The organism is Duganella sp. Root336D2 (genome assembly GCF_001425005.1).
Classification (GTDB): Bacteria; Pseudomonadota; Gammaproteobacteria; order Burkholderiales; family Burkholderiaceae_D; genus Rugamonas.
This window is the reverse complement of the sequence record NZ_LMDB01000036.1, coordinates 278,941-393,283: the sequence shown is the minus strand read 5'-3', so window position 1 is coordinate 393,283 and position 114,343 is coordinate 278,941. Positions and strand designations below refer to the sequence as shown.

General features: G+C 61.5%; 97 protein-coding genes and 14 tRNA genes (1 of these 111 cut by a window edge). 27 read left to right on the top strand and 84 right to left on the bottom strand.

All coding sequences use genetic code 11. The features are described 5' to 3' along the window. Positions 1-8: 8 nt before the first annotated feature. The 3 genes from ASD07_RS24360 to ASD07_RS24350 are packed head-to-tail and all read right to left on the bottom strand — an operon-like array spanning position 9 to position 4,304. Positions 9-266, bottom strand: a complete 258-nt coding sequence (locus ASD07_RS24360; RefSeq protein WP_055936351.1) for a hypothetical protein — start codon at positions 264-266, stop codon at positions 9-11. Further along, positions 263-1,396: a site-specific tyrosine recombinase XerC gene (gene xerC / locus ASD07_RS24355; RefSeq protein ID WP_055936348.1), complete on the bottom strand. Its 1,134-nt coding sequence runs from the start codon at positions 1,394-1,396 to the stop codon at positions 263-265. Before xerC ends, ASD07_RS24360 begins: the two co-directional genes overlap by 4 nt. A gap of 1 nt (position 1,397) precedes the next feature. Further along, positions 1,398-4,304: a CHC2 zinc finger domain-containing protein gene (locus tag ASD07_RS24350; protein WP_055936345.1), complete on the bottom strand. Its 2,907-nt coding sequence runs from the start codon at positions 4,302-4,304 to the stop codon at positions 1,398-1,400. A gap of 115 nt (positions 4,305-4,419) precedes the next feature. Here ASD07_RS24350 and ASD07_RS24345 point away from each other — a divergent pair, with 115 nt between their 5' ends. Continuing rightward, positions 4,420-4,815, top strand: coding sequence for a helix-turn-helix domain-containing protein (locus ASD07_RS24345; RefSeq protein ID WP_055936342.1), 396 nt, complete (start codon positions 4,420-4,422; stop codon positions 4,813-4,815). A 91-nt stretch (positions 4,816-4,906) separates the two neighbouring features. Here ASD07_RS24345 and ASD07_RS24340 read toward each other — a convergent pair whose 3' ends face one another. From ASD07_RS24340 to ASD07_RS24180, 34 genes are all read right to left on the bottom strand, one after another. Next, the gene (locus tag ASD07_RS24340; protein WP_055936339.1) at positions 4,907-5,149 is read right to left on the bottom strand and encodes a hypothetical protein; all 243 of its coding nucleotides are present in this window, start codon (positions 5,147-5,149) and stop codon (positions 4,907-4,909) included. Between the two features lie 13 nt (positions 5,150-5,162). Continuing rightward, on the bottom strand, positions 5,163-6,404 hold the full coding sequence (locus ASD07_RS24335) for a hypothetical protein (RefSeq protein WP_055936337.1): 1,242 nt from the start codon (positions 6,402-6,404) through the stop codon (positions 5,163-5,165). 141 nt (positions 6,405-6,545) lie between these two features. Beyond that, positions 6,546-6,956 (bottom strand): hypothetical protein, encoded by a 411-nt coding sequence (locus ASD07_RS24330; RefSeq protein ID WP_057246802.1) that lies wholly within the window; start codon positions 6,954-6,956, stop codon positions 6,546-6,548. 33 nt (positions 6,957-6,989) lie between these two features. Further along, the gene (locus ASD07_RS24325) at positions 6,990-23,396 is read right to left on the bottom strand and encodes a LysM peptidoglycan-binding domain-containing protein (protein ID WP_055936330.1); all 16,407 of its coding nucleotides are present in this window, start codon (positions 23,394-23,396) and stop codon (positions 6,990-6,992) included. A 431-nt stretch (positions 23,397-23,827) separates the two neighbouring features. Beyond that, on the bottom strand, positions 23,828-24,106 hold the full coding sequence (locus ASD07_RS24320) for a hypothetical protein (protein ID WP_055936326.1): 279 nt from the start codon (positions 24,104-24,106) through the stop codon (positions 23,828-23,830). 249 nt (positions 24,107-24,355) lie between these two features. Beyond that, positions 24,356-24,823, bottom strand: coding sequence for a hypothetical protein (locus ASD07_RS31125; protein WP_156398163.1), 468 nt, complete (start codon positions 24,821-24,823; stop codon positions 24,356-24,358). Between the two features lie 362 nt (positions 24,824-25,185). After that, positions 25,186-25,259 (bottom strand) — tRNA-Cys (locus ASD07_RS24315). Between the two features lie 48 nt (positions 25,260-25,307). After that, positions 25,308-25,383: transfer RNA gene (locus ASD07_RS24310), tRNA-Gly, on the bottom strand. A 16-nt stretch (positions 25,384-25,399) separates the two neighbouring features. Beyond that, positions 25,400-25,475 (bottom strand) — tRNA-Gly (locus ASD07_RS24305). Between the two features lie 41 nt (positions 25,476-25,516). Next, positions 25,517-25,592 (bottom strand) — tRNA-Gly (locus tag ASD07_RS24300). Between the two features lie 90 nt (positions 25,593-25,682). Further along, positions 25,683-25,758 (bottom strand) — tRNA-Gly (locus ASD07_RS24295). An 80-nt stretch (positions 25,759-25,838) separates the two neighbouring features. Beyond that, positions 25,839-26,429, bottom strand: coding sequence for a CDP-diacylglycerol--glycerol-3-phosphate 3-phosphatidyltransferase (gene pgsA / locus ASD07_RS24290; protein ID WP_055936323.1), 591 nt, complete (start codon positions 26,427-26,429; stop codon positions 25,839-25,841). 65 nt (positions 26,430-26,494) lie between these two features. After that, complete coding sequence (uvrC, locus tag ASD07_RS24285) at positions 26,495-28,348, bottom strand: excinuclease ABC subunit UvrC (protein WP_055936320.1); 1,854 nt, start codon at positions 28,346-28,348, stop codon at positions 26,495-26,497. Then, positions 28,341-28,739, bottom strand: coding sequence for a holo-ACP synthase (gene acpS / locus ASD07_RS24280; protein ID WP_055936317.1), 399 nt, complete (start codon positions 28,737-28,739; stop codon positions 28,341-28,343). Before acpS ends, uvrC begins: the two co-directional genes overlap by 8 nt. Next, positions 28,736-29,494 (bottom strand): pyridoxine 5'-phosphate synthase, encoded by a 759-nt coding sequence (pdxJ, locus tag ASD07_RS24275; RefSeq protein ID WP_055936313.1) that lies wholly within the window; start codon positions 29,492-29,494, stop codon positions 28,736-28,738. Before pdxJ ends, acpS begins: the two co-directional genes overlap by 4 nt. 9 nt (positions 29,495-29,503) lie before the next feature. Beyond that, entirely contained in the window at positions 29,504-30,280 is a 777-nt protein-coding gene (gene recO / locus ASD07_RS24270; RefSeq protein WP_082507541.1) for a DNA repair protein RecO, read from the bottom strand. Beyond that, positions 30,280-31,182, bottom strand: a complete 903-nt coding sequence (era, locus tag ASD07_RS24265; RefSeq protein ID WP_055936306.1) for a GTPase Era — start codon at positions 31,180-31,182, stop codon at positions 30,280-30,282. The genes recO and era overlap by 1 nt, the downstream gene beginning before the upstream one ends. Before the next feature lie 18 nt (positions 31,183-31,200). Then, positions 31,201-31,989, bottom strand: a complete 789-nt coding sequence (gene rnc / locus ASD07_RS24260; RefSeq protein WP_055936303.1) for a ribonuclease III — start codon at positions 31,987-31,989, stop codon at positions 31,201-31,203. 6 nt (positions 31,990-31,995) lie between these two features. After that, entirely contained in the window at positions 31,996-32,373 is a 378-nt protein-coding gene (locus tag ASD07_RS24255; protein ID WP_229207272.1) for a DUF4845 domain-containing protein, read from the bottom strand. 21 nt (positions 32,374-32,394) lie between these two features. After that, entirely contained in the window at positions 32,395-33,324 is a 930-nt protein-coding gene (gene lepB, locus ASD07_RS24250) for a signal peptidase I (protein WP_055936300.1), read from the bottom strand. Further along, complete coding sequence (lepA, locus tag ASD07_RS24245; RefSeq protein WP_055936297.1) at positions 33,321-35,114, bottom strand: translation elongation factor 4; 1,794 nt, start codon at positions 35,112-35,114, stop codon at positions 33,321-33,323. Before lepA ends, lepB begins: the two co-directional genes overlap by 4 nt. Positions 35,115-35,251: 137 nt before the next feature. After that, entirely contained in the window at positions 35,252-35,494 is a 243-nt protein-coding gene (locus tag ASD07_RS24240; protein WP_055936294.1) for a glutaredoxin family protein, read from the bottom strand. Between the two features lie 146 nt (positions 35,495-35,640). After that, positions 35,641-37,125, bottom strand: coding sequence for a DegQ family serine endoprotease (locus tag ASD07_RS24235; protein WP_055936291.1), 1,485 nt, complete (start codon positions 37,123-37,125; stop codon positions 35,641-35,643). A 106-nt stretch (positions 37,126-37,231) separates the two neighbouring features. Beyond that, complete coding sequence (locus ASD07_RS24230; protein ID WP_055936287.1) at positions 37,232-37,489, bottom strand: hypothetical protein; 258 nt, start codon at positions 37,487-37,489, stop codon at positions 37,232-37,234. 9 nt (positions 37,490-37,498) lie between these two features. Next, the gene (locus ASD07_RS24225; RefSeq protein ID WP_055936284.1) at positions 37,499-38,077 is read right to left on the bottom strand and encodes a sigma-70 family RNA polymerase sigma factor; all 579 of its coding nucleotides are present in this window, start codon (positions 38,075-38,077) and stop codon (positions 37,499-37,501) included. Positions 38,078-38,101: 24 nt separating this feature from the next. Continuing rightward, positions 38,102-38,485: a protein YgfX gene (locus ASD07_RS24220; RefSeq protein ID WP_057247411.1), complete on the bottom strand. Its 384-nt coding sequence runs from the start codon at positions 38,483-38,485 to the stop codon at positions 38,102-38,104. 77 nt (positions 38,486-38,562) lie between these two features. Next, positions 38,563-39,807 carry a beta-ketoacyl-ACP synthase II gene (gene fabF, locus ASD07_RS24215; protein ID WP_055936277.1) on the bottom strand — a complete coding sequence of 415 codons (1,245 nt, stop codon included), beginning with the start codon at positions 39,805-39,807 and terminating at the stop codon, positions 38,563-38,565. A 39-nt stretch (positions 39,808-39,846) separates the two neighbouring features. Continuing rightward, complete coding sequence (acpP, locus tag ASD07_RS24210) at positions 39,847-40,086, bottom strand: acyl carrier protein (protein ID WP_055936274.1); 240 nt, start codon at positions 40,084-40,086, stop codon at positions 39,847-39,849. 143 nt (positions 40,087-40,229) lie between these two features. Next, positions 40,230-40,976, bottom strand: coding sequence for a 3-oxoacyl-ACP reductase FabG (fabG, locus tag ASD07_RS24205; protein ID WP_055936268.1), 747 nt, complete (start codon positions 40,974-40,976; stop codon positions 40,230-40,232). 12 nt (positions 40,977-40,988) lie between these two features. Next, the gene (gene fabD / locus ASD07_RS24200; protein ID WP_055936265.1) at positions 40,989-41,930 is read right to left on the bottom strand and encodes an ACP S-malonyltransferase; all 942 of its coding nucleotides are present in this window, start codon (positions 41,928-41,930) and stop codon (positions 40,989-40,991) included. A gap of 41 nt (positions 41,931-41,971) precedes the next feature. Beyond that, positions 41,972-42,961, bottom strand: coding sequence for a beta-ketoacyl-ACP synthase III (locus ASD07_RS24195; protein ID WP_055936262.1), 990 nt, complete (start codon positions 42,959-42,961; stop codon positions 41,972-41,974). Next, the gene (gene plsX / locus ASD07_RS24190; protein WP_082507540.1) at positions 42,915-44,015 is read right to left on the bottom strand and encodes a phosphate acyltransferase PlsX; all 1,101 of its coding nucleotides are present in this window, start codon (positions 44,013-44,015) and stop codon (positions 42,915-42,917) included. Before plsX ends, ASD07_RS24195 begins: the two co-directional genes overlap by 47 nt. Positions 44,016-44,100: 85 nt before the next feature. Then, positions 44,101-44,283 (bottom strand): 50S ribosomal protein L32, encoded by a 183-nt coding sequence (rpmF, locus tag ASD07_RS24185; protein WP_055936259.1) that lies wholly within the window; start codon positions 44,281-44,283, stop codon positions 44,101-44,103. 133 nt (positions 44,284-44,416) lie between these two features. Beyond that, positions 44,417-44,914: a DUF177 domain-containing protein gene (locus tag ASD07_RS24180; RefSeq protein ID WP_055936256.1), complete on the bottom strand. Its 498-nt coding sequence runs from the start codon at positions 44,912-44,914 to the stop codon at positions 44,417-44,419. A 117-nt stretch (positions 44,915-45,031) separates the two neighbouring features. Here ASD07_RS24180 and ASD07_RS24175 point away from each other — a divergent pair, with 117 nt between their 5' ends. Continuing rightward, on the top strand, positions 45,032-45,622 hold the full coding sequence (locus tag ASD07_RS24175; RefSeq protein WP_055936253.1) for a Maf-like protein: 591 nt from the start codon (positions 45,032-45,034) through the stop codon (positions 45,620-45,622). 1 nt (position 45,623) lies between these two features. Further along, a complete protein-coding gene (locus ASD07_RS24170) occupies positions 45,624-46,349 on the top strand; it encodes an SAM-dependent methyltransferase (RefSeq protein ID WP_055936250.1) in 726 nt (241 codons plus the stop codon). 1 nt (position 46,350) lies between these two features. On the opposite strand, the gene ASD07_RS24165 is transcribed toward ASD07_RS24170, so the two are convergent. Both ASD07_RS24165 and ASD07_RS24160 read right to left on the bottom strand, forming a co-directional pair. Continuing rightward, complete coding sequence (locus tag ASD07_RS24165) at positions 46,351-47,619, bottom strand: EAL and HDOD domain-containing protein (RefSeq protein WP_055936248.1); 1,269 nt, start codon at positions 47,617-47,619, stop codon at positions 46,351-46,353. 67 nt (positions 47,620-47,686) lie between these two features. Further along, on the bottom strand, positions 47,687-48,607 hold the full coding sequence (locus ASD07_RS24160) for a 23S rRNA (adenine(2030)-N(6))-methyltransferase RlmJ (protein WP_055936245.1): 921 nt from the start codon (positions 48,605-48,607) through the stop codon (positions 47,687-47,689). A 72-nt stretch (positions 48,608-48,679) separates the two neighbouring features. Between ASD07_RS24160 and ASD07_RS24155 the strand changes: the two genes are divergently transcribed. Further along, on the top strand, positions 48,680-49,138 hold the full coding sequence (locus ASD07_RS24155; RefSeq protein ID WP_055936242.1) for a GNAT family N-acetyltransferase: 459 nt from the start codon (positions 48,680-48,682) through the stop codon (positions 49,136-49,138). On the opposite strand, the gene aceA is transcribed toward ASD07_RS24155, so the two are convergent. The 3 genes from aceA to ASD07_RS24140 all read right to left on the bottom strand — a co-directional run bounded on the left by aceA (position 49,135) and on the right by ASD07_RS24140 (position 52,555). Continuing rightward, positions 49,135-50,436, bottom strand: coding sequence for an isocitrate lyase (aceA, locus tag ASD07_RS24150; protein ID WP_055936239.1), 1,302 nt, complete (start codon positions 50,434-50,436; stop codon positions 49,135-49,137). The genes ASD07_RS24155 and aceA overlap by 4 nt on opposite strands. A gap of 248 nt (positions 50,437-50,684) precedes the next feature. Further along, complete coding sequence (gene rraA, locus ASD07_RS24145; protein ID WP_055936236.1) at positions 50,685-51,179, bottom strand: ribonuclease E activity regulator RraA; 495 nt, start codon at positions 51,177-51,179, stop codon at positions 50,685-50,687. A gap of 167 nt (positions 51,180-51,346) precedes the next feature. Beyond that, positions 51,347-52,555: an MFS transporter gene (locus ASD07_RS24140; RefSeq protein WP_055936233.1), complete on the bottom strand. Its 1,209-nt coding sequence runs from the start codon at positions 52,553-52,555 to the stop codon at positions 51,347-51,349. 99 nt (positions 52,556-52,654) lie between these two features. Here ASD07_RS24140 and ASD07_RS24135 point away from each other — a divergent pair, with 99 nt between their 5' ends. Continuing rightward, positions 52,655-53,449, top strand: coding sequence for a helix-turn-helix domain-containing protein (locus ASD07_RS24135; protein WP_055936230.1), 795 nt, complete (start codon positions 52,655-52,657; stop codon positions 53,447-53,449). On the opposite strand, the gene ASD07_RS24130 is transcribed toward ASD07_RS24135, so the two are convergent. The 8 genes from ASD07_RS24130 to ASD07_RS24095 form a co-directional block, all read right to left on the bottom strand. Then, entirely contained in the window at positions 53,433-54,023 is a 591-nt protein-coding gene (locus ASD07_RS24130) for an HD family hydrolase (protein ID WP_055936227.1), read from the bottom strand. The genes ASD07_RS24135 and ASD07_RS24130 overlap by 17 nt on opposite strands. Positions 54,024-54,131: 108 nt before the next feature. Beyond that, positions 54,132-56,714 (bottom strand): ATP-dependent chaperone ClpB, encoded by a 2,583-nt coding sequence (gene clpB, locus ASD07_RS24125; RefSeq protein ID WP_055936224.1) that lies wholly within the window; start codon positions 56,712-56,714, stop codon positions 54,132-54,134. Between the two features lie 54 nt (positions 56,715-56,768). Beyond that, complete coding sequence (gene moaE, locus ASD07_RS24120; protein WP_200953852.1) at positions 56,769-57,221, bottom strand: molybdopterin synthase catalytic subunit MoaE; 453 nt, start codon at positions 57,219-57,221, stop codon at positions 56,769-56,771. After that, positions 57,218-59,785, bottom strand: a complete 2,568-nt coding sequence (locus ASD07_RS24115; protein ID WP_055936221.1) for a DUF349 domain-containing protein — start codon at positions 59,783-59,785, stop codon at positions 57,218-57,220. The genes moaE and ASD07_RS24115 overlap by 4 nt, the downstream gene beginning before the upstream one ends. A gap of 80 nt (positions 59,786-59,865) precedes the next feature. Continuing rightward, the gene (locus ASD07_RS24110; protein ID WP_156398162.1) at positions 59,866-60,537 is read right to left on the bottom strand and encodes a hemerythrin domain-containing protein; all 672 of its coding nucleotides are present in this window, start codon (positions 60,535-60,537) and stop codon (positions 59,866-59,868) included. A gap of 105 nt (positions 60,538-60,642) precedes the next feature. Continuing rightward, complete coding sequence (locus ASD07_RS24105) at positions 60,643-63,006, bottom strand: bifunctional acetate--CoA ligase family protein/GNAT family N-acetyltransferase (RefSeq protein ID WP_055936215.1); 2,364 nt, start codon at positions 63,004-63,006, stop codon at positions 60,643-60,645. A gap of 12 nt (positions 63,007-63,018) precedes the next feature. Further along, positions 63,019-64,011 carry a DUF2804 domain-containing protein gene (locus ASD07_RS24100; RefSeq protein WP_055936213.1) on the bottom strand — a complete coding sequence of 331 codons (993 nt, stop codon included), beginning with the start codon at positions 64,009-64,011 and terminating at the stop codon, positions 63,019-63,021. Continuing rightward, on the bottom strand, positions 64,008-65,240 hold the full coding sequence (locus ASD07_RS24095) for a winged helix-turn-helix domain-containing protein (protein ID WP_055936210.1): 1,233 nt from the start codon (positions 65,238-65,240) through the stop codon (positions 64,008-64,010). Before ASD07_RS24095 ends, ASD07_RS24100 begins: the two co-directional genes overlap by 4 nt. 144 nt (positions 65,241-65,384) lie before the next feature. Here ASD07_RS24095 and ASD07_RS24090 point away from each other — a divergent pair, with 144 nt between their 5' ends. From ASD07_RS24090 to ASD07_RS24080, 3 genes are all read left to right on the top strand, one after another. Continuing rightward, entirely contained in the window at positions 65,385-68,030 is a 2,646-nt protein-coding gene (locus tag ASD07_RS24090) for a diguanylate cyclase domain-containing protein (RefSeq protein WP_229207271.1), read from the top strand. 67 nt (positions 68,031-68,097) lie between these two features. Next, positions 68,098-69,348 carry an exonuclease SbcCD subunit D C-terminal domain-containing protein gene (locus ASD07_RS24085; protein ID WP_055936204.1) on the top strand — a complete coding sequence of 417 codons (1,251 nt, stop codon included), beginning with the start codon at positions 68,098-68,100 and terminating at the stop codon, positions 69,346-69,348. After that, on the top strand, positions 69,345-73,082 hold the full coding sequence (locus ASD07_RS24080) for an AAA family ATPase (RefSeq protein ID WP_055936201.1): 3,738 nt from the start codon (positions 69,345-69,347) through the stop codon (positions 73,080-73,082). The genes ASD07_RS24085 and ASD07_RS24080 overlap by 4 nt, the downstream gene beginning before the upstream one ends. Here the strand turns inward: ASD07_RS24080 and ASD07_RS31490 are convergent. Then, positions 73,071-73,235, bottom strand: a complete 165-nt coding sequence (locus ASD07_RS31490; protein WP_200953851.1) for a hypothetical protein — start codon at positions 73,233-73,235, stop codon at positions 73,071-73,073. The genes ASD07_RS24080 and ASD07_RS31490 overlap by 12 nt on opposite strands. Before the next feature lie 93 nt (positions 73,236-73,328). Between ASD07_RS31490 and ASD07_RS24075 the strand changes: the two genes are divergently transcribed. The 9 genes from ASD07_RS24075 (at position 73,329) to dbpA (ending at position 80,496) form a co-directional block, all read left to right on the top strand. After that, complete coding sequence (locus ASD07_RS24075) at positions 73,329-73,835, top strand: putative metalloprotease CJM1_0395 family protein (RefSeq protein WP_055936198.1); 507 nt, start codon at positions 73,329-73,331, stop codon at positions 73,833-73,835. Positions 73,836-73,866: 31 nt separating this feature from the next. Further along, positions 73,867-74,079 (top strand): hypothetical protein, encoded by a 213-nt coding sequence (locus ASD07_RS30425; protein WP_200953850.1) that lies wholly within the window; start codon positions 73,867-73,869, stop codon positions 74,077-74,079. Between the two features lie 62 nt (positions 74,080-74,141). Beyond that, complete coding sequence (locus ASD07_RS24070; RefSeq protein WP_055936195.1) at positions 74,142-75,065, top strand: hypothetical protein; 924 nt, start codon at positions 74,142-74,144, stop codon at positions 75,063-75,065. Between the two features lie 115 nt (positions 75,066-75,180). Further along, positions 75,181-76,332, top strand: coding sequence for a class I SAM-dependent methyltransferase (locus ASD07_RS24065; RefSeq protein ID WP_055936447.1), 1,152 nt, complete (start codon positions 75,181-75,183; stop codon positions 76,330-76,332). A 48-nt stretch (positions 76,333-76,380) separates the two neighbouring features. Beyond that, a tRNA-Met gene (locus ASD07_RS24060) sits at positions 76,381-76,457 on the top strand. A gap of 53 nt (positions 76,458-76,510) precedes the next feature. Next, a complete protein-coding gene (locus ASD07_RS24055) occupies positions 76,511-77,059 on the top strand; it encodes a hypothetical protein (RefSeq protein WP_055936191.1) in 549 nt (182 codons plus the stop codon). 45 nt (positions 77,060-77,104) lie between these two features. Next, the gene (locus ASD07_RS24050; RefSeq protein WP_055936186.1) at positions 77,105-78,766 is read left to right on the top strand and encodes an acid phosphatase; all 1,662 of its coding nucleotides are present in this window, start codon (positions 77,105-77,107) and stop codon (positions 78,764-78,766) included. Between the two features lie 83 nt (positions 78,767-78,849). Then, on the top strand, positions 78,850-79,083 hold the full coding sequence (locus ASD07_RS24045; protein WP_055936184.1) for a hypothetical protein: 234 nt from the start codon (positions 78,850-78,852) through the stop codon (positions 79,081-79,083). A gap of 3 nt (positions 79,084-79,086) precedes the next feature. Beyond that, positions 79,087-80,496: an ATP-dependent RNA helicase DbpA gene (gene dbpA / locus ASD07_RS24040; RefSeq protein WP_055936181.1), complete on the top strand. Its 1,410-nt coding sequence runs from the start codon at positions 79,087-79,089 to the stop codon at positions 80,494-80,496. 83 nt (positions 80,497-80,579) lie between these two features. Here dbpA and ASD07_RS24035 read toward each other — a convergent pair whose 3' ends face one another. From ASD07_RS24035 to apbC, 21 genes are all read right to left on the bottom strand, one after another. After that, complete coding sequence (locus ASD07_RS24035; protein ID WP_055936177.1) at positions 80,580-82,157, bottom strand: amidase; 1,578 nt, start codon at positions 82,155-82,157, stop codon at positions 80,580-80,582. A 133-nt stretch (positions 82,158-82,290) separates the two neighbouring features. Then, on the bottom strand, positions 82,291-82,866 hold the full coding sequence (locus tag ASD07_RS24030; protein WP_055936174.1) for an elongation factor P: 576 nt from the start codon (positions 82,864-82,866) through the stop codon (positions 82,291-82,293). 65 nt (positions 82,867-82,931) lie between these two features. After that, positions 82,932-84,077: an elongation factor P maturation arginine rhamnosyltransferase EarP gene (gene earP / locus ASD07_RS24025; protein WP_055936171.1), complete on the bottom strand. Its 1,146-nt coding sequence runs from the start codon at positions 84,075-84,077 to the stop codon at positions 82,932-82,934. Positions 84,078-84,124: 47 nt separating this feature from the next. After that, positions 84,125-84,200, bottom strand: a tRNA-Glu gene (locus ASD07_RS24020). 31 nt (positions 84,201-84,231) lie between these two features. Then, positions 84,232-84,307 (bottom strand) — tRNA-Glu (locus ASD07_RS24015). Positions 84,308-84,346: 39 nt separating this feature from the next. Then, complete coding sequence (locus ASD07_RS24010) at positions 84,347-84,682, bottom strand: cytochrome C oxidase subunit IV family protein (RefSeq protein WP_055936168.1); 336 nt, start codon at positions 84,680-84,682, stop codon at positions 84,347-84,349. A gap of 9 nt (positions 84,683-84,691) precedes the next feature. Beyond that, complete coding sequence (locus tag ASD07_RS24005) at positions 84,692-85,348, bottom strand: heme-copper oxidase subunit III family protein (protein WP_055936165.1); 657 nt, start codon at positions 85,346-85,348, stop codon at positions 84,692-84,694. Positions 85,349-85,351: 3 nt separating this feature from the next. Continuing rightward, positions 85,352-85,987 carry a cytochrome c oxidase subunit 3 gene (locus tag ASD07_RS24000; protein ID WP_156398161.1) on the bottom strand — a complete coding sequence of 212 codons (636 nt, stop codon included), beginning with the start codon at positions 85,985-85,987 and terminating at the stop codon, positions 85,352-85,354. Then, a complete protein-coding gene (gene ctaD / locus ASD07_RS23995; protein WP_055936162.1) occupies positions 85,984-87,798 on the bottom strand; it encodes a cytochrome c oxidase subunit I in 1,815 nt (604 codons plus the stop codon). The genes ASD07_RS24000 and ctaD overlap by 4 nt, the downstream gene beginning before the upstream one ends. Before the next feature lie 11 nt (positions 87,799-87,809). Beyond that, a complete protein-coding gene (locus ASD07_RS23990; protein WP_055936159.1) occupies positions 87,810-88,907 on the bottom strand; it encodes a cytochrome c oxidase subunit II in 1,098 nt (365 codons plus the stop codon). An 80-nt stretch (positions 88,908-88,987) separates the two neighbouring features. Next, complete coding sequence (locus ASD07_RS23985; protein ID WP_055936156.1) at positions 88,988-89,491, bottom strand: hypothetical protein; 504 nt, start codon at positions 89,489-89,491, stop codon at positions 88,988-88,990. A 113-nt stretch (positions 89,492-89,604) separates the two neighbouring features. Continuing rightward, a tRNA-Glu gene (locus tag ASD07_RS23980) sits at positions 89,605-89,680 on the bottom strand. A 30-nt stretch (positions 89,681-89,710) separates the two neighbouring features. Continuing rightward, positions 89,711-89,786 (bottom strand) — tRNA-Ala (locus ASD07_RS23975). Positions 89,787-89,811: 25 nt separating this feature from the next. Continuing rightward, positions 89,812-89,887, bottom strand: a tRNA-Glu gene (locus ASD07_RS23970). Positions 89,888-89,925: 38 nt separating this feature from the next. Further along, positions 89,926-90,001 (bottom strand) — tRNA-Ala (locus ASD07_RS23965). Positions 90,002-90,027: 26 nt separating this feature from the next. Further along, positions 90,028-90,103: transfer RNA gene (locus ASD07_RS23960), tRNA-Glu, on the bottom strand. Between the two features lie 35 nt (positions 90,104-90,138). Then, positions 90,139-90,214: transfer RNA gene (locus tag ASD07_RS23955), tRNA-Ala, on the bottom strand. 75 nt (positions 90,215-90,289) lie between these two features. Next, a complete protein-coding gene (gene gltX, locus ASD07_RS23950) occupies positions 90,290-91,684 on the bottom strand; it encodes a glutamate--tRNA ligase (protein ID WP_055936154.1) in 1,395 nt (464 codons plus the stop codon). Between the two features lie 110 nt (positions 91,685-91,794). After that, positions 91,795-92,181 carry a DUF4399 domain-containing protein gene (locus ASD07_RS23945; protein WP_055936151.1) on the bottom strand — a complete coding sequence of 129 codons (387 nt, stop codon included), beginning with the start codon at positions 92,179-92,181 and terminating at the stop codon, positions 91,795-91,797. Positions 92,182-92,191: 10 nt separating this feature from the next. Beyond that, positions 92,192-93,271 carry a hypothetical protein gene (locus ASD07_RS23940; RefSeq protein WP_055936148.1) on the bottom strand — a complete coding sequence of 360 codons (1,080 nt, stop codon included), beginning with the start codon at positions 93,269-93,271 and terminating at the stop codon, positions 92,192-92,194. After that, positions 93,271-94,353, bottom strand: coding sequence for an iron-sulfur cluster carrier protein ApbC (gene apbC / locus ASD07_RS23935; RefSeq protein ID WP_055936146.1), 1,083 nt, complete (start codon positions 94,351-94,353; stop codon positions 93,271-93,273). The genes ASD07_RS23940 and apbC overlap by 1 nt, the downstream gene beginning before the upstream one ends. Positions 94,354-94,435: 82 nt before the next feature. Here apbC and metG point away from each other — a divergent pair, with 82 nt between their 5' ends. Next, the gene (metG, locus tag ASD07_RS23930; protein ID WP_055936143.1) at positions 94,436-96,589 is read left to right on the top strand and encodes a methionine--tRNA ligase; all 2,154 of its coding nucleotides are present in this window, start codon (positions 94,436-94,438) and stop codon (positions 96,587-96,589) included. 2 nt (positions 96,590-96,591) lie between these two features. Next, on the top strand, positions 96,592-97,071 hold the full coding sequence (locus tag ASD07_RS23925) for a GNAT family N-acetyltransferase (protein WP_055936140.1): 480 nt from the start codon (positions 96,592-96,594) through the stop codon (positions 97,069-97,071). Positions 97,072-97,265: 194 nt separating this feature from the next. Here the strand turns inward: ASD07_RS23925 and ASD07_RS23920 are convergent, their stop codons facing one another. The 4 genes from ASD07_RS23920 to ASD07_RS23905 all read right to left on the bottom strand — a co-directional run bounded on the left by ASD07_RS23920 (position 97,266) and on the right by ASD07_RS23905 (position 99,593). Next, entirely contained in the window at positions 97,266-97,580 is a 315-nt protein-coding gene (locus ASD07_RS23920) for a hypothetical protein (protein ID WP_055936138.1), read from the bottom strand. Between the two features lie 34 nt (positions 97,581-97,614). Further along, the gene (locus tag ASD07_RS23915; RefSeq protein ID WP_373922098.1) at positions 97,615-98,124 is read right to left on the bottom strand and encodes a hypothetical protein; all 510 of its coding nucleotides are present in this window, start codon (positions 98,122-98,124) and stop codon (positions 97,615-97,617) included. A gap of 357 nt (positions 98,125-98,481) precedes the next feature. After that, positions 98,482-99,384: a DMT family transporter gene (locus ASD07_RS23910; protein WP_055936135.1), complete on the bottom strand. Its 903-nt coding sequence runs from the start codon at positions 99,382-99,384 to the stop codon at positions 98,482-98,484. Between the two features lie 29 nt (positions 99,385-99,413). Next, positions 99,414-99,593: a hypothetical protein gene (locus tag ASD07_RS23905; RefSeq protein WP_055936132.1), complete on the bottom strand. Its 180-nt coding sequence runs from the start codon at positions 99,591-99,593 to the stop codon at positions 99,414-99,416. A 183-nt stretch (positions 99,594-99,776) separates the two neighbouring features. Between ASD07_RS23905 and ASD07_RS23900 the strand changes: the two genes are divergently transcribed. From ASD07_RS23900 to panC, 4 genes are read left to right on the top strand one after another with little or no spacing between them, the layout of a single operon-like run. Next, positions 99,777-100,784 (top strand): porin, encoded by a 1,008-nt coding sequence (locus ASD07_RS23900; RefSeq protein ID WP_055936129.1) that lies wholly within the window; start codon positions 99,777-99,779, stop codon positions 100,782-100,784. Positions 100,785-100,834: 50 nt separating this feature from the next. Beyond that, entirely contained in the window at positions 100,835-101,044 is a 210-nt protein-coding gene (locus tag ASD07_RS23895; RefSeq protein WP_055936126.1) for a DUF3460 family protein, read from the top strand. A 20-nt stretch (positions 101,045-101,064) separates the two neighbouring features. Beyond that, positions 101,065-101,985 (top strand): ScpA family protein, encoded by a 921-nt coding sequence (locus tag ASD07_RS23890; RefSeq protein WP_055936123.1) that lies wholly within the window; start codon positions 101,065-101,067, stop codon positions 101,983-101,985. 9 nt (positions 101,986-101,994) lie between these two features. After that, positions 101,995-102,834, top strand: a complete 840-nt coding sequence (panC, locus tag ASD07_RS23885) for a pantoate--beta-alanine ligase (RefSeq protein WP_055936121.1) — start codon at positions 101,995-101,997, stop codon at positions 102,832-102,834. Positions 102,835-102,841: 7 nt separating this feature from the next. On the opposite strand, the gene ASD07_RS23880 is transcribed toward panC, so the two are convergent. Continuing rightward, a complete protein-coding gene (locus ASD07_RS23880) occupies positions 102,842-103,096 on the bottom strand; it encodes a hypothetical protein (RefSeq protein ID WP_055936118.1) in 255 nt (84 codons plus the stop codon). 206 nt (positions 103,097-103,302) lie between these two features. Between ASD07_RS23880 and ASD07_RS23875 the strand changes: the two genes are divergently transcribed. Genes ASD07_RS23875 through ASD07_RS23860 form a run of 4 tightly spaced genes read left to right on the top strand, consistent with a single transcriptional unit; the run spans position 103,303 to position 107,911 of the window. Continuing rightward, positions 103,303-104,502, top strand: a complete 1,200-nt coding sequence (locus ASD07_RS23875; protein ID WP_082507539.1) for an exo-alpha-sialidase — start codon at positions 103,303-103,305, stop codon at positions 104,500-104,502. Then, positions 104,499-105,152 (top strand): hypothetical protein, encoded by a 654-nt coding sequence (locus tag ASD07_RS23870; RefSeq protein ID WP_055936115.1) that lies wholly within the window; start codon positions 104,499-104,501, stop codon positions 105,150-105,152. Before ASD07_RS23875 ends, ASD07_RS23870 begins: the two co-directional genes overlap by 4 nt. Next, positions 105,139-105,942, top strand: coding sequence for a hypothetical protein (locus ASD07_RS23865; RefSeq protein ID WP_055936113.1), 804 nt, complete (start codon positions 105,139-105,141; stop codon positions 105,940-105,942). Before ASD07_RS23870 ends, ASD07_RS23865 begins: the two co-directional genes overlap by 14 nt. A gap of 4 nt (positions 105,943-105,946) precedes the next feature. Next, the gene (locus tag ASD07_RS23860; RefSeq protein WP_055936110.1) at positions 105,947-107,911 is read left to right on the top strand and encodes an LTA synthase family protein; all 1,965 of its coding nucleotides are present in this window, start codon (positions 105,947-105,949) and stop codon (positions 107,909-107,911) included. 49 nt (positions 107,912-107,960) lie between these two features. On the opposite strand, the gene ASD07_RS23855 is transcribed toward ASD07_RS23860, so the two are convergent. From ASD07_RS23855 to ASD07_RS23825, 7 genes are all read right to left on the bottom strand, one after another. Next, positions 107,961-109,172 carry an EAL and HDOD domain-containing protein gene (locus tag ASD07_RS23855; RefSeq protein ID WP_055936107.1) on the bottom strand — a complete coding sequence of 404 codons (1,212 nt, stop codon included), beginning with the start codon at positions 109,170-109,172 and terminating at the stop codon, positions 107,961-107,963. A gap of 76 nt (positions 109,173-109,248) precedes the next feature. Then, a complete protein-coding gene (gene cheY, locus ASD07_RS23850) occupies positions 109,249-109,638 on the bottom strand; it encodes a chemotaxis response regulator CheY (protein WP_028104141.1) in 390 nt (129 codons plus the stop codon). Positions 109,639-109,759: 121 nt separating this feature from the next. Then, complete coding sequence (locus tag ASD07_RS23845) at positions 109,760-110,839, bottom strand: chemotaxis response regulator protein-glutamate methylesterase (protein WP_055936098.1); 1,080 nt, start codon at positions 110,837-110,839, stop codon at positions 109,760-109,762. Positions 110,840-110,856: 17 nt separating this feature from the next. Continuing rightward, positions 110,857-111,477, bottom strand: coding sequence for a chemoreceptor glutamine deamidase CheD (gene cheD, locus ASD07_RS23840; protein ID WP_200953849.1), 621 nt, complete (start codon positions 111,475-111,477; stop codon positions 110,857-110,859). Further along, the gene (locus ASD07_RS23835; protein ID WP_055936092.1) at positions 111,458-112,306 is read right to left on the bottom strand and encodes a CheR family methyltransferase; all 849 of its coding nucleotides are present in this window, start codon (positions 112,304-112,306) and stop codon (positions 111,458-111,460) included. The genes cheD and ASD07_RS23835 overlap by 20 nt, the downstream gene beginning before the upstream one ends. 29 nt (positions 112,307-112,335) lie before the next feature. Then, positions 112,336-114,036: a methyl-accepting chemotaxis protein gene (locus tag ASD07_RS23830; protein ID WP_055936089.1), complete on the bottom strand. Its 1,701-nt coding sequence runs from the start codon at positions 114,034-114,036 to the stop codon at positions 112,336-112,338. A 46-nt stretch (positions 114,037-114,082) separates the two neighbouring features. Then, positions 114,083-114,343, bottom strand: partial view of a chemotaxis protein CheW gene (locus tag ASD07_RS23825; protein ID WP_055936085.1) — the 3' portion only. The gene runs 219 nt beyond the window's last position; only the last 261 of its 480 coding nucleotides appear in the window; the start codon falls outside the window, past its right edge — the gene reads right to left on this strand; it ends in the stop codon at positions 114,083-114,085.

Here is a 114,343-nt window from a genome sequence, read left to right as displayed (position 1 = left end):
TAGCGCACTCACCGGCGCTGGAAGTAAGCGTCCCATTCAGGCGAATCAGGCTTCATCGTGGCCAGAATGCGGTCGTCCTCGGCGGTGATGAAGCGCTCCAGGATCTCACGTTGCGTTACTTTGTTCCGGCGGGCCAGCCTGGCCAAGGCCAGCGAAGCCTCCGTGGTCAGCCAGGTGTTGAGGCGTCGTTCGCCGTTGCCGGCGGGGCCGGCGTTGTGGCGGCGGGCGCGGTACGCGGCCTGCCGCTGGGCAGAAGTAGTGCTCATGGTCGTGTCCTTGTCGTGTCGTTACTGCGTAACGCTTCCTCGCTGGCCTCGGCGTCCAGCGCGGCCCAGAGTGCGTCTGTGGCGTCGCCGGCAGCGGTTTGAGGGGTGGGGTCATCCGGCGCCGCCGGTGTGCTCCTGCGGCGCCTCTGCGCCCCTGGATGGGACGTCGCATGCACCAGCTGCAGCTGGCGGATCGCCACTTGGGCGTAGATCTGCGTGGTCGACAGCTCGGCATGCCCCAGCATGGCCTGGATGAAGCGGATATCAGCGCCGCCTTCCAGCATCAGGGTTGCCATCGTGTGCCGGAACAAGTGGCAGCCGCCATGCTTACCCACTTGCGCCTTGTCCACGTAACGGGCAATGATGGACGACAGCCACAGCGGCGACAGCGCCTTGCCCTCGGCGCCCAGGAACAGCGTCGGGTCGGCATGATTCCACACCAGCTGCGAGCGGGAGATATCCAGGTAGCGCAGGACCCAGTGCATGGCGCGCTCACCGAGCGGAATCAGGCGGTCCTTGCGTCCTTTGCCTTGCCGGATCAGCACCACGGCGCGCTCACCGTCGATGTCGCCGATCTCCAACTGGGCAATCTCCATGCGCCGCATGCCGGTGGCGTACAGTACCTCCATCATGGCCCGGTCGCGCAGCCCGATGGTGGTGCCCACGTCGGCGCCGGCCAGCACCCGCTCCACCTCGTCGATCGTCAGCACATGGCGCGGCAGGCGCTTGATCTGGCGCGGCAGCTCCAGCTCCGATGCCGGGTTGGCAGGCAGCTCGCCAGTCTTGGTCAGCCATTTGAAAAACACCCGTAACGGCACCAGCTTGCCGCGCTGGCTGGCGATCGACAGCGGCGCCCCGTTGGCCTTGCGGTAGTGGTACAGCCAGCGCTGGTAGCGTTCCAGGACGGCCTGGCTCACGTGCTGCGGGTGGGTGACGGCGCGCTCCTCGGCCCACACGATGAAGTCGCGAATATAGCGCTCCAGGGCATAGAGACTAGAATCGGTGGCGCCCAGCATGCCCCGATGTTCGATGAAGCGGCGCATGGCCGCGTACAGGCCGCGCGCGTCGCGCGGGTCGCCCACCGGCTTGAGAAAGCGCGGGCGGCGCGTGGTGACGACCCTCGGTTGCATGTCAGCCTGCGCTTATGACATGACCGGCGCCATTGGCATAGATATGCGCTGGCGCCTCGAAACCGGTGAAATCAGCCACCGCGCCCTCAACCACGGGCGTTTCGCCGGCCTGACTTGGGGCCAACTTGGGGCTAACTTGACCCTGACTTGAGGGTAACTTGCGCTCCTTTACCCCTGACTTGCGCCCGTCGTATCCGTCCAGATCCTCCGGATCGAGCAGGCCGGCCAGGCGCTTGCCCTCGTCGCCGCCGTCATACAGCAGCTCGTACTGCAGGTGGTGGCCACGGCCGCCCCCATGCACCAGCAGGTATTCCATTTCGCTCAAGCGGGTGCAATGGATCTTTAACTGGCCGTCGCTCCAGTGGGTGTGGGCGCGAATGTCGCGGCGGGTAAAGCGCACCTCACGCGGGCTGATCCCGCAGCGCTGCGCCATGTCCCGCACCATGCCGAACACCAGCGAGAGCAGGCGCCGAGTCTGGGGCGGCAGTTCGTCCAGCGTGCGGCCCAACACGTCATGCGCAATCTGGTTGGCCAGGGCGATGTCGTCGCGGGTGGCCTCGATGTAGGCCAATCGCTGGCCCCGGTGCTCCACCGTCCTGACCGGCCGTTGGTGCTGGTGCAGCAGGGTAATGGCCCGGATCAGAGTCAGATACTTGACGTGGTCGCGCCGCATGCGCGTCTTGTCGTCCATGAAGGTCAACTGGTCGGCATACGGGTTCACCACCAGCACCGGTTTTAAGAGGCGCTGGGCGTTCTGGTGCAGCGCCGTGATCGCCTCCTTGTCGTTGGCCGCCAGCAGACCCTCCAGGGTTTGCTTCATGCGCTGGCGGGCGTGGATGGCGCGGGTCTGCTCGCGCGACTCGTTCACCGTCAGCACCAGGCAGCGGTTCATCAGCTCCTCGTCCACGTCGATGGCCGTGGTGGTGAGCATCAACATCACCGGCCCCTTGACCCGATATTGCTTGGTCACCAGGTTGCCGCTGGCCTCGTCCTTGCCGGTGCTGGCCATGGTCAGTTCGCCATCGCTTTGCAAGAGCTTCAAGGCATACGCCGCCTGGCGCACGCCTTCCTCCTCGGCGATCGCCAGGATCTTGTGCTGCATGTCCGTCTCGCCCAGGTAGAACAGGCTCTGGCCCGTCATGGCGCTGTACTGCACCTTTTCCTCCGGCGGCACCATGGCCAGCACCGCGTCCATCAGGCTCGATTTGCCGGCCGCGCTGGACGACTGGATCAGGATCGCCAGCGGTGTGTCCAGCTTGCGCGACACAGCGGCCAGGTAGCCGGCCAGCAGGTTGTTGGTTTCGCCCACCACGCCGCAGCGCTCCATATCCAGGGCGATGCGCGCCACCAGGTCCGGCGCGCGCAGCAACTTCAGGGCGGTCGCTTCCTCCTCGGCGCCCAGCACCGGCATCGCGCTCTTCGGCTGCAGCTCCTGCCGGATCACCTCGTCCTGCAGCATTTCCAATTTTAAGAGCACGTGGCCAATATCCGTCTTGACCGCCTCGTCCGTCATACCCAGCTCGATGGCGGCCTGCCGGATGTAGGCGGCGCGCGCCCGCGCCGAGTACAGGTCCAGCGTGTCGACGTGGTAGGCGCCATCGGGCTCGCGGCGCACCTGCAGGTTGACCCGCATCTGCTCCGGCGACAGGTTCTTCTTCCAGCCGCGCACACGCCACTGGCGGTCGCCGTGCGGCAGCAACAGCTCGTCCGGTGCCGGCTCAAGCAAAGGCTCGGCGGCTAAAGGAAAAGACTCCACGGCAGCGGCCACCGGCTGCGGCGCAAGCTCCACCTGCTGGCCGGCCACACCGCGCCCGATCCATTCCGCCTGACGCAGCACCAGGGCCAGGCTTTGCCGGACCGGCTGCAGCTTGAGGGCATAGGTGTTGGCGTCCATCCCCTTGGGGAACAGCACCCGCAGACACTCGATGCCCTCGGCCATCAGCTCCCCGGCCAGCTTTTCGGCGGCGCGCTCGCCGGCATCGTCGCGGTCGTAGGCGATGAACACCCGCGTTACGCCGTAACACTTGAAGGCGGCCAGGATGTCCGGCGTAAAACCCTCGATGCCGTAGGCGGCCGTCACGTTGGTAAAACCGGCGCACCAGAAGGTCATGGCGTCGATCAGGGCTTCGCACAGAATCACTTCCTTGGTTTCGGCCAGCGCTTGCTCGTTCCACACGCCGCGGTGCGGGCCGGGCAGGTACAGGTGGGCCGGCGTGCCTTTGCGCAGGTTGTCGAGGATCTTGCGGCCGTAGATCTCCGTCACGTGGCCGTCCAGGTCGAACACCGGCACCACCAGCGAGCCGTTGAAGTGTTCATGCCCGCTCTCGCGGTAGATGCCCACCTTTTGCAGGCGGGAGCGGATCTGCTCCCCGGCCTGGCGGTTCTTCTCCGGCAGGCGCAGGCCCAGCGTGCGGTTGGCGTAGCCCAGTTTGAAGTGCGTGACCAGGCCGGGATGGTCCAGTCCGCGCGAACGCAGGTAGTCCAGCGCCTCCGGCGACGCCAGCAGGGTGTCGTGGTAGTAGCCCACCGTCTGGTCCAGCAAGGCTTGCTCGTCGGCGTCGAACGCCACCGGCGGCGGCAGGCTGCGCACCGTGTTGCGTTTGAGCGGCGCTTCGCCAGCGGCTAAAGAAGAATCCTCCTTCAGCAACTCCACGGCATGGCGGAACGACACGCCCCGGTGCTTCATCACCCAGTCGATCGGCCCGCCTCCGATCTGGCAGCCGAAGCAGTGCCACAGGTTCTTGGCCGGGGTCACCACCAGCGACGGCTCACCGTCGGAGTGGAACGGGCAGGTGCCGATGCGGTCTTTTCCGCTCTTGCGCAGGGCGATGCCGGCGGCCTCCACCAGGCGCTCGACCGACACCTCGCTCTTGAGCTGGTCGATCTCACTATCTGAAAAACGTGCCATGGAGTCGCCTTTGCGCCAAAAACCTGTCAAGGGGGTAAAGAGGAAAATAACTAAGTTGATTATTACTCTCAATACGAGTACAGTCAACTCTTGTTCTGAAAACGGGAGATAAGCTATGCACTCGGCACACCATCATTGGTTCGAGAACATGGCAGCAGACGACAAGGATTTTTTCGTGGCGCTGGGGCAGCGCATTGCGCAGCTTCGGAAGGAGCGCGGCTGGACGCAGCAGGAGCTGGCCGACAAGTTGGGCGTGGCCCAGCAAACCCTGGCCCACTACGAAGTGGCGCGCATCCGCATGCCGGCGTCGGTACTACCGCAGTTGGCCACCTTGTTCGCCACCAGCATTGATGAACTGGTGGGACTCGCCCACCAGCAGCAGCGCGGAGGCAAGCGCGGACCTGCCTCCCAGCTGGAACGCAATATCGAGCGCATCAGCGAACTCCCCAAGAGCAAGCAGCGCTTTGTCAATGAGATGCTGGAGACGGTGCTGGCCCAGGCTGGCGCCTAGGTCCTCCGTTAGCAGCTAAAGAAAAACCCCGCGCAAGGCGGGGTTTGGGGAAGCTATTTCTCTACAGAGAATAAGCAACGCTTGAGCACATCTATAAATACCCTGCCTCTTGAAAGACGGGGAAAAGCAACGCGTCAAGATTCTCATCTGCTATTCCCTGCGTCTTCCCTGGGCCTTTCCAGTGCCATACCAGTTGCACAGCCTCACCACTTAATTCCTCAAATTCCTCCATGAGGATTTCAGCAAGACGCCTGTTATTTATTGTGGGGTCAGCCGCAATGATCTGACGAAAGACCTCGCTTGGTTTCGCCCCAGTCAAAATTTCCTGCATCATGACAATACCTCTTCTATTTCGTGAAAATTACCGTTGTCGTTCCCAACCACGTTTTTGGTTCGCCGACCTTGGTGTACCCATATTTCGCAGCCATCTGACCAGTCCAAGTGTTCCTTGCTGCATCTTGAGCCGACATGGTCTTCAAATTATGCAGGTATTGCGCGGTATTGACACTATCCGTACCCTCTACCCAGGTTCCGCGAATAGCGTTTACAGTTACCTTTTCTTGCTCAAGGCGAATCATGGCACTCGCAAACATGTCAGTCCCAGATGCGTTCGACCATGATGTACCACCTTTAGCCGACCGAATATCAAATCCGAGCACTCCACCTTTATCGATAAAGACCTCAAGACCGTGAGTCTCAGGGTTACCGTACGACAGGAAGGCGCTGCCATTTTTCTGCGGCTTAAACACAAACTCGTCCGATACATCAATACGCGGTACTGGTCGCACTGGAGGGGTAGTTTGAGTCAGCGATGGACTGAGCCCATCAAAACTTGCGCGATAAGGCAAATCGGCATCAAGAGCAAAACGCATCTCTTGCTGCAAAAGTGTCAAGTCGGAGCGTGCACTGAGATTGATGTACTTCGAACCTGCTTGCGCCAAACCAGCCAGCCCCTTTGCAACCACATACTCAGTCGCCATCACCTGCATGCCTTCGTTCAAGCTCTTCGCCTGGACGGTCTCAAAGGAGTTCTCCCATCCGGGGAGCTTATCAACTGCGTAGGCAACGCCCGTTGGTCGATATACACATACGAGACCATTGTCGATCCAGCCATTTGCTGCATTATCTGCAGCGAGATTGAACCTAAATCGTTCCAGCTCACGTTGTGAAGCCATCGCTTCCTTAGCCCCCAACATATCTGGACTCAGCGCATCGCGCACCCGGAACTTAGCGTCAGATGCAAAGTCCGAAACTGCAGAAGACATTCGGCCAAGTGCGGATCTTGTCGAAGTCACGAGCGAATCGAATGGGCCTGCGGCAAGCAACCCGCCGTCCAAACCGCGTTCAAGTTCGGCTCGAATCCGTGCCTCTTCCTGACCCTTCGCCCAAGTGTACTTTTCGATCTCTGCGTCCTCACGCCCAGAGCGTTGCTGATCGGCTTCAATTTGCGCACGTCGAGAAGCATCCTTTCCAGCTTCAGCCAGGCTGCTACCCAGCGCATTGCCGAATGCATCTGCCGCGGTCTGGATCGCATTAAGCAGCGCAAGGCCTGAGCTGGCGGCAGCGGCTAAAGAAAAAAGCTCTCCCACCCCATCACTGGGGCTTAAGGAAGCTTTTTTTATTTCTAGCTACAACAATTGCCAGCTAGCCGGGGCTTATCGAAAAGAGAGCGGGCTACTTGTCGTGGCCAATCGGAGCCCTCCGCGTCCGGCAGGAGGCGCCAAATGCGATTAGCGCGATGTGCGAGTGAATGCATCAAATCCCACGTTCTCGAACCAAGTACGAATTACGCCGTCCGATAAATCGAACCGCCCAACGACCTCCATCGACCATTTCCCGCGTTCTCGGTCGAAGGTGCCGACATACTTACTAATATTGAGCTCCTCTTCAAAAGTAGAATGCCAAGCCACACTGATCTTCCCTTTGCGCCAACCAAAGCAGTCTAAGACTGGCGGCCATGCAAAATTTCCCATTGCCGCAAAGATCCGAATTTTTAGGCTCGGGGTCCAAGGAATTTGCTGCCACAGCTTGCCACCATCATCTGAATACATTAAGTGTTGGCTCTCAAATTTGACTATTCGTTCCTCACTAAGCGAACAATATGGGGGATTCTGCTCATGTTGGTTTTGACTCTCTTCCATGTTCCACTCCGGAGATAAATTCGTGCAGTATTATCAGTTAGGCCCCAGTATACGATCAGCCACAACTCCGCCAAACATGCCGCCAGCAATACCACCACCAAACGACGCTGCGAGATAAGTAATGCCAGCATAGGCTCCCAGCGCGGCACCAAATGGTGATGCCAAGAGCAAGCCAGCTCCTGCCACACCAGCAACAGAACCGAGCGCTCCGTAAAGCAGGTTCGAACTTAACTTGAATCCTTCACGCCCGGCGACATGCAGCCGCTCGTCTGGTGCTGCCTGATATACCTGCGATCCAATCATGCCAATCTGGCCGACTGTCATTACGGGCCCTAAAATTCGTGCTCCACTTGCAAAACGAGAAACCCATTTATTCGAGTAACCGGCACCAGCTGCAACTCCTTTCAGCAACTCGAATTCAGCTGGCGCTCGACCAAGCTGCTTGGTCAGCTTTGCTTCCCGATGAGCCATTCGATCTTCAAACGGCACATTGGCATTCCCCTCGATACGCTTCGACATAAACTCGCCCCAAGGCGTCAACGTCTTCTGAGTCGCCGTCCTAGCGGCATCACGGAACGCTGACGCGGAACGAGCGACGGACGCCACCTCTGGAATGCGCGTAGGTCCTAATGCATCAATCTGCTGCACGGCAGCGCGTGCATTAGCCTTAATTGCTTGCATGTAGCCGCCGCGCTGATTGGAGTCATAGGTCATAGCGACAGAGTTCAGAGCGCTCGACCGAGTCCAATCAAAGAATCTCAAGGCATAATCCCCAGCAGTTTGCAAAACTGGTATGCCCGCCTTAACAGGTTCCGGCTCATCTATCGCCCCAACCTGCACTTCATGCCTGCTTTCGCCCACAATATTAGTAGGTGAAATGCCATGCAATTCCCCAACAATGCGTGCCATTTCAGCGCTTCGCAGCGCCGAAACTTCGGGATTACCATTCTCGGCCCGATAGATAAAGCTCGCTTCGTCCGACGTTAACCGCTCAATGGACTGGACAGAGTATCCCTCGATCAGAGGAATTTGGTTAGGAGACGTTAGGACCAACAACCGATTGTCACCGGAATATATGCTCTTGTTAATCAACGTCCCATCAGCAAGGGTTCTTCCTGAATCAGTCCATGGTGTCCCAGAAATCGTGACAGAAGACGAATTCTGCTGCGCGCTCCCAACAGGATCCAAATTAACAAACCTCTCGCCATTCTGGATCTGATCCCGAACGTCCCGATCAAACTTGTCTTTGTCGACGCCAGCCCACAGCCGCTCCTCTGCCGCAGACGGGGTACGCAGTTGCTGCGCTAGGCTGCTACCCAGTGCATTGCCGACCGCATCGATTGCGACCGCCTCCCACGAGACGCGCCCGCCAACTACTGCAACGCGCGTTGCCACCGACACGACAGCGGATGCAGTACTTGTTGCCAGGATGCCCAAATGTTGGTTGGTGCTGGCCCAGTCCGATTTCCCGATTTTTTCACTGATTTGCGACGTGATCGGCGCAGAGATTGCGCTGACAGCAACGCTGCTCCAATTGAAACCCTTCTGCAAACCAACCACGTTCGCAGCTGCCTGCGTAGTGACATTTGCTAACACTGCGCGACCTGCAACTGCCGACCAGTTAGTGCCCGATAACAGTCCGCTTGATCCTGCGGCATTGAACTCGGCTCCAACACCAAGGGTGACTGCGCCGCTAAGCGCGCCCATGGCAACACCTTTCCAACTGATGCTACTCTGAACACCCATTGCCACGCCGGCTGCTTGGCTCGCAAGCGAGCCTGCCGCACCAGAAACCGCACCCACGATCAGCGCTTGAGTGAGGCCCATTTGAGCCAGCGTTGTGCCAAGTGCCGCTGCTGCAGCACCCGCAGTAATCACTGTTGCCACCACTGCGACGACGATCATCACGATCTGGGCAATACCGCCGCAGCCATGCTTCCTCGGCGGCGGCGCCGGCATCGGCGCGTCCGGCAAGGTCGGGCTCGTGTCACCAATGATGGTGCCCGGCTCATACGGCCGGAACGTGCCGCTGTTGTTGTGGATGTTGGTGACCTTGTTCGGAATCGTCAGCGTCTGGCCGGCCTGCAGCTCGGTTTCCGCACTCAGGCCATTAGCGTCGGCAATCAGGTACCACATGCTGACGTCGCCCCACACTGCACCCGCAATCGCGTACAGCGAATCACCTGCCTTGACGGTATAGCTGCTACCTGTCGCAGCCGGATAGCTGCGGTTGATCGGCTGGTAATTCTGGTCGAAGTCCGCGCTGCTTACTGGACGCCAGTTTTTGTACATCTGCTCGCGGCTCTGGTTCTGGGTGGCGAGCGTCTGCGCATAGTCCAGGTGGGAATCCCCATCATTGCCCACATCACCCACCATGACGCCATTCAGGTACATGTACCGGTGCATCATGCCGACGGTATTGCCCTTGAACTGCTCGCGGCGCAAGATCAGGCCCTGGCCATTGGTGATGAACCTGAACGAAACGTCGTCAGCCGTGTCCATCTTGCCATCGACGCCGGCATCGACCGACTTTACCAGATGCCCATTGATGTCGTATTCAAACCAGGAAACCCCCGGACGCCACTGCGTATCAGTCTTATACGGGGCTTCGCCAGCGACAGTCTGGCTGCGCTGCTTGGCGTCGTCCCAGTAGTCGTACGACGTGACGTTGGTCACCGTGGCGGCACCTGCTTTTACGGTCTGCACCTTTGCCAGCTCACCCACACCATCGGAACTCAGGTCGGTAACGCTGTCGTAGCCGTTCGCCTGGCGCGAGTTGTAGTAGTAATAGGTGGTTGTGCCATCGGTGCCTGTCTGGCTCTTCTGGCGGCCATCGGCCGTGTACACCGTGCTGCGCTGGTAACTGATGTTGCCGCCGCTGTATTCGGTATAAGCGACGGTGCGTCCCAGCCTGTCATTCACGCGCATCGACGCCAGCGAACCACGTGCGCTGGCATTTGCGTTGATGTACGTGAACTCGAGATAACCTTCCACTCCATAGGTGTAGTCTTCGCGATGGCCGTCGCGGGCGGCGACCGTCATGACGCGCTGGCTGGCTTTGTTATAGTGGACTTCCACACCTTCCCCGCCGCCCAGCACGACGCGCACACTGGTATCGGTGGCGCTGGTGCCGCGTGCGCCATTGGCCGACGACAATTTGCCCATCGTAAGGATGAAGCGGTTCATATTGTCGTAGTCGTACCAGTAATCCTGGATCTGCACGGAGCCGTTCACGCCATCGTGGTACATGCTGTGCACCCGGCGCCGGTTGCCGACTGCATCATATTCGTACTGGATGTCGGCACGCGGGTCGCGAATACGAACGACTCGGTTGCTTGCGTCGTAGTCGATCGTGGAGTTTTCCAGGTATTCGACTTGGCCATTCACCGTGCGCTGGTAGGCCTCGTACACTCGGTTGCCCGCCGCGTCGTACTCGTAGGAAGATTCGGTCTGGAGCGCGTTGTCTCGGATGCTCTTGACGTAGCCGTTGGCGTAGTAGGTGTATGAGATATTCTGGCCAGTGCTGCCAGTTTGACTGCTTAACCAGCCTGCGAAGTTGAAGTTGTAGTAGAACTTGTGCCCACCAAGGTCGGTGTGCACTGTTGTCCGACCGTACGCATCGATTTCGTCGATCACGGTGCGGCCCATCGGGTCAGACACCGTCTGACGCCAGCCACCCACAACGCGGCCACCCGTGCTCTTGATCGCTGCATCCCACACGTAGGTATAGTTGCTGCCTCGTCCGGCTGGCGTGAGCACTTTCGACACGCGTCCCAGGCTGTCGTAGTAAGTCTTGCTGGTGTACGAGGCAAGCGAGCTGCTGGCGTCCGGGGTGGCGGCATGCGTAATGCGGTTACCTGCCTCGTCGTACGTCATATACACTTCCGCGCGCGTGGCGTCAGTACGTACCGGGCGCTGGATCAGCGTAAGGCGACCATTCTTGTCGTAAGAGTAGTCGGTGCGCAAGCCGATTTCGTCCTTGCCATAGCGCAGGTCGCCAAACAGGTCGTAGCCACTCTCTTTGCGGCCGCCATCCGCGTGCAATTCGGTCGCGACTGCCCCGCTGCCGGCCAACAGGATCTGGCTGGTCAGGTTGCCGTTCGCATCGCGCGATGCCAGCATGCGGCCCGCGCGGTCATAGTAGTAGTACGTGCGCGGCGTCATGCCGTACTGGTAGCCATTGGACAAGGTGACGTTGACGTTCGGGTCTTCCTTGCGTACCAGCTTGCCCAGTACGTTATATACGCTGACCGTTGTAAAGTCGCGCGCATTGGTTTCCGACACCACTTCACCGAACGCATTGGTCTTCTGGGCGTGGTGGATCAGGGCGACGTTATTGACCGTGCCGGACTGCAGCCACTTGAGTTGTGCATCGCCATCCGTCGGGCCAAGATACAAGGTGCCGTCCACCCGGATGTCAGCGCCGTCATCACGCTTCAAGACGGTGCTGCCGTTCTTGAGGGTGTAGCTGTAGTCGACGGCTCCGCTCGTCCCGGGCGGAACGATGGAACTCGCGTCCCACACGAACGCATTGTTGGCGCCTTTGGGCAGATCAACCGTCAGGAACGGACCATTACTTCCCAGTAAGCGATACTGCAAGACCATTGTGGTCGCCGTCGCCGCCACGGGATTGCCACTCGGGACGTTGAAGCTGGCCATGGTCGGCGTCGAATCGCTGACATGCGACACGACGCGCGGATCCCGGCCCAAGGTCATCAGGCCGTGCGCCTTATTGACCAGCACGCCGTTGCTGTCCAGGGTTTCGTAAATGTAGTCGTAGTTGCGGTTCTCAGTATCCGATCCAAAGATGCCTCCGCTGGCCCAGTCGAATACGCCCGTCGCGACCTTGGTCAAGTTCACCGTGGTGTAGGCACCGCTACCGCTTGGACGGTAGGACAGGCGCATCGCCGCCGCACTTGCCGGCTGCGATTTGAAGTGCGTCACGGCTGGCGGCTCCGTGTATCCCTGCAGCGCTGAGACCGAGTTGGCATTCAACTTCGTAAAGGTTCCGGCAACCTTGTTCAGCAGTTGGCCTCCCCTGCGCGCCTCAAGAACGTACTCCAAATCAGAAGGCGCATCCGCCGGCGGCGTGAAAACAAACCAGCCCGGCACCGACGTGCGAGGCAAGTCCGCACGGGTGCTCCACAGTTCATCCGTGCCTTTTTTCCGATAGCGGATCGTCAGCGTTTCAGTGGCAGTGCTTTGCTCGGTGAAAACAAGGTTGCCGGCACGATCCATGTAGACACGCCCAGCGCCGCCTATCAAGTCCTGTGTTGGCGGCGATACGCTCACCGGATGACCCAAGTTCATCGTGCCCGAGCCGGTCTGCAAGGTGTTACCAACCGCATCAATGACGAGCGTTCGGTAGTCATACGCGCCAGCTGGCCAAGTAGTCCAATCGGTCGCAAAGCGTCCAGGCACGGTCTGGCCATTGATGACCTGCGGGGGGATCGTCACCAGATCCCAAGGGCCTGGATCTCCCTGGCGCCGGAATTCCAGCAGCAACTGCGCGCCCTGCACAGCCGGCTGCACGCTGAATGTAACCCAATTCAAGTTGTATTGAACTGTCGAATTCGTGTACGTGCCGACGTCGTCGTGGTACTCGTCCTTCGACCATCCCCCATAGGCACCGATTTGCACGTCGCCATAAGGGGTTTCCTTGACCACTCGGTAGGAATAGTAGGTGGAGAAATTTCCGCCCCACCCGGAAACGGTTTCCCAAATACTCAGGTGTGCCGAACCCTGGTTATATGCTACCGTGGTGCTCGCAAAGCCTCCCGAGAAGCTCCCGTCTCCGTAACTAGGCTCAACCTTAAACTCAATGCGGATGTTTCCGGTCCCCAACGAACTTGTATCCGGCAACGGCACGTAGAGACTATTGTAGGGTTCGTCGGGCACATCATGGCCCTCGGTATCGTACCGGTTATAGTAGACCGTATGCCAGCCGTTCTTGCGATACAACGAAGCTTCGAGGCTCGGCGAACTCGTTGCAACCACGGCGACACTCGCGGCCGGCGTGGTCTGGACCGATACGCCAGACGGATCGCTGATAGTACTTGGCGAACCAATTGTGAAGCTGCTGCTTGATTTGTTAATCGTGACGTTCGAGGCATTCTTGGCTTCGATCGTATATTCGTAATTGCCTACTCCAAAGCCCCCTGCCGGCAGAGTGAACCATCCAGGCAAGGAAGTACCGCCGACGTTGGAAGGCCACAGCTGCACGCTGGTCCAATTGCCACCCTGGGGGCGATAGCTCACAGTCAGGGTGGCCGCCTGGCCACCCAACTCGTTGAACACAATGGAGCCGTTTGCATCGAAGAACGCCCGGCCTGGGCCGCCCATCGTATGGCTCACCTGGGAAATCGATGGGTTCGAATCATTCAGCACCATCGTGCCCTGCTGCGAATTGACGACGTCGTTGCTGCCATTGAAGCAAACGTAGCGGAATTCGTAGCTGTTGCGAGGCCAGCCAGTCCAATCGAAACTGAAACTCCCGGCTTCAACGCCGCCATTCACCACGGCCTTCGGCACCTCGGTGATAGTCCAGCCTGCGGTGCTGCCGCTTGGACGCGTCATCAGAATCAATCGTTGCGTATCTGATCGCTGGCCCGTGAATTTGAGAGCGTTACCGCTGGTAGTGATCGTCGTGTTGACAGTAGACGAGCCGCTCCACGGAGCCGGGCGCGATAAAACACGCGTTCCGAGAACGACCAGTCCGTTCGCGCTCTCTTTGTAAAGCGTGATCGAGAAGTCACGCCCGCCCGGCATCTGGTCAAATTCCCAGTCCACCGGCTCGTTAAACGTAACGGAAGGAGCGCCGGCAGTTGGATAGAACGAGCCCTCGTAACCTCCCAATGATCCGCTTTCAGGGACCGAAAAATCCACCCGGACCGGGCCAGGGCCCAGGTAGCTGGTATCCGGCAGGCTGACGGTCAGCGTATGCGAAGCCCCGCGCATTGTCCCCCCACCGTAGTATTTGCTTGAGACGGAATACTGATCGGTCAAGGTCAACGCGGCGGATAGTGCGCGCACCACCGTTACCGCCCCTGTTGCACTTGGCATGACTGCCGAGTCAGCGCTGGTCAGTCCGCTCGCCACGCCCATCGAAATGAAACTGCCTACACCGGCGAAACTGGTGCCCTGCTTCTGGGTCAGCGACTCCTCTACGGTGATGAGGTTGTGCTGGCCATTCATCGGCGGCTGGTAGGTGTCGCTCAGCTGGTTGCGCGCATCGTAGACGCTGTAGAACTGGTTGCTGTCAGCAATGTTTAATGCACTCAGCAGCGCATAGTTGCGCAGGTCGGTCGTCGCGTGGTCAAGCTTGAGGGTCCCGTTGCCGTTCGCATCATGCAAATAGATGTGGGTGATGCCGTCGCCAGAGTTGCTGCGCCATGCGCGGCCGGTCTGGTCGTAGTCGGTGAATTCGGCCCATTCCGTGCTGCCTGCAACCGGGTTGGTGCGCTTGCCGGTGATTTCGCCAAAGGCGTTATAGCGGGTCTCGACCGTGGTGTTGGTGGCGCCGTCAGCATGGCGGACCTCGCGGCCTTGCGCGTCGTACCAGTAGTAAGTCACGTCGTCTGCGCGCACGCCATCAGCATTGACCCGGCCCACCAGGGTCTTGCGGGTGATATTGCCGGCCGCGTCCAGGCGGTAGTCGATGCGCGCATTGCCCGCGTCGGTCTGGCTGATCAGGTAACCGCCCACGCCATAGAAGTAGCGCGTGATGCGGTCGTCCGTTTCGACCGTGCTGTCCTCGCCGCGCACAATTTCGCGGCGCACCTGGTTCAGGCCATCGTATTCGAGGTCGGTGGTGGTCCGTACTGTTACACCCCGATAGTCGACGAAGGCCGCTTGCAGTTCTTCGGTCTTGCGGCCCAGGCTGTCGTACTTCCACTCCGTGACAGCGCCGTTCGCGTCGATACGCTTGGTGACGTTCGACAGTCCGTCGTATTCATAAGTGCTGGTTGCGGCACCGGTCGTTTCGCCCACTGCGCCAGTCGTTGCATCGACCGATGCGTAGGACAAGTTCAGGCGTGATTCCGTCCTGGTCCGGCCCATGCGATCGTATGTCATCGCGGTCACACGATCATCCGCGCTTGCGACAACGGTCAACAGCGACTGCGTCGTGCTGTCGTCGACCAACACGTTTGCGGCCAGGGAATTGGCATAGCTGGTCTGGGTCTTGACGTTGCCGAATGCATCGCGCTCATAGAGCGTCAGGTAGCGCATCGCGTCCAGTGTAGCAGTCAGCTGGCCAGCCTTGTTGTAGTAGCTGCGCGCGACATTGCCGTTGGCATCGATGGTCTTGGTGACGTTGCCCGCCGCGTCGTAGAAGACTTGGGTGCGGACAGTCCCACTGCCGACGACGTAGCGGTTCGTCGCCTTGCTGAATATGCCCGTCGTGATGCCATCGTTGAAGGTGGTCTTCAGCCTGCCAACGCCGTCGTAGGTGAAGTTGGCGGTGCGGTCGTTCGCGGCATCGAGCTGCAGGTAGGCGCCGCTGGCGGGCACCGCCGAGCCGGGCGCCAGCAGGACCGGCGCGCTTGTATTGGAAATGGAGCTCCCACCTGCCACCTGCACTGCATTGGCGTAGATCGTCTGGCTCGCCTTTTGGCCGGCGATATCGTAGGTGAACCGGGTGTAGGTTCCCAGGGAGTCGATACGGCCCGTCTCACGGTTGGCGTTGTCGTAGAAATGCAGCGTGCGGCCGCCGCGTGCATCGGCTTCCTCGATTAGGTTGCCACGCAGGTCGTATTTTTGCTCCTTGGTCGGAGCCACCACCTGATCCTGGCGGGTGGCGGGGTCGAAGGTGGTGATCGGCTCGCCGATCTCTTTCACCTGGCGGTTCAGCTTATCGAAGACATAGGTCGTCACGCGCTGTTCTGGCAGGCCGTAGGCTTCGATCTTCTTGACGACGTTGCCCCGCGCATCATATTCGAGACGGTTTTGCACCGCCACGCTCGCATTGGCAGCGTCCTTGCTGGTGACCGGCAAGGTTTCAACGATCAGGCGGTTGTTCTTGTCGTATTCATAGGTGGTCACAGCGCCGTTGCGCGAAGTCATGACCTTCTTGTTGCCATTGCCGTCGTATTCAAACGATTCGGTGTAGTACGACGAGCCGTCGTACCAGGTACGCGTTTCCTTCGTACGGCCCAGGGCGTCGAAGAAATTCTCCTGATACTGGTCAGATGGCGATTGCACGACGAACACGCCGCTGCCTGCCATCGACAGTACCTGCGGCCGCGCATTCTCGTTGACAGGTCCCTGGACCTTGTTCGCGTAGCGGATAACGCTGGCGACATTACCCTGCAGGTCGTAACGGGTTTCACTGACCGCCCCTTCCGGGTCAACCTGCATCGTTACACGGCCCAACAAGTCCGTGAAGAAATAGCCGGAGTTGTTGCGCGCGTCGGTGACTTTGACGATGTCGCCGAATGCGTTGTATGCGGTCGTGGTCAGGGCCTGGTTGGCGTCTTTCACGCCAGTCTTGCGGCCAAGCGCATCGAAGTATTGGGTCGTCGTGAGCCCGCCCGCGGTGATGGTGGTCTGGTTGCCCCAGGTGTCGTAGCCATACTGCGTAGTGAACGCGTCAACCGTTCCGTACGCACGGGTTTCCGTCGACAAGCGGGAAGCGCGGTCGTAGTTGCGGTGTACGGTGGAGGCTGCGGCCGTACCATACGCCACGGTTGTATCGGTCAGGTTGCCCAGGCCATCGTAGGCGTAGAACGTCACGACGTTCGCCGCGTCAGTCGACGTTTGCATGCGGCCGGCGCTATCGTAGGTCCACGAAGTCGTCTGATCGCCGGTGACCGGATTGGTATTGGCGACCGGATTGGTCGCTGCATCGTATGCCCAGGCGTCATTCGCTCCCTGCGGCAAAGCAACCGCGTTGGCGTAGCGGGTTTCGGCCTTCAGGCGGCCATCGGCAAAATAGCTGCGGGTGGTCACATAACCTGCGGCGTCGATATGACGCACCAGGCGGTTGGATGCGTCGTAGGCCGACCAGGACGTGTTGCCACACCCATCGGTATGGCGGATCGCGTTGCCGGCACCGTCGTATGCCCAGCTTTGGGTCGTGGCCACTGCGGTGCCAACAGCGTCGGTCTGGCTGACCAGGCGGCCCTTCGCGTCATAGACGTAGTCCGTCACGCGGTCCAGCGCATTGCTCAATACGTAGCCGCCGCTGCCTGGTGCCGTGGCAATCACCTGCGGAACAGCGCCGTCGGCCAGCGCACCTGCCAAGCCGCTGGCATAGACGATGGTCCTGCTCAAATTGCCGTTCGCATCGTAACGGCGCTCCGTTACGCCGCCCAGCGCGTCAATACTCCAGGTGAGGCGGCCGTTGCTGTCGTACCGGTTGCGCTGGTGGATGTCCTTCACAGCGTCGGCCTGCAGCATCTGCCGGACCTTCGCTACGCTCAGCGTATTGAACGTATCGTTCTTTATGCTCCAGGCCGCAGCGCCGGTATCCATCTGGCTGTTTTCGTTCAGCACCTGTCCGGTGGCGACGTCAATCAGCTCAATATAATCGACCTCCACACCTGCGTTGCCGTCAGCGCCGACCTGGCCGCTGATGTTGGTGAAGACCAGCGGCTGTGCGAATTTGGTGCCCTGGAAGAATTTGTGCGGGTCATATGAATTCGGGCTGATCAGCTGTTCACCCGTGATGGTTCCTTCGAACTCCTGCCAACCCATTTCAGGCGTCAACAGGACGCCATTCGCGCCCGGATATGGGTTGCCAGGCGCATTCACCTGGGTCAGCCAATTCTTGTTGGCGTCAAGGGCGACAACACCCAGATAGAAGCTGCCGGAGCCTGTCACCTGGCGCACGCGCGCACGCACCGCATAGGTCTTGTTGGTATCGATAGCGACAGTGGTGCCGGAGTGGGCACCATTCAGGCCCCACTGCGTGACCGTCTTACCATCCAGGCTCTTGTTCAGACGGGGATCAACCGCTTTGGCGTAGCGTACCGTTTCGATCACGTTGCCGCTTGCGTCATAGCGGTTTTCGCTGACAGCGCCGAGCGGATCGATAGTAAATACCAGGCGGTTATCGTCGTCGTAGACGTAGTTGGTGACAGCTTCGCCATTGCCGGGCATCGGCATGGAAGAAGGATCTGCCGCCAGCTTGGCCATGGCGGCCGTACTCAGTGCGGCCGTATAGGCAACGCGGCTTACCACATTACCCTTCGCGTCATAGAAGAGACGCGATACCGCGCCGGCGGCGTCGACGCTCCAGGTCAGGCGGCTTTCTTTGTCAAAGCGCTGGAACTGGTGAATGTCTTTCGACGCGTCAGCACGCAGCAACGCCCGCACCGACGACAACGTCAGCGCGGGGGTGTTGATCGCTTCAGAGCTGCCAGAGTAATTGGTCCAATTACTGGTCCCTTCTGCCATACTGCTATTGGCATTGAGGACATTGCCAGCAGCATCAATGAACTCGAGGTAGTCGACCTCGACGCCCATACTGCCGTCGGCAGCTGGGGTGCCGTAATAGTTATACAGGAACAGAGGCGCCGCATACTTGCTGCCAGCGATAAATTTGTGGGCGTCGTAGGCGTCCGGGCCAGGAATGAATTCGCCGGATATGGTGCCCTCGAATACCTGCCAGCCCATTTCGGGCTTGAGCCGGATGGCCTTTCCGGCCGGATAGGAATAATATCCGCCAGGATAACTGGATGTGGCGCCCGGAGCGATATTCTGCAGGATCTTCCCGTTCGCATCCGTCGTCCTCACGCCGACAGTGACTTCGGCCTCGCCACTAGTTTGCCGTACGCGTGCGCGCACTTTGTACGTCTTCGTGGTGTCGACCGCTGCGGCTGCCCCAACGATAGCTGGGAAGGACCCGCCAGCGAGGCTGAGTGTTTTTCCATCCGTCGCACTTACCGCCGTCAGCGCGATGGGCGTCGCATAGTGCACTGTTTCGACCAGGTTGCCCAGGGCATCGTAGCGGCTTTCAGCGACCGCGCCCATCGCATCGATCGTAAATACCAGGCGGTTGTCGGCATCGTAGACGTACTGGGTCATAGTCGATGCGCCAGTTATCGCCGGAATTGCACTCGCGTCGGCACTCAAGGAGGCCAGCGCCGATGCCGTAAGGCCTCCAGCGTATGCCAGGCGTTTGACCAGGTTGCCCTGGGTGTCGTAGATGAGCTGCGTGACGGCGCCGGTGCCGTCCACGCTCCAGGCCAGGCGGCCGTCCTTGTCGTAGCGCTGGAATTGATGCACGTCCTTCGCCGCGTCGGCCTGCACCAGGGCCTTGATCGCCGCTGCGCTCAGCTGCTGCGTGCTGTCGCCCACTGCAACTGGAGTTGCATAGCGCACCGTCTCAACGGCCTTGCCATTCACATCGTAGCGATTCTCGGTGACGATGCCCAGCGCATCGACGGTAAAGACCAGGCGATTGTCGGCGTCGTAGGCGTACTGGGTCATTGCCGACGCACCGGTTGGCGCCGGCAGCTCACTCGCGTTGCCGGCCAGCGATGCCATGGCTGCTGGCGTCAGGCGTTCAGTGAACGCCAGGCGCTTGATCAGGTTGCCGCTGTTGTCGTAGAAGAGCTGCGTTGCGGCACCCGTGCCGTCGACACTCCAGGCCAGGCGGCCAAGCGCGTCATAACGCTGGAATTGATGTACGTCTTTCGCGTCCGCCAGCAGCAGCGGCTTGATGGACGCTACGGTCAATTGGGCGTCATTGGCCAGCGTAATCGGCACGGCATAGCGCACGGTCTCGACAACGTTGCCGCGCACATCGTAGCGGTTCTCGCTCACGATGCCCAGCGGATCGACCGTAAAGACCAGGCGGTTGTCGCCATCGTACGCGAACTGGGTCATGCTCGATGCGCCAGCCGGGGCGGGAAGCGCACACGCGTCAGCCGCCAGCGATGCCAGGGCCGCCGCCGTCAGCGGGTCGGTATATGCCAAGCGCTTCACTACATTACCATTAGCATCGTAGATGAACTGCGTCGCAGCACCAGCAGCATCGACGCTCCATGTCAGGTGCCCTTCTTTGTCATAGCGCCGGAATTCGTGCACGTCCTTCGCGGCGTCCACGCGCAGCAGCGCCCTGACCGCCAATACTGCCGGCGTTTGCGTATTACTGGTATCGATAGGCGTGGCATAACGCACCGTCTCGATGACGTTGCCTTGGGCATCATAGCGACTTTCCGCGACCGCGCCCATGGCGTCGATCGTGAACACCAGTCGGTCATTTTCGTCATAGATGTAACTGGTGGCAGTGAACTCATTGGCAGGCACAGGCACTGCACCGGGATTTGCTGCCAGGCTTGCCAACTCATCTGTGCCAAGCGCATTCTTGTAGGCGATCCGCCTGACTACATTGCCCTTTGCGTCGTAGACCAACTGCGTGGCGGCGCCCGTCGCATCCACGGTCCAGGTCAGGCGGCCATCCCGGTCGTAACGCTGGTGCACGACCGATTCGATATCGGCACTGAGCACCGCTCGCACATCGGAAGCGCCCAGCACCTGCTCAGCGCTGACTACATTGATCGCCTTGGAATAGCGGATTGTCGCTACTGCATTGCCGTTGGCGTTGTACCTGGTCTCGGTAACGATGCCCAACGGGTCAATGCTGAAGACCTGACGGTTGCTGGCGTCATAAACAAGACGAGTCGTATTGCCCATCGCATCAGTGACCGCAACCTTGTTGCCTTGCGCATCGTAGGCGACTTTGCTGGTGACGTTGCTGGCATTGGCGTCTGCATGGCTCTCGATCAGGCGGTTAAGCTTGTCGTAGACGAAGCACGTTGCCACACCCGCCGTAGTTGAAGTCAGGACGTTGCCCTGGCCATCGTAGGTGAATGTAGTCGTGTTGCCTGCGCCATCCGTTTGCGATACCACCTGGCCCCGGCCATCATAAGTGGTGCTGGCAGTGATCCCAACCGAGCTGGCCGCGGCCGTCATCCAGCCGCTACCCGAACGGGCGGCTGGGTCGACTGCGGCGGCGTAACGCACGGTACCGGTATGGCGTCCCGCCAGGTCATACTGGAATTCGGAAAGGTAGCCCTCACCGTCCATCGTGAAGCGCAGCTTGCCGTCTTTGTCGTAGCTGTTGCGCGCGACGCGGTCGTTGGCATGCGGCGCGGGGCTCGCGTTGGCGACGTTCGGATTAGCGGCAAATGCCGTCAAATCGATCACCGTCGCACGCCGGATTGTATCAAGCAGGCGCGATGCACCGTCGTAGCTGTAATCGGTCACGTAGCCAAGTGCATCGACCGTTTTGAGCAGGCGATTGGCATTGTCGTACAGGCGCCATTCGCGCTGGTCTGCCGCTGTAGCTGCCGGACGCAGGCCTGCCGTTTCCAGCGTCGCAGTCACTGGCTTGCCGTCGGTGCCGATCAGGGCAGCCAACGAAGCTTGGCTGACCGAAGTTGCGTAGGCGATGGTCAGCGCGAGCTGGTTGTTGGCATCATAGCGGTACTCGGTCAGGCTACCGGCCGCCGTAACCGTTGCGGCCTTGCGGCCTGCCTCGTCGTAGAGGATGTGGCTACGGCCGCCATTGGGATCAATGACTGTGCGCAGTTTGCCTGCGTTATCGTACAAATAGCTGCTAGTGCCCACCACCGTGCCATTCGCTTCTGCCAGCACGGTAGCCAACAGCTGGCCTGATTTATCGTAGGTCGAAGTGCTGGTAACGCCGTCCGCGCGACGGGTGACGATACGGTTACCTGCATCGTCATAGGTGTGCAGCACTACGTTCTGTTGCGGGTCAGTAGCGGAGAGCTGGCGGCCGAGGCCATCGTAAGCATAGGTCGTCGTGTTGCCGTTGCCGTCGATCGATTGCAGCAACTGGCCGGCATGATCGTACACATATTGCACGATCGCCGTGTCAGGGCCGATTGCAGGCGCGGCATTTGAGGCACCGGCAGTTGCGGCGTACGAAGTGCTTTGCATGACCAGGCCGCGTCCATCGTAAGCGTAGTCGACCCGGGTTGCCGCCGCGGCCTTGACCGCGGTGCTCTGCGACCACGTCACCATGGCGTTGTAAGCGTAGGCCGATTCCGCACTGTTCTCGGCAAATTTGATGCCGATATACGCCAGGTCCACCAGGAGCTGATGCTGGGCGTTGTAGCGGTATTCCCGCACCCGGCCTTCCGGGCTGATGATGAAGCGTACGACATTGTAAGTGTCGTAGACATAACGCGTCGTCAGCTTCTGGGTCGGCAACAGGCCGCCTGCGCCATCAGGATCGAGATCGATATACCGCGTTTCGCTGAGCACCTTGTTGGCGCTGGAAAAGGTACGGGTAATCGTCGCGCCGGTGGAGTCGCGCTCCAGGATGCGGTTGCCGTTGCCATCGTAGCCATAAGTGGTCGCCAGGCCGCGCGCGTCGACAGTGCGCGAGATATTACCCGCAGCGTCATATTCGAATTGGGTAATTTGCGATACACCCGCCACCGCAGGCGCCGTTACGCTGAGCAGTTGGCCGTTCGCGTCGTAGGCGTAGGCGGTCTTGAAGCCAAGACTGTCGGTGACAATCGTCTTGCCGGGTTGCGTATAGTCGAATGAGGTGCTTCGGCCAAGGGCGTCGGTGACGCTGGCTACTTTATTTTTACCGTCGTGGAGCACATAAGTGAAGTTCAGTCGCGTGCCGTCACTTTGAGTCACCGTTTCTACTTGGGAGGTATTCGAAAGGTAGGTGTAGTTGACGGTGTAGGTCTTGGCGTCAGCCTTGTTTTCCGGCGTCAGGTCGGTGATAACGCCGGTAAGGCGATTCAAGGCATCGTACTGATAGCTGACCCGGCTGAAATCCCCCGTCACGCCAGCCATCACCGTACGGACCTTGCTCACATTACCGTTCACGTAATCAAAGTAGGTGGTGTCGCCATGTGCATTGGTGAGCTTGGTCAGCCGATTGGAACTGTCGTGGGTAAAGTAAAAAATTGCTCCATACCTGTAGTCGGTCGCGGAGTAAATCAGGCCTGTGGTACCGTTGTAGACTTCATGCTCACCGTACAGATCATTGTGATCCGCCTGCCAGGTCCATTGATTGTTGGCGGCACTGAACGTAATGGTTTGGTAGGCGCCCCCGCCCTCGGTAGTGAAGTATGCCGCGCGCGCGACATCGTAAGTAAACACTGTCGCGCTGCCGTCGCCGACGATGCGGGTGATGGTGCTGCCGGCGGTATTGACGGTGCCCGTCAGGCCGGTCAATTGCCTGCGTGTGGCCTGCCGCCAGCCGACACCGTCGCCAGTATTCAGCTGGCCCTGTGAATTGTAGGTCCGCACGATTTCCGAATCGACACCTCGCGCAACGATGCAGTCATCCTGGTCTTGCAACAAAAGGTTACCGTTGGCAATATTGATGTAGACGGAGTCTTTTGAGTTTCCATTTGCTGCATTGCCAAACACTCCGCCTTGGCCGAGCGTGCCAGCCGAGGTGTTCAAGATGCCTGCGCCATTACCGCTAACGATCGCTACCATTTGTAGTCCCTGATTTTTCGGCGCGCGGGGCGCCTGCGTAACCCATGCGTACGATCAAGACACGTCAATTCGTGTTGTGACCCCTCTAGCAAGGTATCCAGAGATTTGTGTGAAAGTTTAGGGGGCCGTGAGGAAAATTTTCACGAGCAAGCGAATTGCCATAGAGCAATCATTGCGCAGACTAGCCCTACAGAAATGGCCAACTGAGGATGCCTTTGGCATGCAACACGGGGCGCAGCACGAGATATCCGACAGCAATGCCAATTGCCAGCAGCGCGGGCATCTCCCATCGCAGCAAGGAACACGCGACCCACCGTGGCTGCGGCCACCAGCATCATCAGTCAGACTTCGATGCTGGCAAAAAATGGCGCGGCCAGGCGCCAGGTGTCGACGGTCACCTTTCTAGGTCTTCGGGTCGAGAAATTCAAATATCAAACAATGACAAATGCACCGTCGATATAGGAGAGCGTCTGACCGTACAACGCCGCCGACATGGATGGATCAATGTAGAACTCAAGTCCACCCACGAGGATCGTCTCTTCGGCGCCCAGGTTCTTCTTGTCGTAAATGCCCATGGCCCACCTTTTTTTCTCGGCATCCCTTGCATCCTGAACCGGCGCAAAAACAGCAAATTCGACTTCTGGAATTTCCTTTAAGAAGCTAAGTAGCGCTGCCACGGCTTCCTTGGTGAGATCAAAACGAAAGTTCATTTCCCATTCCCTCAATAGGCTGGGCAATTCGGCTGCTTCCAATTGCTCAGATTTATATAAAACGAGGTCCCGTCATCACATATATATGTGCAGGTCGTTTCATACCCGTTCTCCGCAAATAGAATAGACAGACTTCGCTAGCGTTCTTTTATCCGTAGATCGCAGTCACCTCCATAATAGAAGGTCGTTTGAACCGGTGGCCAATCGTATGGATCATTGCAACCATCGACATTCCCAACGCTGTATTGATCATTTCCCAGTATCCCTAGCGTAATTTTCAATCGAGTATGCATGCTGCAAAGTATGCTCAGGAAACTCCCTCCGCATTTTTCCCATCTCAGCAGGACTATTTACTGTTCCACTGCCTCGACCTACTTTGCTGTAGCCATCAGTTGAATAGCCAATGTCATCAAAATGGGTCAATTCATGAACTATTAGCGCACCAATTTCAACTGCACCTTTTTCCCTTATTACATTCCAAAGCCCACCCAAATAAATCGTATGTGAGACGTCTTCCGTCTTTACAAATGCATTTACCCCCGATGGGTCGTGCTTGCCCTTTGGATCACGATAATTGTAATCGGCCCACGTGGCATGTCTGAAGTCTTCAGTGCTCAGCGCCAGACCCGCCTGTAGCTCCCGCCGAGCAATCTCTTTAATAAAGTTACGGGACGCCATCAGCGCGTCCAAACACACTTTTGAAGATCTTTTGGTCATTATCATTCCAACGTTTGAGTGATTGCTGCATTGTCAGCGCAGCCGCGTTCCCCGATCCAGGGCGTGCCCACCAGTGACAAGACTCCTTCAAAAGCTCATCCGTCGAAACTTGAGGAACTGTTCCACGATTTGCCGTTTGCCTCGAGGTCGCCTCTCAACAGTTCGTCAACAAATCATTTCGGATTTCGCCGACTAAATGCTGTGGCTCAGCTTGATAGAGCGTGGTCTAAACATCTATGCTGAAAACACCAAGTATGCAGGAGACGTATCGAACCAGTGCGATTCGCGAAGCAAAAAAAATCCCCGATTTCTCGGGGACTTTTATCAGATTTGCCACTCACAGCAGCAAACCCTTGACGTTTTGGAGGCGAGGGCCGGAATCGAACCGGCGTACACGGCTTTGCAGGCCGCTGCATAACCATTTTGCTACCCCGCCGAAGGGGTCACACAAGAGCCGCGGCAGGTCGCGTGTCTCTTCGAATTCTGGAGCGGGAAAAGAGTCTCGAACTCTCGACCTCAACCTTGGCAAGGTTGCGCTCTACCAACTGAGCTATTCCCGCATGGGTTTGAAAAACTTGGAGCGGGAGAAGAGTCTCGAACTCTCGACCTCAACCTTGGCAAGGTTGCGCTCTACCAACTGAGCTACTCCCGCATGGAGTTATTTCATTTACTACTACTGCTGCTCCAGTGAACTGGAGCGGGAGAAGAGTCTCGAACTCTCGACCTCAACCTTGGCAAGGTTGCGCTCTACCAACTGAGCTACTCCCGCATTTCAGAGGAACCGCATTATCGCAGAAACATTCTCATATTTCCAGTGCGATTATTACTGCTTGCTTACCGCTTTGTTGCTGATGACTTTTGGAGCGGGAGAAGAGTCTCGAACTCTCGACCTCAACCTTGGCAAGGTTGCGCTCTACCAACTGAGCTACTCCCGCTTCGCATCACTGCGCCGTCATCAACAGCAGGCCAGCATTATAGATGAACTATGGGCGCTGTCAAGGGGCAATATTGTTATTTAGGATAAGTTGCCCGAACGTTCCTTAATCATGGGCCATGCCTTCTTCAGGTAATAGAACATGGACCACACAGTCAGCACACTGGCCAGCCACAGCAGCAGGTCGCCCCAGAAGCGCGTGTCGATGGCACCCCACAGCACGTCGTAGTAGAGCAGCATTGGGATGGCACTCATTTGCGCGGCGGTCTTGATCTTGCCGATCGAACTGACCGCCACCGATTTGGAGGCGCCGATCTGCGCCATCCACTCCCGCAGGGCGGAAATCGTGATCTCGCGGCCAATGATAATGAAGGCGACGATCGGATGGCATCTGCCGCCGTCCAGGTTAAGCAGTACCAGCAAGGCGCCTGCCACCATCAGCTTGTCGGCTACGGGGTCGAGGAAGGCGCCAAATGCCGAAGTCTGGTTCCAGCGGCGTGCCAGGAAGCCGTCGAACCAATCGGTAACGGCGGCGACGATGAAGATCAGCGTGGCGGCCAGATTGCGTTCGTGCGGAGTGAGCCAGGTGACAGGAAGGTAAAACACGCCAACGACCAGGGGAATCAGCGCGACGCGCAACCAGGTCAGAAGGATCGGGATGTTGAAAGGCATATGCGGTGTATAAGAATTGTAATGACGCGCCGCTAGTGTATAACGGCGGCGCATTCAAAGCCACTCTAGTGCAACTGCCGGTAGATTTCTTCTGCCAGGGTGTGGGAAATACCCTCCACCGACTTCAGGTCCTCGATACTGGCGTTCATCACGCCTTTCAGGCCGCCAAAGCGGGACAGCAGCTTTTGCCGGCGCTTGGCACCGATGCCTTCGATCTCCTCCAGGCGCGAGGTCTGGCGCGCCTTTGCGCGCTTTGCCCGCATGCCGGTGATGGCGAAGCGGTGCGCCTCGTCGCGAATCATGGCCACCAGCATCAGGGCGGCGGATTCCTTGCCCAGTTCCTGCGGCTCGCGGCCATCGACGAAGACCAGCGTCTCGAGGCCGACACGCCTGCCCTCGCCTTTCGCCACGCCGACGATCAGGCTGATGTCCAGCCCCAGTTCGACAAACACCTGGCGCGCCATCTCAACCTGGCCCTTGCCACCGTCGATCAGCACCACGTCCGGCATCACGCCGTCGCCGCCGGCCACTTTCTCGTAGCGGCGCGTCAGCACCTGGCGCATGGCGGCGTAATCGTCGCCCGGCGTGATGTCGTTGATGTTGTAGCGGCGGTATTCGCCGTTCTGCATCTGATGATGGTGGAATACCACGCACGAAGCCTGGGTCGCTTCGCCTGCCGTATGCGAAATGTCGAAGCACTCCACGCGCAGAGTGTCGAGGTCTTCATTTTCCAGTCCCAGCACTTCGGCCAGCGCGCGGGTGCGGGCCTGCTGCGAGCCTTGTTCGGACAGCAGTCGTGCCAGCGAGATCTCGGCGCCCTTTTGCGCCAGGTCCTGCCATTGGCGGCGCTGGCCTTGCGGCTGGAAGATCAGGTGAATGCGGTGTCCGCACTGCTCCTGCAGCGCCAGGATCAGCTCCGGCTGGTCGAATTCGATATTCAGGATCAGCGTGCCGGGGATGCTCTTTTCCGTGTAATGCTGCACCAGGAAGGCTGACAGCACTTCCTGCTCGATCGGGCGCTCGGCTACGACCTCGGCGTCCATCACATGGGTCGGGAAGTAGGCGCGGTCGCCCAGATGGCGGCCGCCGCGCACCATGGCCAGGTTGACGCAGGCGCGTCCGCCCTGCACCACCACGGCCAGGATATCCACGTCCTGGTCGCCGGTGGTTTCCATCGACTGCTGGTGCAGCACTTTGGACAGCGACTGGATGCGGTTGCGCACCACCGCCGCCTGCTCGAATTTGAGCTCGGTGGCATAGGCCAGCATTTTCTGCTCCAGTTCCTGCATCACCTCGGTCTGCCGGCCGCGCAGGAAACGCGCTGCGTTATTGACGTCGTTGCGGTAGTCCTCGGGGGCTATCAGGCCCACGCAAGGGCCGCTGCAACGGCCGATCTGGTGCAGCAGGCAGGGGCGCGTGCGGTTCATGTAGACGCTGTCTTCACAGGTGCGCAACATGAAAACCTTTTGCAGGATCTGCATCGATTCCTTCACCGCCCACGATGAAGGGAACGGGCCGAAATACTGGTGCTTGCGATCCACCGCACCGCGGTAGTACACCATGCGCGGCACGTCGCCGCCCGTGATCTTCAGGTAGGGATAGCTCTTATCGTCGCGGAACAGGATGTTGTAGCGCGGCTGCAGCGCCTTGATCAGGTTGTTTTCCAGGATCAGCGCTTCGGCCTCGCTGCGCGTTACCGTGGTCTCCAGGCGCGCGATGCGCTCGACCATCAGCGCAATGCGCGGGCTCGACAGGTTCTTCTGGAAGTAGCTCGACACGCGCTTCTTCAGATCGCGCGCCTTGCCCACGTAAAGCACCTTGTCTTCGGCATCGAAGTAGCGGTATACGCCGGGCAGGTTGGGCAGCTTGGCAACGGTGGCCAGCACCTGTTCGCGTGGGTCTAAGGTTTCTTCAGTCATTCGCTCGCTCGACGATCGCATAGGCAACCGCGTAATCCTCTTCATCGCTCACGGAGATATGGGCGACCAGCGCGTTCTGCAACATGAATTCGCCCAGTGCACCGCTGCAGGCCATATAGGGCTTGCCCAAGTCGTCATTGAGCAACTGCGCCGTGTGCCAGGTCATCGGCGGGCGCAGGCCCAGGCCGAGCGCCTTGGAAAAGGCCTCCTTGGCGGCGAAGCGGGTCGCAGCATAGCGCACGCCGCGCAGCGGGCTGCGGGCGCAGCGTTCCTGGTAGACCAGGAATTCGTCAGGACCGAGGATCTTGCGCGCAAAGCGCTCGCCGCTGCGTTCAAGCGCGGCGGCGATGCGGGGTACTTTGCTGACGTCCGTCCCGATCCCGTAGATCATTTCGCGCCCAGGCGGGTCGACACCATGATGGCCTTCATCTCGCGCACGGCATTCTCCCAGCCGGCGAAGATCGAGTGCGCCACGATGGCATGGCCGATGTTCAGTTCGGCGATGTCCGGAATGGCAGCGATGGCCTGGACATTGGCGTAGTGCAGGCCGTGGCCGGCATTGACCTTCAGGCCATTCTGCACGCCCCAGCGCACCCCGTCCTTGATGCGCGCCAGCTCGCGCGCCTGCGCGTCGCCTTCGGCATCGGCATAGGCGCCGGTGTGCAGCTCGATCACTGGCGCGCCAACGGCGGCGGCGGCCTTGATCTGCTCTTCGTCGGCATCGATGAACAGGGAAACGCGGATGCCCTCCCCTTGCAGCTGCTTGACGGCGGCTTCCACCTCTTTGTGGAAGCGCACCACGTCCAGGCCGCCCTCGGTGGTGATCTCGGTGCGCTTTTCCGGCACCAGGCAGACGTCGGCCGGCTTGATGCGGCAGGCGAAGTCGATCATTTCCTGGGTGACGGCCGCCTCCAGGTTCATGCGGGTGAGCAGTTGCGGCGCCAGCGCAATCACGTCGGCATCCTTGATGTGGCGGCGGTCTTCGCGCAGGTGCAATGTAATGCAGTCGGCGCCGGCCTGTTCGGCCAGCAGCGCAGCGCGGATCGGGTCTGGATACACGGTGCCGCGCGCATTGCGCAGCGTGGCCACGTGATCGATATTCACGCCAAGGTCGATGACGGTGCCGGAGGGAGACAGGAAGCTCATATTCTTTTCTTAAAGTTGCAGCAAATCGATCAATATCTGGCGCGTATTCAATGGCGCGCCGCCAAGATGCCAGGACAACAGGTAGCGCATCAACTGTTTGCTTTGCGCTTGCGTGGCCGGGTCGGTGTAATCCTCGCGCTCCATGTCGAGCAGTGTCTTGCCGGCGACGCGCGGCGCTGTGTCGTCGTCGCGCTCCGGACGCGGGCCGCGATCCGGGTCCACCACATAATGTACATCGGCCACGACTTTCGTGCGCGTGTCGGTGCAGCGCGCCAGGTCGGCCGCCACGCCGGTCTCCTTCAGCAGCGCCATCTCGAATTTGCGCAGCACGATCGGCGCCGGTTCATTGTGGGCCAGCTGGTTGAGGGTGGAGACGTAATGGTCGAACAGCCTGGCATGCGCATCGTCGCGCGCGGTCAGCTTGACCAGCAGTTCGTTCAGGTAGAAGCCGCACAGCAGCGCGGTCTTTTCGAGGGGCAGCATGCCGCCGACCCAATCGGCGTCAGTCAATGTGCGCAGCTCGTTTTTGCCGGTCCAGCCGGTCGTCAGCGGCTGGAAGGTTTGCAGCACGCCGCGCAGCTGGGAGTGCGGCCGCTTGGCGCCTTTTGCAATCAGCGCCACGCGCCCGTAATCGCGCGTGAACAGCTCGACGATGAGCGAAGTTTCTTTGTAGGGATAGCTATGCAGCACGAAGGCCGGCTGCTCGCTGACCCTGGTGCCCACGGTGCGCTGCTGCCCTGGCGCGCGGCGGCGCTGGGTGGGCGCAGCGGCTGCCAGTTCAGACATTATTCGTAGCCGTATGCGCGCAGGCCGGCTTCGTTATCGGCCCAGCCGGATTTGACTTTCACCCAGATCTCGAGGTAGACCGGGCCGCCGAACAGCTTTTCCATGTCCTGGCGGGCCTGGGTGCTGACTTCCTTCAGGCGCGCACCCTTGTTACCGATGATCATGGACTTGTGGCCGTCGCGCTCCACCAGGATGGCGGCGAAGATGCGGCGCAGGTTGCCCTCCTGCTCGAATTTCTCGATCAGCACCGTGCTGGTATACGGCAGCTCGTCGCCGACAAAGCGGAACAGCTTTTCGCGCACGATTTCCGATGCCAGGAATTTCTCGCTGCGGTCGGTAATATCGTCTTCGCCGAAGATCGGTTCATTTTCCGGCAGGTACTTCTTGATCTCGTTCTGCAGGCCGTCGAGCTGGAAGCGCAGCTTGGCGCTGACCGGCACAATCGCAGTGAACTGGAACTTCTCGGCGATCTGCTGCGCAAACGGCATCAGCACGGCCTTGTCTTTCACGCGGTCGGACTTGTTGATCACCAGGATCACCGGCACGTTCTTTGGCAGCAGGTCCATCACTTGCTGGTCGGCTGGGCCGAAGGTGCCCGCTTCCACGATGTACAGGATCAGGTCTGACGATTCGAGCGTGTTGGTGACGGTCTTGTTCAGCGTCTTGTTCAGCGCATTCGAGTGGCGGGTCTGGAAGCCCGGCGTATCGACGTAAATGAACTGGGCGTCCGGCACGGTCTGGATGCCGGTGATGCGGTGGCGCGTGGTCTGCGCCTTGCGCGAGGTGATGCTGACCTTGGCGCCGATCAGCGTATTCATCAGGGTCGACTTGCCGACGTTCGGCCGGCCGACAATGGCGATGTAGCCGCAGCGGAAGCCGGCGGGAGTGGGTGCACTAGTCATGATGCAAACTCAATTCAGTTATTGTTTGGCGAGCTTCTTGTCAGCCGCCGTTTCGCCCTGGACCGTGGCAATGCCGGCCAGCTTGAGCTGGGCCGAGCGCTGGCGCGGCTTGCGGCCCGCGGACGGCGCCTTCTTCAGGGCTTCCTCAGCGACTTCCAGTGCCAGCTTGGCAGCGGCCTGCTCGCCGGCGCGGCGGCTGCCGCCTCGCCCGAACACCTGGATGCCCAGCTTCGGCACCAGGCACTCGATCTCGAATTCCTGGCTGTGCGCAGCGCCATGGGTGGCGACCACGTTATACAGCGGCAGCGAGATCTTCTTCGACTGCAGGAATTCCTGCAGCAGCGTCTTGGCATCCTTGCCCAGGGTCTGCGGATCGACCGAGTCCAGGATCGGGATGTAGAAGGCACGGATCACGCCCGCGGCCTTGTCGAAACTGCCGTCCAGGTAAATGGCGCCCAGCAGGGCTTCCAGGGTATCGGCCAGGATCGACGGGCGGCGGAAACCGCCCGATTTCAGTTCGCCCTCGCCCAGGCGCAGGAACTGCGACAGCTCCAGCTTCTGGGCGATTTCGAACAGGGATTGCTGCTTGACCAGGTTGGCGCGCACACGCGACAGGTCGCCCTCGTCGAGGGAATTGAAACGTTCGTACAGAATGGAGGCGACCACGCAGTTAAGGATCGAGTCGCCGAGGAATTCCAGCCGTTCGTTATGCAAACTGCTGTGGCTGCGGTGCGTCAAGGCCTGCTGGAGCAATCCAACATCCTGGAACGTGTAGCCCAACCTGGTTTGCAATAACTGTAAATTCATCACTTGTTATTCAACCTTCTTCTTTGCGCCAGCCTTTTTTGTCGTGCCCTCATACTCCATCAGCAGGCTGGCCGGGCCAAACAAGGGAATCTTCTTCTCATAGGCGAAGCTGATGTCGAATTCGCCGCCATTGCGCTCGATAAGCAGGTCGCGCGAGGTAATCGAAGAGATATAGCCTACTTCGGCACTCCTGTTGAAGGAGTCCTGGATTGCCTTGATATTGTCGCCGCCATCCTTCTTGGCACGGTCAATCGCACCCGCGATGGAACGGTACTCAATGAAGGTCGGCAGGATCTGCGCACCAATCAAGCCGAGTACCCCCAGGATGGCGATCACAAAAATCAGGCCAATCAGGCTAATGCCACGTTCACGCTGCATGCGCATATGTTTTGCTCCCCTATCTGCTTAGCGAATGCCGCCAAGACGATCAAAATTGAAATTACCCAGGTTCATCCAGACGAAGAAAGCCTTGCCTACGATGTTCTTGTCCGGTACGAAACCCCAGATACGGCTGTCGGCACTATTGTCCCGATTGTCGCCCATCATAAAGTAATTTCCTTCAGGAACTACACACGAAAAGCCTTCATAGTTGTAGGTGCACGCTTCGCGGTGCGGATAATTGTCGTCCACCTGGCCGATCAGGACCGGCGGCGCCTTCTCATTGTTCAGGATGCGGTGCTGCACGTCGCCCAGCTGCTCGGTGAACTGTTTCTGGTAAGTAAGGGTGCCTTCTTCCAGGTAGTCTTCCATCGCGGTATAGCCAACCACCTGGCCATTCACCGTTAAACGCTTGTTTTGATAAACAATTTTATCACCCGGCACGCCAATCACCCGCTTGATGTAATCCTGGCTCATGTCCTTCGGATATTTGAACACCATCACGTCGCCGCGCTGCGGGTCGTTGAGCTGCACCACCTTTTTGTTGAGGATAGGCAGGCGGATGCCGTAGGTGTATTTGTTCACCAGGATCAGGTCGCCCACCAGCAGGGTCGGCACCATCGACGACGATGGGATCTTGAACGGCTCCCACAGGAAGGAGCGCAGGAAGAACACCAGCGCAATCACCGGGAAGAAGCTGCCCGAATATTCGATCCAGGTCGGCTGGCGCAGGATGTCCGCTTCCAGCTTGGAGCGGGCATTGCCCTGCTCGTCCATGCGGATGCCGTTGGCCGCCGAGCGCGCCATGCGCTCGTCGTATTCGACCAGGGCCCGGTTGGCGGCAGCGCGGCGCTGCTTGGAGAATACCACCAGGTCGAGGACCCAGATGATCCCCGTCACCACCATCAGGACGAACAGGATTAAAGCAAAATTGCCCAGGATGGATTGCAGTGTCATTTCTCGTCCACTTGAAGGATTGCCAGGAATGCCTCTTGCGGGATCTCCACGGAGCCCACTTGTTTCATGCGTCGCTTACCTGCTTTCTGCTTCTCGAGCAGTTTTTTCTTACGGCTGATGTCGCCGCCGTAGCACTTGGCCAGCACGTTCTTGCGCATCGCCTTCACGTTTTCACGCGAGATGATGTTGGAGCCGATGGCAGCCTGGATCGCCACGTCGAACATCTGGCGCGGGATCAGTTCGCGCATCTTGGCCGCCACGGCACGGCCGCGGTATGGCGCATTGGCGCGGTGCACGATGATGGCCAGCGCGTCGACTTTTTCGCTGTTGATCAGCATGTCGACCTTGACCACGTCGGCGGCGCGGTTTTCCTTGAACTCGTAGTCCATCGAAGCGTAACCGCGCGAGGTGGACTTCAGCTTGTCGAAGAAGTCCAGCACGATCTCGGCCATCGGCATTTCGTACACCAGCTTCACCTGGCGGCCATGGTAGGCCATATCCATCTGCAAGCCGCGCTTGCCGATACACAGGGTAATCACGGAGCCGACATACTCTTGCGGCATGTACAGGTTGACGGTGACGATAGGCTCGCGCACTTCGTTGATGTGGCTCGGGTCCGGCATGCGCGACGGGTTGTCGACGTGGATCACGGTGCCGTCGCGCATTTCCACCTCATACACCACGGTCGGCGCCGTGGTGATCAGGTCCATGTCGAATTCGCGTTCCAGGCGTTCCTGCACGATTTCCATGTGCAGCAGGCCGAGGAAACCGCAGCGGAAGCCGAAGCCCAGCGCTTGCGACACTTCCGGCTCGTACATCAGGGCGGCGTCGTTCAGCTTCAGCTTTTCCAGCGAGTCGCGCAGCGCGTCATACTGGTTGGCTTCGACCGGGAACAGGCCGGCGAACACCTGCGGCTGCACTTCCTTGAAGCCTGGCAGCGGCGCTGTGGCCGGCTTGGCCACGGTGGTGATGGTGTCGCCCACGCGTGCCGCTTTCAGTTCCTTGATGCCGGCGATCACAAAGCCAACCTGGCCTGCGCTCAGCTGCGGCAGCGAAACCGAGCGCGGCGAGAAGATGCCGATGTCCTCCACCAGCTGCACCGAATCGGTCGCCATCAGGCGGATCTTTTCTTTTGGACGCAGGGTACCGTTTACCACGCGCACCAGCATCACCACGCCGACATAGGAGTCGTACCAGGAATCGATGATCAGCGCCTGCAGCGGCGCTTCCGGGTCGCCCTTCGGCGGCGGCACCTTGGCGATGATCGATTCCAGCACATCTTCCACGCCCAGGCCGGTTTTGGCCGAGCAGTGCACCGCGTCGCCGGCTTCAATGCCGATCACGTCTTCAATTTCCGCGATCGCGGTTGGCGGGTCGGCGTTCGGCAAGTCGATCTTGTTCAGTACCGGCACCACTTCCACGCCCAGGTCGAGCGCGGTGTAGCAGTTGGCTACGGTCTGCGCTTCCACGCCCTGCGACGCATCCACCACCAGCAGCGCACCTTCGCAGGCCGACAGGGAGCGGCTCACTTCATAGGAGAAGTCGACGTGGCCCGGGGTGTCGATCAGGTTCAGGTTGTAGATTTCGCCGTTGCGCGCCTTGTATTTCAGGGCTGCGGTCTGGGCTTTGATGGTGATGCCGCGTTCACGTTCCAGGTCCATGGAGTCGAGGACCTGCGCTTCCATCTCGCGGTCGGACAGGCCGCCGCACAGCTGGATGATGCGATCGGCCAGCGTGGACTTGCCGTGGTCAATGTGGGCGATGATGGAAAAATTGCGAATGTTATTCATTAAAAATCGAAGCGAGCTATAACAAAAAGGCGCTTGAGCGCCTTTTTATGGAAATCAATGCAAGGGTAACCCCCGGCATTTTACCGGATTTCAGAGGAGAAAGCCGGATTTCTAGAGAAACAATGCCAGAACAGCAATCATTCCGACAACACGGCACGTACTCTGGCCTCGTCCAGGAAGTAATGGCACAGTTCCGGCTCAGCCGGATCGGCAAATAGCACCGGCACCAGCTCATCGAAACGCGCCACCAGGGCCGCGTCGGCATCGACGTCGATTACCTCGACGGTAAACGGCTTTTCCGGGGTTTGCAGGGCATTCAGGGCGGCCAGCATGTCGTCGCACAAGTGGCAGTAGGAGCGGGAGTACAGTGTGAAGTGCATTCAGGGCTTGCGTCGGCTGGTCTGCGCCCCCTCGGGCGCGGGTTGCCATTGTAGCGCCCCGGGGCATAACGGCAAACCGAATGCAAGGCCGCCGCGGGCTTGCCGCCCCGATGGGCGACAAACGCGCGGCGACGATGGGGCAGCGCTTACTTGGCAGCCGGCGTCGGACGCAGCGAGAAGTGCTGCGCCTGGCTGCCGCGGCGCACCAGCACGGCAGCGGCCCGCTTCGGATCCAGCTTGGCCACGGCAGCATTGAACTGCTTGGCATCCACGATATCCTGGTTATTCAGCATCAGCAGGATATCGCCCTGGCGCAGGCCGGCAGCCTCGGCCGGGCCGTCGGTATCTTCGACAATCACGCCACCGCTTACACCCAGCTCACGCTTCTGCGCCGGGGTCAGGTCGCTGACCACGAAGCCCAGCGTATTGGCTGCGCTGGCAGGCGCCTCATCCTTCTTCTCGCCCTTCCTGCCGCCGGAACGGCCGGCCACCTTGCTGTCCGGATCGGCCTCGCCCACGGTCACGTGCACGTCCACCGGGGCGCCCTTGCGCCACACCGTCAAGGTCGACTTGGTGCCTGGCGCCGTGCCCAGCACCATGCGGGTCAGGTCGGCAAAGCGGTCGATCTCCTTGCCGTTGTACTTGATGACCACGTCACCCACGCGCAGGCCGCCTTTGTCGGCCGGGCTGCCCGATTCGACCTGGGTCACTTCCGCGCCCTTGTTGCTCTTCAGGCCCAGCGACTCGGCGACGTCCTTGTTCAATTCGCCGATCTGCACACCCAGGCGGCCGCGCGTTACCTTGCCGGACTTCTTCAGCTGGTCGGCCACGCGCATCGCCTCGTCAATCGGAATCGCAAAGGAAATACCGTTATAGCCGCCCGACAGTGTCGCGATCTGGGAATTGATGCCGATCACTTCGCCGCGCAGGTTGATCAGCGGACCACCCGAGTTGCCTGGATTGACCGCCACATCGCTCTGGATCAGCGGCAGCAGGTCGCCGGTATCGCGCGCCTTGGCCGAAATGATGCCGGAGGTCACGGTGTTCTCCAGGTTGAACGGCGAGCCGATGGCGATCACCCATTCGCCCACGCGCGCCTTGTTCGGGTCGCCAATGGTCAGGTATGGCAGCTTGCCGCTATCGATTTTCAGCACGGCCACGTCGGCGCGCGCATCGGCGCCCAGCACCTTGGCCTTGAATTCGCGCTTGTCGGTCAGCGTCACGTAGACCTCGTCGGCGCCATCGACCACGTGGGCATTGGTCAGCACATAGCCGTCGGCCGACACCACGAAGCCGGAACCGATGCCGCGCTGGATTTCCTGGCCCGGCGAAGGCAGGTTGCGGCGGCGCGGGGTTTGCCCCTGGCCGCGGGGGATCTGGCCGCCAAAGAAACGGCGCAGGAATTCCTGCATTTCATCGGCCTGCCCGGCCGCGTCGACATCCTTCTGGGTAATGCGTTCGGTGGTACGGATATTCACGACTGCCGGGCCGACTCGTTCAACGAGGTCGGCAAAATCCGGTAAACCGGCCACGGCGGGAGCCGCTGCATAGGCGGGCGCGAAACCGGCAACGGCCGGCAGGCCGAGGGAGGCTGCACTGAGGACCAGCGCAGAAATCATGGTTTTTTTCATGGTTGCGTTCAATGAAAGTCAATGAAGAACAAGCAATATAAATCAGCTTCGCGTTAAACGGGAGCCGGATATTGTGACGATATGTTGCGGGCAACCCCGCCCGGTTTCAAGAGGCTGTTTCAACAGCCTCCGAGCCCTGCCCCGCATCACGCGCGGGCTCGCCCGCTTGCCCGCCCTCGCCGGCCTGGGCGCCTGCCGCCGCCGGCCGGCCATCCTGTCCCGCTGCATCGAGCGCGGCCGCCAGCCGCGCCGCGAAACCGGCGCTCGGCTCGACGCCGGCCACGCTTTGCCGCAGCGCCTGCCCGATCATCGCATGGACCTGGGCGCCCACAGGCAGCCCTTCCTCATCCGGCAGCAAGATCATTGCCCCTCCTCACCAACGCTTATCGACAGGCAAATCCAGCAAAGGCCGCAGGCGCCGCGCAATCGCTTCACGCGCCCGAAAAATCCGGCTGCGCACGGTTCCCAGCGGACACTCCATGATTTGCGCAATTTCCTCATAACTCAAGCCCTCGATCTCCCGCAGCACGATGGCGGTCTGCAGTTCCAGCGGCAATGCCTCGAGTGCCGCATCGATCGCCAGCATCACCTGTTTGCTGAGCAACATCGATTCCGGGGTACCGATCTCGGGCAGCGGCGCCGGCAACTGGGACGGCGCTATAGCCTGCGGTGCACTGCGCTGGCGCCGCCGCAGGATCGCATTGCGCGCGCCGTTCAAGGCAATCCGGTACAGCCAGGTGTAAAACGCTGCTTCGGCCCGAAAGCGCGGCAAGGCGCGGTACGCCTTCAGGAAGGTCTCCTGCACCACATCTTCCGCTTCGGCCGGATCGCGCAGCAGGCGCAGCACCAGCCGCAGCAGCCGCCGCTGGTAGCGCGCCACCAGCAAGTCGAAGGCTGCCCGCTCTCCCGCCCGGGCCCGCTCGACCAGCTCACGATCTGGGTCCTCCGACATAAGAGCAGCCCCGCGAAGATTGGTTCACATTTTTTGAAGCTGGGCCCGCACTGCTGCTTGCAGCCGGCGCCATTCGCCGCGCGCGACTGAATCGGGCAGCAAGACCAGCCACAGGCGTTGCCCCTGTTCCAGCTCCATATGCAGCAGCAAGGCGCCGGGCCAGGCGGTGCAGCCGTCCAGCAAGCGTGCCCGGCACTGCTTCCGGTATACCGTCAGCCGGATTTCTCCGACACCGGAAATATCAATGTGGCTGCAATTGACTTCGCGCCGCAGGCTTGCCAGCGCCGCTGCCGCCAGCAAAGGCTGCCCGCTCCAGGCACCCACGGCCAGCACGGACGCAACAATTCCTGCCCGCAAAGCGTTCAGGCATGGCGACGGACGGACAGCGACAGAGGCCGCGATCGACATCGGATAAATAATCTGGGGGGGTACAGCGGAAGCGCTCGCCCCGGTGCTAAGACCGGGGCCAGGCTTGGAAGTTCCGTTTAGACTTTAGCGAACAGCAGGCTGCCGTTGGTGCCGCCGAAGCCGAAGGAGTTCTTCAGCGCATAGTTGATCGTTGCTTCACGCGCGGTATTGGCGCAGAAGTCCAGATCGCATGCCGGATCCTGATTGAACAGGTTGATGGTCGGCGGGATCACCTGGTTGTGGATCGCCAGTACGGTAAACACGGTCTCCAGGCCGCCAGCGCCGCCCAACAGGTGGCCGGTGGCCGACTTGGTGGAGCTGACAACCAGCTTCTTGGCATGGTCGCCGAAGGTGCGCTTGACACCCTGGACTTCCGCCACGTCGCCTTGCGGGGTCGAGGTACCGTGCGCATTCACATAGTTCACCTGGTCAGGGTTGATGCCAGCGTTCTTCAGCGCGTTTTGCGCCGACTTGCTGCCACCAGCGCCGTCTTCCAGAGGCGAGGTCATGTGATATGCATCGGCGCTCATGCCAAAGCCCAGCAATTCTGCATAGATCTTGGCGCCGCGCGCTTTCGCGTGTTCGTACTCTTCCAGAACCATGACGCCTGCGCCTTCGCCCAGCACGAAGCCGTCGCGGTCCATGTCCCATGGGCGGGACGCGGTAGCTGGGTCATCGTTGCGCGAGGACAGTGCGCGAGCCGAAGCGAAACCGCCCAGGCCCAGTGGCGATACGGTGGATTCCGCGCCGCCGGCGATCATGACATCCGCATCGCCGTATTCAATCAGGCGAGCAGCCGCACCGATCGAATGCAGGCCGGTGGTGCAAGCCGTCACGATGGACAGGTTTGGACCGCGCATGCCGTACTTGATCGACAGGTTGCCGGAAATCATATTGATGATCGAGGCCGGTACGAAGAACGGGGAGATACGGCGCGGACCGCGCTTGTCGTAGTCTTCCTTCTGCGCTTCGATCATCGGCAAGCCGCCGATGCCGGAACCAATGATCACGCCGATGCGATCGGCATTTTCTTCGGTGACCGTGATGCCGGAATCCTGGATTGCCTGGATGCCAGCGGCCATGCCGAAGTGGATGAATTTATCCATGTGACGCGCTTCTTTGGCGTCGAGGTAGTCCTCGACGTTGAAGCCTTTCACTTCACCCGCGAAACGGGTGGAAAAGGCCGACGCGTCAAAACTAGTAATGTTTGCGATCCCGGACTTGCTCTCGGTGATTGCTTTCCACGCGTCGGCAACGCTGTTGCCGACGGGGGAAATTACACCAAGGCCGGTGACCACTACACGACGGTTTTTAGAACTCAAGCGAGTCTCCCGGAGTGGATCGGAGAGTCAGGGCTTTGATTAGGCCTTGACGTGTGCAGTTGCGTAGTCGATCGCTTGCTGCACGGTGGTGATCTTTTCAGCTTGTTCGTCTGGGATTTCCATTTCGAACTCGTCTTCCAGTGCCATTACCAGTTCAACGGTGTCCAGGGAATCGGCGCCCAGATCGTCAACGAAGGAGGATTCGGTCTTGATGTCTGCTTCAGCGACGCCCAGTTGTTCAGCGACGATTTTCTTAACGCGTTGTTCGATATCCGACATGTTATGGCTCCAATATGTTGTTACGGAAAGCGCGCATTTTAGCAGGTTTGCGCGCCTATAAACTAATTTCGACGTTTGATTTGATCTACGTTGAAATCACTATTAAATGATGCGATCGTGCGGCATTATGCCGCATAACCGTATCAATTCATATACATACCACCGTTCACGTGAAGGGTGGTACCGGTAATATAAGCGGCAGCTGGCGAAGCCAGGAAAGTGACCGCTGCAGCGATGTCTTCCGGCTTGCCCAGGCGGCCCAGGGGAATCTGGGTCAGCAGGGTCGCATGCTGGTCTTCGCCCAGCGCCTTGGTCATATCGGTATCGATAAAACCTGGTGCAACGCTGTTGACGGTAATGTTGCGACTGCCGATTTCACGGGCCAGGGCGCGGGTCATGCCCTCGACGCCAGCTTTGGCGGCAGCGTAGTTCATCTGGCCAGGATTGCCGGCCGATGCCACCACGGAGGTGATGTTAATGATACGCCCGGTCTTGGCTTTCATCATGCCGCGCAGGACCGCGCGCGACAGGCGGCCAACCGACGTCAGGTTGGTGGCAATCACGCTGTCCCACTCCTCGTCCTTCATGCGCATGGCCAGGTTGTCCTGGGTGATGCCCGCATTATTGACCAGGATGCCGACGGCGCCGCAGGTTTTCGAGATGTCGTCGATGATGGCAGCGCACTGCTCGGCGCTGGTGACGTTCAGCACCATGCCCTTGCCTGCCTCGGCGCCGATGTCAGCCAGGTAAGCCGAAATTGCTTCAGCGCCGGCTTCGGTGGTGGCGGTGCCGATCACTTTCGCGCCCTGGCGGGCCAGTTCCTGCGCGATTGCCTTGCCGATGCCGCGCGAGGCGCCGGTCACCAGTGCTACTTGATTAGCGAGAGTCATTATCGTCCTTCTTTATTTCAGGGTTTCCAGCATGCGTTCGAGGGTTGCCTGGTCGTAGATGGCTTCGCCAACCAGGCGGGCGTCGATACGCTTGGCCAGGCCCATCAGGACCTTGCCCGGACCGCATTCAACCACATTCGTGATGTCGTCGGCAGCAACTTTTTGCATGGTTTCCACCCAGCGCACCGGGGAGGCAGCCTGGCGCACCAGCGCATCCTTGATCGATGCCGGGTCGGACAGCACGGCCACGTCGACGTTGTTGATCAGCGGGATTTGCGGCACGTTGAAGTGGATCGACGCCATGTAGTCGCGCAGGCGGTCCGAAGCCGGCTTCAGCAGCGAGCTGTGGAACGGGGCCGAGACCGGCAGGCGCATGGCGCGCTTGGCGCCTTTGGCCTTGGCGATTTCGCAGGCTTTTTCGACTGCGGCGGTATGGCCGGCCACCACCACTTGTGCCGGCGCATTGTAGTTAACTGCTTCCACGATTTCGCCCGGCACTGCGGCAGCGGCTTCGGCGCAGGCTGCACGCACGTCTTCGTCGGACAGGCCCAGCATGACAGCCATGGTGCCCTGCCCTACCGGCACGGCTTCCTGCATCGCTTGCGCGCGGAAGCGCACCAGCGGCACCGCGTCTTTAAAGGAAATCACGCCCGCGGCAACCAGGGCCGAGTACTCGCCCAGCGAGTGGCCGGCAACCACGCTTGGCACCGGACCGCCAGCGGCGATCCAGGCGCGGTAAGCTGCCACGGCAGCGGTCAGCATGACCGGCTGGGTATTGGTGGTCAGGTCGAGTTCTTCTTTCGGACCTTCGGCAATCAGCTTGCCCAGGTCGAACTGCAAAGCATCGGAAGCTTCAGCAAGGGTTTGCGCAACCACCGGGTTGCCGGCAAAACCTTCCAGCATGCCCACGGCCTGGGAACCCTGGCCCGGGAACACGAACGCGAATTTATTCATCTTTCAACCTTTAGACTTCTTATTCTAAAAAGGACTGCATTTTATAACATGCGCGCCAGGACGGCACCCCAGGTGAAGCCGCCGCCCACACCTTCCATCATCACCACATCGCCCTTCTTCACGCGGCCATCGCGCACCGCGACGTCAAGCGCCAGCGGGATCGAAGCGGCGGAAGTATTGCCATGCTGGTCGACAGTCACCACCATCTTTTCCGGCGCCATGCCCAGCTTCTTGGCGGTGCCGTTCATGATGCGGATATTGGCCTGGTGCGGGATCAGCCAGTCGATCTGCCCGGAGGTCATGCCGGCCGCATCCAGCGCCTCGTACGCCACCTTCTCCAGCACCGACACTGCCAGCTTGAACACCGCCTGGCCATCCATGTAGAGGAAAGCGCTGCCGGCGATGGCGCCGTTGGACAGGCTGCCCGGTACGCGCAGCACATCGGAATGACGACCGTCCGCATGCAGCTTGCACGCCAGGATGCCCGGCTCTTGCGACGCGCTCATGACAATCGCGCCAGCGCCATCGCCAAACAGCACGCAGGTGGTACGGTCTTCGAAATTCAGGATGCGTGAGAAAACTTCGGCGCCGATCACCAGCACATTCTTGTGCATGCCGGACTTGATGAAGCTGTCCGCAGTCGACACCGCATAGACGAAGCCGCTGCACACGGCTTGCACGTCCACTGCCGCGCAGTTGTTGGTCATGCCCAGCTTCTTCTGCACGATGCAGGCCGTGCTGGGGAAGCTGCCGTAGAAGTCGGGCGTCGAGCTGGCGACGATGATCAGGTCGATATCGTCCGGCTGCATGCCGGCCATTTCCAGCGCGCGCCTGGCAGCGATCACGCCCAGGTCGGACGAAGCCTGTTCCGGCTCCGCATAGTGGCGAGCGGAGATGCCGCTGCGCGACACAATCCACTCGTCCGACGTCTCGATACCCTTGGCAGCCAGTTGGGCCGCCAGTTCATGGTTGGTGACGCGTTTCTCAGGCAGGTAGCTGCCCGTGCCTACGATCTTGCTGTACAGGGTCATGCGTGTCTCTCGGTTCGGTTGGCGGCTCTTCTTGCGGCATCAGTTCGGCAATCATTGCCGACAAATGCTCTTGTACGTCGTTTTTTGCCGCATCATATGCACGACGGATCGCCCATTCATAGGCCTCCGCCTCCGCCCCGCCATGGCTCTTGAACACCAGGCCGCGCAGGCCCAGCAAGCCAGCGCCGTTATAGCGGGCAGGATTCAGGCGATTACCGATCTGCTTCAGGGCCGAGCGCGCAATGAGGGCGCCCAGCATGGTGATCGGATTTCGCTTGAATTCGGTTGTCAGCACCGTCTTCACCAAACGCGCCAGGCCTTCCACCGCCTTCAGCGTTACGTTACCGACGAAGCCATCGCACACCACCACGTCGGCGGTGCCTTTGAAAATATCATTACCTTCCACGTTGCCGTGGAAATTCAGGGCGCCGCGCGCATGGTCGGCCTTCAGCAGCTCCGCCGTGGCCTTGACCACCTCGTTACCTTTGATGTCTTCGGTACCCACGTTCAGCAAGCCAATGCTTGGGCGCTCAATGCCCTCGGCAGCCTGGCACAGCACCGAACCCATGATCGCGAACTGGTGCAGGTGGTGCGGCTCGCAATCCACGTTGGCGCCCAGGTCCAGCACGTAGGTCGGACCGTTCTTCTGATTAGGCAGGATACTGCAGATCGCCGGGCGGTCGACGCCAGGCATGGTTTTCAGCACATAGCGCGAGACTGCCATCAGCGCGCCGGTATTGCCGGCAGAAACGCACGCGGCGGCATTGCCCGCCTTGACCTGCTCAATGGCCACGCGCATCGACGAATCCTTCTTGCGGCGCAAAGCGACCTCGAGCGGGTCATCCATGGTGACCTGTTCAGATGCGTGAAGGATAGTCAGGCGCGGTTCGGCCTCGGCGTGGTGCTTCTTCAATTCAGCGCGAATAACGTCTTCCAGGCCAACGAGGATCAGCTCGGCGTTCGGTTCGTGCTTGAGGAAAGAGATTGCTGCGGGAATGGTAACTGAGGGGCCATGATCGCCACCCATGCAGTCGATAGAGATTTTGATTGTCATTGTATAACTCAAAGAAAAAGCGGCGCGACGTCAGAGAACCTGCGTAGCACCGCTTTGTCTTGTGGCCAAAGGCTACAAACGTCGATTACTCGTCGTTCTTGGTCTTCAGCACTTTGCGACCACGATAGAAGCCGTTAGGCGAAATGTGGTGACGCAGGTGGGTTTCGCCGGTCACTGGCTCAACGGCCAGGTTCGGTGCTACCAGAAAATCGTGCGAACGGTGCATGCCGCGCTTCGACGGGGATTTCTTGTTCTGTTGAACAGCCATGATGACTCCTAATACTAAAGTTCTAAGATTTTAACACATCCGATGCGCAAAAACATGCGAATCGAGCTTTTACATCCATGCCAAACTCGATTACTGCACGCGTTTTGACACGTTCTTTGCTACTACAAACCGATTAATTCGTTTTCAGGCCTTTCAGGCCGGCGAAGGGCGATGCCTTCTCATTTTTCGCAGAGTCGACCAGCGAGGTATCAGGGCACACCTCGTGCTTCGGCGCTTGCGGCAAGGCCAGCAGGGCCTCATCTTCAACCAGGTCCATGAGATTCATGGAGCGCGCACCAACGATGACGTCAATGCTTTCATCGTCAATGACTTCCTCGATCTCGTCCGCATCCGCGTCATCTTTGCCGAGCAGCAGGATGGTCGATGAATCGATTTCATATTCAAACGGGCTCAGGCAGCGCTGGCACACCAGTTGCACTTTACCGGCAACGGTCAGGCGCAGCTGCGGGTAGCCCTGCTTGCTGGAACCGCCTTCCACCTTCCAGGACACCTCACCGGAAGTATTGGCGCATTCCTTGCCAAACCGGGTCATTTCAGCGACGGGAGCTACCCCTTCCTTGCTGCTGTTGGTCCGACAAAATTCAAAAGCGTCGATCTCAAAAGCATTCATTGGCTAAAATTTCCCTCGAAAACCTGCGATAATAACAGGATTTTCCACACCACGTCAAAGACTTGCGAGACTTTTCGCTCTTTTTCTACGGCGCAGAGAGCATATAACATTTCCCTGATGAAAACAACCAACATCATCCTTGCATCCAGCTCGGCCTATCGCCGGCAACTGCTGTCGCGCCTCCAGCTGCCCTTCACAGTCGACGTACCGGATATCGACGAAAGCCCTCAACCGGGCGAATCACCGTCCGCCACCGCTTTGCGACTGGCCCGTGAAAAGGCCGCCGCCGTGGCTTGCCGCCATCCGGGCCCACTGGTTATTGGCTCCGACCAGGTCGCCACTTTGGACGATGAACAAATCGGCAAACCTGGCAACCATGCCAATGCGCTGGCCCAATTGCAGAAAATGCGCGGCCGCGAAGTGGTATTCCATACCGCCCTGTGCCTGTGGGATGGGCGCAACAATACCCACCAGCTTGAAGACATCCGCACCACGGTCAAGTTCCGCGACCTGCCGGATGAAGAACTGGATGCCTACCTGCGCCTCGAACAGCCCTATGATTGTGCCGGCAGCGCCAAGAACGAAGCGCTGGGCATCGCCATTCTCGAACGCATCGACTCCAACGATCCGACTGCCCTCACCGGCTTGCCTCTGATCGCATTGACCGGCATGCTGCGCGCCGCCGGCGTCACCTTCTTTACCAAGTAATATGACTGGAACACTGTTTTTAATCCCTAACACCCTGGGCCCAACCGAATCACTGGACCAGGTCATCCCGCAGCACGTGCAGCAGCTTACCAGCCAGCTCACCCACTTCGTCGCCGAAAACGCCAAGACCGCGCGCGCCTTCCTGAAACAAGTCGGCACCGCCAAGCCGATCCAGGAAATCGCCATCAGCGAGCTGAACATCAACACGCCGGCCCAAGCGCTGCAAGCCCTGCTCGAGCCCCTGAAAGCCGGCCACGATGTCGGCCTGCTGTCCGAGGCCGGCGTCCCTGCGGTGGCCGATCCCGGTGCCGACCTGGTCCGCCTGGCCCACGCCAGCCACATCCCGGTGCGCCCGCTGGTCGGCCCCTCCTCCATCCTGATGTCCGTCATGGCCAGCGGCCTGAACGGCCAGAGCTTCGCCTTCAACGGCTACCTGCCGACCGACGCCGCGCAACGCGCCAAGCGCCTGAAAGAACTGGAAACCCGCTCGCGCCAGGAAAAGCAAACGCAGCTGTTCATCGAAACGCCCTACCGCAACGCCGCCATGCTGGAAGCGCTGGTCGGCGCATGCCACAGCAGCACGCTGATCTGCGTGGCCACCGACATCAGCCTGGCAACGGAAACGATCCACACCCGCACGGGCGCTCAATGGAAAGGCCTGCTTGACTCCGGCAAGGCGCCGGACTTCCACAAGAAGCCTACGGTTTTCCTGCTACTGGCCCAATAGGCTATTGAACCGAGTGGGCATATTCATTGACCCACTCGAACGCCTCGCACTGCAAGGCATACAGCGCCGAGGGCGCCAGATCGAGCTTGTGCAGGATGCCGGTCAGTTCCTGCCCCTCCTGCGCCCGCTCGATCAGTTCGATCAGGCGCAGCGCCAGGCCCAGTTCGCCTTCGCGATGCAGCAGCGCATCGCGCACCTCGTCCAGCACATTGACGCTATCAAGGATTTCGCCCATGCGCACCGAGAACAGCGCATCCATCAGCGACATGATGCCAACCGTGAAGCCGATATCCGCCGCCACCCTCTCGGAAGGCCGCGTATGCCCCATCACCAGCTCCATGGTCTTGCCGCGCGTGGTCGCCATCTGCAGCAGCGGCGAATCGAATTCCGAGCCCTTCACATACAGCAGGATCTGCAGCCAGCGCTGCAACTGGCGCCGCCCCAGGACGATCAAGGCGTGGCCGACCGAATTGATGCGGAAGCGCGCTCCCACCGACGGCGTATTCACCAGCCGCAGCAGGTTCAGGGAAATCAAGGGGTCATGTTTGACGCTGCGCTCCACCTCGCGCTGGTCCGCATCCTGGTTCAGCAAGTCGAGCAAGTGCATGATGGACAACTGGGAAGGCGTAATCTTCTTCCCGCTCAGGATTACCGGCCGCGCAAAATAATAGCCCTGGAAGTACTCAAAACCCAGGTCCATGCATTCGCGGAACTCCTCGACCGTCTCCACCTTCTCGGCCAGCAGCTTCTGGTTCGGATTGCGCAAGTAGCGCGTCAATTCGGGCAAGCGGCCGCGTTCGATCTGCTTGATGTCGACCTTGATCACGTCCATCAGCGGCCGCAAAGCCGTCACCGCCTCGCTCTCGCCCGCCACATCGTCCAGGGCGAACTTGTAGCCCGCCTGCTTCAACTCCTGCACCCGCCTCAGCACGTCCGGCGTCGGCTCCACCGACTCCAGCACCTCGAGGATGACCTTATCGTTGGGCAGGAAGTGAATGAAATCGCTCATCAACCCCGTCGTATCGACATTGACGAAGGCAAGCTGGTCGCCAACCACCTGCTCCATGCCCAGCTCGGAAGCATGGGCAATGACGGAAGCAGTGGCATGGGCACCGTCAGTCACATGGGCTTCATGGACTTCGGCATTTCGATAGAGCAGCTCGTAGGCCACGAGCCGCTGGCTGCGGTTGAGGATGGGTTGCCGTGCCAAGAAGAACTGATTGGCATACGGCATTGGAATCGGCACTTCACTTTCAACCACGGCTGTCATGGGTTTCCCCATTGCTAAAACACATGGTTACAAGACTATACCCATTAGTGCAGTCTTGGCAATATTTTTATGCGCTGCGCGACGCACCTTTCTTCGCTGTGGTCGCATCACCACTCTCCAGCGTGAACTGGGCGCCGGCATCACGGCCCAGAACCTGGACCAGATAAGGCAGCACCTGGCGCAGTATCGGCTCCAGCGTGTACGGCGGATTCAGCAGGAACATGCCGCTCGTGTGCAGTGCAATGCCGTCAGGCGTCGGCGTGCTGATGCACAGGGTCACGTTCAGCCAGCTCTTGGCCGGCAAGTGCTTCATGCGCTCGGCAAAGTTGCGCGCCTCAATGCGCTGCAGCACCGGGTACCAGACCGCGTACGTGCCGGTCGGGAAGCGCTTCAGCGCATCGTTCAGCATCTCGGTGACCTTCTTGTAGTCCTGCTTGTCCTCGTAAGGAGGATCGCACAGCACGAAGCCGCGGCGCGACGGCGGCGGCAGCAGCGCCTTCACGCCGAGGAAACCATCGGCCTTGTTGACGATCACGCGCTTGCCGCGCGCAGTCGGACGACGGCCATTGGCAGCCTGGTGCTGCTCCAGTTTGTAGAAATTATCGGCAAGGATCTTGGCATCCGACGGGTGCAGCTCGAACAAGCGCAGGCGGTCTTCTTCGCGCGCCACGATTTCGGCGCAATACGGCGAGCCAGGATAGAAGCGCAGCTTGCCGCTCGGGTTCAGGTCCTTGATCAGTTGGACGTAGTCGGCCAGCGGCTGCGGCAAGTCATCACGCTCCCACAACGGGCCGATGCCGGTCTCGAATTCGGCAGTCTTGGTGGCTTGCGCGCTGTCCAGCGAGTAGACGCCGGCGCCGGCGTGGGTGTCGATATAGGTATACGGCACGTCCTTCTGGTTCAGGTATTCGAGGACCTGGACCAGGACAAAGTGCTTGAGGATGTCGGCATGATTGCCGGCATGGAACGCGTGGCGGTAACTGAACATAAAAGAGAGGCGGGAAGATAAGATTTGCCCGCATTATCTCATGCGCATCATGGCCTGCGGTACACTGGCCGCATGATTGCCTTCCTGCCAGCTGCCAGCACCGACATTCCAGCCCTGTGGGAACTGCGCACGCGCGCGCTTCGCAAGCAATGCGCCGCCCATTACGCGCCGGATATATTGAACACCTGGGCCGCGGCCCCGGCCCCTGCGGCCTATCCCGCACTCCTGAAGCAAGGCGGCGGCATCAAGGCGCACATCGGCGGCGAACTCGCCGGCTACGCCATCCTCGAACGGGAACGCAATGAAGTCGATGCGGTCTTCGTGGACCCGCATTTTGCCGGCCGAGGCGTCGGCAAGGCCTTGATGCGCGCCCTGGAGCAGCTGGCCAGCCACCCCACGGCCCTGCACCTTTACGCCTCGCTGAATGCCGTGCCCTTTTACGAAGCAGCAGGCTATCGCGCCATCGAAAGCATGCAGTACCAGCACCCGTCGGGGATCCTGCTGGACTGCGTGTTCATGACCCGCGGTTAGGCGACCTTCTTGTTTTCGTCGAAGAACTGCGCGTCTTCGGTCGAACCGTGCAGCGCGGTGGTGGAGCTCTGGCCCTGCTGGATGGCCAGGGTCACGGCGTCAAAGTAGCCGGTACCGACTTCGCGCTGGTGCTTGACGGCGGTGAAGCCCCTGGCTGCGGCCGCGAACTCGGCTTCCTGCAACTCCACGAAGGCCGACATCTGGCGCCGCGCATAGCCGTGGGCCAGGTTGAACATGCCGTAATTCAGCGAATGGAAGCCCGCCAGCGTGATGAACTGGAATTTGTAGCCCATGGCGCCCAACTCCTTCTGGAACTTGGCAATGGTGGCGTCGTCCAGGTTCTTCTTCCAGTTGAAGGACGGCGAGCAGTTATAGGCCAGCATCTTGCCCGGGAACCGGGCATGAACGGCTTCGGCGAATGCCTTGGCAAAGGCCAGGTCCGGCTTGCCGGTTTCGCACCACACCAGGTCAGCGTAAGGAGCATAGGCCAGCGCGCGCGCGATCGACTGGTCCAGACCGTTGCGGACCTTGTAGAAGCCCTCCACGCTCCGTTCGCCGGTGCAGAAAGGCTTGTCGTTATCGTCCACATCGGAAGTCAGCAAATCCGCCGCCTCGGCGTCGGTGCGTGCAATCACCAGGGTCGACGTGCCCATCACATCGGCCGCCAGCCGCGCAGCGGCCAGCTTTTCGAGCGCCTCGCGGGTAGGCACCAGCACCTTGCCGCCCATATGGCCGCACTTCTTCACGGACGCCAACTGGTCCTCAAAGTGCACGCCGGAAGCGCCCGCCTCGATCATGGCCTTCATCAGCTCAAAGGCGTTCAGCACGCCGCCGAAGCCGGCTTCCGCGTCGGCCACGATGGGCGCGAAATAATCGATATCATCCTTCCCCTCGGACCACTGGATCTGGTCGGCACGCTGGAAGGTGTTGTTGATGCGGCGAACAACCATCGGCACCGAATTGGCCGGATACAGCGACTGGTCCGGATACATTTCGCCGGCCAGGTTGGCGTCGCCCGCCACCTGCCAGCCGGACAGGTAAATCGCCTTCAGGCCGGCCTTCACCTGCTGCATGGCCTGGTTGCCGGTCAGGGCCCCGAGCGCATTGACGAAAGGCTCGTTGTTCACCAGGTGCCACAACTTTTCCGCGCCGCGCTTTGCCAGGGTGTGTTCAATGGCCAGGGAACCACGCAAACGCACCACGTCTTCCGCGCTATAGGTGCGGGTGACGCCTTTCCAGCGTGGATTGGTATCCCAATCGTGCTGCAAAGCAGCGATTTGTTCGGCGCGAGTTGCCATGATGATCTCCTACGAAAGCGTTAGAAAACGAAAACCGTTAGGGATATCTTAGGCTTGATTGTTTGGGTGCAACACTGTCTTATATAAGACACATGAGCACTATTTATCCTCGACGAATCATGCGCTTAGCAGCAATATTCCATGATACGGAACGTAATTTCTCATTTCGAGAGAAACAAGGTTGGTTGAATTGGTGCACTTTCCATCGCATGAAACGATGTTTTCACATCGTGGAAAGCGCAACAATATCAGGCAAGCTTTTGCCGTGCCACCAGCACCCCATCCAGGTCCGCATAAATCCAGTCGCCTGGTTGGATGGCCACGCCGGCAACCTGCACGTTCACATCACGCTTACCGACACCATCGCGCGCGCTGCGCTGGGGGTGCGTAGCCAGGGCCATGATGCCGACATCGCACTCCGCCAATTCCGCGCTATCGCGCACGCAACCATCGACGATCACGCCAGCCCAGCCATTATTCTGTGCCAGCAAGCCAAGCTGGCCCCCGACCAAAGCCCGGCGCAAGCTGCCCCCACCGTCCACCACCAGCACCCTTCCCGCGCCCGGAGTTTCCAGGGTTGCCCGCACCAGCGCGTTATCCTCATGCACCTTCAGCGTCGCCGCCGGCCCGGCAAACCGGGCCCGCTTGCCAAAGTGGCGGAAAAATGGCGACAGCACTTGCAGGCTACCGTCATCCAGCATGCCAGGATTGTCATCACAAAGGTCAGTCGTAGCAAAACTCATAGCATCACTCCCAAAAAAGTCGGTACCAGGTCTGTCATTCGGACACAGACACAATATCTTTGATTTAGCTCAATACGCAAATCTGGGTCATTTTGCGTATTGAGAAAGATCAAAGAAATGTGCCGTCTGTCCAAATGACAGACCTGGCACCGAATTTGGCAACCTATTTACGCGGCGGCGCCGGCAGTGGCGCGGGTGCGGCTGCCGACGCCTGTGGCGGTGGCGATTGCGAGCAGCAGGAAGAAGGCAATGCCGGCAAAGACAAACTGCGGCTTGCCGGCGTCCATCATCAGGCCGAACAACAGTGGGCCGACCGACAGGCCGCTGTCGAGGCCGGAGTACACCACGCCATACACGCGGCCCGTGGCATTCTTCGGCGCGGCGGCGCGGATCATCAAGTCGCGCGATGGGCCGGCTATGCCGGAGAAGAAGCCGACCAGCGCCATCAATACCAGCGCGCCCCAGGCAGGTACAACCGCCAGCCCAAGCAACAGCGCCAGTACGGCAGCCAGTGCGAATGCGGCGGCAATCGTGCGGTCATGGTTCTTGCGGCCAGCGCCAAGGAAGCCGCCCAGCATCATGCCTGCCGCGGATGCCAGCATGTAGGCTGTGAACGCGCTGGTCGCCATCGCCAGCGACATCCCGTATAGCTTGACCAGGCCGGTCGAGGCGAAACTCTGGATGCCGCCCAGCGCCAGCGCGGTCAGGAAGAAAAATCCAAAACACATCCACACCGAAGGCAGGCGCAGGAAGTCAAGCGAGCCTCCGTTTTGTGCGCCGGGCGCATGCGCAGCAATCGGGTCGGCTCGCAGCGCTTCACGGTTCCACCACAGGATCGCCAGCACAATCGCAGGCAGTGCAGCCGCCGACAACAGGGCTGTGCGCCAGTCGGTGGCGCTGGCTACACCCGTCAGGAACAGCGGCGCAGCAGCCCAGCCAAGGCTTCCGCTGATGCCGTGCACCGAAAAGCCATGCGCCAACCGGTCGCGCGATACGCGCTGGTTGAGGATCGTGTAGTCGGCCGGGTGGAAGATGCTGTTGCCCATGCCTGCCATCAGCGCGCCCGCCATCAGGCCGGCATAATTCTGGGCGTTCGACAGCACCAGGGCCGATATGCCCAGCATCGCCATGCCGGCGAACAGCACACGGCGCGCGCCCACCCGGTCGACCACGAAGCCGGCCAGGGCCTGGCCAATGCCGGAAACGACGAAGAATACCGTCATCAGCAATGCCAGTTCGGAGTAGCTCAGGCCAAAGGCCGTCTTCAGCCAGGGAAACAGCGCTGCCAGGATCAGGTGGTAAAAGTGCGAGACGCCGTGCGCCAGCCCGACCAGGCCGATCACACGGGCGTCCGTGCGTAAGGTTTGATTATCCATTCCGTACCTCGTTCCTATTGAGAATGGAAATATTGTAGGAAAACCTGGAGCGTCTGTTTTGAGCTAGGATGACATCATTTATCGCAAAACCGCCAACCCATGCCGATCCAGGTCGTCACCCATACGGGACCACACGAAAGCCGCCGCGAACCGAGCGACGGACAGCCTGTCACCATGATCGCCCGCGACCTGATTTGCGAACGGGCCTTGCAATGGCATTCCCACGATTGCGCGCAACTGACCCTGGCACTGGACGGCGTGATCCGCCTGAACGCCATGGACAGCAGCTGGATCGTGCCGCCGCAACGCGCGATCTGGACCGCGGCCAATGTCGAACACTCGCTGAGCGTGATCGCGGCCGCCCGGCTGCGCCCTGTCTATTTCGTGTCGTCTTACGATCCGTTCCCCGGCGAACCATGCAAGGTACTCGAAGTGTCACCGCTGCTGCGCGAGCTGGTCATGGCGCTGGAGCAGGAAGATCAGGAAGTGCCAAGCCATCGCTCCCAATTGATCAGCAACCTGATTCTGGATGAACTGCCGCACCTGGCAACGCGCCCGATCCGCGTCCCGATGCCGCGCGACAAACGCCTGAAAGGCCTGTGCGATGCCTTGCTTGCCGATCCGGGCGCGACCCAGACTTTAGAGGAATGGGCCAGCAAAGCCGGTGCTTCGGAGCGTACGCTGGCGCGCCTGTTTGAAAAAGAACTGGGCATGAGCTTCGGCCAGTGGCGCCAGCAGGCCCGGCTGGCGCACGCCGCGCCGATGATTTCCGGCGGCATGCCCTTGTCGCAAGTGGCCGATGCGCTGGGCTACTCGAGCCAGTCGGCCTTCACTGCCATGTTCCGCAAGACCTTCGGCTGCCCGCCGACCGAATTCTTCAGCTCCCGCGTCTGATCGGCGCTGCGCCCTGCTGGCGCCGGCTTGTTTCGGCGTCGACCATTTCACGCAGCCTCACGAATAACGGTGCCGTGGCAGTGTGCTTGCGGCCGTACCCCAGGTTGAAGGCATAGTCGAAACCGGGCGGGTTATCGCCCTGGTTGTGCTGGAGGATGGTTTCCAGTTTATCGAAGGCTTTTACCGCCTGGGCTTCTGGCGTGGCGGTGGCTTCATACTCGTCCCACAGGGCGATGATTTCCGCGCGCAGCAGCGGGTCGAGGTCGCGCGCCAGGATGTGCAAGTCTTCGCGTTCCTGCGCTGACTTGCCGGGATGGGCATGCTGGTGGATTGCAGGAATATCGCCATGGATTGCTTCGCCGAGGTCGTGCACGATGCACAGCTTCAGCACACGGGCCAGATCGAGGCCGGGCAGTTCGTCGGCGAACACCAGCGCCATCAGCGCCAGCCGCCAGCTATGCTCGGCGGTGCTCTCCGGCCGGCCGCTCGAGGTAAAGCCACTGCGCAGGACACTCTTGAGCCGCTCTGCTTCGCGCAGGAACGCCAGCCGGCCCGCCAACCTTGACTCATTCATGCAGTGCTCCTATCGAGATCCATACGTTTATCGCCCCTGGACTTCGGCTGCCACCGGAGAAGCCCGGCGCCGGCGGCAAGTTGTCTGCCGGACGCCTGGCCGCTGAGCTCAGGCCTTGCGGAAGGCCAGCTCGTTGCCGTCGGCTTCGATGCGGATCGTATCTTTCGGGCCGAAGCGGCCTTCCAGGATCAGCTTCGACAACGGATTCTCGATCTGCTGCTGCACTGCGCGCTTGAGCGGACGTGCGCCATACACCGGATCGTAGCCCGCCTCGGCGATCTTCTGCAGCGCGGCGTCGCTCACTTCCATGCCCATGTCCATGCGTTTCAGGCGCTGCTCCAGGATTTGCAGCTGGATGCGGGCGATCGAGCCGATATGCTTGTCGTCCAGGCCGTGGAACACCACGATCTCGTCGATCCGGTTGATGAACTCGGGACGGAAATGGCCGCGTACTTCGGCCATCACCGCCAGCTTCACCACTGCCGGATCAGCTTCGTCGAGCGACTGGATCTTCTGCGAGCCCAGGTTCGAGGTCATGATCACCACCGTGTTCTTGAAGTCCACGGTGCGCCCCTGTCCGTCCGTCATGCGGCCATCGTCCAGCACCTGCAGCAGCACGTTGAACACGTCCGGGTGCGCTTTTTCAATCTCGTCCAGCAGGATCACACTGTAGGGCTTGCGGCGCACGGCTTCGGTCAGGTAGCCGCCTTCGTCGTAGCCCACATAGCCCGGCGGCGCACCGATCAGGCGGGCTACCGAGTGCTTCTCCATGAATTCGCTCATGTCGATGCGGATCAGCGATTCTTCCGAGTCGAACAGGAAGTTCGCCAGCGCCTTGGTCAGCTCCGTTTTACCGACACCGGTCGGGCCGAGGAACATGAAGGAACCATACGGGCGGTTCGGGTCCGACAGGCCGGCGCGCGAGCGGCGGATGGCATCGGCCACGGCACTGATCGCTTCGTCCTGCCCCACCACGCGTTCGTGCAGCTTCTCCTCGATGTGCAGCAGCTTGTCGCGCTCGCCTTGCATCATGCGCGAGACCGGAATGCCGGTCGCTCGCGACACCACTTCGGCAATTTCTTCGGCGCCGACCTGGGTGCGCAGCAGTTTCGGCTTGTCGCCGGACGATTCTGCGGCGCCGGCGGCTTCGGCCTGCTTCAGTTGCGCTTCCAGTTCCGGCAGTTTGCCGTACTGGAGTTCGGACACGCGCTGCCAGTTGGAAGCGCGCGTCGCCTCCTCCATCTGCTGTTTGATGCGCTCGATTTCTTCCTTGATGTGGGTGGTGCCCTGCACATTGGCTTTTTCGGCCTTCAGCACTTCCTCGTAATCGTTGTACTCGCGCTGCAGCTTGGCGATTTCATCGTCCAGCAACTGCAGGCGGGCGCGCGAGGCTTCGTCCTTTTCGCGCTTGACGGCTTCCTTCTCGATCTTGAGCTGGATCAGGCGCCGTTCCAGCTTGTCCATTACCTCCGGCTTGGAGTCGATCTCGATCTTGATCTTCGAGGCGGCTTCGTCGATCAGGTCGATCGCCTTGTCGGGCAGGAAACGGTCGGTGATGTAGCGGTGCGACAGCTCCGCTGCTGCGATGATCGCAGGGTCGGTGATTTCCACCTTGTGGTGCAGCTCGTACTTGTCCTGCAGGCCGCGCAGGATGGCGATGGTCGCTTCCACGCTTGGCTCGTCGACCAGGATCTTCTGGAAGCGGCGCTCCAGCGCGGCATCCTTCTCGATGTATTTGCGGTATTCATCCAGCGTGGTCGCGCCGAGGCAATGCAGCTCGCCGCGCGCCAGCGCAGGCTTCAGCATATTGCCGGCGTCCATGGCGCCCTCCGCCTTGCCGGCGCCGACCATGGTGTGCAATTCGTCGATGAAGACGATGGTCTGGCCTTCGTCCTGCGCCAGCTCCTTCAGCACGGACTTCAGGCGCTCCTCGAACTCGCCGCGGTATTTGGCGCCTGCCAGCAGCGCCGCCATGTCGAGCGACAACACGCGCTTGCCGCGCAGGGAATCCGGCACTTCGTTGTTGACGATGCGCTGCGCCAGGCCTTCCACGATGGCGGTCTTGCCGACGCCGGGCTCCCCGATCAGCACCGGATTGTTCTTGGTACGGCGCTGCAGCACCTGGATCGCGCGGCGGATTTCATCGTCGCGGCCGATCACCGGGTCCAGCTTGCCCATGCGGGCACGCTCGGTCAGGTCGAGGGTGTATTTCTTGAGGGCTTCGCGCTGGCCTTCCGCTTCCTGCGAGTCGACCTTGGCGCCGCCGCGTACGGCGTCGATGGCGCTTTCCAGCGCCTTGCGCTGCAAGCCGTTTTCGCGCGCCAGCTTGCCGGCGTCGCCCTTGTCTTCGGCAATCGCCAGCAGCACCATCTCGCTGGAGACGAACTGGTCGCCGCGCTTCTGGGTTTCGCGGTCGGCCTGGTTCAGCATATTGACGAATTCGCGGCCGACCGTGACGTCGCCGCCGGACACCTTGGGCATGCGCTCCAGCGCATGCTTCAAGGCCTGCGCCAGCCCGCCGACATTCACGCCGGCACGCTGCAGCAGCGAACGCGCGCCGCCGTCTTCCTGGTTCAGCAGGGCCAGCAGCAGGTGCGCAGGCTCGATGTACTGGTTGTCGTTGCCGACGGCCAGGCTCTGGGCATCGGCGAGTGCTTCCTGCAGTTTTGTTGTAAGTTTGTCTTGACGCATGTCGAACGCTCCTGATGAATTGTCAACGACAATCTAAGGACGCGTTGACAGTTTTCAAGACCACTTTCTCAAAGCTTCATCGTCGCTGTTGCGCGCATCGACCCAGCGGGCGCCTTCCGGCGTCTGTTCTTTCTTCCAGAACGGCGCCTCGGTTTTCAGGTAATCGATGATGAATTCGCAAGCCGAGAATGCCTCGCCCCGGTGCGGTGAAGTGACCGCCACCAGCACGATCTGGTCCATGGGCTTGAGCGGCCCGACGCGGTGGATGACCAGCGCGCCATAAATCGGCCAGCGTACCTTGGCCTGGTCGATGATGGCCTGGATCGACTGCTCGGTCATGCCGGGGTAATGCTCCAGCTCCATTTCTGCAACGGAGGCGCCTTCGTTCAAGTCGCGCACCGTGCCGACGAAGCTGACTATAGCGCCAACTTTAGCGTTGCCGGCGCGCAGTTGCGCCATTTCTTGCGTCAGGTCGAAATCTTCGGCCTGGATCCGTACTTCGATCATTTCCCCTCCGCGCCAATCTTGCGGAACAACTGCTCGATGCGGCTGGCAGTGCGTGCGTCCACCAGTGCGGGCATGGCACACAGGGCAAGTAACTGGGCGGAGTGGCTGGCCGGCTTCTGGCCGGACTTGAGGGAGGATTGCAATACTTCCACCTGCATTTTCAATCGGTCTTTCGCAAATTCAGCACCGCTGTCGATGCCGGCCATGATTTCGAGGCGCAGCACTTCGGACAGCAGGGGTTGACGGTTGGTATCCAGTTGGCCGGCATAAGCGGCCCGCGCCGCGGCGCCCTCCCCGGCCGCTTTCAGTGCGGCGTCAAAGCGGGTGCGCAGGGTGCGCTCCTGCTCGGCAGGCAGGGCCGCCAGCGCCTGCCAGCGATTGCTCCATGCGGCGCCATCGATATCGCCGGCCTCGGCCAGTGCACTTTCCAGCGCCTGCGCCAGGCGCAGTTTTTCACGCAGGGCGCTGGCTTGCGCCGCACCGGCGCGCTTGCGGATGGATTCCGCCTGCGATTGCAGGGCGCCGACGGCGGCGCGGTAGCGCTGGTCGATTTTCTGTTCGCTGGCGCGCGGCACTACGCCTGAGGCATGCCATGCGGCGGCGCCATCTTTCAGCGCTTTGCCGATGGCGGCCAATACGGCCTTGTCGTCGCCTTCGAAGGTGGCCGATTCCAGGCCCGCGCAAATCGCCTCGCGTGCGTGCAAGTGGGCCTTGCGCTCATGGTCGGCCGCGTGGGCGTGTTCCTTGCGCCGGGCGAAAATCTGGTCGCAGGCGGCGCGGAATTTTTGCCACAGCGCCTGCTCGGTCTTGCGTTCCAGCGGCAGGGCGCGGGCGTGGCCTTGCCAGGATTCCTGCAGGCGGCGCAGGGTATCGATGGTGTGGCGTTCGAGCGGATTGAGTTTGCCGACTTCCTCGATCAATTGCTCGCGGCGCGCCACCTCGATCTTGCGCTGCGAATCGAGGGGCGCCATCAAGGCGTCCATTGCCTTGCTGAAGGCCGTGTCCAGGCGCTTCTTGTCCTTGCGGTCGATGGTGCCGAGGCGGCCCCAGGCCTGGCGCAGCCGCTGCGTCGATGAAGCAAGCGTGCGCCAGTCATGGGTGTGCGGCAGGTTGCCGGAGGCCGATTCCTCGCGGTCGACCTCGGCGCCGCCGGCGGCTTCCAGTTGCGCTGTGTCCCTCGCGATCAGGGCATTCGCCTCGTCGACCAGCTGTTGCGCTTTTGCAGCATTGGAGTGGCGTTCATCCGCCAATTGCTTGAAATGGGCGGCGGCGGGGGCGTAGGCGGCAGTACAGGCAGCGTCGAATTTTTCCCACAGCGACTTGGGTGCGGCGCCGGAGACGCCATCCAGCGCCTTCCAGCGTTCGCGCATGCTGCCGACTTTCTTGGCCAGCTCGCTCATGCCGAGGCCTTCGGCCGGCAGGCTTTCCACGGCGTGCACCAGTTCTTCGCGCGAGACGTTGCCGCCCCAGCGTGCCCAGTCGCCCAGGCGCTTCAAGTCAGCGCGCACATGGGCCAGGCGCTCGGCCTGGGCCGGCGTCAAGCGGCCGGTTTTGCTTTCTTTCAGCGTTTTATCGTGCTCGGCGGCAATATGAAGCTGGCCTTGCGCCAGTGCTGCCTCCATGGCTTCCACCAGTTCCATGAACTGGCGATTGGCTTCCTGCTCGGCAGGCGACGGCTTGTGCTTTTCCCGTGGCGGGCGCGCTGCGCGGGCGGCAGTGGCATCGTGGCCGTCGGCATGCAGGACGGCGTCGCCTTGCGCCGGCGCGGGCGCGCTGGCCATCGGGGCAGGCGCGGCGCTGTCCTCCGTGCCCGGGCTGGCCGCGGCCTGCGCCGCGGGGGACGCCGGCATGGCCAGGGCGGCGTTGGCAGCCGGCGGCTGCGCGGCGCGCTCGGCCGCCAGCGCGGCATCGAAATCGTTCAGCAGGTGGCGCGGCAGGGAAGCCCGTTCGGGCGCCGCCATATGGGCTTCATGTTCGGCGGCCAGCCGCGCCAGCTCGGCGGCATCGGGATGCTTGCGCAAGGCTGCCAGCGCATCGATCATGGCGCGCTGCAGGGAAACCTGGGCTTCCAGCCGCTCGGCCAGCGCATTGCGGATATGGGCAAATTCAGCCGCCGCGGTAGGCGCCGCATCAACCACCTTCCATTGACGGTCCAGGTCAGCCACCAGGTTCGGGGTCAGCTTTTCATCTGCCAACAAACGCTGCGCGAGAGCAATTGAGGCCTGCGCCTGCTTCTGCTCGGCCTGCACGTGCCGGATCGCATCCAGCCGCCCCTGCATGAGCTTGGCCACCCGCCGGTCCGAGTTGCGCACCGCCTGCTGCACTTTCTCCAGCGCATCCTGGGATACGACATGTTCGGCTGCCGCCAGGCGCACGTCGGCAAATTCACTGTTCAGGATAAGCTCAACCGCAGCAGCTTCGTCGCCCGCGAGGTTGCGGGCCAGCTCGGCTTGCGCCGAGCGGCGTTCTGCGGGAGTGCCAAGCGGTGCCTGCGGTCCGCCGGAGCTGGGCTGGCCGGCAACACTGGCCTGGCTGGCCTGCTGCTTGAAAAGGAACTCAAACATAGATGTGCTATGAATGGATCAAAACCACCATCATAGCGCAGCGCCGCCCGACAGGGGCGGCGAATGCAGGCACGGCGTGTTCAGGCCGTATCCGCAGCGGCGCGATGGGCCGAACGCGTGCGCCGGTGGTAGCGCAGCTTCGGCACAGGAACTGCGGCCTCGTCTTCACTTCGCAGGGAGGCACGCACCTGCTTGGCTTCCAACAAGGCTTTCCTGTCTTTTTCGGCGGAGGCCGGGACACGGCGCGCTTCCACCACTTGGGCATCATGGGCCAGGAACTTGTTCGCAATATCGAACCACGCTTCGCCGCCAATGGTGGCGCGGGCGATCGCAAACAGTTCCTTTTCCTCTTTCTCCAGGCGCTGCAGCAGCACGGTGCAGAAAGTCTCAATCGATTGGCAAATTTCCGTCACTTGCTGTTCGCTGTATTCCACCGCCGAATCGAGGTCCGCCTGCAGCCGCCGGATCACCGACAAGGCAGACTGGTTCAATCGGCTCAGCTCGTCCAGCAACTGGTTGGCTTGTTCCGTCGCATCTTGCAGCGCGGGAATCAGGTACAGCTCGATCTTGCGCCAATGGCAGGCCTGGTACAGGCGCTCCAGGGTTTCGCAAGCATATTCAAGCTGGGACAGGGTCAGGCGCTGTTGCCGCAACAGCGTCGATTGCACGTATTTTTGAAACGACAGCAGGCTAAGGCGCACGTTAGCCTGTTCAACGGATAACGCAACTAATGTATATGTGGCCGTTAACATTCTTGCTCCCAAATATCGCTACGCGGAAACGGAAGTACAAGTGTAAATAAGCCCGACAGGTTCGCTTTGACGTACATCAATGTAACGTCACATGCCCTGCCCAATTTAGGAGGTTTTCCCATCCAGCGCAAGGCGAAGATCAACCATACCAGCTTCTCGCGACGCCGTCACTGTTCCGCCAAATCTGCGCATAAGTTGTTGCATTCCGATATTCTCCGACAACGCTTCACCCGTGATTTCACGCGTTCCGCGGCTGCGGAAATAGTCAAGCAGTTTCTGGAACAGGATATTTCCCAGCCCTTTTCCTTTCAGGTCGGAACGCACGATGATCGCGAACTCCGCTTTCTGGTTGTCCGGGTCGGCCACTGCCCGTACCACACCCAGCGTTTCCGCCTGGCCATCGGCACCGGTGCGGGTGGCGATAAAGGCCATGGCGCGGTCGTAGTCGATCTGGGTCAGCCGTGCAAGCTGGGTCGGCGGCAACTCCTTCATCGCCGAGAAAAAGCGCAAGCGTACGTCGTCGGGGTCGAGCTGGCTGAAGAAGCGCACGTGGGCCGGCGCATCTTCCGGCCGGATCGGGCGCAGTAACAAGGGGCCGCCCTGCCACTGGATTTCCTGCTCCAGCTCCTGCGGATAAGGGCGGATCGCCATGCTGCTTTCGGCGCGCCGCGGGCCCAGCACGGCACGGGCGCCGTGCACCTGCAGCACCCCGTCCACCACGGTGACGGGATCGATCTCCAGTGCGGCGATTTCGCCGATGTCGGCCACCAGTTCGGCGGCGTGCACCAGGGCGCCGCACAGGATTTCGCGCTCATCGACCAGGGCGCGGCCGACGCCGGTGCGCCGCAGCATGTCGCGCGCCAGCACGGTATTCAAGGGCGGCAGGCCGACGGCGCGGTCGTCCACCACGCGGCCGGCGCTGCCGCCCAGGCCGACACTGATGGCGGGACCGAAGACCGGATCGACCTGCATGGCGATGCGAAGCTGCTGCACATTGCCGCCGGCCGGCTCGCTTGCCAAGGGCAGGCCGTACGCTGCCAGCAGTGCGGCCAGGTCGGCTGGCGCCAGCTCGCCCTGGCCAGCGGCGCGCGCGGCTTGCACCAGGTTGCGCGCGGCCTGCCGCTCCGGCACCGAATGCGCCGGCACCTGGCCCGGCACTTCAATCAGCAAGGCCTGGTTGCGCGAGTATTGCACCACCTGGCTGTAGGCGCGCACCGCCTTTTCGGGCGTGTCGTAGGTCGGCAGGCCGGCATCGGCAAATACCTGCCGTGCGCCCGCCACCGAAGCGCCGCCCAGCCAGCAGGAAAGCACACTGCGCCCGCTCTGGCGCAGCATCGGCGCCAGAGCCTGCGCCACGCCGGTGCTGGCTGCCGCCGACGATGGCGCGTGCACGATCAACAGCGCGTCCGCGCCGGGGTCGGCCAGCAAGGCGCCGGCCACGGCAACATGGCGCTCGGCGCTGGCTTCGCCGCCGATGTCGATCGGGTTGGCCAGCAACAGACCGGGCGGCAGTTCGTTGCGCAGGCGCTTGCCGGTGTCGGGAGAAAATTGCGCCAGCTTGCCGTGCACATATTGCAGGGCGTCGGCCGCGAGCTTGCCGGTGCCGCTGCCGTTGCTCATGATCGCCAGGCGCGTGCCGCGCGTGGGCCTGGCACGCGCCACCGTTTCCACCGCGTCGAACAGGTCGGCCGAAGAATACACGCGCAGCATGCCAGCGCGGCGGATCACCGCGTCATAAACCTTGTCGTCGCCGCTGCGGCCTGCCTTCAGCACCACCACCGGCTTGCCGCGTGCGGCCAGGCGGGCGGCCGAAATGAATTTGCGGGCGCAGGTCACCGATTCGATGTGCATGATGATGGCGCTGGTGTCGTCGTCCGCCGCCAGGTAGTCCAGGATGTCGCCCAGGTCGATATCGCCGCCCTCCACCACCGATACCACGCGCGAGAAGCCGATGCCATGCAGCTGCGCCCAGTCCAGCACCGCCGTCATGAGCGTCGCCGATTGCGAAATGAAGGCGGTCTTGCCCGGCTTGGCGCCGGCGTGGGCGGCGCTGGCGTTCAAGCCTGCCAATGGCGCCACCAGGCCGATGCCGCCCGGGCCGAGGATGCGCAGCAGGTAGGGGCGCGCGGCGCGCATGACCTGCTGGCGGATGGTGTCGCTGACCGGGGTCAGGATGATGGCGCCGCGCGTGCCCCGGCCCCCCAGGTCGGCGATCAGCGCGGCTACAGTGTCCGGCGGCGTGCAGATGATGGCCAGGTCGGGCGTGCGCGGCAAGGCCGACAGGCGCGGATAGCACGGGATGCCGCGCAGCTGCTCGTACTTCGGGTTGACCGGCCAGATCGCGCCGGCAAAACCGCTTTCGGCCATATTGTTCATCACCTGGGTACCCATGCGCTCGGGCCGCAGCGAGGCGCCGACAATGGCCACCGAGCCGGGCTCGAACAGGCTGTCCATATTCCTGATACTCATGGCGGCGCTCCCTTACCAGCGTGAATAGTGATCCTCGGTCACGCCTGCAAGCTGCGTGACGATGCGTTTCGGCCCGTCCGGTTCGCCGCGCACCCAGCCGTTGAAGTGGCCCACCGGCTGGATATAACGGCTGGCGGCCACCAGCAGGTTGCGGTTCTGGCGGCGCGCCCCGTCCGGGGTGAAGAACAATTCAAGCTGGTCGTCTTCCGTGAAGATATGCCAGCGCTGCATCGGGTCGTGCGGGTCGAAAATGAAATGCGCGGGCGCCAGCGGCACTACTTCGCCATCGATCCAGAGCGCATTTTCGTTCCCGCCGAAATAGCCTGATTGCAGGTTGAAGCCCATTCCCAGGCTATGCCCGGAAGCCCAGCGCCATGACGTCTCGCGCGCCAGCAGGCCGTTCGAATAATCGAAGCTGGCGACGCCGCCATCGAGCTTGTATTCGTCGCGGAAGGTGCGCACCTGGCCGCTCAAAGGCATGCCGGGTGACTTTTGCGTGCCGTGCAGCGCCCCGCCCTGCACCGGTCCCGTGGCCAGCAGCAGCGGCGCGATCGGCGGCCCGAATTCGGCGTCGATTTCCATGTAAGGGCAGCGCAGGGCAAGTTGGTACCGTTCTCCTTCCAGCGGCTCGATGCTGATCTGCGTGCTGCGCGTGCGGAACCAGCTGGCGGCGCCAGCGTGCCCGCCGACGCCGACCGACATGCGGCCCGGCAGGCCGTCTTGCGAGAAATTGGCCATCATGTCGTTGTCGTGGCGGTCGAAAACATAGGCGAAGCAGGTGCTGGTCCAGCCCAGGTCAACAATGGCAACTGCGGCCATCACATGCTCGGAAACCAGCGACACGTAATGCCATTTCTTGTGGTGGAAGCGGCGCCACAGGCTGCTGCGCGCATGTTCGCCGGCCAGCAGATGCCAGTCGAAGGAATCCGTCGCGCCGGAAAAGCGGCCCAGTAACGGCTTGCCGTCGGCGCCGACCACGCGTTGCGGTGCGGGGGCCAGCTTCATTGTGCGACTCCTTGTGCGTCCAGCTCCGCCTGTAGCGTGGCTGCGAATTCGGGCGGATCGCTGGCCTGCACCTGCACATGCGGGCAAGCGTGCCAGTTGGCCAGGCGCTGCACGGCGCCAGCAACGTCGCGCACGAAGCGCCCGCTCACGCGGGCGCCCGGTTCCAGCGCCAGGTTTTTCAGCTCGAAGATGCCGCCGCGGCGGTGCGCCTTGGCATCGATGCGCCCTACCAGCGCACCGCGGCGCAGGATCGGCAGCGTGAAGTAGCCGAAGCGGCGCTTTTCGGCCGGCGTATAGCATTCCAGGCGGTAGTCGAAGCCGAACAGGTCCAGTGCGCGGCGGCGGTCCCACACCACCGGGTCGAACGGCGACAAGATGGTGGTCAGGGTCGGCGCCAGGCTGCCGTTGGCGGCGGCCTGTGCCAGGTCGGCCAGATCGCGGTGCACGAAAACGGGATCTTTCCAGCCCTCGACGCGCGCACGCAGCAGCAGGCCTTGGTCAGCCAGCGCTTCCAGGTCGGGGCGCGGCGGCTTGGTGCGGTAGTAGTCGGCCACCCAGGCGCTGCGTGCCAGGCCAAGGGCGCGCACGGATTTCAGCGCCAGTTCGCGCCGGGTTTCATCCATGCCTGGCATCTGGCTGTCGTTCCAGCCCGGCAATACGCGCTCGGCCAGGTCGTATACGCGCTGGAAATTGTGGCGGCGGGCGATCATCAACTCACCGGCGGTAAACAGCACCTCCAGCGAACGCTTCTCCGGCTTCCATTCCCACCAGCCACCGCCCTTGCCGTCGCTTCGTTCGAAGTCGGCCGAACGCACCGGCCCATTGCTGCGGATATGCTGCAGCACCCGGTCCACGTCGGCGCGCCGCTCCTGCATCCACTGCGCCGAATACTTCCATCCCATTGCGCTCGGGTCGACCATGCGGTGGCGCAGCAGGCGGTAGTCTTCGATCGGCACGAAACAGGCTTCATGCGCCCAATATTCGAACAGCGCGCCTTCAGCCAGGTGCTCCTCCAGCCAGGGCTGGGGATAATCGCCCAGGCGGCTCCACAAAACCAGGTAGGGACTGCGCGCCACCACGTGGATGGTGTCGATCTGCAGCACGCCCATGCCGCGGATCGCCTGCAGCACGTCGGCCTTTTGCGCCTTGCGCCGGCGCGGCTGCAGCAAGCCCTGCGCCGCCAGGTGCAGCGCACGCGCCGCGGCGAGGGTGAGATTCAGTTCGGTCAAGACTCGATTCCTGTAGGAGGTGAACGCCTATTCTAATAGCGATTTGACAGTATTTCCCGGCATTTTGCGAATGATGGTGGCGGCAAGGCTGCATCGCTCCGCTTTTTTGCCCCCGCTGCCGGGGTTTGAGTGCAAAATGAGCCTGTGCCAACATCAACCGCCCGTCAGATTTTCCGCAAGCTGTATCGCATGATACTGCTGCCCTCTTTCACGCTGGTTTTGCTGGTGATCATGTGGGCCGACGTCTTCTACCAGGTCAGGCAGGACGCCGAAAGCGCGCATTACGACGCCGTGCAGCACAGCCACTCGCTGGCGCGCACGCTGGCCGAACACTCCGGCCACCTGCTGCGCCAGGCCGACCACGCGACCCAGCTTTTCAAGCTCAAATTCGAAGAAACCAACGGCGCCCTGCGCCTGCCTGAATTCAGCAAACGTGGTGGCTTGCTGGACTCCGTCATGCCGGCCCGCCTCGAATTGCCGATCGCCCTGATCGACGCCAACGGCAAGCTGCTGGACAGCATGCACGGCGCCTTCCCGGCCAACTCCGCCAACCAGGGATTCTTCAAGGCCCTGTCCACCACCGCCGCCGACGCGGCCCTGGTCACCAATCCGATGGTGGAACCGATTACGAAAAAGTGGCAGATCCAGATCGCACGCCGGCTGGACGACAGGGCCGGCAAGTTTGCCGGCGTCATCGTGCTGATGATCGATCCGGCCTATTTTGTCGAGGATTACGATCGCCTGCATGTGGACGAAGGCGGCCTGGTCATGCTGATCAGCCGCGACACCGCCCTGGCCACTGGCCGGGTTGATGAAAAGCTGTTCATCACGGATACCATCGACTATGTGGCGCCGTCCGATCCGGTCAACCTGCCGGAAGAACTGCTGCTCAAGACGCCGATCGACAAGACCGAGCGCATCTACGGCTTCCGCGACATGCCGCGCTATTCGCTGACCGCCGTGGTGGGCGACGCCAAGGAGCACGCGCTGGCCAAGTACTACAGCCAGCGGCGCCTTTATTTTGGCGTTACCGCCATCGTCTCGGTCGTGGTGCTGGTCTTCAGCTTGCTGCTGACGCAGCAGGCGCAGCGACTGCGTGTAAGCACCCGCGAGGCGACATATGCGCGCGAAAAGCTGCACGCCGCAGTCGACGCCAGCCTTGACGCCCTGTTCCTGATCAAGGCTTGCCGCGCCGGCGGCAACAACAGCGAAATCACGGACTTCATCCTGGTCGACGTGAACGAGCGCGGTGCGCGCGTCCTCGGCCACGCCGCCGATGAAGCGCTCGGCAAGCGCATGGGGGATATGCTGCCGCATTGGCATAGCGAAGGCCTGTTCGACAAATGCCTTGGCGTGATGCGCACCGGCGAACCACTGGAAGAAGAATTCGAATCGACTGTCTTCGGCGAGCAGCTCTGGCTGCGGCACCAGATCGTCGCCATCGAGGACGGAGTCGCTGTCACGGCGCGTAACATCACCGAGCGCAAACGTTCCGAAATGGCGGTGCGCCAGAACCAGGCGGAGCTGCAGGCCGTCAACGACGCCTCACCCCTTGGCCTGGTGCGCGCCGACAAGGATGGCAAATGCAGCTATGTCAACCGGACCTTTGAAGCGATTACCGGCATGTCGCGCGAAACGGCCCTGGGCGACGGCTGGTTCAATGCCGTTCATCCCAACGACCGCGACATGCTGCGCGCATCGCTGCGCCACCTGAATACCACGCAGCAGGCTTTCCAGGAAACGCTGCGCTGCGTGCATCCGGACGGAAAAGTCGTCTGGACCTCGATCAAAGTGGCGCCGATCGTGATCGACGCTGCGATTGCAGGTTATGTCGGCACGCTGGACGACATCACGCTGGTGCGAAAATCAGTGATGGCGCTGCGCGAGAGCGAAGCGCGCCTGCGCACCATCGCCGACACGCTGCCGGCCATGATCGCCTACGTCGATTTCGAGGAAATCTACCGCTTCCACAACCTTGCGTATGAACGCGAATTCAGCAAGACCGGCCTGCAAGTGACGGGGCGCACGGTGCAGGAGACTGTAGGCGACAAGCGCTACGCCATGCTGCAGCCCTATATCGCCCGTGTCCTGCGCGGCGAAACCCTGACCTTCGAGGAGGAGGACGACAACGGCGACTACCTGCGCACCTACGACGTCGTCTACATTCCCCAGTTTGACGAAGATGGCATCACCGTGATCGGCTTCCACGTGATGCGCCAGGACGTGACGGCGCAAAAGCGCGAGAAACAGCGCTTGTTGCGCCTGTCGCAGGTCGATGCGCTGACCGGGCTGACCAACCGCGCCGGCTTCCTGCAAAAGCTGAACGAAACCATGGTGGCATGCCGCGAAAGCGGCGGCCTGATGGCGGTGATGTACCTGGACATCGACCGCTTCAAGCCGGTCAACGATACGTATGGCCATGCTGTCGGCGATGCGCTGCTGAAGGCATTTTCAGCGCGCCTGTCGAATACCGTGCGCGCCAGCGATACCGTGGCGCGGCTGGGCGGGGATGAATTCACCATCATCATGGACCACATCTCCAAGCCCGACGATGCCGCCGTGACAGCCATGAAAATCGTGAACGCCATGCAGCAGCCGTTCGAGCTGGATGGCATCCTGGCCAATGTCTCGACCAGCATCGGCCTGACTTATTACCGCGACGAGGAAGTCAGCCCGGCGGAATTGCTGAAACGGGCCGACCTGCTCTTGTACGAGGCCAAGCAGGCCGGCCGCAACACTTTCCGCAGCGCCCTGCCGTTGCCGGAAATGCGCTCCCCGAACGCGGCCTGACCGGGATCAAGGCATTCGCCTGCCGTTTGCGCTATATTTGCGCTTCCCTCGCCCTGCTTTACATTTCATGCGCCTGCTGCACACTTCCGACTGGCACCTTGGCCAGTCGCTGCATAATTTTGACCGACACTACGAGCACCAGCGTTTCCTGGACTGGCTGCTGGATACCATCGTGTCCGAACAAGCCGATGCCCTGCTGGTGGCCGGCGATATTTTTGATAACGCCAATCCATCGGCGGCCTCGCAGCGCCAGCTTTACACCTTCCTGCAGCAGGCCCGCGCCCGCGCGCCGCAGCTCGATATTGTCGTTATTGCAGGCAACCACGATTCGCCAGGCCGCCTCGAAGCTCCCGGTCCCTTGCTGGAAGTTCACGGCACCACCGTGATCGGCTACCCGCACCGCGATGCCGACGGCAGTCTCGCCATCGAGCGCATGCTGGTGCCGCTGACCGGTAAGGACGGTGCCACCGCCGCCTGGGTGCTTGCAGTTCCCTTCCTGCGCCATGGGGACGTGCCACGGCTGGCGCCGCAGGAAGCCGCAGACGGCGAAGATGCGGCGCCGCAGGCCGATCCCTACCTCGCCGGTATTGCGGACCTGTACCGCCAGGCTTTGGAACTGGCAGGCAGCCGCGCCTCCCAAAGCCAGGCCATTGTCGCCATGGGCCACTGCCATATGGTCAACGGCACCATGTCGGCCGAATCCGAACGCCGCATCGTGATCGGCGGCACGGAGATGCTCCCAACCGGCATTTTCCCGCCGCCTATCGCCTACGCGGCCCTGGGCCACCTGCACCTTGCCCAGCAAGTTGGCCCGCACGCCCATATCCGCTACTGCGGCAGCCCGATTCCCCTCTCATTTGCCGAAACCAGCTACACGCACCAGGTCCTGCGCATTGACCTGCAAGGCGCACAGGTCGGCGAAATCACGGCCCTGCCGGTGCCGCGTGCGGTGCAATTGCTGCGCGTGCCGGAAAAACCGGCGCCGCTGCAGGAAGTGAAAACCGCCCTGGCCGCGCTGGAACTGCCGGACGTCCCGCTGGAACAGCAGCCGCTGCTCGAAGTTCGCATCAGGCTCGCCGCGCCGGAGCCCGGTTTGCGCGCAGCCATCGAAGAAGCCCTGCAAGGCAAACCGGTACGTCTGGCGAAAATCGAAACATCCAGCGCGGCCCGCGCATCCTTTGAGGAGGCCGCGCTGTCGCTCGACCAGTTGGCCACTCTGCAGCCGGACGACATTTTCAAGCGCCTTTACCAGCTGCGTTACGGTACCGAAGCGCCGCCCGAACAACTGGCCGCCTTTGCGGAACTGGTGCGTCCATGAGGATCCTGCGCATCTCCGGCATGAACCTTGCCTCGCTGGCCGACCAGTTCTCGGTCGACTTCACCGCCCAACCGTTGTCCGACGCCGGCCTGTTTGCGATCAGCGGTCCAACCGGCGCCGGGAAAAGCACCCTGCTCGACGCCCTCTGCCTGGCGCTGTACGACGACACGCCACGCCTTCACAAGGCTGAAGGCAAAACACCGGATGTCGGCGACCCGGTCTCCTCGCAGGACCCGCGCACCTTGCTGCGCCGCGGCGCCGCCGAAGGCTGGGCTGAAGTCGACTTCGTCGGCAACGACGGCGAGTCCTATCGCGCGCGCTGGAGCGTGCGGCGCGCCCGCACCAAGGCTACAGGCGCCTTGCAGCCAAGCGCGATGACGCTGCAAAAACTGCCGGGCCAGCAGCCACTGGGCCATAAGAAAACTGAAGTCATGGCCGAGATCGTGCAGCGTATCGGTTTGACCTTCGACCAGTTCACGCGCGCCGTCCTGCTGGCGCAGAACGAGTTCTCCGCCTTCCTCAAGGCTAGGGACGACGAGCGCGGCACCCTGCTCGAAACCCTGACCGGCAGCGGCATTTACAGCGAGATTTCAAAGCGAGCCTTTGAACGCTGGCGCGCCGAAGAGCTGGAATTGAAAACACTGAGCGCCGGCCTGGCAAACCAGCAACCGCTGTCGGCGGAGCAGCGCGCCGACATCCTCGCCCAGTCCGACGCCGCCGAAGCAGCGCTGCACGCCTCGGCACAGCGCCTTGGCGCACTGGAAGCCGAGCTGCGCTGGCACCAGCAAGCCGAACGCCTGGCCGCGGCAGTGCAGCAGGCGCGCGAGCATTTACAACAGCGGCGGCATGAAGCCGACGCCGCCGCGCCGCGTCGTGCCCTGCTGGCGCAGCTGGATGCGGTGCAGCCGGCACGCGCACTGGACGACGAGGTAGTGCGGCTTGCGGCCGAACGCGCCGCCACCCAATCCGCGATTTCGATCGCAGAGCAGGAATCCGAACGTACCCGCCTGGCGCTGGCAGTCCTGGCCGGCGACGTCCAGCAGGCCGGCGCTGCGCTGGCCGCAGCAGAAGATGCGCAGCAAGCTGCAGCGCCACTGCTGGACCAGGCAAAAGCACTCGATACGCGCCTGGAATCGTTGCAGTCCGCCTTCGGCCAGGCCGCCAGCGCCCGCGACGCGGCAGCCCAGTCCGACGCTGCCGCCCAGGCCGCCCTGGCCGCGCGTGAAGCGCAACAAACGGCCCTCGCCGACGAACAGCAGTCATCCGTGCAATGGCTGGCCGCGCACCAACACTGGTCGGCCGTGGCGCGCGACTGGGCGCGCTGGGACGTCCTGTTTGCGCAAGCCAGCCAACAGGCCGACCGTGCCGAAAAACACTCGCAGTCCTTGGCCGCCGTGCAGCAGGCAGCGACCCGCCAGCGTCAGGACGAAGTGCACGCCCGCAACAGCCTGGATGCAGCCAGCGAGCGCCTGCGCCAGGCCGAATTCCAGCGCGAACAAGCTGCGAAAGCGCTGGCCGGCATTGACGCCGACAGCCATGCGCAGCAACGGCAACGACTCGACCAGTGCCGCGCGCTGCTGGCCGATGCCAGCGCCGCCTGGCAAGAACTGGCGCAACTCGGCACGCGCCGGCTGGATCTGGCGACACGCTGCACGTCGCTGCAAACGGCCCGCGACAGCGCCGAGGCGGAAGTCGCCGCCGCCCGCCAGGCCAACCTTGCACTCGTCGCCGCCTCGACCCAGGCCGAGCGCTCGCTGAAGCTGGCAGAAGCCGCCACCGGCGAGAACGTCGAAAAGCTGCGCGCAGCGTTGCAGGACGATGCCCCCTGCCCCGTATGCGGATCGCACGCGCATCCCTACCGCAACGAAGACGGCCCGCTGCACGCCATGCTGGCGCAATTGCAAGCCGAAGTGCACGATTGCCGCGACAGGCTGCAACGCAATATGAAGCATGAGGCCGAGCAGCAGGCCCGCCTGCAATCCAGCGTCGAGCAATTGGCAGCGATCGGCGTCGAACAGCACAGCATCAGCAATGCCCTCGCCGCCACCGAGGCGCGCTGGCAAGCTGCACACACGGCCCTGGCCGCACACGGCGGCCAGGCTGCCGCCGGCGGCGACGTCCCGGCCTGGCTGGCGGCGCAAGCCGACGCGCTGCAGGCGGCGTTACGCGCACTTGAGGGCCAGGAGCACTCCCAACGCCAGGCTAGCCGCACCCGCGAAGTGGCGCAAACCGCATGCGAGCAAGCGGCAGCCGAGTGCAGCCGCCAGCAGCAAGCCTTGTCCACCGCCCAAGCCGCCCTGGCTCAGTCGGAAGCGCAGCATCAAGCCCTGGACCAGCAGCGCATCGACACCGCACTGCAAATTGCCAACCTGCTCGACCAGCTTGACGCGCCGCTGGCGCGCACCGGCTGGCAGGACGAATGGAAGGAAAGTCCGGCGCGCTTCCACGAACAGCGCACGCGCGAAAGCAGGCAGTGGCTGGCGCAGCGCCAGTCGGCGGACGAGCGCACTGCCGCCATTGCCGCCATCGCCATCGAACTCCAGGCCTTGCGCGCCGCCCGGGAACGCAGCGCAGCCGATGCCCGCGCAACCCAAGCCGCCGCCGATGCCGCCCGCGCTGCGCGCGACGCTGCAGCAGCCGAACGCCAGGGGCTATGGCAAGGCCGCCCTGTGCGCGAGGTGGAGGCCGAACTGCGCGCGGCGGTCGACGCCGCCCGCGCCGCACTGCAGATGCGCCAGGAGTCGGCACAGCATGCCGCCCAGCAGCGCACCCGCGCCGATGAAGCCCTCGCACAGGCCAGGCTGCGCCTCGCAGCGCTCGATACCGCTGCGAAAAGCGCTTCCACGCGCCTGCATGCCTGGCTCAAAGACCACCAGTCGCTTGGCATCGAAAGCCTGGACACGCTGCGCGCCCTGCTCGCCCACTCCCCGCAGGCGATGCGCGACGAGCGCAGCAGCATCCAGGCGCTCGACCAGGCCCTGGCCTCGGCCCAGGCCGTGCAGGCCGAGCGCGAAACCCAGCACGCCGAACACCTGGCAAGTGCGCCAGCCGGAGAACCAGGCAACGCCGGCGAGCTGGAACAGGCGCTGGCGGCACTGCAGGAAGAACGCAAGCAGGCCCAGGATCACGCCGCCGCCCTCAAGCTGCAACTGGCGCAGGACGACGCCCGCCGCAAGTCCGCCGAAGCGCTGCTGGCCGGCATCACCCGCCAACAGGAATCAGAGCGCCGCTGGGCACAGTTGAGTGAGCTGATTGGTTCCGCCGACGGCAAGAAGTTCCGCAACTACGCCCAGCAATTCACGCTGGACGTCTTGCTCGGCTATGCCAACGCCCACCTGTCGCAACTGGCGCCGCGCTACCAGCTCGAACGCATCGACAACCCCGCCCAGCCTTCGCTTGGCCTGCTGGTACGCGACCTGCACATGGGGGATGAAAAACGCTCGGTTCACTCGCTGTCCGGCGGTGAGTCGTTCCTGGTTTCGCTGGCCATGGCGCTCGGCCTGGCCTCGTTGTCGTCCAACCGCGTGCGCGTCGAATCGCTGTTCATCGACGAAGGTTTCGGCAGCCTGGATGCGGAGACCCTGCGCGTCGCAATGGACGCTCTGGATGGACTGCAGTCGATGGGAAGGAAGGTGGGAGTGATCTCCCACGTACAGGAAATGACCGAACGGATCGCCACCAGGATCGTGGTGCAGCCGGCTGCCAACGGCCGCAGCGCAGTGTCAGTCAGCTAAACGCCAGGTACGCTGGTCCTGTTCGGCGCGCACCATTTCCCAACCGAGTTCACGGCGGATCTGCTGCGGGTCGGGCAAAGGACGGCGTTCTTGCTGGCGCGACTGCAGCCAGCTGCGCACTGCTTCCTTGCTCGGTTGCTTCGACTTATCCATCGTAAACCTCCATCGGCATGACGGTCACTCCTTCAACGCAGGAACTGGCCGGCAGTTGACGGAATACGCCAGCCAATTTGTTATGATGTGTAAATGGGAATCGGCGCCATTCAATCGTCAAGCACCTATGCGCCGCAGGCCAGCGCACCTGCGCGCAGCGCCACGCGCAGTGAAAGCACCCAGGCAGCCCAGCTGCAATATTCCCCCGAAGACCAGGCAAAAATCGACCAGCTCAAGACGCGCGACCTCAAGGTCCGCCAGCATGAGCAAGCCCACCTTGCCGCAGCGGGCAGCCTTGCCACCTCCGGCGCCACTTATACATACCAGCGCGGCCCGGACGGCGTGAATTACGCCGTTGGCGGCGAGGTCAATATCGACACCTCGCCCGGCCGCACGCCGGAAGAAACCATCGCCAAAGCACGCCAGGTGCAGGCGGCAGCCCTGGCGCCTGCCGATCCTTCCGGCCAGGACCGCAGCGTGGCCGCCAGCGCCGGCCAGATGGCCCTGCAAGCCCAGGCCGAGATTTCAGCAAAGCAACAACAAGTCCAGCGCGGATACAGCCTTTCCGAAAAGCAATCTACGATCGATATCTTGGCCTGATAAAATCGTCCTTTTGCCCGGAGTCCTGGCCATGTTCCTGAAAGCCCCACGCACCCTCACTTTCAAATGCGCGAAATGCAGCAAAGCGGTTAAAGTTGCATTGCAGAAAACATCTGCGTGCTCGCACATAACGCCGTACTATGGTGTCTGTACCTGTGGCGAAGTGAAGCTGCACGCCACCGGCGCCCCGGAAGCCGTCAAGTCCTATCTCGAATCGAACGGTTTGTGGACTCATCATCATTGATAAAGCTCAAGAAATTCGGAAACTTGCCGTATCAGGGGTAGTGCCCCTAAAGGTTGCCTATCATGAACCCACTGAATTCCATCGGCCCACGCCAGTACCAGAACACTTCCACATCCCCGGCCACCTCGCAGGCGGAAAGCAAGCCTTCGCGCGCCAACGCGGTGAGGGATGTGAATGCGGATAGCGCGGTTTCCTTGTCCAGCAATGCCGTCGACCTGCAAAAACGCGTCGACCAGCTGGGCAACCGGACTGTCGACATGGCACAGGACCTGATCGGCAGCTTTGCAAAAAGTTTGCTCGGCGACAACGCCAAGGGGGCCAAGATCTCCTTCGACTCCGTGGCACTGGAATCGAACGCCAGCTTCGCCGCCGGCGCCCTGCATGCCGAAGGTGCCGATGGCGTGACTGACGCTTTCGGTTTCAGCCTGAGCGAAAATTCCCATTTCCTCGGCAAAGGCACCATCACGACCGCCGACGGCCGCAAGCTGAGCTTTGAAGTGGAAATCCAGTATGAAGCCACCATGAGCGCCGGCGCGGCATCCAGTGTGCCTGGGCGCCGCCAGGACCAGGCCGGGCAGAATCCGGCCATGCCGCTGCCGGAAGTGGAATTCCCGGATATCGACTTCCCCGGCAGCCTGGCCGACCTGTTCCGCCTGATGGACCGCAATATCAGCGCCACCCTCAAGCAGCAGGACGAACAAGGCCAGGAAAGCGATGCCGGCAACCTGACCATGCGCCTGCTCAAGCTGGTCGATTCCGAATCGTCGCTGGACACTTACCTGCCGGCCAACGCCAGCGAGAAAGCCAAGGCCTACGGCCGCCTGCAATCCGAACCTGGCCAGGCTGCCGAACTGGCGCACGCCGCCAAAGCCGCCCGTGACGGCGAGATCGACCCGCCAAGCGAGGAAACCGATCCAGCGGCGACCGATATCGCCCCGCCTGCACCGGCAATCGCCCCGGCGCCAGAGGAACCGCCAGCCGCCTGAGCGCGCGTATAATGACAGCCTCCTGATTTGAAATTCGGGGTCAGGTCTGGCAATCGGACATTTTGTCCGATTGCCAGACCTGACCCCGAATTTCTTCGTTTACACATTGGCCACTATGCAAGAAATCTACTGGACAGAACAAGGCGAGCCGCGCTCCGCGCGCTGGCATTCCGAATCGGGCAACCCGCCGCCCAAGCGCGTGCAGGTTGCCGACGACACCATGAACGCCGACGTCGCTTACCGCCTCGCCTGCGAAGGCACTGCCCTGCTGTGGCGCGGCGATTTCCACAACGCGCGCCAATTGCTGCAAGCGCTGGCCCGCCGCGCCGACCCTAAGAAGGCCAAAGGCGGCAAGGGCCGTAAGGCCGCCGCCGCCAAATCGCCGACTGGCCCTACCGAAGCCTTCCACCTGCACCGCCAGGCCCAGTCGCAGCGCGCCCGCACCCTGGCCATGCTGTTGATTCCCTTCGAACCCGGCTACCGCATTCCCCTGCGCCGTGCACCCGACGTCGCGCAGGCTTGCAATGAGGCTTACGGCCGCGGCGAAGATGCCTTCGTGATTTCCCTGCGCGAACTGCAAGGCCTGATCGGCGCCCACGAGTGGCGCAAGGCCGGCGTGCCGGTGGCAGCGCTGGGCGAACGCATCCACCCGCATTACGGGGTGTTCTCGCCGGTGCGCGGCGAATACGTGCAACTGGTGGCCGATGCCCCGCTGCCGAAAGGGGCTGCGGAACTGGCCTTCGATATCGGCGCCGGCACCGGCGTGCTGTCCGCCGTGCTGGCCAAGCGCGGTGTGAAGCGCGTGGTCGCCACCGATATGGACCGCCGCGCCCTGAGTTGTGCGCGCGACAACCTGTCCCGCCTGATGCTGGACGGCCAGGTGGAATTGCTGGCAGCGGACCTGTTCCCGCCTGGCCAGGCGCCGCTGGTGGTCTGTAACCCGCCATGGGTGCCCGCCCGTCCGAATTCCTCGGTTGAGCACGCGGTCTACGACCCCGACAGCCGCATGCTGCGCGGCTTCCTGTCCGGCCTGAAGGCACACCTCGCACCGCAAGGCGAAGGCTGGCTGATCCTGTCCGACCTGGCCGAGCACCTCGGCCTGCGGTCGCGCGCGGAACTGGAAGCATGGATCGCTGCCGCCGGCCTGAAGGTACTGGGCCGCCTTGACGCCCGCCCAGTCCACCCGAAAGCCGGCGACGCCAGCGATCCCCTGCATGAAGCGCGCTCGGCAGAGACCACTTCACTGTGGCGTTTGGGAATCGCATAAATCGACCTTGCGGAAGTAAGAAGTGCGAGCTATAATGCTTGCCTCAGACGCGGGGTGGAGCAGTCTGGCAGCTCGTCGGGCTCATAACCCGAAGGTCACAGGTTCAAATCCTGTCCCCGCAACCAGATTCAAAAAGCCGTTGCCCATGCAACGGCTTTTTTCATTTCCGGGTGCACCAATGCGGATAATTCCTTACCTTGCAGCCCTGCCCCTGCTGGCGGCATGCGCGACGCCCGCCAATTCGCCCGACCTCCTCGCCCAAAAGCTAAGCGCCGACATCCTGGCCAGCAGTAGCGCCACGCTGACGCTGGAAAAATGGTGCGCCGACCACGCCATGGCCGCAGCACCGAAAGTCGTGGCCCGCCTGGTGCGCGGGAACAGCAAAGCCGCCAGCGCCGAAACGCTTGCCCGGTTGGGCGTGCCCGTCACAGACATCAAATACCGCCGCGTGCAGCTTTACTGCGGCAGCCACCTGTTCTCGGAGGCGGACAACTGGTATGTCCCAAGCCGCCTGACGCCCGAAATGAACCGCCTGCTGGACGAAACCGACACGCCATTCGGCAAGGTGGTGCAACCCTTGGCGCCATATCGCCGCACATTCTCCAGCACCATGCTGCTGTCGCCAACCGCGCTGTTCGAACACGCTGCAGTGCTGTACTCCTCGTCCCACCTGCCCATTGCCGAAGTGCGCGAGACCTACCAGCGCGGCACCCTCGCCTTTTTGTAATCGAACTGTCACAATTGCACGCGACAAGAACAGCAGGAGCAACGCGTGAACGACGAAACAAAGAAGGTGACCCCAGACCTGCCGGCCAGCCCGGCGCGCCGCCGCATTTTCCAGGCGGCCGGTGCGGCCGGCCTTGCAGCCAGCCTGCCCGGCGTGACTGCCGCCCCGGCCTCGAAGGCAACCCAGCCGGCCAGGGCTGCCTCACTGGACGACAAGCTGCAGGCCAACATCCGGAACGTGGTGGTGATCTACCTCGAGAATCGCAGCTTCAACAACCTGTTTGCCGACTTTCCTGGCCTGGCATCGCCGATGTCGGCCCTGAAGCCAGCCGACTACCAGCAGCGCGACTACGACGGCAGCATCCTGCCGACATTGCCGAAAGTCTGGGGCGGCCTGGTGCCGGTGCCGCAGGATATCGCCGGCAAACGCTATGAACTGAAAGAAGACCAGCTTAGCGGCCTGCCCAACGCGCCGTTCAAGCTGGTCGACGCCGAAGGCAAGCCGCTGCCGGAATCCGTCATCACGCGCGACTTGTGGCACCTGTTCTACCAGAACCAGATGCAGATCAACGGCGGCAAGAACGACAGCTTCGTCGCCTGGGGCAATACCGGCGGCATGGTCATGGGCTACTACAGCGAGATGGAAAAGAACCTCGGCTTGTGGCAGGTGGCGCGCCAGTACACGCTGTGCGACAACTTCTTCATGGCGGCCTTCGGCGGCTCTTACCTGAACCACCAGTTCCTGGTCTCCGGCCGCTGCCCGGTCTACCCGGACGCCGCCAACAGCCCTGCCAAGCGCAAGATCGCCGTGTTGTCCGATGGTCCGACCGGCCGCACCCTGGCGCTTGATCCAAAGAGCCCGAAATCGGCAATGGAAGGCCGGCCGCACTACGTCAACGACGGCGCCATCACGCCCGACGGATTCGCCGTCAACACCATGGCTCCGCCTTACCAGCCAAGCTGGGTGCGCCCGGCGCCGGGCGGCGATCCACTGCACGCCAATGCGGAAGACCCGAGCTACCTGCCGCCGCAGACGTATGACACCATCGGCGACCTGCTGTCGCGCAAAGGGGTAAGCTGGGCGTGGTATGGCGGCGCTTTCCAGGCCGCGCTGGACCACAAGGGCGGCGGCACCAAGCCGAACTTCCAATACCACCACCAGCCGCTGAACTATTTCAAACAGTTCGCCCCTGGCACCGCCGCACGCTCCGCCCACATCCGCGATGGCGGCCTGGGTGACAGCCCGATCTCGAACAAATTCCTGGCCGACGTGGTGGCGGGCAAGCTGCCTGCGGTGAGCTTCTACAAGCCGCAGGGCAACCTGAACCTGCACGCCGGCTACTCGGATATCGAATCGGGCGACCAGCACATCGTCAACGTCCTGCAGCACCTGAAGAAATCGCCGCAGTGGGAAAACATGGTGGTGGTGGTGGCCTTCGACGAAAACGGCGGCTGGTGGGACCACGTGGCGCCGCCGACGGGCGACCGCTGGGGTCCCGGCTCGCGCATCCCTGCGATTATCGTGTCGCCGTTCGCCAAGAAGTCCACCGTGGACCACAGCTTCTACGACACCACCTCGATCCTGCGCTTCATCACCCGCCTGCATGGCCTGCCATTGCTGGAGGGCCTGGCCGAGCGCAATAAGGCCTTCGCCGAGCGCGGTGCTCTGCCGCCGGGCGACCTGACGGGAGCCCTCGCCTTCCGTTGAGATGGTTGCCCGTGATACAATCCTCCGGTTCTAAAAAGGAAGCCCGACTGATTCAGCCGGGCTTTTGTTTTCTGCGACGGATAATGAGAGATAAAAAAGACAACGCGACAATCGACCTGCCAGGCTTCGAGCCTGCCGAGCCGATGACGGCGGAAGCCAGGCTTCCCCCGCCGCCGCGCGTACGCCGCTCTCCGCGCAAACAGGAACAACTTGAACTGCTGGGCGAACTCGGGCCAACCGACGCCAGCGGCCTGCCGATCTGGCAAAATGATCCCAACCTGGACCTCACCGGCCTGCCCATCTGGCGGCAGGACTAAAAAATGACCTCTTTCGCCACCCTGCCACTGTCCGAAAAACTCCTTGCCAACCTGGACTCGCTGGGCTACCGCGAAATGACCAAGATCCAGGCGCAAAGCCTTCCATCGATCATCGAAGGCCGCGACCTCATTGCGCAAGCCAAGACCGGCAGCGGCAAGACCGCAGCATTCGGCATCGGCATGCTGTGCAACCTGAATACCGCCTGGTTCGCAGTACAAAGCCTGGTGCTCTGTCCTACCCGCGAGCTGGCCGACCAGGTGGCCAACGAATTGCGCCGCCTGGCGCGCTGCGTGCCCAACGTGAAGGTGGTGGTGCTGACCGGCGGCACGCCGATGCGCCCGCAAATCGCCTCGCTGGAATTCGGCGCCCACATTGTGGTGGGCACGCCGGGCCGCGTACGCGACCACTTGTCGCGCGAATCGCTCGACCTGTCCAATGTGCGCACCCTGGTGCTGGACGAAGCGGACCGCATGACGGACATGGGCTTCTACGACGAAATCGCCGGCATCGTGCGCGCCTGTCCCAAGCGCCGCCAGACCCTGCTGTTCTCCGCCACCTATCCGGACGACATTCGCCAGGCCACCGAAGCCTTCCTGGCCGATCCGGTCGAAGTGACGGTGGAAGCACAGCACAGCGGCGGCCAGATCGAGCAGCGTTTTTACGAGATCGGCTTCGACCAGCGCGACAAGGCCGTCGGCAAGCTGCTCAAGCACTACCAGCCGGCTTCCGCCATCGTCTTCTGCAACACCAAGGTACACTGCAAGGAATTGCTGGATGAACTGCACGCGGAAGGCTTCTCGGCGCTGGCCCTGTACGGCGAACTGGAACAGCGCGAGCGCGATGAAGTCCTGGTGCTGTTCTCCAACCGCAGCTGCTCGATCCTGATCGCCACCGACGTCGCCGCCCGCGGCCTCGATATCGCCAACCTGGCAGCGGTGATCAATGCCGACGTGTCGCGCGACACCGAAGTCCACATCCACCGCATCGGCCGCACCGGCCGCGGCGGCGAGAAAGGCCTGTCGCTGACCCTGTGCGCCCCGAACGAGAAGAAGTGGGTCAAGCTAATCGAGGAGTACCAGGGCGCCCCCGTCGAATGGCACGATTTCAAGGGGCTGGCCGAAGACGAATTCGTGAACGCCGAACCGGCGCCGATGCTGACGCTGTGCATCTCCGGCGGCAAGAAGGAAAAGCTGCGCGCCGGTGACGTGCTGGGCGCGCTGTGCGGCGACGGCGGCCTGACCAAGGAACAAGTCGGCAAGATCAACGTCACCGAATTCCAGACCTACGTCGCACTCGACCGCCGCATCGCCCACGACGCCTTCGACCGCCTGAAGGCCGCCAGCACCATCAAGGGAGGCGACTTCGGCAGCTTCAAAGGCCGCAACTTCAAGATGCGCTTTATCGAAGTCTAACAATGTCCACTTTGGGGTCAGGAACAAAAGTGGACATTCCTAACGGAAATGCCCACTTTGCTTCCTGACCCCGAAGTGGACATTCAGGGGCGGATCGAGACGCTGGCGGGGAATTGTGGTGCGCGGCGCACCATCGTCGCCTGCTCGAATGCGTAAGCCATGCCGATCAAGGCCGTTTCGCTGAATGCCGTGCCGACAAAGGACAGGCCGATCGGCAAGCCGCGCACATAACCTGCCGGCACCGTGATGTGCGGATATCCCGCTACCGCCGCAGGCGAAGAGAAACTCTTGCCATAGTGGTCGCCGTTGATGAAGTCCGTCAGCCATGCGGTGCCGTCGGTCGGCGCGACCAGCGCGTCCAGTTCGTGCGCTTTCAGCACCAGGTCGATGCCCTCTTCCCGCGAGTAGCGGCGGTTGTTGGCCAGCGCATCCTGGTAGGCCTGGCTGTCGAGGCCCGGCTTGGCTTCGGCGCGTTCCAGGTACTCCTGGCCGAAATACGGCATCTCCTGTTTGGCATTCTGCCGGTTGAAAGCGATCAGGTCGGCCATGTTCCTGACCTTCGCGTTCGGCGCATAGTCGCGCAGGTAGGCCGCCAGGTCGGCCTTGAATTCGTGCAGCAGCACTTCGGTTTCGCTGTCGCCGTATTTTTCCGTGTTCGGCACCTGCACATCGACCAGGATTGCACCCTGCGCCTTCAGCGCTTCGAGCGCCTTCTCGATTTCGGCATCGACACCATCGCTGCCGCCGAAGAAATTGCGGGCAACGCCGAGGCGCTTGCCGCGCAGGGCGTCGCGCTTCAGGGCGGCCGAATAATCAGCCGCCTTGCCGGCGCCATCCTGCGTCGCCGGATCGCTAGCGTCAACGCCTGCCATTGCGGCCAGCATCAGCGCCGCGTCCGAAACGCTGCGCGCCATGGGGCCGGCCGTGTCTTGCGAATGGGCGATTGGTATGATGCCGCTGCGGCTTACCAGCCCAATGGTCGGCTTGATGCCCACCAGGCCGCAGATCGATGCGGGCGACACGATCGAGCCGTCGGTCTCGGTGCCGACAGCCAGCGTCGCCAGGCCGGCTGCAATCGCAGCGCCGGAACCGGAACTGGAGCCGCTGCAGTTGCGGTCCAGGGAATAAGGGTTGCGCGTCAGGCCGCCGCGCGCGCTCCAGCCGCTGACCGAATGGTTCGAGCGCATATTCGCCCATTCGCTCAAATTGGTCTTGCCGATGATGACCGCGCCGGCCGCGCGCAAGCGCGCCGCCACGTGGGAGTCGCGCGCCGCCCGCACGCCGGCCAGCGCCAGCGATCCGGCGGTGGTGCTCATACGGTCAGCTGTCGCGATATTGTCTTTCAGGAGTACAGGAATGCCGTGCAGCGGGCCGCGCACACGGCGCTGGTGGCGCTCACGATCCATCTCGCGCGCGATCTTCAGCGCTTCCGGATTGATCTCGATGATGGAATTGATGCGGGGGCCGGACTTGTCGATCGTATTGATGCGCGACAGGTACTGCGAGGTCAGTGCGTGCGAGGTCAGCTTATTGGCGGACATCAGCTCTTGCTGATGCTGGACTCCGGCATCGAGCACGGACGGCACTGCGGCCTGCGTACGCGGCAAACTGGCCGCCCCGCCGGCAGCCAACCCCAACTTCACGAACCCCCTTCGATCCATCTGGTACGCCCTCAATCAAGAAAAGCACAAACCAGTAGAATACCAGCAGTTTGCAAGTAATTAATACTGCCGAAAAGCAAAAAAGCCCGCTTGCGCGGGCTTCGTATTGCGTAATTGCAACAAACAGCTGCAATCAGCCGCGAACGACCTTCTTGAACTCGTGGGTACGGGTGTCGATCTCGACCACGTCGTCTTGCGACACGAACAGTGGCACCTGGATCGAGAAGTTACGGCCTTCGATGGCGTTTTCCAGTTTCGCTTCCTTGGTCACGTTACCGGAGGTGTTGCCTTTGACAGCTGGCTCCGAGTAAATGATCTGGCGTGCGATGGTGGTTGGCAGTTCAACCGAGATTGCCTTGCCGTCGTAGAAGACAGCTTCGCATTCCATACCGTCTTTCAGGTAGTTGACGGCTTCGCCCATGTTCTCTTCTTCGATTTCGAACTGGTTGTACTCTTCGTCCATGAAGACGAACAGTGGGTCAGCGAAGTACGAGTAGGTCACTGGCTTCTTGTCCAGAACAACCACGTCGAACTTGTCGTCGCCGCGGAACACGTTTTCCAGCGGGGAGCCGGTCAGCAGGTTCTTCATCTTCCATTTGTAGGTGAAGCCAGTGCGGGACGAGCCGTTGACGTCGGAACGCAGAACGATGAATGGCTTGTCTTCAACCATGATGATGTTGCCGACACGAATCTCTTTTGCGAATTTCATAGCGAATATATACCGGTTAAGGGGAGTTGCAGTAACCGCGCATTATAGCACGGGGTTCTAATGTGTTACCTGAGCGATGCACAAAATTTAGTCAAATTCGTGGCCAGATCGCCGTTGGCCAGGATTTTCTGTTGCCATTGTGACGACTTTGCCGAAATTTCAGGCATTGCCGCTGCGAGGGCTTTCCACAAGGCTGGCCAGTCGCCTACGCCTGCGCCGGCGCCGTTCCAGCACAGCGAGAACTCATCGAACGCGCTGCCGGCCGCATATCGCTGCAGGAAAGCGCGCAGCTTCTTATGGTGCAGGTTTTCATCCTGCGCGTAAATGTGCCAGATGAAGGATTTCCCAGCCCATTGCGCCCTCACCCAGGAATCTTCGCCGCGCACAAAATTCAGGTCGCAGGACCACAGCAGCCTGTCGTAATCCTGCTGCGGCACGAACGGCAATACGCGCACCGTCAGCGCGCCTTCGCTGCGCGCCGCGCCAGGCAGTGCTGGCTGGCCGAGGAAGGTTGCGACGGCGTCGCTCGCCACACCCTCCGGCACCAGGCAAGCCACCGGCTGCCCGCCATCGCGCCACGCCGCGAACAACGCGGCGACCGGGGCGTATGGATAACAGAAAAGCGATACCTTGATTGCCGCCGCTTCGGCGTCCGTTACACCCAGCGACGACAGGAATGCCGATACGGCAGCGGGATCGGAGACATAGGCGCGGCGCGCAACCTCAAGCCCCTCTTCGTACAAGAGCCCGCCAGTCCTTTCGGTAAAGCCCGGGAAGAAGAAGTACTTCGTCAGCGGCAGGCGCGGATGTTTGGATGGCAAGCTGTGGCAGCCCTCCACCCACTCTTCCGCGCTCAGGCCCTCGAGGTTCAGCCACACCGGCCGCTCCGGCCGCTGCGCCATCGCAGCGATATAGCCAGGCGGGATGTCGCAAGCGAAGAATTCAATCACGATGTCGGCCACGTCGTCCGGCGTGAATTCGCCATCCTGCGCAGCCCAATGGCGCACGGTGATGCCCTCGACCAGCTGCAGCCCTGCCGTCACATCGACCTGCGGACACATGCGCTGGAATGAACGCAAGTCATCGACCCACAGCGTGACGGCGATGCCATGCTCGCGCTGCAGTTGGCGCGAGAGGCGCCAGCAGATGCCGATGTCGCCGAAGTTATCGACAACTTTGCAAAATAGATGGAGGGACAAGCTGGATGTCATAAGCCGGAAAATGAAAAAGCCGCACTAGGCGGCTTCATTCTAATCTGTGGCGTCCCCACGGGGATTCGAACCCCGGTACTCACCGTGAAAGGGTGATGTCCTAGGCCTCTAGACGATGGGGACCCTGGACTTGCACTGCGCTTTTGAAATGACTTGGCGTCCCCACGGGGATTCGAACCCCGGTACTCACCGTGAAAGGGTGATGTCCTAGGCCTCTAGACGATGGGGACGTCGTAAAAGCGTGCGCGAATTATATCAGCGTGCAAGCCTCATTTCAAGGGCGCAACTGCGAAGTGTTCGGTGCGGTTTGCATTCACATAATGTGACTCCGCCGACATCATCCCCACCAGCACGAGAATCGCCAGTGGCGGCAAGGTGATTGCGAAGATCAGCGCCAGCCTCTCCCACTTCATGTGCATGAAGACGGCAACGATAAAGCCGGCTTTCAGCGCCATCAACACCAGGATCAGCGACCAGCGCAACAAACCCTGCAAGTGGAAGAAGTCCACCAGGTATGAGAAGAAGCTCAATACGAACAGCAGGATCCAGACTTTGACGTAGGTTCCTATCGGGTGCTGTTGATGTGCTGCGGTAGCTTCGGACATGGCGGCCTCCTACCAGAGATAGAACAATGCAAAGATGAATACCCAGACAAGGTCGACAAAGTGCCAATACAGCCCGGTGATCTCGACGATGTCATAACCCTTTTTCTCGTAATGCCCGTTCAGCACGCGCCGCGCGATGATCGACAGATAGATCACGCCCGCCGACACGTGCAGCCCGTGGAAGCCGGTAATCATGAAGAAGCATGAGCCGAATTGCGCCGCACCCATCGGATTGCCCCATGGCCGCACGCCCTCGTGTATCAGCTTGCTCCATTCAAAAGCCTGCATGCCGACGAACAGCAAACCAAAGCCCGCCGTCGCCAGCATCAAGGCCGCCGCCATCTTGCGGTTGCGCTGGTAGCCGTAGTTGACCGCCATCGCCATCGTGCCGCTGCTGGTAATCAGCACGAAGGTCATGATCGCAATCAGGATCAGCGGATAGCTGGTGCCGGCGATCGTGAGCGAGAAAACTTCGCTGGGATTCGGCCACGCCGCGGTGGTGGCCATGCGGACCGACATATAGCCGGTGAGGAAGGTGCCGAAGATGAAGGTGTCGCTAAGCAGGAAGATCCACATCATCGCCTTGCCCCACGGGACGCGGAATGCGACGCGGTCGCCCGCCCAGTCGGAGACAAAGCCTTTCAAATCGTTGGTGCCGGTATCCATACCTCACCTCACTGGAATGCCTATCGTTGTGCAGAAGGCCCTGACCAGTTCCGGCGTCACCAGGTAGAGCAAGGCAAACACCGCCAGCCAGAGGACAAACAGGAAATGCCAGTACCGTGCGCACAGGCCGATCGCCTGCCCTGCCCTGCGCACGGCGAACGCGCCCGCCACCATGCCGCCCATCACGTGCAGCGCATGCAGGCCGGTGATCAGGTAAAAGAAGCTGTTGGCAGGATTCGCAGCCACGCCGTAGTCAGCGGCCATCATCGCCTGCCAGGCGTTGAACTGGCACAGCACAAACACGGCCGACAGCAGCAACGCGCCAATCGAAGCGCTGCGCGCTGCCTCGCGCCGGCCGGCAGCGACATGGCGCCGCGCCAATTCCCAGCTCAGGCTGCACAGCACCAGCAGCCCGGTGCTTCCGTAAAGCTGCCATGGCACGTAAGCGATGGGGCGCCAGTCCTCATAGGCGGCGCGCATCATGTACGCTACGCCGAACAGTCCAAACAGGGTGGTGACCACCGCCATGAAGACCCACAATCCGATGCGGCGCGCATCCTGCGGATTGCGTTGGCCGCCATCGCCGCCGGGTAGTCCGGGAATCCTGCCGCCAGCCCTCAACGCAGCATCGGCGCTCATTTCGGCACCTCCACCGGATCATGATGGGTCATGCGCGCCTTGGGATGCGGCGGCGGGGCATGCGGATCCGGGCCGTACTCCGGCCCTGCATTCTGCGGGATGTAATCGCCGCCAGCGCCAGGGCCGTCGACACCATATTCATAGGCCCCGCGGTGCACGGATGGCAGCTCAGGCCCCCAGTTGCCGTGTTCGGGCGGGGTTTGCGGGGTGTACCACTCAAGGCTGGCCGCGCGCCACGGATTCCCGCCCGCGACCGCGCCCTTGCGCGCACTCCACGCCAGGTTGAACAGGAACAGCAATTGCGCCACGCCGACAATCAGCGCCACCACCGAGATAAAGGCATTCAGCGTATGCGCCGATTCGGGGATGAAGGCGTAATTCTCGTAAGCGTAATAACGGCGCGGCATGCCGAGGATGCCGAGGTAATGCATCGGGAAGAAGATCGCATAGGCGCCGATGAAGGTGATCCAGAAGTGCGCCTGCCCCAGCGTTTCGCTGTACATTCGGCCGGTCACTTTCGGGTACCAGTGATACAGCCCGCCGAACACCGCCAGCACCGGCGACACGCCCATCACCATATGGAAGTGCGCCACCACGAAGTAGGTATTCGACAGCGGGATATCTACGCTGACGTTACCAAGGAACAGGCCAGTCAGCCCGCCAATCAGGAAGGTGCTGATAAAGCCCAATGCAAACAGCATCGGCACCGTCAAATGGATGTCGCCGCGCCACAGGGTCAGGGTCCAGTTATAGACTTTCAGCGCAGTCGGCACGGCAATGATCAGGGTCGTGGTGGCGAAGAAGAAGCCGAACCAAGGATGCATGCCGCTGACGTACATATGGTGCGCCCACACCACGAAACTCAAGGCGCCGATGATCACGATGGCCCACACCATCATGCGGTAGCCGAAGATGCACTTGCGGGCGTGTACGCTGATCAGATCGGAGATCACGCCGAAGGCCGGCAAGGCGACGATGTACACCTCCGGGTGGCCGAAGAACCAGAACAGGTGCTGGAACAGCAGCGGGCTGCCGCCCTTGTAGTCAAGCTGCTGGCCCATCGACACCAGGGCCGGCATGAAGAAGCTGGTGTGCAGCGTCTTATCGAACAACATCATCACCGCGCTGACGAACAGTGCCGGGAATGCCAGCAGCGCCAGGATGGTGGCCACGTAAATGCCCCACACCGACAGCGGCATGCGCATCAGGGTCATGCCGCGCGTACGCGCCTGCAGCACCGTGGTCACATAGTTCAAGCCGCCCATGGTAGCCGCGACGATGAAGATCGCCAGCGAAACCAGCATGACGATAATGCCCCACTCAACGCCCGGCGTGCCCGGCAAGATCGCTTGCGGTGGATACAGCGTCCAGCCCGCGCCGGTCGGCCCGCCGGGCACGAAGAAGCTCACGCACAGCACCACAACCGCCAACAGGTAGAACCAGTAAGAGAGCATGTTCAGGAACGGGAACACCATGTCGCGCGCCCCGACCATCAGGGGAATCAGGTAATTGCCGAAGCCGCCGAGGAACAATGCCGTCAGCAGGTACACCACCATGATCATGCCGTGCATCGTGATGAACTGGTAATAGCTGTTCGGGTCGATGAACTGGAATTTTCCGGGGAAGCCAAGCTGCAGCCGCATCAGGTCCGACAGGATCAGGCCGACCGTGCCGATGAAGAGCGCCGTCAGCGTGTACTGGATCGCGATCACCTTGTGGTCCTGGCTCCAGACATATTTGGTCCAGAAGCTGGTCGGCGCGTGGTCGTGCCCATCATCGTGGTCGTGGCCGTGCTGTTCACCATAAGACATGCGAGGTCTCCTCAGCGTACCGTCTTGATGTAGTCGATCATTGCCGCCATTTCCTCATCGCTCAGCTGGTTGGGCGGCATGATGTTAGGGAAGCCCTTGACCACTTTGGCCTTGGGGTCGTTGATGGATTGCTTCAGGTAGGCCTCATCCACCGCCACGGTGGTGCCGCCTTCCAGCGCCTCCTGCTTGCCAAACAAACCTTTCCAGCTCGGGCCGACGCCCGGTGCGCCGTCAACGCTATGGCACGCCACGCAGCCTTTCGACTGCGCGATCAACCTGCCCTGCTTGCCCGGCTCCGCAGGTCCGCCGACACCACCCACCGCGCCATGGCCGCTGAAAGTTGGCTGCTTGGCCAGCCAGGCTTCGTAGACTGCCTGCTCCTCGACCACCACGGCACTGCGCATATTCGAGTGCCCCACTCCGCACAGCTGCGCGCACAGCACTTCGAAGCGCCCGGTTTGCGTCGGCGTGAGCCAGAACTGGGTCACCAGGCCCGGCACCATATTCATGCGGGTGCGGAACTGCGGCACGTAGAAATCGTGCAGCACATCCTGCGCACGCAACAGCACTTTCACCGGCTGGTCAAGCGGGATATGGATTTCACTACCGTCGACCAGCACATCGTCCTGCCCGGCCGGGTCCTGCGGATTGATGCCGAAAGGATTGGTGGCATTAATGAAGCGCACGTCCGTCGCGCCAAGCTTGCCGTCCTTGCCCGGCAGGCGGAAATGCCAATCCCACTGCTTGCCCATGACCTCAAACACGCTGGCGTTTGCCGGCGGGGAAATCAGCTTGGCATAAACGTTCAAGCCCGGTGCCAGCATCGCCACGATACCGAGCGAGGTGGCCCCGATCAGCCACCATTCCAGCTTGCGGTTATGCGATTCCGCCGCGGCACGATGGCCCTCGCGATGGCGGAACTTGACCACGGCGTAGGCGACAAACAGGTGAATGATGATGAAGAGGGCGGCGCAGATCACGAGTGTGATCATCAAAGCATCGTCCATCGCCTGCCAGTTGGAGGCTATGGGAGTCAGCCACCATGGGCTGAGCCAGTGAAAAATAATCGCGCCAAGAACAATCAGGATGAGGGAGATTGCCAACGCCATAATGATAAGCCCGGTTAGTTATGGGGAAACTACACACGGCTACGCCCCGCTCAATGGCGGGGCGCAATGCTAAGGCTTATTCACTCGTGTTTTTCCGGCCTCTCCAGCATGCGGTAGAACACTGCGCAGCAGGCGCCGAAGACGACATGGGCGCCAAAGGTTGTCCATCCTCGCAAATCGGCGAACCAGGTGAAGGCGCCGGACATGCCGTAGAAATTCAGCACATACAGCAGCACGCCGAACGCGGCACCGGTCAGCGCCACCAGGCCCGTGCTCGAATCAAGCTGGAACGGTGCGATGATTGCCGCCAGCATCATGGCGAAGGTAATACCGAGGATATAGTGCACTGCCAGCGCTGCAATCACGACTGCCAGGTCGTAGCCGGAGCTTTGCAGCACCTCCCAGCCCATGACCATCGCCGCTACCATCCGGGTTGTCAGCCATCGGTCACCGCCTTGCACGGTGGCCCACATCAACTCCATTAACATCAGGATACCGCCGGCACCGAAACCGGCGATGGCTGCGGCCGTCCAGTCAGCCTGGCGCGCCACCCAGCGATGCGATTGCAACACGCGAAGTTCCATGACTTCCTCCTGTGCAGGGTTCGTAACTCATATTAGTACGCAAACACCGAAGATGCAAAGGAGTTAAGCTTGCACGTTTTTTAGGCAGGCTTAAATGGAAGTAAGAAGAATTATGGCGTCCCCACGGGGATTCGAACCCCGGTACTCACCGTGAAAGGGTGATGTCCTAGGCCTCTAGACGATGGGGACCTGTTGGACTATTGCTACGTTGTGCCTTGTTGGTGGAGGTAAGCGGGATCGAACCGCTGACCTCTTGCATGCCATGCAAGCGCTCTCCCAGCTGAGCTATACCCCCCTGGGCACAACATAATGCGAAAAGCTGGCGTCCCCACGGGGATTCGAACCCCGGTACTCACCGTGAAAGGGTGATGTCCTAGGCCTCTAGACGATGGGGACCATATGGACTTTCCGTTACTACTCAATCTCTGCCGCGTTGGTGGAGGTAAGCGGGATCGAACCGCTGACCTCTTGCATGCCATGCAAGCGCTCTCCCAGCTGAGCTATACCCCCATGCTGGCACAGATTGTTACTGCTCTTGGCGTCCCCACGGGGATTCGAACCCCGGTACTCACCGTGAAAGGGTGATGTCCTAGGCCTCTAGACGATGGGGACCCTGGACTAACTTTACTGCTTTTCCTTCGCAAAACTGGTGGAGGTAAGCGGGATCGAACCGCTGACCTCTTGCATGCCATGCAAGCGCTCTCCCAGCTGAGCTATACCCCCGTTTTGCAAGGAGACAGAAGTATAGCAGCCCTTCTTTGAATTGCAAATGCTAATTTGCAAGATTGTCGAAATTATTTACGCGAACTTCGACAGGCGGGCTGCCACAGTGTCGCGTCCAAACAATTGCAGCACTGCATCGATCGCAGGCGTCTGCAGCTGGCCGGCCACCATCAGGCGCAGCGGCATGGCCAGCTGAGGCATTTTCAGGCCGTGCGCCGCCAGCACTTCCTTGATCATGGCGGCGATGGCTTCCTTGGTCCACTCGACGGTAGCAATGCGGGCAGCGAAGTCCGCTACGGCTGGCTTCACGGCATCGGTGTAATGCTGGGTCATCAAGGCAGCATCCGGATTTGGCGCGCGGTAGAACAGCATTGCGGCTTCGGCCAGCTCGTTGATGGTGTTGCTGCGGTCCTTCAGCAGGGCCAGCACCAGCGGCAGTTCAGGCGCGCCGTCCAGGCTGCCACCTTCGGCCAGCAATTTAGGCGTGACCAGTTCAGCCAGGCGGGCGTTGTCGCACTGCTTGATCCAGTGGTTGTTGACCCATGCCAGCTTGTCGTAGTTGAACTGGGCTGGCGAAGCGGTCAGGCTCTCCAGGTTGAACCACTGGCAGAACTGCTCCATCGAGAACAGTTCGTCGTCGCCGTGCGACCAGCCCAGGCGGGCCAGGTAGTTCAGCATGGCTTCCGGCAGGTAGCCCTGGGCCGGATATTCCATCACGCTCACGGCGCCATGGCGCTTGGACAGCTTGGCGCCATCGGAACCGAGGATCATCGGCAGGTGGCCGTATTGCGGCAGCTCGGCGCCGATCGCGCGCAGGATGTTGATCTGGCGCGGGGTGTTGTTCACGTGGTCGTCGCCGCGCAGCACGTGGGTGATCTTCATGTCCCAGTCGTCGACTGCCACGCAGAAGTTGTAGGTCGGGGTGCCGTCGGGGCGCGCGATGACCAGGTCATCCAGCTCCTTATTGGCAATGGTGATCGGCCCCTTGACCACGTCGGTCCAGGTCACGTCGCCGTCCAGCGGGTTCTTGAAGCGCACCACCGGCTTGCGGTCGGCCGGGATTGCCGGCAGGGTCTTGCCCTCTTCCGGACGCCAGGTACCGTCGTAGCGCGGCTTCTCGCCTGCCGCCGCCGCCTTGTCGCGCATCGCCTGCACCTCTTCCGGCGACGAGTAGCAATGGTAGGCGGTGCCGGCGGCCAGCATCTGCGCCACGACTTCGCGGTAGCGGTCCATGCGCTGCATCTGGTAGAACGGGCCTTCGTCGTGGTCCAGGCCGAGCCACTGCATGCCATCCAGGATGGCTTGCACGGCTTCCGGGGTCGAACGTTCCAGGTCGGTATCCTCGATACGCAGCACGAAGGTGCCGCCGAAGTGGCGGGCGAAGGCCCAGGAATACAGCGCAGTGCGCGCGCCGCCGACGTGCAGGAAACCGGTCGGGCTAGGTGCGAAACGGGTACGGACTTGAGTCATCTCGAATGGAAAGCGAAAAAATATAAAGGCGTAATTCTACCGTAATGAAAGTCGGGGTCAGGTCCGGCAATCGGACAAAATGTCCGATTGCCGGACCTGACCCCGACTTTTTACTTAACAGTGACGGTGATGGATTTCGACAGGCCGGGGCCGTAGCTTTGGTGGGCGCCATTGGCGAACTGCATGGTCAGCTTGTAAGTGCCTGGCGGCAGGGTGACGTCGGTTTCGGTCTGGCCTTTGCCGAAGTGCAGGTGGGTTTCATCGAAGGGAATCGATTCGCCGACCTTCATGCTGTCGCCGTTGATGATCAAGTGGTGGTGGCCGGTGTTGCTGTCCATCGAGCCGGCGGGCTTCACTTCCATGCCGGTGACGGCGAATTTGACCTTGAACGGGCTGCTAACGACTGCGCCGCTCTTGGGCTCAGTAAAGTCCACCGATTGCGCTGCCGCAGTGCCGGCAACCAGGGCCATTGCGAGTGCCGCCAGGATTTTCTGCATGTCTGTCTCCTTATCTTAGAGGGGGTCCAACGTATTTGACGATCAAGCCCTTCGGTCCGACCGCCCATCCGGCGCCGGAAGCTGAAAAGCCAACGGCGTTCAGTTTCGTTTCCTTTTCGATAATTGTCCAGCTTTTGCCGCCATCGCGGGTGTAGCCGGAGCCAGCCAGGCCGACGGCGACAAAGGTGTTGCTTGCCCCTGGCACTGGCACCACCGCCGACATGAAGCCGGCCGGCAGGATCTGCGCTGGCGACCAGCGTGCGCCGCCATCACTGCTCACTGCCCCGTTCAGGGTGCCCAGCGCAGGCTCTTTATAGTCGCCGCCCGAAACCAGTCCCGGCCCTCGGCCGGCAAAACCTACCGAGAAAGCGCCCTTGCTTGCTGCAGCAGCGGGAATGGGCAAGGCTGTCGACTGCCAGCTGCGTCCACGGTCAGCCGAGCGGAAGACGCGCGATTGCGCCGCTCCGCCGGTGACGAACCATGCATTGCCATCCACGCCCGCGCTCAGGCACGTGCCACTGGCTGCAAAGGCACCTTCCTGCGGCAGCGCGGCCAGGCCTTGCGGATCATTTGCCGGCTGCCAGCTCTCGCCGCCATCGTTCGTCAGCAGGACCTGGAAGGCGCCGCCTACTGGATCGCCGAAAACGATGCCGTTGCGGGCATCCCAGAATGCCATCGCGTCCCAGAAGCCTTCTGCGTCCTTGTTGACGACCAGCAGTTGCCAGGTGGCGCCGCCATCACGCGTACGGTACATGCGCGACGCGGCACCTGGGCCGGCGCCCATCACGATGGCCGTATTGGCATCAAATGCCTCAATGTCGCGGAAGTCGAACGCTTCGGCGCCAGGCACTGCCAGCAAAGTCCAATGCTCGCCATCGACGGTGCGCAGCACAGTACCCTTGGCGCCGCTGGCCCACGCGACTTTGTCGCTCAGGACGGACAGCCCGCGCAATTCCGCGCTAGCTGCGTGCTGCTGCGGCACCCACGTTGACCTGACGTTCGCAGGGGACGGAGGCAACGCTGAGCAGCCCGCCAACGCGGCGAGGCCGGCCAGTGCGGCAAAGGCCGCGCGTGGGAAGGCGCTGCGCATCAGTCGTGCTTGATGACGATGCTCGGGAACTTGCTGCTCAAATCCTTGGCCTTCTCGGCCACCTTCACTGCCACTTTGCGCGCAATCGCTTTGTAGATGGCAGCTTCCGCGCCATCCGGCTCAGCGACAACGGTCGGTTTGCCGGAATCGGCCTGCTCGCGGATCGCCAGCTTTAAAGGCAGCGCGCCAAGGAAGTCGACGCCGAAGTCGGCGCACATTTTCTCGCCGCCGCCGTGGCCGAAGATTTCTTCGACATGGCCGCAGTTCGAGCAGATATGGGTGCTCATGTTTTCCACTACGCCCAGGATCGGGATGCCGACCTTCTCGAACATCTTCAGGCCCTTGCGTGCGTCCAGCAGCGCGATATCCTGCGGCGTGGTCACGATCACGGCGCCGGTCACCGGCACCTTCTGCGACAGTGTCAGTTGGATGTCGCCGGTACCGGGCGGCATGTCGACAATCAGGTAATCGAGGTCGCGCCAGTTGGTCTGCTCCAGCAGCTGCTGCAGGGCCTGGGTGACCATCGGGCCGCGCCATACCATCGGCTCGTCCGGGTCGATCAGGAATCCGATCGATGAAACCTGGATGCCATGGCCTTCCATCGGGTCCATGGTCTTGCCGTCGGACGTGGTCGGACGGCCGGAAACGCCCAGCATCATCGGCTGCGACGGGCCGTAGATATCGGCATCCAGCACGCCCACGGAGGCGCCTTCGGCGGCCAGCGCCAGCGCCAAGTTGACGGCAGTCGTGGATTTGCCCACGCCGCCCTTGCCCGAGGCAACGGCGATGATATTCTTCACGTTCGGCATCAGCTTCAAGCCGCGCTGCACGGAGTGCGAAATGATCTTGCTGGCGATACTCAGGTTGACCTTGGCGCCCAGCGGCTGCAGGGCAGCCAGCACGTTGGTGCGGATCGATTCGATTTGCGACTTGGCCGGGTAACCCAGCTCGATATCCAGGCTGATTTCGCCGCTTTCGACCTTCAGGTTGCGAACCGATTTGGAGGAGACATAGTCCTTATTGGTATCAGGGTCAATTACTTTGGACAGTGCTGATTTGACGTCATCTACAGTGATACTCATGCAATTCTCCATTGGTGATGGCGCAGTCTAGCGCATCCACTGGTAAAATGCTCTTTTTATCCACCTTAAAAGCGCATCAATTATGACTCGCAAGCTGTTCGTCACCACTGCCCTGCCATACGCAAACGCTGCCTTCCACATCGGCCACATGATGGAGTACATCCAGGCCGATATCTGGGTCCGTTTCCAGCGAATGCAGGCCGAAGGCGACGGTTTGCGCGAGGTGCACTTCGTGGGCGCCGACGACACCCACGGCACCCCGATCATGATCGCCGCTGAAAAGGAAGGCATCACCCCGCAGGAATTCGTGGCCAAGATCGCCGCCGGCCGTCCGCAGTACCTGGACGGCTTCCACATCGCGTTCGACAACTGGTATTCCACCGATTCGCCGGAAAACGTGGAACTGTCGCAGGGCATCTACCGCAAGCTGCGCGATGCTGGCCTGATCCAGACCAAGACCGTTGACCGTTTCTTCGACCCGGTCAAAGGCATGTTCCTGGCCGACCGCAATATCAAGGGCGAGTGCCCGAAGTGCCACGCCAAGGACCAATACGGCGACAACTGCGAAGTGTGCGGCGCGGCCTACCAGCCGACCGACCTGGTTAACCCGTATTCGGTGTTTACCAACGCCACCCCGATCCTGAAGCCTTCGGAACAGTACTTCTTCAAGCTGTCCGACCCGCGCTGCTTCGAGTTCCTGCGCGACTGGCTGAACACCCCTGGCCGTTTGCAGCCGGAAATGGTGAACAAGGTATCCGAGTGGCTGGGTGAAGCCGGCGAAAAGCTGGCCGACTGGGATATTTCGCGCGATGCGCCCTACTTCGGCATCCCAATCCCTGACGCGCCGAACAAGTACTTCTACGTCTGGCTGGACGCGCCGGTCGGCTACCTGGCTTCGCTGAAAAACTACTGCGGCAAAAAAGGCCTCGACTACGACGCGCTGCTGGCCGATCCAGGTACGGAGCAGATCCACTTCATCGGCAAGGACATCGTCTCCTTCCACCTGCTGTTCTGGCCGGCGATGCTGCAATTCGCCAAGCACCCGACCATCGACCGCATGAAGGTTGCGGTGCACGGCCACCTGACCGTGAACAACGAGAAGATGTCCAAGTCGCGCGGCACCGGCATTTCGCCGCTGCGCTACCTGAACCTGGGCATGAATCCGGAGTGGCTGCGCTACTACCTGGCCTACAAGCTGAACTCCCGCGTCGAAGACCTCGACTTCACCGGCGACGACTTCGTGGCGCGCGTGAACTCGGACCTGATCGGCAAGTTCGTCAACATCGCATCCCGTTGCGCAGGCTTTATCGCCAAGAAATTCGACGGCAAGCTGGCTCCTTCCCTGTCCGCCTCTTCGCAGGAATGGATCAGGAAGGCGCTGCTGGCAGAAGACGGCAGCGAACGCCAGGCCTCCATCGGCGCCAACTTCGAATCGCGCGAATTCGGCAAAGCCCTGCGTGAGATCATGGAAATTGCCGACGTGGCCAACCGCTTCGTCGACGAGAACAAGCCGTGGATCCTGGCCAAGGACGAAACCAAGGTGGCCGAACTGCACGACGTCTGCACCGCTGCCCTGATCCTGTTCCGCCAGTTGACCATCCTGCTGTCGCCAGTGCTGCCGGGCGTTGCCGCCAACGTGCGCACCTTCCTGAACGACGCCGCCTACACCTGGGCTGATACCTCGGTCGCATCCGGCGCAGCATGGGAGCCAATGCTGGGCCGTACTATCGGCGCTTACAGCCACCTGATGACCCGCGTCGATGCAAAGATGATCGAAGACCTGTTTGATGCACCTGCACAGCAAGCCGCAGCGGCTCCAGCACCAGCTGCCGTTGCTGCCGAAGCAGCGCCGGCGCTTGAGGCCCCCGCCGCAGGCGACATCGAAGAACTGGCTCCCGAGATTTCGATTGATGATTTCAGCAAGATCGACCTGCGCATCGCCAGGATCGTCAACTGCGAACACGTGGAAGGCGCCGGCAAGCTGCTGCGCCTGACGCTGGACGTGGGCGAAGGCCGCTACCGCAACGTCTTCTCCGGCATCAAGTCGATGTACAAGCCGGAAGACCTGGTCGGCAAACTGACCGTGATGGTCGCCAACCTGGCGCCGCGCAAGATGAAGTTCGGCGTGTCGGAAGGCATGGTACTGGCCGCATCCGCCAAGGATGAAAAAGCCAATCCAGGCATCTACGTGCTGAATCCGTGGCCGGGTGCCGAGCCGGGCATGCGCGTCCGTTAAGCATGGACATAATAGTTCGCGAAGCGACCGCTGAAGATGCGCCCCTGATCGCCGAGCTCACGCGCAAAGCGTGGGCCGGCAAGGTCAGCGTCACCTCCAGCGGGCACCGTGAAACCGCCGTCTACGTCGCCGAACACCTGCGCGACGGCGGCGGTTTTATTTTGCTCGATGGGGATACGCCGATCGGCTCCGTGCGCTGGCTGCCGCTCGACGCGGAGCCCGATGTGTGGGAAATCCTGCGCATGGGCGTAGTGGCCGGCTACCGCGGCACCAACCTCTCGCAGCACCTGCTGGAAGCCGTGATCCACCACGCCCTTGCAGCTGGCATCGAAGAACTGCGCCTCGCCGTGCGCAGCGACCAGCCCAAGCTGATCGACTTCTACACCGCCTACGAATTCACCCTTGCCGAAGAACTCGAATACTCGCACGCCAATCCGCTTGAGCCGGCCCCGCTGGTGATGCGGCGCCATCTCCGGCATTAGCGGGCACTGACGCCGCCTTCCGCCGCGCCCTTCCTGGCGCGGCTTCTGGCTTCGTCAACGCTGCCCCATGCGGCAAGGCTGAAAAGCGTAAACGGGAAATAGAACAACAAGAGAAACTTCCTGTTCTTCGCGCGAAACCGGCGCATCTGGCAGCGTTGTAAAAACTGCAGGATTGTCGGCCTGATAGGTTACCGTCAAATGTGATACATCACTGAGGATGCGGGGCAACGACGCTGCGTAGCAGTGCCCTGGTACTCCACCCCATCCACACTGAACGTGTAGTGTACCTTGCCGGACCTGCCTGAACACTCGATACGCATCGAGCTGGGTGCAATGGTGCGGCCATTCGCTTCCACGCGTACAGCCTCCTCGCGCACCGGTTCGTAGGCAAGGAATCCAAGCGCGGCAACCGCCGCGGGGAGCGTGCCCCGTAAAACCAGGCCGATCGGCAGGAAGCACGAGATCGTCCCGCCAACGACCATCAATAAGGCACAAAGAAAACCATTCATGCCGAAATTATAACTGGGGGCATGTCAAGAAAATTCAAACGCGCATCCAGCCAAAGTAAATGCCCACAACTGCCGGCGCGCCAAGGGCGACTGCGGACGCCGCATCCCACCAGCCATCGCCAACCAGCGCAGTGATAGTCTCGATATCCAGCAGCGCCCACAGCAGTTTCATCAGCTGGCCGCCATAGCCCCCGAAGTGCAGCGGCTGCGAAATCAGCGGTGCGGTCAGGTACCAAGGCAGGTCGCGGTTGTCGGTCACCTGTGCCGTCTGCACATCGACCAGCACCGGCTGGTACAAGCGCGAGGTCAGCACCTGGTCGCCGCGCATGAAAATGCCATAGTGGTGGGCGCTGGTGAATGGCGTGCCCGGGAATGCAACAAAGCCAACTTTCATGCCCGGCTCAGCAGCCAGGGCGCGCTGCAGCGAGAGATCCATCGAAGCCAGCGAGGTTGACGGCGGCAGGTCCTTGTAAGGTGCCACCATCTCAGCCATTTCGGTGAACTGCCAGTACTTGAGCAACAGGTCAGCCCAGGTATTGACCATGCCCGTCGCCCCGACTACTGCCGCCGCCGATCCTGCCCTAATTCGGCTTGTATACTGGGCGCGCCCTATAAGCTCGAGTCAATTTCCAGGTGCCGCTTTGAATACCCGTGCAGGTAATGTCGTCGAAAGGACTAATTGCGCGCATTAATAATTGGGGGGAATGTCGGGTTTTAAATCAAACCCGCCATCGCGCCAATACCTGGCATGTTCAGGCTATTACTTGGCTCATGGCAGCAATAGGTTTAGGCGGCTTGGGTGGCGGCTTCTGGCAGGCACTCAGGGAGATGATGGCCGCAAGCGCGGCAAGGATGAGGATACGCATGGCAACCTCCATCAGAAAATTTGAAATTATCAGATTCAGCGCCGGGTCGTCGCACGGCCGGAGGAGATAATAATCCCGCCGACGATCAGGATAAATGCAATCGCGTGATAAATTCTTGGCGCTTCACCGAGAATCAAGGAGGACAACATTGCAGTAAATAAAGGCGTGAGATTTACAAAGAAGGATGCAATTGCCGGCCCGGCTTGCTGTACGCCAGCGCCCCAGCAGCGGAATGCAATAATCGCCGGGCCAATTGCAACATAGGCCAGCGCAGCAAGCAGCGGCCAGCTCCAGTGAATTGAGGCAGTCGATAAAACATATTCGCCGGCAGCAAACAGGCCCGACCATATCGCGCCAAAAGCCACCTGCGCCAGCAGGAAACTTGCCCAATGGCTGCGAATATCCGCCGGACCGGTGGTGCGCGTTAATAGCCAGCTATATAAAGACCAGGCGATTGTGGCCATGATCATGAATACATCGCCCGCCACCAGGCGCAATTCCATCAAATGCGACCATTCGCCGCGCGCCAACACCAGCAGGACGCCGGCAATCGACAAGACTGCTCCGGCCACTTGGCGCCGCGACACGCCGGCACCAAAGAAAAGCCAGCCGGTGAGCATCATCCAGACCGGCATGCCCGATGCAACCAGCGTCACATTGATCGGGGTGGAGCTTTGCAAGGCGAGGTATTGCAGGGCGTTATACAGCCCGATGCCCAGCAAACCCAGCACGGTAAAGCGCTGCCAGTTTGCCCAGAGCCCGCTGCCGCGGCGGAAAATCGGCCCGGCAAATGGCAACAGCAAAACGAAAGCAATCGCCCAGCGCAGGAAATTCAGCATGACTGGTGGCACATCGTGTGCCACCAACCGGCCAACAATCGCGTTTCCCGCCCAGAGCAATGGCGGTATGGTCAGAAGTATTGCTGTGCGGGCTTTCATGGTGCCCGCAAGGATACGCTATTTCTGAACTAACCGCGCTTGGCCTTCTGCTTTGCCCCGCCGCCGGCACCTTCGCTGCTGCCAGCCTTGGTGCGTGATGCCTCGTTCCTGGTGTTGCGTTTGGCGGTGTCTTTATTGCCGGTCTGGTCGGACTCGACGGTCTGCACCGATTGGCGATTCTGATTGCTGAGTTGTTTACCCTGAGCCATGGCGGCCTCCTTTAGCGAAATCGAGCCTTTACTGTGGGATGCGCACTGCTGCGGGTCTGTGCGCTGGCAAACCGGCGTGGCTGCACACCCACGGCAAGGGAAGTTTTCCTTGTCGCCGAACTGGGCAGCAGTGACAATGGGGACGCAGCACGAGGCCTAAACAACAATATTAAGAAGGTATTCATGAAACGACTGCTCCCAGCCATCACCCTCCTCCTTCCTGTCGCTGCGTCGGCGCAAACCCAGGTTACGCTCTACGGCGTCGTCGACGCCTACGCCGGCCGTACAGCCACCGCCAGCGCCCCGCAAGCCGTCAACGCCGTCAACAGTGGCGGCATGATCACTTCCTACTACGGCTTTTCCGGTACGGAAGCACTGGGCGGCGGCCTGAAAGCCCAGTTCCAGATCGAAGGCTTTTTCCGCGGCGATACCGGCGAAGCGGGACGCTTCCCCGGCGAGGCGATGTTCGCCCGCAATGCCAACGTTGGCCTGGCCGGTGAGTTCGGCATGTTGCGCATGGGCCGCATCGCCAACCCCTTGTTTGTCGCCGCCGGGCAGATCAACCCTTTTGGTCCCTCGACCCGCTTTTCGCCACTGATCAACCAGATTTACACCGCTGCCGGCGGCAATGCGACGCTGGGCGATACCGGCTGGAGCAACTCGATCCAGTACGCCTCGAACCCGGTGCATGACACCACCTTCGTCGCCCAATACTCGCTGGGCGAGCAGCCGGGTGCGCACAATAACAACTGGGCGGCCGTCGCAAAATACGTCGGCAAAGAGCTGGCTGTGACGGCAGGCGCGGTCAATGTGCGCTTTGGCCCAGGCTTGAGTGCGGCCGTGCCGGAACAGCGTACTTACCTTGCCGCGGCCTCCTACGACTTCAAGGCGATCAAGCTGTTCGCCTCCTATTCCGACCACCATGCCAAGGTCAGCGAACGCGATGCCCATTCCGTACAGGCCGGCTTCACTGTGCCAACCCATGGCGGCGCGGGGCGCTGGATGGTGGCCTGGTCGCGCCTGACCGAAGAAGCCAAGGTGGTACCTGAATTCCATCGCGACACCGCTGCAGCCGGCTACGATTACAACCTTTCGCCTCGTACGGACGTGTATGCGGTACTGCTGTACGACAAGATTAGCAACGCTAGCAAGGGAAATACCTACGTCGCTGGCATTCGGCATCGTTTCTGAAGAGAAAAGACGGTAAAATGTCCGTTGCTGAACCCAGTTATTTTCACGATATGAAATTCCTCAAGCAGAACCACAAATACGAATCCGACCATTCCTTGTTCATCAAGGACCTCAAAGCCAAGAACCCGGAAATGGAAGCAGGCCAGCAAGCCGGCCGCGCGATCCTGTGGGACAAGCCTTCGACCTCGCTGGACGACCAGGCCCGTAACAAGGCTTCGTCGGTCAAGCAACAGGCTTACGTGTACCAGAACAAGGTATAAGAGCCGGGACGGCACACAGCATGTCGCCAAAAGACGCGGTGGACGATCAGGCCGAACAGGCTGAACTGGCCGTCGCCGCGGACTTGCCGCCTGACGCAGGCGGACCAGGCAGCGGCGCGGAAGACGCGCCACCCGAAGCAAGCGCCCCGGCGGAAGCCGACGGCGCCGCTTTTGCACGCCTGTATGGCGAGCCGGTGCTCAAGCTGCCGAACGACCTGTATATCCCGCCCGACGCGCTGGAAGTCATCCTCGAAGCGTTCGAGGGCCCGCTGGACTTGCTGCTGTACCTGATCCGCAAGCAGAACTTCAATATCCTCGACATCCCGATGGCCCAGGTAACGCTTCAATACCTGAGTTATGTCGAAGAGATCCGCAAGACCAACCTGGAGCTGGCGGCGGAATACCTGCTGATGGCGGCCATGCTGATCGAGATCAAGTCGCGCCTGCTGCTGCCGCAGCGCCAGCACGACCTCGACGTGGAAGCGGAAGACCCGCGCGCGGAACTGGTGCGCCGCCTGCTCGAATACGAGCAGATCAAGCTGGCCGCCTACGACCTGAACACCCTGCCCCAGGTCGGCCGCGACTTCGTGCGCACCCAGGTCTTCATCGAGCAAAGCCTGGTGCCGACCTGGCCGGAAGTTGAGGTGGTCGACCTGCAGGACGCCTGGCGCATGCTGATGAAGCGCGCTACGCTGAAGCAGCACCACAAGATCACCCGCGAGGAGCTGTCCGTGCGCGAGCACATGACCTCCATCCTGCGCAAGCTGCAATCGAGCCGTTTCATCGAATTCACCGAGTTGTTCAACCCGGAATCGCCGCCCCCGGTGGTGGTGGTGAACTTCGTCGCGATGCTCGAGCTGGCCAAGGAAACCCTGATTGAAATTACCCAGGCGGAGCCATTCGCACCGATTTACGTGCGTCTTGCGTATTCGCCTGCCTGACTAAAAACTATGAAAATCATCTCCAATATCGAAGAACTGCGCGACCAGCTCAGTGGCCAGTTACGCACGGCATTCGTCCCGACCATGGGCAACCTGCATGAAGGCCACCTGTCGCTGATGCGCCTGGCCCGCAAGCACGGCGACCCGGTCGTGGCTTCCATTTTCGTCAACCGCCTGCAGTTCGGCCCGAACGAAGACTTCGACAAATATCCGCGCACCTTCCAGGCTGACGTGGAAAAACTGGAGAAAGAAGGCGTCTACGTGCTGTTCGCGCCGACTGAAAAGGATATGTACCCGGAGCCGCAGGAATACCGCGTGCAGCCGCCGGACGGCCTGGGCAATACGCTGGAAGGCGAGTTCCGTCCCGGTTTCTTCGGCGGCGTCTGCACCGTGGTGACCAAGCTGTTTTCCTGCGTGCAGCCAAAAGTAGCGGTGTTCGGCAAGAAGGACTACCAGCAGCTCATGATCGTACGCAACATGGCGCGCCAGCTTGGCATGCCAACCGAGATCATCGCCGCCGAAACCTACCGCGCGGATGACGGCCTGGCCCTGTCCTCGCGCAATATGTACCTGTCGGCCGGCGAACGCGCCGAGGCACCGGCGCTGTACCGCGTGCTGAACCAGGTGGCAGACGACGTGCGCGGCGGCCACCTCGACGTATTCCAGCTTGAGCACAAGGCAATGGACGAACTGGCTGCGCGCGGCTGGAAGCCTGACTACATTTCGATCCGCAAGCGCAACGACCTGCAACCGCCAAACGCCGGCGACCTGGCGCAAGGCGAAAAACTGGTGGTGCTGGCCGCCGCCAAACTCGGCACCACCCGCCTGATCGACAATCTCGAGATCTGAGCGGCTCTTACCGCAGCGCCTCGGCGACCTGGTCGCCGAATTCCAGCCCATGCAATTGCGAAGCCAGCTGGATGGTGCGCATCGCACATAACTCGACAGCAGGCGAACCCGGCTCTTGCATGCAGCGGCTTTGATGCGATACCGCAAACTCTTCAGCCTGTGCGCTGGTGCCATGCGCAGAAGCCAGCGCTGCCACCAGCGCAATCCAAATTGCCACCTGTACCTTGAGCGACGACGTCCAGCAGTAACGTACGAAGAACATGGCGCCTCCTGTAGCTAGAGTGGTTCCGATGCTACGCAGACAATATTTCCGCTTAATGACTCCAACCGTTGATTTAGCGCAACTGGTTTATTGCTAACTTTTAAACGCTCGATCAGAAAATTCCCACAATTGCTTTCTTTATTGTAGGATGCTCCTCTTGTGAATTTTCATTTGCAGACTGACCTTCAGTATATAGGAATAACAGGATGGAATTCCGCTTGGGCGCTAGCGCCATTACCACGGCTGACAGCACTCAAGACCGAAGCAGCAGCGCATCACTTTTAGTCAAGGTGTTATGCGTCGCAATCCTCGTCATTGCCGCCGGGGCCGAATACAAGCGCTGGATCAACACGCGCCAGACCAGCTCGGCCATGCTGTTTGTCCCCGCCCAGCCGGGCAAGGTGAAATTCATCCCCCGTTCCGCCACGCTGTTGCCCAGGCCGCCTAACGCCCCATCCGCGCATTCCAGCGCCATGACGCCGCTGCCTGGCGGCCGCATGGCTGCATTCTGGTGGGCCGGCAGCCGCGAAAGCGGGCCAGACGTCAAGGTCTATTCCTCGCATTGGGAAAATGGCAAGTGGAGCCAGCCGTGGGAAGTGGCCAGCCGCGAGTCGCTGTCGGCCGCCCTTGGCTACGGCGTCCGGCGCGTCGGCAACCCGGTTGCCTGGGGGGCCGCCGACGGGCGCATCAACCTGTATGTAGTGGCGACCGGCCTGGGCGGCTGGGCCGCCTCGCGCATCGTCCAGATGGTATCCGATGACCTGGGCAAGAGCTTCACGGTCAAGCGCGTGCTGCCGATGTCGCCGCTGTTCAATACCAGCATGCTGGTCCGCACGACGCCGGTTGCCCTGGCCGATGGCGGCTGGCTGCTGCCTGCCTATTTTGAAATGGGCATCAAATATCCGCTGATGCTGGCCTTCGACCAGAACGGCGATCCGCGCTGGATCTCGCGCATCGGCAGCCGCATTTCGACGCTGCAGCCAACCATCGTCCCCTTCTCCTCTTCCGAAGTGCACGCCTGGATGCGCGATTCGAGCGGCGAGCAGCGGGTGCAGCATGCGCGCAGCAGCGACGGCGGCGTCAATTGGGACGACCTGCCCGCACTCTCCCTGCCGAACCAGAGTACTTCCCTCAGCGCGCTGCGCCTCAGCAACGGCAGTATCGCCTTGCTGCATAACCATATCGTGCCCGGCGGATCCGACCGCAATGTGCTGCGCCTGTCGACCACCGACGACGGCCGCAACTGGACGCACGTCACCGACATCGCCCACGGCAGCGCCGGCGAAGAATTTTCCTATCCCGACCTGCACCAGGTTGGCGATGAGCTGCACATCACCTATACCTCGCGCCGCGAAGCGATCGCGCACCATGTGATCGACCTGGATTTCAAAGGGGGCGCGGAATGACCCTTCCTGACCTGCTGCTGCAAAACACGTATGGCAAGGTGGCATGGGGCATCGTGCTCGCCACCTTGCTTGTCAGCCTGCTGCCGGCTTCGCGCCAGCTTTCGCGGCGGGCAACAGCCCTGCTGCTGGGCTTCATGATCGTAGTGACGCTGTTGCCTGGCAAGCTTTCGCCGGCTTACTGGATTGCCCTCGCGCTGCAGTGGCCGAGCGGATTGCTGGCCGGCCTTTGCCTGGTGCGCCTGGCCCGGCCCTGGCGGCCGGCAGCCGCTGCCGGCGTCATGCCCGTGGCCCTGGCCTGCACGATCGCGCTGTTCGGCACCGTCCTCTATCTTGACGCGCTGGGCCTGATCTCGCTCAGCCTGTATTTCTGGGGCTTCGGCCCGCGCGGGGCGCCACTGTTCGCATTGGCCGTCATGGTGCTGTGCGCGGCCTGGATCGTCCAGGGCCGCTGGCGGCCGCAAGCCTTTGCTGCGCTGGCTGCCCTCACCCTGTTCACCTTGCTGCGCCTGCCCACCGGGAACCTGTGGGATGCACTGCTCGATCCCATGCTCTGGCTCTGGGCCGTGCTGACGCTCGCCATCCGGGCCTGGCGCAAGCGGGAACGCAATTCTGCAACAAACAATCAAGGAGTAGTCAGTGTTAAACCGTAAATGGTATTCGCATCCGGTCCTGTTGACCGGCATCGCCATCAATATTTTCGCGCTGCTGCTGGCAGTGTCGGTGAAGAATTCGCCGGAACAACTGATGCGCGTACTGACCGAAGACGGCATCGTCGAATGGCTGCAGTTCCTGTGCTTTGCCATGACTGCGGGCCTGCTGGTGTTTGCCGCCATTGAGCGCTGGAAGCGCAACGGCTTCGACCTGGCCACCCTCGGCATGCTTGGCCTGGGCCTGCTGGTGGCCGCCGCGGCAATGGAAGAGATCAGCTGGTTCCAGCGCATCCTGCATGTGCAATCGTCCGAATTTTTCCAGCATAACAACCGCCAGGGCGAAACCAACCTGCATAACCTGGCCATCGGCAAGGGCGGCAGCATCCACAAGACCATCATGCTGAAGATGATCCTGCTGGCCGGCCTGACCCACAACGTGATCCTGCCGCTGCTGGCGCGCAGCCGTCCTGCCGTGCGCAATTTCGTCGAGAAGTTCGGCGTCTACCTGCCGCCGCTGCCTGTCTCCGTCATCTACCTGGTGCTGGTGGCGCTGTCGCACGTGCTGATCGACCATCCGCGCAAAGGCGAGCTGGGCGAACTGTTCGGCGCGGTGCATTATATGTCCACCATCTTTGCCGCTTACTTCCTCGGCTTTGGCTACGGCCAGCCGGCAGTATTCCAGCAGACGGCGGAAGCGCGCCTGGTGGATAAGCTGTTCAGCTGCGTAATGGCATTCCTGCTGCTGACCGCCTGGCTGCTCAGCGCCGGCGCCGGCGCCATGATGGGCTGACAACATGAACCGCGCTGCAGCCCGCCTTGCCCGCCTGACCCAATGGGCAGGCCCTTACGCTACCCTGGTGCAGATGGTGCTTGCCGGGCTGGTGATCCTTTCGCTCTCGCGCCTTGGCCTGGCCGCCTGGCAATGGGAGCGCGTCAGCGCCACCGGCATCCTGGGTGAGATGCTGGTGCAAGGCGTACGCGCCGACCTGATCCTGCTCGGCTACCTGCTTGCGCTGCCGCTGGTGCTGGCGCCTTTCCTGGCCCAGCGCTATTCGGCGCGCGCATGGAAGCTGTTCACCGTGACCTGGGCCAGCCTGGGGCTGCTGTTCATCATCTTCATGGAACTGTCCACGCCGCAGTTCATCATGCAATACGATTTCAGGCCGAACCGCCTGTTCATCGAATACCTGTCCTATCCGAAGGAAGTCGCCGCCACGCTGTGGAACGGTTTCCGCCTCGCGGTGATTCTTGGCGTCAGCGGCACCGTCCTGCTGAGCGTGCTGGTGTTCCGCCTGCTGAAGTCGGCGTCCGCCGGCACCGGCATGTGGTCGCCCAAGCTGGTGCTGCTGACCTGGCCGCTGCTGGTGCTGCTGGTCGGCTTCCAGATCCGCTCCACCACCGAGCACCGCCCGGCCAATCCGGCGACGTTCGCGCTGACCGGCGATGCCATGGTCAATTCGCTGATCATCAATTCGCCATGGTCGGTCATCGATGCCATCGCCTCGATGCGCAAGGAGGCCAATTCCTCCGAGATCTACGGCAAATTCCCGCGCGAGAAAGTGTTCCCGGCAGTGACGTCGGCGCCATGGCTGCGCGATTACCAGTTCACGCAAGAGGAACTGCCAACCCTGCATGCGCAACAAGCCGCCATCCAGCGCGACAAGCCGCTCAACCTGGTGATCGTGCTGGAAGAGAGCCTGGGCGCCACCTTCGTGCAATCGCTGGGCGGCCTGCCGGTCACGCCGGAGCTGGAAAAACTGAAGAACGAAGGCTGGTGGTTCGAGCAGCTGTATGCCACCGGCACCCGTTCGGTGCGCGGCATTGAAGCTGTCGTCGCGGGCTATGCGCCGACCCCGGCACGCAGCGTCGTCAAGCTCTCGCTGGCACAGCAGAACTTCTATACGCTGGCACTGGGCCTGGGCAAGCAGGGCTACCACACTGAATTCGTGTACGGCGGCGAGGCGCACTTCGACAATATGCGCAGCTTCTTCACCGGCAACGGCTTCCAGAACGTGGTCGACCGCAGCGAAATGCAGCCGAAGTTTGTCGGCAGCTGGGGCGCATCCGATGAAGACCTGTTCGACAAATCGCTGGAGCGCCTGAAACAGCTGCATGCGCAGAAGAAGCCCTTCTTCAGCCTGATTTTCAGCTCCTCCAACCACGAACCGTTTGAATTCCCGGATGGCAAGATCGAGCTGCACGACCCGGCCAAGCAGACCGTCAACAACGCCGTCAAATATGCCGATTACGCGCTCGGCAAGTTCATCGCCGAGGCGAAAAAGCAGGATTACTGGAAGGATACGGTGTTCCTGATCGTGGCCGACCACGACAACCGCGTGTACGGCAACAGCCTGATGCCGATCAAGAAGTTCCACATCCCGGGCCTGATCCTGGGGGCGGACGTGGCGCCGAAACGCATCACGACCCTGGCCAGCCAGATCGACCTCGGCCCTACCCTGCTGTCGATGATCGGCATTTCCAGCACGCACCCGATGATCGGCCGTGACTTCGTCAAGGACAGCACCACCCCGGGCCGCGCGATCATGCAGTTCGATAACTACTTCACCTGGCTCGAAGGCGACACCGCAACCATCCTGCGCCCAAGCCAGGAGCCGCTGATCGGCCGCTACGACTTCGCCAAGGGCGAGCTGCAGCTGACCGATACCAGGCCAACCCAGGCCCAGGTCGACCAGGCCATGGCGCACGTGATCGCGCCTTCGCTGCTGTACCGCGAACAGCGCTACCGCTTGACCAAGTAATTTTTTCGGTGGGGAATGGAGCGCCCGGCAACGGGCGCTCCAGCGCTGCTTACGCCGTGACGCTCTGGGTCCAGGCCAGGGCCGACAGGTGGGCCTTGTTGACGTCTTCCGGCGTCAGCGACAGCGAATCGGCCAGCGAGCTGACCAGGTTCGAATTCAGTTCGCAAGCTTCGGCCAGTGCCAGGAACGGGCCGTACTTGCCGCCGCGCGTCAGCAGCGCCTTGACCACTTCGTCGTTCAGCTGGATCTCTTGCAGCACATCCTTCATCGGGATGCCCAGCAGGCGGTCCAGCAGCGAGAACATGCCGGCTACGAAGATATTCTCCGCATCAGCCTTGCCCAGTGCCTTCTGGCCCAGTAATTCAGCCAGGCGGCCGCGCACCACGGCAGTTTCCAGCAGCACCGGCGAGAAGCCGGAGGTGGAAGCGGTCGCCAGCAGCAGCGTCAGCCAGCGGTACATCGGCTGGTAGCCCAGCAGCTGGATCGCCTGTTTCAGCGATTGCACTTCACGCCCGGCGCCAAAACCGGCCGAGTTGATGTACTTCAGCAGCTTGTACGACAGGGCCGCATCGCGCTTGAGCACGCTTTCCAGCTGGGCCACGTCGGCATTGGCATTCACCATCTGCATCAGTTGCAAGATGATGGTCTGGGAAGGATTCAAACCCTGCCCCTCGCTGCCCGGACGCGGGGTCAGGTGCAGCTTGCCGACAAAGGCATCCAGCCCAAGGGCGGCGCAGGCATCGAAATCGGACCAGGTGGTGACCGGCCGGCCCACCATGCGGATATTGGACGTCTTCAGCAGCGAATAGGCGCGCGCCTGCGCGGCCACATCGGCGCCGGTAAAGCGTACTTCGACATACGAACAAATGGTGCCCAGGCGGCTGCCCACGCGCGCCAGGTCGGCTTCGCGCAGCAGGATGCCGACTCCGCCGGCACGCAGGCCCTGCACGGCCGCCAGCGTGGTCGGATTGGCCAGCTCGGAGGTTTTCAGCGACAGCACGGTGTGCTCGGGCGGCAGGTCGAACATGGAATCGGTCGACAGCATGCCCGGCACGGCTTGCAGGAACAGGGTCTTCTGTTTCAGCAGCCAGCCGTGTTCGGGGTGATTCACCTGGCCGGCAACGAAACCGACCAGGCCCTCGAGCTCTTCCAGGGAGGGCACATGGGTCGCAGCTTCCTGCTGCCATGTAAGTTCGTAGCCGACCACGCGCTGCTCGGGATCGAGCAGGGGTTCACGAACCAGGAAATGTGACTGATGCATACGTGGTCTTATGCTTGATTCGGGAGGGAACGGCGGCGGCCAGGGCCGCCACCGCAAATTACTTGTAAAGCCGGGATCAAGCGCCGAGCTTTTCGAAAATCTTGTTCAGCTTTTCATCCAGGGTGGCCGCGGTGAACGGCTTCACCACATAGCCGTTGGCGCCTGCCTGCGCAGCCGCGATGATGTTTTCCTTTTTGGCCTCGGCGGTCACCATCAGCACCGGCAGCTTGGCCAGCGCCGGGTCGGCACGGATGTTCTGCAACATGGTCAGGCCATCCATATTCGGCATGTTCCAGTCGGAGACCACGAAGTCGAATTGCTCCGCGCGCAGTTTAGCCAGCGCCATCACGCCGTCTTCCGCCTCGTCCACGTTGGCATAACCCAGTTCTTTCAAGAGATTTCGCACGATGCGGCGCATCGTCGAGAAATCGTCAACAACCAAAAATTTCATCTTTGGATCAGCCATGAATTGCTCCGTTGTTTCTACTTACGCGGTTATTAATTAAAGTGGTGTACCCAGCAAGTTGTAGGATAGCATTTTCGTTGCTCCAAGGCGAACTAACTACCCCAAAACTGTCAATCACGTGTCAAACGCGCAATGCACGCGAGCCATGCTGCGCAAGATAACCCAATACCATGCCGGGCAGCGCCGGCAAGGCGCCGACTTCGTGCGTTGCACCAACGGCAATCGCCTCGCGCGGCATGCCGAACACCACGCAGCTGGCTTCGTCCTGCGCGAAATTATACGCCCCGGCGTTCTTCATCTCCAGCATGCCTGCCGCACCGTCCTTGCCCATGCCGGTCAGGATCACCCCAACCGCGTTTTTACCGGCATTCTGGGCTGCCGAACGGAACAGCACATCGACCGATGGGCGGTGGCGGTTGACCGGCTCGCCCTGGTCCAGCCTGGTCATGTAGTTGGCGCCGGAACGGGTCAGCAGCAGGTGCGAATGACCCGGCGCGATATAGGCGTGGCCTGGCAGCACGCGTTCATTGCCCTGCGCTTCCATGACCGAGATCTTGCACAGCGAATCGAGGCGCTTGGCAAACGATTTGGTGAAGCCTTCCGGCATGTGCTGGGTGATCAGGATGCCCGGGCAATCCGACGGCATCTGCATCAGGAACTCGCGGATGGCTTCCGTGCCGCCCGTTGACGCGCCGACAATAATCAGTTTTTCCGAAGACATCAGTGGGTTCCGTAATTGCGGCAGCGTCGTGCCGCCCTCGCCTGCCGCGCCGGCAGCAGGCAGGGTGCGGGCGCGGACCCGGGCCTTGGAGGCGGCGCGGATCTTGTCGGAGATCAGGTCGGCGTATTCGCGCATGCCGGACTGGATCGAAATCTTGGGCTTGGTGACGAAATCGACCGCGCCCAGTTCCAGCGCACGCAGCGTGATTTCCGAGCCGCGCTCGGTCAGCGAAGACACCATCACCACCGGCATCGGCCGCAAGCGCATCAGGCGTTCGAGGAAGTCGAGGCCATCCATCTTCGGCATCTCGACATCCAGCGTCAGCACGTCCGGGTTGGTCTGCTTGATCAGGTCGCGCGCCACCAGCGGGTCGGGCGCCACGCCCACCACTTCCATGTCCGGCTGGCTCTTGATGATCTCCGTCATCACGCTGCGGATCAGCGCGGAGTCGTCGCAAATCAGGACTTTGATCTTGTTCATTATGTACACCTGGTTTCTTAAAACAGCTCGACCTCGCCCGCCACCGGCTTGGCCTTGAGGCGGTTGGCGTAGTCGTTTTCACGCTGCGCCAGGGTGTCGTTATGGGTTTGCATCAGTTTCTTGACCAGCACCTTGCCGGTCTTGGGGAAAAAGTAGACCTTGCGCGGGTAAATGTCGCACAGGTCTTCCGCCATGATGCGGATCTTCTCGTTCTTCAGGAAGCTTTGCACGAAGGCGGCATTGCGTTCGCCGACGTTGATCGCGGTGAAGCCTTTCAGCACCGCGCCGCCGCCGAACACCTTGGCCTCCAGGTTGTCGCGCCGCGCGCCGGCCTTCAGCAGGTCGTTGATCAGCACTTCCATCGCATACGTGCCGTAGCGCGCCGAGGCGGAAACCGGGCTGCCGGCATCGGAGCCGCCGTCCGGCAGCATGAAGTGGTTCATGCCGCCCAGGCCGGTCAGCCGGTCGCGGATGCAGGCCGACACGCAGGAGCCGAGCACGGTCACGATCAGCATGTCCTTCTGGGTGTAGTAGTACTCGCCCGGCAGGATCTTCGCCGCGTCGCAGTCGAAGGTCCTGTCGTAATAGACATTGGTTGCGAATTGTTCTTTATCCATGTCATGCCCTCTTGCGCTCATCGAGTTCGTAGACAGTCTTACCGCGCAACTTCAAAGCGTCCGACACGTAAAGGAAGTTCTCGGAATGGCCGGCGAACAGCAGGGCATCCGGTTTCATCAAGGGCACGAAGCGCGACAGGATCTTGCGCTGCGTTGCCTTGTCGAAGTAGATCATCACATTGCGGCAGAAGATCACGTCGAAGCCGGGACGAATATCCCATCTCTCGTCCAGCAGGTTGACCTGCCGGTAGGTGATCAGCGAGCGCAGTTCCTGCCGCACGCGCGCCATGCCTTCGTTGGCGCCGCGTCCTTTCATGAAGAAGCGGCGCTGCTGCTCGGGCGACAGCTTGTCGATCCGCTCCATCGGGTAGACGCCGTTGGCGGCCGTGGCCAGCACATTGGTGTCGATATCGGTGGCCAGGATATGCACCGGCGGCGTCAGCGTGTTGAAGGCTTCGCAGCAGGTGATGGCAATCGAATACGGTTCCTCGCCGGTGGAACTGGCGGAGCACCAGATGTTGATCGGTTCCCCGCGCTTGGCCTTGAGGTGCTCGGCCAGCAGCGGGAAGTGGTGCGATTCGCGGAAAAACGACGTCAGGTTGGTGGTCAGGGCATTGGTGAACGCCTCCCACTCGCCGTTGCCCAGGCGCCCTGCTTCCAGGTCGTCCAGGTAGTGTACGAAACTATTGATGCCGGTGGCGCGCAAGCGTCGCGCCAGGCGGCTGTACACCATCTCCTGTTTGGAGTCGGCCAGCGCGATGCCGGCCCGCTTGTAGATCATCGCGCGGACCCGTTCAAAATCCTTGCCGTTGAAGTCAAACTCTTTCACGGTCTCTTTGGTCAGCGCCATTTTTATAGCTCTCCGCGGTTACATGGACGTTAAAACTCTTCCCAGTCGTCGCCGGATGGGGCGGCAGCCGCAAGCTTCTTCGCCGGCTGCGCGGCCGGGGTGGCCGGCACTACCGCCGTGCTGCGCGCCGGCGCCGCCGGCCTGGCTTTGCGCGGCGCTGCCGCCGCACGCTTGGCGAATTCGTCGCCGGCCAGCTTGAAGATCGACACCGCCTGGGCCAGGTTGTTGGCCTGGTCCTGCATCGATTCGGCGGCGGCGGCGGCTTCTTCCACCAGCGCGGCATTCTGCTGCGTCATCTCGTCCATCTGGCCGATGGCGGCGTTGACTTCCTCGATGCCGTGGCTCTGTTCCAGGGTGGCGGCGGTGATTTCGCCCATGATGTCGGCCACCTGCTTGATCGAGGTCACGATCAGGCCCATGGTCTGGCCGGCTTCATCGACCAGGCGGCCGCCCGCATCGACCTTGTCGACCGAGTCGTCGATCAGGGCCTTGATTTCCTTGGCTGCCGCGGCGCTGCGCTGCGCCAGGTTGCGCACTTCCGATGCCACCACGGCGAAGCCGCGGCCCTGTTCGCCGGCGCGCGCCGCTTCCACCGCGGCATTCAGCGCCAGGATATTGGTCTGGAAGGCGATGCCGTCGATCACGCCGATGATGTCCACGATCTTGGTCGACGACTGCTTGATCGAGCCCATGGTGTCCACCACTTGCGACACGACATGGCCGCCCTTCACGGCCACCGAGGATGCCGATACGGCAAGCTGGTTGGCCTGGCGCGCATTGTCGGCGTTCTGCTTCACGGTGGAGGTCAGGTTTTCCATCGACGCCGCGGTTTCCTCCAGCGAAGAGGCCTGCGATTCGGTGCGGGCCGACAGGTCGGCGTTGCCGGTCGCGATTTCCTGCGAGGCGGTGGTGATGGTTTCCGTCGATGCGCGCACCTGGCCGACGGTCTTGGCCAGGCTTTCGTTCATGTCCTTCAGCGCCTGCAGCAGTTCGGACGTTTCGTCCTTGCCCTCCACCGTCACTTGCGAGGTCAGTTCGCCGGCAGCCACTTTCTGCGCCACTTCCACCGCGCCCGACAGCGGACGGGTGATGGACTTGGTGATGGCCAGGGCGCACAGAATGCCGACGCCGACCGCTACCGCCGCCAGCACCACCATCCACATGGTCAGGCTGCGGTCGGCCTTGTTGGAACTTTCCTTGAAGTCGGCGACCGCCGCCTGCTGCAAATCGACCAGCTTGTTCAGCGCAGTCAGGGTCTGCTGCTGCAGCGGATCGATGCGGCCGGCAATGACTTTCGCTGCGCCTTCGGCGTTGAAGGCCATGATCTGCCCCATCGCCTCCTTGAAGGCTGCATCAACGTCGGTTTGCAGGGCGGAGATGTCGTTCACCACCTTCTTCTCGGCGTCATTCAGGCCCAGGCTTTGCAGCTTGGTGCGCGCCGCGTCGTAGCGGGCGCGGTTGGCCTTGACCTTCTCTTCTTCCTTCTGCATCAGGCTGACGTCCGACTGCAGGCCGATATTACGCATGGCGATACCGGTTTCCAGCATTGCACTTTTCATCGACTGCGCCTGCAATTCCTTGGCACCGGAGACATCCAGGCCGGTCATCAGGGCGGACTTGTTGCGGTAGTTCAGCACGTTGGTCAGCAGCACAGTGCCGACCAGGATCAGCAGAATAATCCCGAAACCAAAACCAAGCCGGGTACCTATCTTGTATTCGCGCATGTTCATTTTGTTCTCTCCCCCTAGTATCCTGCCGGATCTGTATTCTTATGTTTTAGGCTGCCAGTTTTTCGCTCAAGCCCATTTCCGGGCTGGACATCAGGCGCTGGATATCCACCAGGATCAGCATGCGCTCGTCGATCGTGCCGAGGCCGATCATGTACTCCGTACTGAAGGCGGTACCCATGTCTGGTGCGGCCTTGATCTGCTCGGGCGTCAGCGACGTCACGTCCGATACCGAATCGACCACCATGCCCACCACGCGGCCATTGATATTGAGGATGATGACCACGGTGAACTGATCGTACACCGGTTC

What these genes read in the sequence shown, in the direction of transcription:
- dbpA (WP_055936181.1), top strand. Translation starts at nt 79,087, where the DNA reads ATGACCTCTTTCGCCACCCTGCCACTGTCCGAAAAACTCCTTGCCAAC.
- ASD07_RS23905 (WP_055936132.1), bottom strand. Translation starts at nt 99,593, where the DNA reads ATGGCTCAGGGTAAACAACTCAGCAATCAGAATCGCCAATCGGTGCAG.
- ASD07_RS23890 (WP_055936123.1), top strand. Translation starts at nt 101,065, where the DNA reads ATGTCGCCAAAAGACGCGGTGGACGATCAGGCCGAACAGGCTGAACTG.
- ctaD (WP_055936162.1), bottom strand. Translation starts at nt 87,798, where the DNA reads ATGTCTTATGGTGAACAGCACGGCCACGACCACGATGATGGGCACGAC.
- era (WP_055936306.1), bottom strand. Translation starts at nt 31,182, where the DNA reads ATGACTAGTGCACCCACTCCCGCCGGCTTCCGCTGCGGCTACATCGCC.
- ASD07_RS23895 (WP_055936126.1), top strand. Translation starts at nt 100,835, where the DNA reads ATGAAATTCCTCAAGCAGAACCACAAATACGAATCCGACCATTCCTTG.
- cheD (WP_200953849.1), bottom strand. Translation starts at nt 111,477, where the DNA reads ATGAGCGCAAGAGGGCATGACATGGATAAAGAACAATTCGCAACCAAT.
- ASD07_RS23870 (WP_055936115.1), top strand. Translation starts at nt 104,499, where the DNA reads ATGACCCTTCCTGACCTGCTGCTGCAAAACACGTATGGCAAGGTGGCA.
- ASD07_RS23915 (WP_373922098.1), bottom strand. Translation starts at nt 98,124, where the DNA reads ATGGTCAATACCTGGGCTGACCTGTTGCTCAAGTACTGGCAGTTCACC.
- pdxJ (WP_055936313.1), bottom strand. Translation starts at nt 29,494, where the DNA reads ATGAGCTTCCTGTCTCCCTCCGGCACCGTCATCGACCTTGGCGTGAAT.
- gltX (WP_055936154.1), bottom strand. Translation starts at nt 91,684, where the DNA reads ATGACTCAAGTCCGTACCCGTTTCGCACCTAGCCCGACCGGTTTCCTG.
- ASD07_RS24320 (WP_055936326.1), bottom strand. Translation starts at nt 24,106, where the DNA reads ATGAACTTTCGTTTTGATCTCACCAAGGAAGCCGTGGCAGCGCTACTT.
- xerC (WP_055936348.1), bottom strand. Translation starts at nt 1,396, where the DNA reads ATGCAACCGAGGGTCGTCACCACGCGCCGCCCGCGCTTTCTCAAGCCG.
- ASD07_RS24360 (WP_055936351.1), bottom strand. Translation starts at nt 266, where the DNA reads ATGAGCACTACTTCTGCCCAGCGGCAGGCCGCGTACCGCGCCCGCCGC.
- ASD07_RS24225 (WP_055936284.1), bottom strand. Translation starts at nt 38,077, where the DNA reads ATGTCGGAGGACCCAGATCGTGAGCTGGTCGAGCGGGCCCGGGCGGGA.
- ASD07_RS23910 (WP_055936135.1), bottom strand. Translation starts at nt 99,384, where the DNA reads ATGAAAGCCCGCACAGCAATACTTCTGACCATACCGCCATTGCTCTGG.
- ASD07_RS23940 (WP_055936148.1), bottom strand. Translation starts at nt 93,271, where the DNA reads ATGCGCAGCGCCTTCCCACGCGCGGCCTTTGCCGCACTGGCCGGCCTC.
- ASD07_RS24255 (WP_229207272.1), bottom strand. Translation starts at nt 32,373, where the DNA reads ATGCGCATGCAGCGTGAACGTGGCATTAGCCTGATTGGCCTGATTTTT.
- ASD07_RS24030 (WP_055936174.1), bottom strand. Translation starts at nt 82,866, where the DNA reads ATGAAATTCGCAAAAGAGATTCGTGTCGGCAACATCATCATGGTTGAA.
- ASD07_RS24240 (WP_055936294.1), bottom strand. Translation starts at nt 35,494, where the DNA reads ATGCACTTCACACTGTACTCCCGCTCCTACTGCCACTTGTGCGACGAC.
- ASD07_RS24105 (WP_055936215.1), bottom strand. Translation starts at nt 63,006, where the DNA reads ATGAGTATCAGGAATATGGACAGCCTGTTCGAGCCCGGCTCGGTGGCC.
- metG (WP_055936143.1), top strand. Translation starts at nt 94,436, where the DNA reads ATGACTCGCAAGCTGTTCGTCACCACTGCCCTGCCATACGCAAACGCT.
- ASD07_RS24065 (WP_055936447.1), top strand. Translation starts at nt 75,181, where the DNA reads ATGCAAGAAATCTACTGGACAGAACAAGGCGAGCCGCGCTCCGCGCGC.
- ASD07_RS24235 (WP_055936291.1), bottom strand. Translation starts at nt 37,125, where the DNA reads ATGAAAAAAACCATGATTTCTGCGCTGGTCCTCAGTGCAGCCTCCCTC.
- ASD07_RS24175 (WP_055936253.1), top strand. Translation starts at nt 45,032, where the DNA reads ATGAAAACAACCAACATCATCCTTGCATCCAGCTCGGCCTATCGCCGG.
- ASD07_RS23900 (WP_055936129.1), top strand. Translation starts at nt 99,777, where the DNA reads ATGAAACGACTGCTCCCAGCCATCACCCTCCTCCTTCCTGTCGCTGCG.
- ASD07_RS24350 (WP_055936345.1), bottom strand. Translation starts at nt 4,304, where the DNA reads ATGGCACGTTTTTCAGATAGTGAGATCGACCAGCTCAAGAGCGAGGTG.
- lepB (WP_055936300.1), bottom strand. Translation starts at nt 33,324, where the DNA reads ATGACACTGCAATCCATCCTGGGCAATTTTGCTTTAATCCTGTTCGTC.
- ASD07_RS23945 (WP_055936151.1), bottom strand. Translation starts at nt 92,181, where the DNA reads ATGCAGAAAATCCTGGCGGCACTCGCAATGGCCCTGGTTGCCGGCACT.
- ASD07_RS24135 (WP_055936230.1), top strand. Translation starts at nt 52,655, where the DNA reads ATGCCGATCCAGGTCGTCACCCATACGGGACCACACGAAAGCCGCCGC.
- aceA (WP_055936239.1), bottom strand. Translation starts at nt 50,436, where the DNA reads ATGGCAACTCGCGCCGAACAAATCGCTGCTTTGCAGCACGATTGGGAT.
- ASD07_RS24165 (WP_055936248.1), bottom strand. Translation starts at nt 47,619, where the DNA reads ATGACAGCCGTGGTTGAAAGTGAAGTGCCGATTCCAATGCCGTATGCC.
- ASD07_RS24055 (WP_055936191.1), top strand. Translation starts at nt 76,511, where the DNA reads ATGCGGATAATTCCTTACCTTGCAGCCCTGCCCCTGCTGGCGGCATGC.
- ASD07_RS23880 (WP_055936118.1), bottom strand. Translation starts at nt 103,096, where the DNA reads ATGTTCTTCGTACGTTACTGCTGGACGTCGTCGCTCAAGGTACAGGTG.
- plsX (WP_082507540.1), bottom strand. Translation starts at nt 44,015, where the DNA reads ATGACAATCAAAATCTCTATCGACTGCATGGGTGGCGATCATGGCCCC.
- rpmF (WP_055936259.1), bottom strand. Translation starts at nt 44,283, where the DNA reads ATGGCTGTTCAACAGAACAAGAAATCCCCGTCGAAGCGCGGCATGCAC.
- ASD07_RS24005 (WP_055936165.1), bottom strand. Translation starts at nt 85,348, where the DNA reads ATGGATACCGGCACCAACGATTTGAAAGGCTTTGTCTCCGACTGGGCG.
- pgsA (WP_055936323.1), bottom strand. Translation starts at nt 26,429, where the DNA reads ATGCCTTTCAACATCCCGATCCTTCTGACCTGGTTGCGCGTCGCGCTG.
- ASD07_RS24130 (WP_055936227.1), bottom strand. Translation starts at nt 54,023, where the DNA reads ATGAATGAGTCAAGGTTGGCGGGCCGGCTGGCGTTCCTGCGCGAAGCA.
- cheY (WP_028104141.1), bottom strand. Translation starts at nt 109,638, where the DNA reads ATGGCTGATCCAAAGATGAAATTTTTGGTTGTTGACGATTTCTCGACG.
- ASD07_RS24340 (WP_055936339.1), bottom strand. Translation starts at nt 5,149, where the DNA reads ATGATGCAGGAAATTTTGACTGGGGCGAAACCAAGCGAGGTCTTTCGT.
- fabG (WP_055936268.1), bottom strand. Translation starts at nt 40,976, where the DNA reads ATGACTCTCGCTAATCAAGTAGCACTGGTGACCGGCGCCTCGCGCGGC.
- apbC (WP_055936146.1), bottom strand. Translation starts at nt 94,353, where the DNA reads ATGAGTATCACTGTAGATGACGTCAAATCAGCACTGTCCAAAGTAATT.
- recO (WP_082507541.1), bottom strand. Translation starts at nt 30,280, where the DNA reads ATGTCTGAACTGGCAGCCGCTGCGCCCACCCAGCGCCGCCGCGCGCCA.
- ASD07_RS23925 (WP_055936140.1), top strand. Translation starts at nt 96,592, where the DNA reads ATGGACATAATAGTTCGCGAAGCGACCGCTGAAGATGCGCCCCTGATC.
- ASD07_RS24070 (WP_055936195.1), top strand. Translation starts at nt 74,142, where the DNA reads ATGAACCCACTGAATTCCATCGGCCCACGCCAGTACCAGAACACTTCC.
- ASD07_RS24155 (WP_055936242.1), top strand. Translation starts at nt 48,680, where the DNA reads ATGATTGCCTTCCTGCCAGCTGCCAGCACCGACATTCCAGCCCTGTGG.
- rnc (WP_055936303.1), bottom strand. Translation starts at nt 31,989, where the DNA reads ATGAATTTACAGTTATTGCAAACCAGGTTGGGCTACACGTTCCAGGAT.
- ASD07_RS24230 (WP_055936287.1), bottom strand. Translation starts at nt 37,489, where the DNA reads ATGATCTTGCTGCCGGATGAGGAAGGGCTGCCTGTGGGCGCCCAGGTC.
- ASD07_RS23845 (WP_055936098.1), bottom strand. Translation starts at nt 110,839, where the DNA reads ATGAACAAGATCAAAGTCCTGATTTGCGACGACTCCGCGCTGATCCGC.
- ASD07_RS24000 (WP_156398161.1), bottom strand. Translation starts at nt 85,987, where the DNA reads ATGAGCGCCGATGCTGCGTTGAGGGCTGGCGGCAGGATTCCCGGACTA.
- uvrC (WP_055936320.1), bottom strand. Translation starts at nt 28,348, where the DNA reads ATGACTGAAGAAACCTTAGACCCACGCGAACAGGTGCTGGCCACCGTT.
- panC (WP_055936121.1), top strand. Translation starts at nt 101,995, where the DNA reads ATGAAAATCATCTCCAATATCGAAGAACTGCGCGACCAGCTCAGTGGC.
- ASD07_RS23835 (WP_055936092.1), bottom strand. Translation starts at nt 112,306, where the DNA reads ATGGCGCTGACCAAAGAGACCGTGAAAGAGTTTGACTTCAACGGCAAG.
- ASD07_RS24160 (WP_055936245.1), bottom strand. Translation starts at nt 48,607, where the DNA reads ATGTTCAGTTACCGCCACGCGTTCCATGCCGGCAATCATGCCGACATC.
- ASD07_RS23875 (WP_082507539.1), top strand. Translation starts at nt 103,303, where the DNA reads ATGGAATTCCGCTTGGGCGCTAGCGCCATTACCACGGCTGACAGCACT.
- ASD07_RS24010 (WP_055936168.1), bottom strand. Translation starts at nt 84,682, where the DNA reads ATGTCCGAAGCTACCGCAGCACATCAACAGCACCCGATAGGAACCTAC.
- earP (WP_055936171.1), bottom strand. Translation starts at nt 84,077, where the DNA reads ATGACATCCAGCTTGTCCCTCCATCTATTTTGCAAAGTTGTCGATAAC.
- ASD07_RS23860 (WP_055936110.1), top strand. Translation starts at nt 105,947, where the DNA reads ATGAACCGCGCTGCAGCCCGCCTTGCCCGCCTGACCCAATGGGCAGGC.
- acpS (WP_055936317.1), bottom strand. Translation starts at nt 28,739, where the DNA reads ATGATCTACGGGATCGGGACGGACGTCAGCAAAGTACCCCGCATCGCC.
- ASD07_RS24140 (WP_055936233.1), bottom strand. Translation starts at nt 52,555, where the DNA reads ATGGATAATCAAACCTTACGCACGGACGCCCGTGTGATCGGCCTGGTC.
- ASD07_RS30425 (WP_200953850.1), top strand. Translation starts at nt 73,867, where the DNA reads ATGTTCCTGAAAGCCCCACGCACCCTCACTTTCAAATGCGCGAAATGC.
- ASD07_RS24085 (WP_055936204.1), top strand. Translation starts at nt 68,098, where the DNA reads ATGCGCCTGCTGCACACTTCCGACTGGCACCTTGGCCAGTCGCTGCAT.
- ASD07_RS23920 (WP_055936138.1), bottom strand. Translation starts at nt 97,580, where the DNA reads ATGAATGGTTTTCTTTGTGCCTTATTGATGGTCGTTGGCGGGACGATC.
- ASD07_RS24110 (WP_156398162.1), bottom strand. Translation starts at nt 60,537, where the DNA reads ATGTTAACGGCCACATATACATTAGTTGCGTTATCCGTTGAACAGGCT.
- ASD07_RS23985 (WP_055936156.1), bottom strand. Translation starts at nt 89,491, where the DNA reads ATGGAACTTCGCGTGTTGCAATCGCATCGCTGGGTGGCGCGCCAGGCT.
- ASD07_RS24195 (WP_055936262.1), bottom strand. Translation starts at nt 42,961, where the DNA reads ATGACCCTGTACAGCAAGATCGTAGGCACGGGCAGCTACCTGCCTGAG.
- fabD (WP_055936265.1), bottom strand. Translation starts at nt 41,930, where the DNA reads ATGAATAAATTCGCGTTCGTGTTCCCGGGCCAGGGTTCCCAGGCCGTG.
- ASD07_RS23990 (WP_055936159.1), bottom strand. Translation starts at nt 88,907, where the DNA reads ATGGCGTTGGCAATCTCCCTCATCCTGATTGTTCTTGGCGCGATTATT.
- ASD07_RS24100 (WP_055936213.1), bottom strand. Translation starts at nt 64,011, where the DNA reads ATGAAGCTGGCCCCCGCACCGCAACGCGTGGTCGGCGCCGACGGCAAG.
- ASD07_RS24325 (WP_055936330.1), bottom strand. Translation starts at nt 23,396, where the DNA reads ATGGTAGCGATCGTTAGCGGTAATGGCGCAGGCATCTTGAACACCTCG.
- ASD07_RS24170 (WP_055936250.1), top strand. Translation starts at nt 45,624, where the DNA reads ATGACTGGAACACTGTTTTTAATCCCTAACACCCTGGGCCCAACCGAA.
- ASD07_RS24180 (WP_055936256.1), bottom strand. Translation starts at nt 44,914, where the DNA reads ATGAATGCTTTTGAGATCGACGCTTTTGAATTTTGTCGGACCAACAGC.
- ASD07_RS31125 (WP_156398163.1), bottom strand. Translation starts at nt 24,823, where the DNA reads ATGACCAAAAGATCTTCAAAAGTGTGTTTGGACGCGCTGATGGCGTCC.
- ASD07_RS24330 (WP_057246802.1), bottom strand. Translation starts at nt 6,956, where the DNA reads ATGGAAGAGAGTCAAAACCAACATGAGCAGAATCCCCCATATTGTTCG.
- ASD07_RS24080 (WP_055936201.1), top strand. Translation starts at nt 69,345, where the DNA reads ATGAGGATCCTGCGCATCTCCGGCATGAACCTTGCCTCGCTGGCCGAC.
- ASD07_RS23830 (WP_055936089.1), bottom strand. Translation starts at nt 114,036, where the DNA reads ATGAACATGCGCGAATACAAGATAGGTACCCGGCTTGGTTTTGGTTTC.
- ASD07_RS24220 (WP_057247411.1), bottom strand. Translation starts at nt 38,485, where the DNA reads ATGTCGATCGCGGCCTCTGTCGCTGTCCGTCCGTCGCCATGCCTGAAC.
- ASD07_RS24075 (WP_055936198.1), top strand. Translation starts at nt 73,329, where the DNA reads ATGGGAATCGGCGCCATTCAATCGTCAAGCACCTATGCGCCGCAGGCC.
- ASD07_RS23855 (WP_055936107.1), bottom strand. Translation starts at nt 109,172, where the DNA reads ATGCATCAGTCACATTTCCTGGTTCGTGAACCCCTGCTCGATCCCGAG.
- ASD07_RS31490 (WP_200953851.1), bottom strand. Translation starts at nt 73,235, where the DNA reads ATGGATAAGTCGAAGCAACCGAGCAAGGAAGCAGTGCGCAGCTGGCTG.
- rraA (WP_055936236.1), bottom strand. Translation starts at nt 51,179, where the DNA reads ATGAGTTTTGCTACGACTGACCTTTGTGATGACAATCCTGGCATGCTG.
- ASD07_RS24345 (WP_055936342.1), top strand. Translation starts at nt 4,420, where the DNA reads ATGCACTCGGCACACCATCATTGGTTCGAGAACATGGCAGCAGACGAC.
- ASD07_RS24115 (WP_055936221.1), bottom strand. Translation starts at nt 59,785, where the DNA reads ATGTTTGAGTTCCTTTTCAAGCAGCAGGCCAGCCAGGCCAGTGTTGCC.
- acpP (WP_055936274.1), bottom strand. Translation starts at nt 40,086, where the DNA reads ATGTCGGATATCGAACAACGCGTTAAGAAAATCGTCGCTGAACAACTG.
- ASD07_RS24035 (WP_055936177.1), bottom strand. Translation starts at nt 82,157, where the DNA reads ATGGATCGAAGGGGGTTCGTGAAGTTGGGGTTGGCTGCCGGCGGGGCG.
- ASD07_RS24045 (WP_055936184.1), top strand. Translation starts at nt 78,850, where the DNA reads ATGAGAGATAAAAAAGACAACGCGACAATCGACCTGCCAGGCTTCGAG.
- moaE (WP_200953852.1), bottom strand. Translation starts at nt 57,221, where the DNA reads ATGATCGAAGTACGGATCCAGGCCGAAGATTTCGACCTGACGCAAGAA.
- lepA (WP_055936297.1), bottom strand. Translation starts at nt 35,114, where the DNA reads ATGAATAACATTCGCAATTTTTCCATCATCGCCCACATTGACCACGGC.
- clpB (WP_055936224.1), bottom strand. Translation starts at nt 56,714, where the DNA reads ATGCGTCAAGACAAACTTACAACAAAACTGCAGGAAGCACTCGCCGAT.